The sequence below is a fragment of the Sphingomonas sp. Ell38C01 genome, from assembly GCF_055231975.1.
The window spans coordinates 645001-760343 of the sequence record NZ_JBUYVA010000001.1 but is presented as its reverse complement, the minus strand read 5'-3'; the positions used below and the strand labels follow the sequence as shown (position 1 = coordinate 760343).

Sequence of the window (115343 nt, the reverse complement as noted above, 5' to 3'; positions counted from 1 at the left end):
CGAGAATCCCCAGCGTCAGCGCGCGGATCAGCCCCTCGTCGAAGATCGCGGCCCCCCCCGGAATCGTCCGCAACCCCTCCACCGCCGACAGCACCGACAGCGCCGGCGTGATGATCGCATCGCCATAGAACAGGGCCGCCCCCGTCGCGCCGAGCAACAGCGCGATCCGGCTGCGCACCCCCAGCGCGCGCCGCGCCAGCGCGGTCAGCGCCAGCACGCCGCCCTCGCCGCGATTGTCCGCGCGCATCAGGAACAGCACATATTTGACGGTGACGACCAGCGTCAGCGTCCACAGCGCAAGGCTCAGCACGCCCAGGATCTCGCTCGGGTCGATCCCGTCCCCCGCGGACTGCGCCAAGGCTTCGCGAAACGCGTAGAGCGGGCTGGTGCCGATATCGCCGAAGACGACGCCAATCGCGCCGATCGTCAGCGCCAGCGTCGCCGGGCTGCGGATCGGCGTCCCGGGAACAGTGTCGGGGACAGGCTCGGCGGGCGAGGGGGCGGTCTGCGACATGGGCGTTCGCGCCTCTACGCCGATCGTCGCGCCAGGCAAGCGGATTCGCGCGCCCCGATCCCGCCATTGATCCCGGCCCGCGAACCGGGCAAGGCGGCGTCGTGGTTCCCTTTTCGTTCGGTGGGCACGCCTTGATGGCGATGCCGCAAGGCGCGCTGTTCTGGCCCGCGCGGCGCGCGCTGCTGGTCGCGGACCTGCATCTGGAAAAGGCGAGCTGGTTCGCGCGCCGCGGCCAGATGCTGCCCCCCTATGATTCGCTCGCGACGCTGGCGGACCTGACCGCGCTCGCCACCGCGACCGACGCGCGCGAGATCTGGTGCCTCGGCGACAGCTTCCACGACATCGACGGCTGCGATCGCCTGCCCGCGGAGGCGCAGGCGATGCTCCGCACTCTCACCGCGACGCGCGCCTGGACATGGATCACCGGCAATCACGACCGCGTCGTCGCGGATCATTGCGGCGGCGCGATCGCGGACGAGGCAGTGGTCGACGGCCTCGTCCTGCGCCACGAGGCCGATGCGCGCGAGACCCGCCCGGAGCTGTCGGGGCATTTCCACCCCAAGCTGCGCGTCCGCGTCCGCGGCAAGCTCGTCTCGCGACGCTGTTTCGTCGCGACCGGCACGAAGCTCGTCCTCCCCGCGTTCGGCGTACTCACCGGCGGGCTCGACGTCGGCCATCCGGAGATCGTCCGCGCGGTCGGCCCGCACGCCGAGGCGCTCGTTCCCGTCGCCGACCGGATGCTCCGCTTCGCGGTCGCCGCCTGAGCCGTTAACCATGCGGTGACTCCGGTCGCGCTAGGCTGTCCTTCGACACACGGCACGAAAGGACCCCGATGCCTGCGACGATCCTGGTGGTGGACGACAGCCGCACCAACCGCGAGGTGCTGGCGCGCGCATTCGCCGATGCGGGCCACCGCGTGATCGTCGCGGAGGACGGGCGCGCCGCGCTCGACCGGATTGCGACCGCAACGTTCGACTGCGTCGTGCTCGATCACGAGATGCCCGGCCTGTCCGGGGTCGAGGTCCTCACCGCAATCCGCGCGCGCGCGGAGACGAGCGACCTGCCCGTCGTGATGGTCACCGCGCGTAGCGATCCCGCCGCCGCGGTCCAGGCGCTCGCCGCGGGGGCGGACGACCATGTCGCCAAGCCGTTCGCGATGGAGGAACTACGCGCGCGCATCGATCGCGTGATCTTGCGTCACCGCCGGATGACCGAGTGGAAGCGCGCCAACATCGCGCTCGACGCGCGCATCGCCACCCGCGCGATCGAGCTGGGCGAAGCCCGCGTCGCGCTCGCCGCCGCGAACGCCGACCGCGAGACGCTCGCCGCCTCGCTCCGCACGCTCGCGGAGGAGCTCGCGCGGCTGCGAGCATAATCCGGCACCCCAGCGAAAGCTGGGGTCTTCCGCCACTGGTGCTTCACCGTCACGAGGAGGCGTTCCAGCCTTCGCAACCCCCGCGCGTTGCGCTAACCGCATCGCGATGTCCGATGCCGTCCCCACCCTCGCCGAGCGCCTCGCCCGCGCGATCCTGCGCGCAGGCCCGATCCCGATCGCGCACTACATGGCCGCCGCCAACGCGCACTATTACGCCACCCGCGATCCGCTCGGCGCGCAGGGGGACTTCACCACCGCACCCGAGATCAGCCAGATGTTCGGCGAGCTGATCGGCCTGTGGTGCGCGGACCTGTGGGACCGCGCCGGGCGCCCCGACGTCGCGTGGGTCGAGCTCGGCCCCGGGCGTGGCACCCTCGCCGCCGATGCGACGCGCGCGATGGCGAAGGCGGGGTTCGCCCCCCCGGTCCACCTCGTCGAGACGAGCCCCGCGCTCCGCGCCGCGCAGGCGACGCGCGTCCCGGACGCGACATGGCATGATTCGATCGACACCCTCCCCGACGACGTGCCGCTGATCGTCGTCGCCAACGAGTTCTTCGATGCGCTGCCGATCCACCAGATGGTCCGTCGCGGCGAGACGTGGCACGAGCGCATGGTGGCGGCGCAGGACGCCGGGGCGCAGACGCTGTTCCTGCCGATCGCGGGCAAGACGATCCCCGACGGCGTCATCCCCGAGCATCTGCGCGACGCCCCCAACGGCGCGATCATCGAAACCTCGCCCGCCTCGGTCGCGATCGTCCGCAACCTGACGCAGCGCATCGTGGCGCAGGGCGGCGCGCTGCTCGCGATCGACTATGGCTATGAAGGCCCCGCCACCGGCGACACCTTTCAGGCCGTCCGCGCGCACGCCTACGCCAACCCGTTCGAGGCGCCCGGCGAGCACGACCTGACCGCGCATGTCGACTTCGCGACGCTCGGCATCGCCGCACGCGCGGACGGCGCGCGCGTCGCCGGCCCGGTCCCGCAGCGCGCCTTCCTCACCACGCTCGGCATCGACGCACGGACCGCGGCGCTCGCGACGGCCCGTCCCGAGGTCCGTGCCGATCGCGACCGGCTGGTCGACGCGATGGGCGACCTGTTCAAGGCGCTCGCGGTGGTCGCCCCCGCCTGGCCCGCCCCGGAGGGATTCGCATGATCGCCTATCGCGACGCCCGCCCCGAAGACGCCGCCGCGATCTGCGCGGTCGCGCGCACGTCATACGTCGAGACCTTCGGCACGCTCTATTCCGACGCAGACCTCAACGCCTTCCTCGACACCGCGTTCGGCCCCACCGGCCTCGCCGCGCACGTCACCGACCCGGCCTATCGCCTCCACGTCGCGACCGAGGGCGACGCGATCGTCGGCTACGTCAAGCTCGGCCCCGTCGCCTTCCCCGGCGACTGGAGCGACGCCACGATCGAGCTGCACCAGCTTTATGTCCTGAAGGCGCATCACGGCGCGGGCGTCGGCCCCGCGCTCACCGACTGGGCGCTCGCCACCGCACGCGCGATGGGCAGGCGCGACGTCGTCCTCAGCGTCTATGTCGGCAACGAACGCGCCAAGGCCTTCTATCGCCGGCTGGGCTTCGTCGATATCGGCCGCTACGACTTCGTGGTGGGCGAGACGGTGGACGAGGACCGGTTGATGCGATTGACCCTGTGACCATTGATCCCATGACCATCGAAGTGAACCGCGCGCGCGCGCTGGCGGGCGTCCCCCACGGCTTCCTCGGCCGCCGCGGCGGCGTATCGAACGGCATCCACCACGGCCTCAACGTCGGCCTCGGGTCGGACGACGATGCTGCCGCGATCGCACGCAACCGTACGCTGGCGATCGAGGCGGTGCGCCCCGGCGCGCGTCTCGTCACGCTCTACCAGGTCCATTCCGCCGACTGCGTCACCGTCCTCGCACCGTTCGACGAGGGCGTCCGTCCATCGGGCGACGCGCTCGTCACCGACCGTCCGGGCCTCGCGCTCGGAATCCTCACCGCGGACTGCGCGCCCGTCCTGTTCGCGGACCGCGATGCGGGCGTCGTCGGCGCGGCGCATGCAGGGTGGAAGGGCGCGCTCGGCGGCGTCACCGATTCGACGCTCGCCGCGATGGAATCGCTCGGCGCCCGGCGCGACCGCATCGTCGCTGCGGTCGGCCCCTGCATCGCGCGCGCCAGCTACGAGGTCGACGCCGCCTTTGCGCGCCGCTTCGAGGAGGCCGATCCCGAGAACGAGCGCTTCTTCGCCCCCGGCCGCGACGCGCACCACCAGTTCGATCTGGAGGCCTATGTCGCGCACCGCCTCGCTGCCGCGGGGGTGCGCACCGTCGAGACGCTGGGGCTCGACACCTATGGCGATGCCGGTCGCTTCTTCAGCTATCGCCGCGCGACCCATCGCGGCGAACCCTCCTATGGTCGCCAGATCGCGCTGATCGCGCGCGAATAGTCTCGATAGATACCAGTTTCGTGTCTAGGCTCGCGCGCAAAAGCAGGAGAGTCCCGATGCCCGACGACACCAGCCCGACCGAAGCCGACCTGACCGGCGTCGCCCCCCGCGTCGCCCCCAAACCGCAGGTCGAGGAGATCGGCGGCCGCAAGCTGAAGCCCGCGACGCTGATGATGGGGCACGGCTACGATCCCGCGCTGTCCGAAGGCTCGCTCAAGCCGCCGATCTTCCTCACCTCCACCTTCGTCTTCCCCAACGCGGCGGCGGGCAAGCGCCATTTCGAGGGCGTGACGGGCAAGCGCCCCGGCGGCGCGGAGGGCCTCGTCTATTCGCGCTTCAACGGCCCCAACCAGGAGATCCTCGAGGATCGCCTCGGCGTCTGGGAGGAGGCCGAGGACGCGCTGGCCTTCTCCAGCGGCATGTCCGCGATCGCCACGCTCTTCCTCGCGATGGTGAAGCCCGGCGACACGATCGTCCATTCCGGCCCGCTCTATGCCGCGACCGAGACGCTGATCGCGCGCGTGCTCGGCAAGTTCGGCGTCGAGTGGCTCGATTTCGCCGCGGGCGCGACGCGCGAGGAAATCGATGCGGTGATGGCGAAGGCGGCGAAGGGCCGCGTCGCGCTGATCTATCTCGAAAGCCCCGCCAACCCCACCAACGCACTGGTCGACGTCCAGGCGGTCGCCGCATCGCGCGACGCGATCTTCGGCGACAGTGCGGACAAGCCCCCGATCGCGATCGACAACACCTTCCTCGGGCCGCTCTGGCACCAGCCACTCAAGCACGGCGCGGACATCGTCGTCTATTCGCTCACCAAATATGCCGGCGGGCACAGCGATCTCGTCGCGGGCGGGGTCTTGGGGACGAAGGCGCACATCGACACGATCCGGTCGATGCGCAACACGATCGGCACGATCTGCGACCCCAACACCGCGTGGATGCTGCTGCGGTCGCTGGAAACGCTCGAGCTGCGCATGAGCCGCGCGGGGGAGAATGCGGTGAAGGTCTGCGCCTTCCTCAACGGCCACCCCAAGGTCGAGCGCGTAGGCTATCTCGGCTTCCTCGAAGAGCAGGGCGACGCGCGGCAGGCCGACATCTATCGCCGCCACTGCACCGGCGCGGGCTCGACCTTCTCGCTGTACCTGAAGGGCGGCGAGCGCGAGGCGTTCGCGTTCCTCGATACGCTGAAGATCGCCAAGCTCGCGGTGAGCCTGGGCGGCACCGAGACGCTCGCCTCGCACCCCGCGGGGATGACGCACCTGTCGGTCGCCGAACCCCGCAAGTCCGCGCTCGGCATCACCGACAACCTTGTCCGCATCTCGATCGGCGTCGAGGACGCCGACGACCTGATCGCCGACTTCGCGCAGGCGCTGGACGCGATCTGACGGTCAAGATTCTCCCCGGCGCGGGGAGGATGACGAACCCCCTTGCATCCCGCTCCCGCTCCGCCATCCTCCCCCGCGCGGCGCCAGACCGCGACGGACAGGAGAGCAAGATGACGAAGCGCGTGGCGGTGATCGGCGCCGGGATGGGCGGGCTGTGCGCCGCGATCAAGCTGCGCGAGGCGGGCCACGACGTGGTCGTCTACGAACATGCCGACGCGGTCGGGGGGACCTGGCGCGCGAACCGTTATCCCGGCGTCGCCTGCGACGTGCCCGCGATCCTCTACCAGTTCTCGTTCGCGCCCAACCCGCACTGGAGCCACCATTATGCGCGCGGCCCCGAGATCCACGCCTATACCGAGGCGCTGGTCGACCAGTTCGGCCTCGCGGACATCCTCCACCTGAACGAAGGCGTCACCCGCGCGACCTGGGACGACACCGCCGCGCTATGGCACGTCGAGACCGAACGCGGCGCACGCGAGGCATTCGACGCGATCGTCCCCGCGCTCGGCCAGCTCAGCCGCCCGATGCTGCCCGCGATCCCAGGCCGCGACACGTTCGCGGGCACGATGCTCCACGCCGCCGCGTGGCCCGACGATCTCGACCTGACGGGCAAGCGCGTCGGCGTCGTCGGCTCGGCCGCCAGCGCGGTCCAGCTGATCCCCGAGGTCGCGAAGGTCGCCACGCACCTGACCGTGTTCCAGCGCACACCCAACTGGGTCGTCCCGCGCAACGACCAGCCCGTCACCGACGAGGCCAAGGCGCTGATGGCGACCCGGCTCGACGTCGCGATCCGCCTCGGCGCGCAGCAACGTGCGATGATCTTCGACCAGTCCGACGCGTTCTTCTGGCAGGCGTTCGCGTGGACGCCCGAGGGCCGCGCCGCCTTCACCCGCACCGCGCTCGATCATCTCGAAGCGCAGGTCGCGGACCCCGCGCTGCGCGCGAAGCTCACCCCCGATTATCCGATCGGCTGCAAGCGCATCCTGTTCGCGGACGATTTCTATCCCGCCTTGTGCCGCCCCAACGTCACGCTCGAAGCCGCCCCGATCGAACGCATCGACGCGAGCGGCATCGCCACCGCGGACGCACATCACGACCTCGATGTCCTGATCTTCGCCACCGGGTTCGAGACGACCGAGTGGAACTGGTCGATGGAGGTGACCGGCGCGGGCGGCCTCACGCTACGCGACGCGTGGGCGGAGGGCCCGGAAGCGTATCTGGGGATCCTCGTCCACGGCTTCCCCAACATGTTCGTGCTGTACGGCCCCAACACCAATCTGGGGCACAATTCGATCAGCTTCATGCTCGAGGCGCAGGTGGGCTACGCGCTCCAGGCGCTCGCCGCGCTCGACTCGACGGATGCCCGCCGCGCCGAGGTGACTGCCGCCGCGCAGGCGACCTTCAACACCGATATGGCGCGCACGCTCGAGGCGACCGTCTGGGCCGATCCGCACTGCCACAGCTGGTACAAGGCCGCGAACGGCCGCATCCACCAGAACTGGTCGGGCAACTGCACCGACTATGCCGCAGCGACCGCGACGCTGGATCGCGAGGCGGTCGCGCTGACATAAGGCGCAATCGTACCCCGGCGCAGGCCGGGGCCCAGCCGATCCAAAAAACTCGCGCGGCAGCGCGATCGGCGCTCCGCGCCGAGACTGGACCCCGGCCTGCGCCGGGGTACGGCATCGCCACGGCACAGCGACTGGACCCACGCCCCCCACCTGTGCAACGGCACCCGCACCATGCCCACCCCGCAATCCTATGACGCGATCGTCCTCGGCGCCGGCGGCGCGGGGCTGATGTGCGCCGCGGTCGCCGGCCAGCGCGGACGCAAGGTCGCGGTGGTCGATCACGCCCCCGAACCCGGCCGCAAGATCCTCATCTCCGGCGGCGGCCGCTGCAACTTCACCAATCTCGGCACGACGCCCGCCAACTATCTCTCCGCCAACCCGCATTTCGCCAAGTCCGCGCTCGGCCGCTACACCGCCGCCGACTTCCTCGCGCTGGTCGAGCGCCACCGCATCGCATGGCACGAGAAGACGCTCGGCCAGCTCTTCTGCGACGGCTCCGCGCGCCAGATCGTCGCGATGCTGCTCGACGAATGCGACGCGGGGGACGTCGCGCTCCGTCTCGCGCACCCGATCCGCGACGTCTCGCACGCCGACGGCCGCTTCATCGTCGTCCATGGCGATCGCACGCTCACCGCCCCCGCGCTGGTGATCGCGACCGGCGGCCCCTCGATCCCGAAACTCGGTGCGACCGGCTTCGCCTACGACCTCGCGCGCAAGTTCGGGATGAAGGTGGTCGAGCCGCGCCCCGCACTCGTCCCCTTGACGCTGCCCGGCGACGAAGCGCTGTTCCGCACGCTCGCGGGCGTCGCCGCGCCCGTGGTCGCGCGCGCGGGCAAGGCGGCGTTCGCGGAGGCCGCGCTGTTCACGCATCGCGGGCTCTCCGGTCCCGCGATCCTCCAGGCCTCGTCCTACTGGCGCCACGGCGAGTCGATCGCGATCGACTTCCTGCCCGGCCGCCCGCGCGGCTGGCTGACCGACGCCAAGCGCGCGCGCGCTCGCGCGACCCTCGCCGCCACGCTCGCGCAGGCGCTGCCCACCCGCCTCGCCGACGCGCTCGCGGCGCAATTGCCCAGCGGCGAACTCGGCGCCGCCACCGACGCACGCCTCGCAGAGGCCGAACGCCGCCTGGCGGACTGGCGCTTCGCCCCCAACGGCACCGAAGGCTTCGCCAAGGCCGAAGTCACCGTCGGCGGCATCGCCACCGCCGCGCTGTCGTCAAAGACGCTGGGCGCGACGCATCTCCCCGGCCTGTACGCGATCGGCGAGGCGGTCGACGTCACCGGCTGGCTCGGCGGCTATAATTTCCAATGGGCCTGGGCCAGCGGCTGGGCCGCAGCGCAGGACCTGTAAGGCGTCCGCTGGCCGATACCGCTATTCCGCCGCCGCCATCTCGCCGTCATGTTCGACGCTGCGTGCAGCCTCGCCCGACAGCGCCCAGTGCAGGTCGCCCTTGCCCAGCACGCGCCCGTCGTGGCTCAGCACCGCGACCGGCTGCACCGGCCGTCCGTCGCGCGCATCGACCAGCTCGACCGACGACACGCACATCTCCCACTTTTCGCCCCATTGCCGCAGCGCGACCATCGTCGGCAGCAGCGCATGGCCCTTGTCGGTCAGCCCATAGACGATCTTGCGGCGATCCTCGGGCAGCGCGTCGCGCTTGAGGATGCCATGCTCGACCAGCCGCGTGAGCCGGTTGGCCAGGATATTGCGCGCGATCCCCAGCTCGGACTGGAACTCCTCGAAATGGTGTAGCCCGTTGAACGACGCGCGCAGGATCATGAACGACCAGCGCTCCCCCATCGCCTCCAGCGCCGCCGGCAGGCCGCAATCATACAGGGTTTCGCGCACTCCGCCCATCGCCGCATCCTCTCGCAATCCCCGATCCTATCGCAGAAACGGCATGAAGGGAACGGGTTCTAAGTTTTAAGTTGCAACCTGAAATTCATCAATTTAGGTATTGAATCGCAACTTGAACAGGATGCTTCCCATGATCCGCCTCCCCCTGATCGCCGCCCTCTCCACCACCGTGCTGCTCGCGCTCGCGACGCCCGCCACCGCGCAGGCCCCCGCCGGCTATTATGTCGCCACCCCCGTCGCGGCCCCCGCCAAGCCGCGGCTGATGACGCGGATGACGCCGTGGACGCTGCGCGGCCCCGCCTATGTCGCCGCCAAGTCGCCCGAGCGCCCCGGCATCCTTTGCGAGCTCGTCGCGCGCGAGGCGGGCACGCTCTCCAGCTTCGTCGCGAACGGCGCGCCGCTCGCCGAGGACGCGCTGGCCAAGTGCAACGCGCACGCGAAACCCGGCGATGCGCAGACCGCCGCACGCTGAGAGTCCGTCTGGAAATGCGCTGAAGGCGCATTTCGGCGGTGCCGGCCCGCTCCCCCACCCGGCCTCCCAAACGGTATCCTGATGGGTGGCCGGGTGGGGGAGCGGGCCGGCACCGCCTTGAAACCCGCTCTTCCGCGAATTTTCAAACAAGCCCCGACGTGACGATTCCGCAACTCCCCTGTTGCAAAGGTGCGGCACGCGCCCCCACAAAGGTCGCGTGCTGCGCCAATATGAACTGATCGATCGCGTCCTCGACTACGATCCCGACGCCGACGAGGCGATGCTCAACCGCGCCTATGTCTTCTCGGTCAACGCGCACGGCACGCAGAAGCGCGCGAGCGGCGATCCCTATTTCAGCCACCCGATCGAGGTGGCCGGCATCCTGACCGACCTGAGGCTCGACGACGAGACGATCGCGACCGCCATCCTCCACGACACCGTCGAGGATACGGTGGCGACCAGCGAGGAGATCGAGCGGCTGTTCGGCGCCAACGTTGCGCGCCTCGTCGACGGCGTGACCAAGCTCAGCAAGATCGAGGCGCAGACCGATACCGAGCGCGCGGCGGAGAACCTGCGCAAGTTCCTGATGGCGATGTCCGACGACATCCGCGTGCTGCTCGTGAAGCTGGCCGACCGGCTCCACAACATGCGCACACTCCACCACATCGCGAAGCCCGAGAAGCGCCGCCGGATCGCGAAGGAGACGATGGACATCTACGCCCCGCTCGCGGAGCGGATCGGGATGTACGAGTTCATGAAGGAGATGCAGACGCTCGCCTTCGCCCAGCTCGAGCCCGAGGCGTACGAATCGATCACGAAGCGCCTCGACCAGCTCAAGGCCGGCGGCGGGGACCGGATCGCCAAGATCGGCTCGGGGCTGAAGCTCCTGCTGTCGCGCCACGGCGTCGAGGCGGACATCTCGGGGCGCGAGAAGCATCCCTTCAGCATCTGGCGCAAGATGCAGGAGCGCCACATCAGCTTCGAGCAGCTCAGCGACATCATGGCGTTCCGCGCGATCGTCCCGACCGAGGAGGATTGCTACGCCGCGCTCGGCCAGATCCACCGCCGCTGGCCGATGGTGCCGGGACGGTTCAAGGATTACATCTCGACGCCCAAGCGCAACGGCTATCGCTCGCTCCACACCAGCGTGATCCATTCGGACAACACCCGCGTCGAGATCCAGATCCGCACCGCGGACATGCACGCGGAGGCCGAGTTCGGCCTCGCCGCGCACTGGGCCTACAAGCAGGACAGCAAGGTCCGCCCCGAGACGCAGCACAGCTGGATCGCCGATCTCGTCGAGATCCTCGACACCGCCGCCACGCCCGAGGAGCTGCTCGAGCATACCCGCATGGCGATGTACCAGGACCGGATCTTCGCGTTCACCCCCAAGGGCGAGCTGATCCAGCTGCCCAAGGGCGCGACCCCGATCGACTTCGCCTATGCGGTCCACACCGATCTGGGCGACCAGTCCGTGGGCGCGAAGATCAACGGACGCGTCGTGCCGCTGCGCACCGTCATCGAGAATGGCGACCAGGTCCAGATCCTGCGCTCCAAGGCGCAGGTGCCGCAGCCCAACTGGCTCAACTTCGCGATCACCGGCAAGGCGCTCGCCGCGATCCGCCGCCACCTGCGCCATGTCGAGCGCGACCAGACGCTGGCGCTGGGCCGCAACATCTATGACGAGATCGTCGGCCGCCTGCCCGCGCAGATCGCGACGGACGCGCTCGCCAACGCGCTCAAGCGGCTGAAGATGCCCGACGACGCCACGCTGATGCAGGCGATCGCCCGGCGGACGATCACCGATGCACAGGTGATGGAGGCGCTGATGCCCGGCTCCGCGGGCGCCGACGTCGCCGATGCGCCGCCGCAGTCGAGCGCGATCTCGATCAAGGGGCTGACGCCGGGCGTCGCCTACCAGCTCGGCGACTGCTGCCACCCCGTCCCCGGCGACCGCATCGTCGGCCTGCGCCGCCCCGACGCCTCGATCGAGGTCCATGCGATCGACTGCCGCGCGCTCGCCGATCTCGCCGAGCGTTCGGCGGACGAGACCGACTGGCTCGACGTCCAGTGGGGCGACGAGACCGAGGGCGCGACCGCGCGCATCTCGGTCGAGGTGAAGAACGAACCCGGCGCGCTCGGCATCCTCGCCACGATCATCGGCGCGCACAAGGCGAACATCATCAACCTGCGCCTCGACACCCGCGACACCGGCTTCCACACCAACATGATCGACGTCGAGGTCCACGACGCGCACCAGCTGATGCGCCTCCTCTCCGCCCTGCGCGCGACAGACGTGGTCAACACCGCCGAGCGGGTGTGATGGCCACCCACACCCCCAAACCCGTTCGCACTGAACGGGTGTGAGGTGTGGAACCAGATTTTCTCCGGCGACTTTAGCCCGACACCAGGGAGCCCAGCCATGATCCGCGCCATCCTCGCCGCTACCGCGCTCGTTGCCGCCACCCCTGCCGCCACCCCCGCCGTCGCGCAGCAGGTTCGCAGCATCTCCGCGACCGAAAAGGCACAAGGCGCGCAGGCCCACCCCCAACTCGTCGCCGAGTTCGGCGGTGCGTATCGCGGGCCGCAGGCGGCGTTCGTCGAGCGCGTCGGCAAGCGCGTCGCGGTCGAATCCGGGCTGTCGAACGCGGGCGGCGACTTCACCGTCACGCTGCTCGATTCGGCGGTCGAGAACGCGTTCGCGATCCCCGGCGGCTATGTCTACGTCACCCGCCAGCTGCTCGCGCTGATGAATTCGGAGGCCGAGCTCGCCTCGGTCCTCGGGCACGAGGTCGGCCATGTCGCCGCGCGCCACGCCGCCTCGCGCAACACCCGCTCGACGATCGGCGCGCTCGCCGCGGCAGGCGCCGGGCTGCTGACCGGCAGCGATCTCGCGCGCCGCGCGGTCGGCACCGTCGGCCAGCTCTACACGCTCAAATACGGCCGCGATCAGGAATATCAGGCCGACGCGCTCGGCGTTCGCTACATCACCGCGGCGGGGTACGATCCCTACGCCGCCGCAGACATGCTCGCCGCGCTCGACGCCTCCTCGTCGCTGGCGGCGCAGGCGACCGGCAGCAACGGCCGCGCGCTCCCCAGCTGGGCGTCGACCCACCCCAATGGCGAGGACCGCGTCCGCCGTGCCGCCGCGCTCGCGCAGGCGACCGGCAAGCCCGAAACCAGCCCCGCGCAGGACACGCGCTTCCTGCGCATGGTCGACGGCCTACCCTACGGCGACGGCAAGGCCGGCCGGCAGGTGATCCGCGTCGTCACCGTCGGCCCGCGCGACACGATCGACACGCTCGCGCAGCGGATGGCGGTGCCGACGCTCAAGCGAGAGCGCTTCGTCGCGCTCAACGGCCTGCCTGGCGACGAACCGCTCAAGGCCGGCACCCTCGTCAAGCTCGTCGTCGCCGGCTGACCCGCACCGTTCGCGCGTCAGGTCGTGACGGCGGCGCGGCGCTGCGCTAGAGCCGGCGCATGGTCGCGCTCTCCGTCGTCATCCCCTGCTACAACGAGGCGGCGTGCCTCGACACGCTCCACGCCCGCGTCGCCGCCGCCGCGCGCGGATGCGTCGGCGACGATCACGAGATCGTCCTCGTCAACGACGGCTCGCGCGACGACAGCTGGGCGGTGATGCAGCGGCTGTCCGCCGCGGACCGCCACGTCGTCGCGATCAACCTGTCGCGCAACCACGGCCACCAGCTCGCGCTCACCGCGGGGCTGGACCTGTGCGCGGGTGACCGGATCCTCATCATCGACGCCGACCTTCAGGACCCGCCCGAACTCCTCGCCGACATGCTCGGCGTGATGGCGCGCGACGCCGCCGACGTCGTCTATGCGGTCCGCCGCCGCCGCGAGGGCGAGACGCTGTTCAAGAAGGCGAGCGCGGCCGGCTTCTACCGCCTGCTCGACCGCGTCACCGACACCCCGATCCCGCTCGACACCGGCGACTTCCGCCTGATGAGCCGGCGCGCGCTCGACGCGTTCCTGTCGCTCCCCGAACAGGCGCGCTTCATCCGCGGGATGGTCGCGTGGATCGGCTTCCGCCAGGTCCCCTTCCCCTACGATCGTGCCGAGCGCCATGCGGGCGAGACGAACTACCCGCTCGGCAAGATGATCCGCCTCGCCTTCGACGCGGTCACCGGCTTCTCGACCGCGCCCCTGCGCTGGGCCAGCCATTTCGGCCTCGCGCTCACCTTCGCGTCGCTGCTCCTGCTCGTCTACATCGCGATCGGCTTCTTCACCGGCTCCGCGGTGCAGGGCTGGACCTCGACGATGCTCGTCGTCGTGCTGCTAAGCGCTGCGCAGATGTTCGTGCTCGGCATGATCGGCGAGTATCTCGGGCGGCTCTACGTCGAATCGAAGCGCCGCCCGCTGTATCTGGTCGCCGACGTCGCGGGGCCGGTGCAGGGAAGGGCGACCTTGGGGTACAAGGCGGAGGCTCCAGGCAACCCTACCGCCTCGATCCCACTCCCCGTTCGCCCTGATTAGCGGCTGAGCGAAGTCGAAGACGCGTATCGAAGGGCCAGCGCGCTACGCCAGCATCCTTCGATACGCCCCTTCGACAAGCTCAGCGGCTACTCAGGACGAACGGTCAGGGGGTGGCCCCTCACCCCCGCTCCGCCAGCGTCACGATCGACACCCCGGGCGTCATCGGCACCCGCCCGACCAGATGCCGCTCCACCCGGAACACCGCCTCGAAAATCGTGTTGAGCAGCTTGGGCGGCGGCGAATCGTCGCTGTCGTCGCGTCCGCTCATGCGTCCCGCCACCCGCGCCGCCGCCGCCAGCGGGAACAGCAGCGAGTTGAAATAGGTCAGCTTGCGGGTCTTCAGGCCCGCCGCCGCGATCGCCTTCGCCAGCGTCGCCTTCGAATAGCGCCGGTGGTGGTGGTTCACCACGTCGTGCGCACTCCACATCCACTGGTGCGCGGGCACCGCGATCAGGATCTTGCCGCCGGGCGCCAGGCAGTCGCGCATCGCCGTCAGCGCGGCGACGTCGTCCTGGATATGCTCGACCACGTCGAGCACCGCGATCAGGTCGTAATAGCCCCGCTCGATGCCCGGCAGCGCGGGCAGCGGCTGGTCGCCGACCGGGCGCCCCAGCCGCTGGCTCGCGATATGCCGCGCGTCCGCATCGATCTCGATCGCGTCGACCCGCCCGAACGCGCCGAGCATCGGCAGATTGTGCCCCGTCCCGCACCCGATCTCGAGGATCTTCGCCTTTTCCGGCAGCCCGCCATAGCGCGCCAGATAGTCCGCCAGGATGTCGCGCCGCGCGCGATACCACCAGTGCGTCGAATCATGCGCCGCCATGCGGTCGTAGACGATACGGTCCATGTTATCCGAACACCCAGATGCGATTGAGCAGGAACGTCACGATCGCCGCGACCAGGATCGCGGGGACCAGCGGAACCCAGGGATGGAGATGGAGCAGCGCGGTGCCGATCCAGGTGATGACCGCGTTGAGCGCCAGCCCCGCGCTCTGGACGATCACGAACTTCACATGCTGCGTGCCCCCCGCCTCGCGCGTGCCGTGGTCGCGAAAGCTCCACCGGCTGTGGAGGAAGAATCCCGCGGTCACCGCCACCGCGAACGCGAACGGCACCGCCGCTACCGCCATCGCCTCCGGGAACACGAAGTGCGTCAGTGGCAGGTAGACCAGCGAATAGATCACGCTCGACAGGCCGCCCGCGATGCCGAAGCGCACGAGTTGCCCCAGCACGCCGCTCGTGCGTAGCGCCTCCACCCGTTCGCCGATCGTCGCCACTGCCACCCTTGCCCTTTGCGTGGCCGCGAGTAAGGGCCGCGTACAGCCTCTAGTCCCGGGGCGGGGTGGGGAAAAGACCCTTGGACACGCGTTTGACGAACCGGCTCGCCGACCAGCTAGACCGCCACTGGATGCGCTGGACGCTCGCGGCCTGGATCGCGATCGCCGCATGGTATGTGTGGCAGCGCTGGCCCGCGATCACCTGGCTCGCGCTCGGCGATACCGACGACAACATGCGGCTGATGCAGGTGCGCGCGTGGATGCACGGGCAAGGTTGGTACGATCTGCGCAACTACCGGCTCAATCCGCCGCAGGGCTTCGACATCCACTGGAGCCGAATCGTCGACCTGCCGATCGCGGCGCTGATCGTGATCCTGCGCCCGTTCGCCGGCCCGGTCTGGGCGGAGAAGCTGGCCTGCGGCATCGCCCCGCTGCTCCCCATGTCGATCGCGCTGCTCGGCGTCGGCGCCACCGTCCGCCGCCTCGTCGCGCCCTTGAGCTGGCCGCTCGCGATCGTCTTCTTCCTCGGCAGCACCGCGACGCTGCTGATGTTCATGCCGGAGCGGATCGACCATCACGGCTGGCAGCTCGCGATGCTCAGCGTCACCGTCGCCGGGCTCAGCGACCCGCGGATGCACCGCGGCGGCGCACTCGTCGGCCTCGCCAGCGCGGTGTCGCTGTCGATCGGTCTCGAGATGCTGCCCTATGCCGCGATGGCCGGCGCGATCATCGCCTTGCGCTGGGTGTGGGACCGCGCCGAAGCACCGCGCCTGATCGTCTACGGCGCCACGATCGGCGGGGGCTGCGCGATCGGGTATGTCGCCTTCGCGAGCTACGCCAACTCCGTCCTGCGCTGCGATGCGCTGACGCCGGTGTGGCTCAGCGTGATGGTCGCCGCCGGCGCGTTCGTCGTGATGCTGGGCGTCGCGAACCCCGCCAACCGGCCCGTCCGCCTCGCGCTCGCCGCGGTCGCGGGGGGCGTCGTCGTCGCCGGGTTCGCGCTGCTCTTCCCGCAATGCCTCGGCCGCCCCGAACAGGTCTCCCCCGAACTCGCACGCGAATGGCTGAACAACGTGCGCGAGGCCAAGCCGATCTACCGCCACCCCTTCCGCTCCGCCTTCCCGATCGTCGCGCTGCCCGCGATGGGGATGATCGGCGCGATCCTTGCGACGTGGCAGGCCCGGCGCGACGCGCGCATCGTCGGATGGGTGCCCGTCCTCCTGTTCAGCGCGTTCGCCGCGCTGATGCTGCTGTGGCAGGCGCGCGCCGGCCCCGCCGCACAGCTCCTCGCGATCCCCGGCGCGGTCGCGCTGGCGTGGATCGTCTTCCCGTGGGTCCAGCGCAGCCCGATCATGCTGGTGCGCGTGTTCGGCTCGGTCGCCGCCTTCCTCGCGGTGTCGGGGCTGTTCGCCTATTACATGATCCAGTGGCTGCCGATCGACCGCCCCAATGCCTATGTCCAGCGCGTCAACAAGGCGAGCGGACGGTGCATGACGCTCCCGGCGCTGCGTGCGCTGGACCGCTATCCCGCGCAGACGATCTTCACCTTCGTCGACATCGGCCCGCGCCTGATCGTCGCCTCGCACCACGACGCGATCGCCGGCCCCTATCACCGCAACGGGCAGGCGATCCTCGACGTCCAGCACGCGTTCAAGGGCTCGCCAGAACAGGCGCGCGCGATCATGAAGGCGCACGGGGCGACATTGCTGCTGCTGTGCCCGGACATGGCCGAATCGACGATCTACCGCTCGAAGGCGTTCCACGGCTTCTACGGCCGCATGGCGCTCGGCGAGCGCTTCGACTGGCTCGTCCAGCAGCCGCTGCCCAAGGGTTCGCCCTTGCGGCTCTACCGGATCGAGTGATCGTCTAGCGCAGTTGCTCGACCACCCCGTCGATCACGAACTGCACTGCCAGCGCCGCCAGCAGCACGCCGAGCAGCCGGGTGATGACCGCCTCGATCTTGTGCCCCAGCACGCGCATGATCGGCCCCGCCGCCAGAAGCGCCGCCAGCATCAGCACCAGGTTCGCGCCCAGCGCCGCCAGCACCACCGCGGAGCGCTCCAGCCCGTCGTTGCGCGCCATCAGCAGCATCACCGACGCGATCGATCCCGGCCCCGCGATCATCGGCATCGCCATCGGGAAGATCGAGACGTCCTCCGCCTCCTCCTCGGTGATGTTCGCGGCGCGATCCTCGCGGCGCTGGGTGCGCTTCTCGAACACCATCTCCAGCGCGATCAGGAACAGCATCACCCCGCCCGCGATGCGGAAGCTCGCCAGTTCGATCCCCAGCGCCCGGAGCAGCGGCTCGCCGAACAGCGCGAACACCAGCAGGATTCCCGCCGCGACGATCACCGCGCGGATCGCCATCGCACGCCGGTGCGCGGCGTCCGCCCCCGCGGTCAGGCCTGCGAAGATCGGCGCGCAGCCCGGCGGATCGATGATGACGAAGAAGGTGATGAACGACGAAACGAACAGTTCGATCACAACCCCGCCTCCGCCGCGAGGCCGCCACGCATCCGCGCCGCGACGACGGTATTGCGCAACAGGCACGCGATCGTCATCGGCCCGACCCCGCCCGGCACCGGCGTCAGCGCGCCCGCGACGTCGGCGACCGCGGGATCGACATCGCCGACCAGCCCCGCGTCGGTCCGGTTGATCCCTACGTCGATCACGACCGCGCGGGGCTTGATCCAGTCCGCCTGCACCATGTTCGCGCGGCCCACCGCCGCGACGACGATGTCCGCGCGCCGCACCACGTCCGGCAGGTCCCGAGTCCGCGAATGCGCGATCGTCACCGTCGCGCTCTTCGACAGCAGCAGTTGCGCCATAGGCTTGCCGACCAGGATCGAGCGCCCGATCACCACCGCGTCCTTACCCGAAATATCGCCCAGCACGTCCTCGATCAGCATCAGCGAGCCCAGCGGCGTGCACGGCACGAGCCCCGGCAGCCCCAGCGCCAGCCGCCCGGTGCTGACCGGCGTCAACCCGTCGACATCCTTCGCCGGATCGATCGCGGCGACCACCGCCTGTTCGTCGAGATGCGTGGGCAACGGCAGCTGGACGAGGATCCCGTCGACCGCATCGTCCGCGTTCAATTTCGCGACCAGCGCGAGCAGCGCGTCCTGCGTCGCATCGGCGGGCAGGCGGTGCTCGAAGCTCTCCATTCCCGCCGCGACCGTCGCCTTGCCCTTCGAGCGCACATAGACCGCCGACGCCGCATCGTCGCCGACCAGCACCACCGCAAGGCCCGGCCTGCGCCCCGCCTCGTCCGCGAACCGTGCCGCAGCCTCGGCCACGCGTGCGCGCAGCCCGGCCGCAAAGGCCTTCCCATCGATGATCGTCGCGCTCATGGCGCCGCCCCATAGAGCGCGGCGGCGATTCCCGCCAGCGCCTGCGCATCGCCATCGATATGCAGCCGCTTCAACCGCGCCGTCTCGCCCGAGATCACCCGCACGTCGCGTCTGGGGACCGAGAACGCCTTGGCGACCAACGCCACCAGTGCGGCGTTCGCGGCACCGTCGACCGGGGCCGCCGCGATGCGCGCCGCGAGATGCTCCGCCGTCCCCGCCGCCAGCGCATCGCGCCCGCCGCGCGGCGTCACGCGGACCGCGATCGCCAGCCCGTCAGCGGTGGCGCGCCAAGCGCTCAGACGGCCGCACCGCCATACACCGCCTGCACCGCGGCGGCGTCGAGCACCTTGTCGAGGATGATGATGATGAGCAGCACGACCATCGGCGACAGGTCGAGCGCGCCGAAATCGGGGAGCACGCGCCGGATCGGGCGATAGAGCGGCTCGGTCATCCGCTGGAGCGCGGTCCAGATCGAACGCACCAGGTCGTTCGACGTGTTGATGACGTTGAACGCGATCAGCCACGACAGGATCGCCTGGACGACGATGATCCACCACACGACGTCGAGCAGGATCTGAGCGATCTGGATGATGAGCAGCAAAGGTGTCTCCGTGGTCGGTCGGCGTGCTCTCCCTCTATAGGAACGCCGCGCCCGCGCCGAAAGGCGTCACTTCCGAATCAACGTCCCCGCCCCGCGCTGCGTGAACACCTCGAGCAGCATCGCGTGCGGCACGCGCCCGTCGAGCACCACCGCGGCGTCCACCCCCGCCTCGACCGCGGCGACGCAGGTTTCCAGCTTGGGGATCATCCCGCCCGAGATCGTCCCGTCGGCCCTCAGCGCACGCACCGCGGCGGGATCGAGATCGGTCACCAGCGCCCCCGCCTTGTCGAGCACGCCGGCCACGTCGGTCAGCAGGAAGAAGCGCGACGCCCCCACCGCGGCCGCGATCGCGCCCGCCATCGTGTCCGCATTGATGTTGTAGGTATGCCCGTCCGCGCCCATCGCGATCGGCGCGATGACGGGGATGATCCCCTCGCGCGACAGGCTGTCGAGGATCCGCCGGTCGACCGCGACGGGCTCGCCGACGAACCCCAGGTCGACATGCCGCTCGATCCCCTGCAGCGGATCGGGGTCGCGCACCCCCACTTTCTCCGCCTGCACCAGACCGGCGTCCTTGCCCGAGATGCCGACCGCGCGGCCCCCCGCCTGCCCGATCCAGGCGACGATATCCTTGTTGATCGATCCCGCGAGAACCATCTCCGCGATCCGCGCCGTCTCCGCATCGGTCACCCGCAGGCCGTTGACGAACTGCGATTCGACGCCGAGCCGCTTGAGCATCGCGCCGATCTGCGGCCCGCCGCCATGGACGACGACGGGGTTGATCCCGATCGCCTTCAGCAGCACCACGTCCTCCGCGAAATCGCGCTGGAGATCGGGATTGCCCATCGCGTGCCCGCCATATTTCACGACGAACGTCTTGCCGGCATAGCGCTGGAGATACGGCAGCGCCTCGGTCAGCGTCTCGGCCTTGGCGAGCAGCGCCGCATCGGGGGTGTGGTCGGTCAAAGAAGCATTCCGTTCGTCTCGAGTAGCCATCGAGCCTGTCGAGATGGCGTATCGAGAGACCAGTACCTCGATACGAGCCCTCGACAAGCTCGGTCTCTACCCGGCACGATCGGACAAAATCAACGTCACGCCCGATCCAGCCCCCGGTCCAGCCGCCGCCCCAGCGCCACGAACGCATAGATCAGCGGCGGCACCAGGATCGCGGACAGCAGCACCTTGGCCGCCATCTGCCCGACAAGCAGCTCGCCGATCGGGAACACGCCCAGGAACGCGATCGTCGCGAACAGCAGCGTGTCGACGATCTGGCTCAGCACGCTGGCGATCCCGGCGCGCAGCCACAGCAATGTCGCGCCCTCCCGCCCCTTGAGCCACGAGAAGATCGTGACGTTCAGCGTCTGCGAGATGCCGTACGCGATGATCCCGCCCAGCCAGATCCGCCACGTCGCGCCCAGCACCAGCTGGATCGCGTCGCGGTTCGCCGGGATCATGTCCGCGGCGGCGGGCAGCAAGTGGACGATCCACGACAGCAGGATCGACACCAGCAGCGGGACGAACCCGTACAGCACCAGCCGGTTCGCCACCTGCCGCCCATGCAGCTCCGCGGTGGCGGACGAGACGACGACGAGCAGCAGGAACGCGAAGATCCCCGCCTCCACCGCCAGCGGGCCCAGCCCCAGCAGCGGCCCGATCGCGGACAGCGGCCCCAGCGCCACCTGCTTGTTCCCCAGCACGCCCGCGATGCAGACCATCCCGCCGTAGAAGATCGCGAACGCGAACAGGGATGGCGGGATCGTGCGCGGCGCGGTGGTCGGGGTGTCCATCCGCAGGGACGCTAACGCCAAATCCCGGCGCGTCAAACCGCAGGCTTTCAAACCGCTGGCGACACGTCGGCGCGCGTGTCATGGTAACGGGCTTGAGCGTCGGGGGGATCCGCGTTCGCCAACATCAAGCCGCGGGTGCGCATGAACCGTTTCGCTATCGGCATCGCCGGAATCCTCGTCATCCTGGCCATCGCCTTCGCGCTGTCGACCGATCGCCGTGCGATCCGGCTGCGCGTCGTCGGCGCCGCGTTCGGGCTGCAGGCGCTGATCGCCACGATCGTGCTCTATTGGGGTCCCGGCCGCGCCGCGCTCGCCGGGGCGTCGGGGGGCGTCGCAGCACTGCTCGGCTATTCGCAGAAGGGCACCGAATTCCTGTTCGGCAACCTCGCCAGCCCCGCGGTCGGCGGCACCAGCTTCGCGATCGCGGCGCTGCCCGTCATCATCTTCTTCGCCAGCCTCGTCTCGATCCTCTATTATCTGGGCGTGATGCAGTTCGTCGTCCGCTGGGTCGGCGGCGCGATCGAATGGGTGATCGGGGTGTCGAAGGTCGAATCGCTGTGCGCGGCGGCGAACATCTTCGTCGGACAATCCGAATCGCCGCTCGTCATCCGTCCCTATCTGGCAGGGCTGACGCCGCCGCAGCTGTTCACGGTGATGACCAGCGGGATGGCGGGCGTCGCGGGGACGATCCTCGCCGCCTATGCCTCGATGGGGATCCGCATCGAATATCTGCTCGCCGCCAGCTTCATGGCGGCGCCGGGGGGCATCCTGATGGCCAAGATCATCATGCCCGATCGCAGCGTGCCGCCGGAGGGCGAACTCCCGCTGGGCGACCTGCCCGACGCCGACGTCGAGATCCGCCTGTCCGAGGCGCGGATGAGCGGCGCCGGCCCCGCCGCGCTGCCGAGTGAGTCGATCCCCGGCGAGCCGCTTCCCGAGGCGACGCACGACGAGGAGAAGCCCGCCAACCTCATCATGGCGGCGGCGCAGGGCGCGCAGACCGGCGTCCGCCTCGCGGTCGCGGTCGGCGCGATGGTGCTCGCCTTCGTCGCGCTGGTCGCGCTCGCCAACGGGCTGCTCGGCGGGATCGGCAGCGCGGTCGGCCTGCCCGGCCTCAGCTTTCAGGCGCTGCTCGGCTATGTCTTCCAGCCCGTCATGTTCCTGCTCAACGTGCCGTGGAACGAGGCGGGGATCGCGGGCGGGCTGTTCGGCGAGAAGATCGTCCTCAACGAGTTCGTCGCCTATATCGATCTCGGCAAGCAGGCGGGCGCGCTCTCCCCCCGCACCGTCGCGGTGGTGACGTTCGCGCTGTGCGGCTTCGCCAACTTCTCGTCGATCGCGATCCAGATGGCGGTCACGGGCAGCCTCGCGCCCAACCAGCGCCCGATGATCGCCAAGCTCGGCCTGCGCGCGCTGGCGGCGGGCAGCCTCGCCAACCTGATGTCCGCAGCACTCGCGGGGCTGCTGATCGGCTGACGCATGGACCTCGTCTTCACCAAGGGCGCGGGCAGGAGCGACACGCTCGCGATGCGCCATGCCGATGGCCGCATCGAGACGATCGATGCGCCCAAGCAGCGGATCGTGCCCCACGACATGGTCCATTACGCGGTCGAATCGGTGGTCGCCGCGCGTGGCTTTCTCGGCCGCGTCGCGGACGGCGAGGCAGCCGATTTCACGATGCAGGGCGCCGCCGAGAGCGACGGCGTCGAACGACTGGTGGAGACGATCCAGGGCGACGCCTGGTCCGGCGGCACCACCCCCGCCGCCGACGTCCTCGCGCTCTACGCGGTCACCTGCGCCGCGCGCGTCTGCCCCCCGCTCGCGATCGACCTCGCCACGATCGACGCGATCCGCGCGAAGATGGCGGAGTTGACCGCGAAGTGGGACGCGGTCCCCGTCGGCGGCACGATGGCGCTGACGCTGTAGGGCTCCCGACCAAACAACCGTCACCCCAGCGAAAGCTGGGGTCTCTCTCCGTGGAAGCGCCCGCCCAGCCTCACGAAGATCCCGGCCTTCGCTGGGATGACGGAGTGGGAACGCGGATCATCTCACCCCTTCCACCGCCGCGCGATCCCCGCCAGCACGAAGTCGACGCTCTCCACCGCCGCCGCCACGCGCTGGTTCACCCGCCCCGCCTCGTCGCGAAACCGCCGTGCCAGCGCGTTGTCGGGCACGATCCCCAGTCCCGTCTCGTTCGCCACAAGGATCACCCGCGCACGCGACGCCGCGATCGCCGCCAGCAGCCCATCGGTCGCCGCGCCGATATCGTGATCCCCCAGCAGCAGGTTGGACGTCCACAGCGTCAGGCAGTCGACCAGCACCACCCCCTCCGCCGGGATCGCCGCCGCCAGGTCGAGCGGTGCCTCCACCGTCCGCCACCGCGCGTCGCGATCCGCCCGATGCCGCGCGATCCGCTCGCGCATCTCGTCGTCGAACGCCTGCGCGGTCGCGACGAACACGCGCTCGCCCCCGAGCGTCTCGGCCAGCGCCTGCGCATGCCGGCTCTTGCCCGAACGCGCGCCGCCGAGGACGAAATGGGTACGGCCGAAGGATTGCATGTCGCCCCGCATAGCCGATAGGGCGCATGGCATGAAACCACCCCGCACCGACGCCGATCACAATGCGCGCATGAAGAAGGTGCAGACCGCGCAGGCCAAGAAACTGGCGACCAAGACGATCGAGAAGGGTCTGCTGATCGTCCACACCGGCAACGGCAAGGGCAAGACCAGCGCCGCGCTCGGCATGGTCATCCGCGCGATCGGCCACGGCATGAAGGTGGGCGTGATCCAGTTCATCAAGGGCGCGATGGAAACCGGCGAGAAGGCGGTCTTCGACGCGTTTCCCGAGCAGATCGAGTTCAAGCCGATGGGCGAGGGCTTCACCTGGGACACGCAGGACCGCACCCGCGACATCGCGGTCGCGCGCGCGGCGTGGGACGAGGTGAAGCGGATGATCGCCGATCCGTCCTACGCGATGGTCGTCGCCGACGAACTCAACATCGTCCTGTGCTACGACTATCTCCCGCTCGACGAGGTGCTCGCGGTGCTCGCCGCGAAGCCCCCAATGACCCACGTCATCGTGACGGGTCGCAACGCCCCCGACGCGCTCGTCGAGGTGGCCGACCTCGTCACCGACATGACGATGGTCAAGCATCCGTTCCGCGCCGGCGTGAAGGCGCAGAAGGGGATCGAGTTTTGATCCCCTCTACCGTCATCCCGGACTCGATCCGGGATCCATGGCGCCGCGAAGACGACGGGCCGTCGGTCGCGCGGACGGATGGATCCCGGATCAGGTCCGGGATGACGGACGTGTTGATCTCGGCGCCCTGCCACGATCCTCCCCTGCAAGGGGAGGTGGCGCGAAGCGACGGAGCGGTGTCGACGGCGGCGGCGGCGTGCTCCGGTCCGACCCGGGACACCCCTCCGTCAGTCCTGCGGACTGGCACCTCCCCTTACAGGGGAGGATCGACCGATCTGCCGCGCCAGCGTCCGCGCCGCCAGCACATAGTCCGGGCTCCCGCACACCGTCCACGCCTGCGGGATCCACAGGCGTTTCATCCCGCGCAGCGCCGGGTGATGCAGCATCTCGGTCCCCTGGTCCGCCACCCGTGCGGTGCCGCTTTCCATGATGAGGAAATCGGGCCGGGCCGCCACCATCTCCTCGAGCGACAGCTGCGACAGCGCCGGCTTGCCCAGCTGCGTCGCGAGATTGACCAGCCCCAACCGCCCCATCATCTCGTCGACCAGCGTCCCGCCCCCGGTCATGTACCCGCGCCGCTGGTAATAGGCCGCCACTCGCCGCCGTCCTGCCTCGGGCCCGACCTTCGGGATCGTCGCCAGCCCGCGCCGCATCCGCGCGATCAGCGCCGCGCCGCGCGCGGGATGCCCCACCGCTGCCGCGACCTGCCGCACCTGGTCCTCGATTTCGGCATAGCTGTTGGCGATCCCCAGATCGAGCGTCCGGTATGCCCGCCCGCCCAAGGTCGCCCGCCGGGGCGCGACGATCAGGTCCGGGTTCATCACCAGCAGCTGCTCGGACGAATCGGTGAGAACCGGGATGCCCTGCGCCCGCGCGGCCGCCGCGGAGATCGCCGGATCCGCCGCATTGCGCGTCAGCGCCGCGATCTGCCCCCGGTCGGCGAGCGCGAGCACCAGCTGGTCCGCGCACAGGTTCATCGACACGATCCGCGTTGGCACACCGGGGGGCGGCGCGGGAGCGGCCCCGATCGTCAGCAAGGCAAGACTTGCGCCGACCAGAGTTCGAACGCCGGTCTTCCTCTCCCCCCGGGAGAGGGAAGGGGCCCGCGACCGGAGGTCGTGGGAAGGGTGAGGGTGGCTCCGGGCGCGCCGGCTGCCATAAGATCGCGCAATCACACCCGTCCGCATACCCACCCCGCCCCGGCGCACCAAGCATGATCCCCCGCCCCGTCCTCCTGACCGCGCTCGCCGCGCTTGCCGCCACCGCGGCGATCGCGTCGCTTCTCCTCGGCACCGTCGCGATCGCCCCCGCGCGCCTCCTCACAGTCCTGACCGGGCATGGCGATCCGGTCGCGACGACGATCCTGCTCGACCTGCGCCTCCCGCGGACGATCGTCGGGCTCGCGGTGGGCGCGATGCTCGCGCTCGGTGGCGCGGTGTTGCAGGGCTATCTGCGCAACCCGCTCGCCGATCCCTCGGTGCTCGGCCCGTCCAACGCCGCGTCGCTCGGCGCGGTCATCGCGATCTATTACGGCTTCTCCGAACTCCATCCCGCCTTCCTGCCCGCCATGGCGATCGCGGGCAGCCTCGCCGCGCTCGTCCTGCTGTTCGCGCTCGCGGGCCGGTCTGAGAGCACGCTGACGCTGATTCTCGCCGGGATCGCGGTGTCGACGCTGGCGACCGCCGGCGTCAGCCTCGCGCTCAACCTCGCGCCCAACCCGTTCGCGGTCATGGAGATCATGACATGGCTGATGGGGTCGATCGAGAACCGGTCGTTCGCGCATGTCTGGGTCGCGCTGCCGTGCATCGCGATCGGCGCCGCGCTGCTGCTGGTCGACGCGCGCGCACTCGACGCGCTGACGCTGGGCGAGGACGGCGCGCGCGCGCTGGGGGTCGACCTGTCGCGCACCCGTCTGCGGCTGATGCTCGGTGTCGCCATCGGGGTCGGCGGCGCGGTCGCGGTGTCGGGCGCGATCGGGTTCGTCGGGCTGATCGTCCCGCACCTCGTCCGCCCGCTCACCGATCGCAGCCCGTCATCGGTGCTGGTCCCCTCGATGCTCGGGGGCGCGGCGCTGCTCACCTTCGCGGACATCGGCGTGCGACTGGTCCCGACCGACAACGAACTGAAGCTCGGCGTCGTCACCGCGTTCCTCGGCGTCCCCGTCTTCCTCGCGTTCCTGCTGCGGGAGCGCCGCCTGTGGTGACGATCTCCTGCGACGCCGTCGCCGTCCGCCTGGCCCGCCGCGCCGTCGTCCACGACGCCACGCTGTCGCTGTCGGCGGGCACGATGGTCGGCATCGTCGGCCCCAACGGCGCGGGTAAGTCGACGCTGCTGCGCGCGCTGCTCGGGCTCGTCCCGGTCGCCGGCGGCACCGTCGCGATCGACGGCACGCCTCTCCCGGCATGGAACCGCCGCGACCTCGCCCGCCGCGTCGCGTACCTCCCGCAAGGCCAGACGCTCCACTGGCCGCTCTTGGTCGAGCGCCTCGTCGCGCTCGGCCGGATGCCGCACCTCGCGCCCCTGTCGCGCATGGCGCCTGCCGACACCGCCGCGATCGACCGCGCGATCGATCGCACCGACATCGCGCACCTGCGCCACCGCACCGCCACCGAACTGTCGGGCGGCGAGCGTGCCCGCGTCCTCCTCGCCCGCGCGCTCGCGGTCGAGGCGCCCGCGCTGATCGCCGACGAACCGCTCGCCGCGCTCGATCCCGGCCACCAGATCGACGTCATGGCGATGCTGGCGCGCGAAGCCGCCGCGGGTGCCCTCGTGGTGGTCGTCCTCCATGACCTGACGATGGCCGCGCGCCACTGCGACCGGCTGGTCCTGATGCACGAGGGTCGCATCGTCGCCGACGACACGCCCGCCGCGGTCCTCACGCCCGCACGCCTCGCGCAGGTCTACGGGATCGCAGCGCGCATCGGCGAGGCCGACGGTGCCCCCCTGATCGTCCCGCTCCACCGCATATGAACCCGGCGCCCGGTCCGTTCACGCACGCCCTGTCGAAGCCGCTCGCCCGGGAGGTCAATCGGCCGGCGACAGTCAGGAAGGCCGTCCTCGACAAGTGACTTATTCGGGGTCTGCTGGTGATGTCGATCGGGTCAGCCGGAACGCGCGTTCGATCCTGCGGGACTGAGCCTCGACGCCACAACACGCATGGCACCTTCTGCGCGACACCCGTGCGCTACAGCCAGGACCGGGTTGCGGTCAAACGGTTGCTTTACTGGAAATTTCTGTGGGGTGGTGCCCCACAGAGGACAAAGATGGGCACTCAGATCATTGGAAAATCCGGATCTCGCTGCTCTGATAAATCACAAACTACCCGCCAGCGCGCCTCCACAGAACGCCGGCGGACAAAAGTGCGACGCCTTCAAACGGTACTGATGGTCCCGCCGTCGATAACGAACTCGGCGCCGTGGATCGCGGCGGCGCGGTCGGCGGCAAGGTAGGCGATCAGATCGGCCACCTCTTCCGGTTCGGCACCGCGTCCGATCGAGATTCCGCCTAGGCCGTCGAGCACCGACTGGCGCGCGTCCTCGATCGTTCCGCCATTCGCCGCGCGAAGCATTTCGAGGAAGTCGCCGGTCGCCTCCGTCATGATCCAGCCCGGCGAGACGGCGTTGACCCGCACGCCCTTGGGCCCGACTTCCTTGGAGATCGACTTGCTGTAGGTCCTCAGCGCCGCCTTGGCCGCGGCATAGCCGGTCGTGGAGTCGGGCAGCGGCAGCACCGACTGGATCGAGGTGACGTGCACCACGACGCCCTTGCCCCGCTCGAGCATCTGCGGGATCAGCAGGCGATCGAGCCGGACGGTGGCCAGCAGATTTAGGTTCAGCTCGGCTAGCCAATGCTCGTCGCTCAGCGCAGCAAAGCCACCTGCCGGCGACGCCGAGCCGCCGACGACATGCGCGAGAATGTCGATGCCACCCAGCCGCTCGACCGCCGCCCTGGCCAGCGCTTCGCCGCCCTCTGGCGTGGTCAGGTCCGCCTCGACATAGTATACGCCTTCGATGGTGCCCCTGATTGCCCGCGCGGCGGTGATGACCCGTGCGCCGCCAGCCAGAAAACGCTCGACCGTGGCGCGGCCGAGACCCTTGGTGCCGCCGCTGACAAGCACGCGCTTGCCGGCGAACTCGGTCGGATCCGCCCTGATGCTCATACCGTGACCTCCAGCGACGTGATGGCGCCGTTCGCCAGCGTGAAGCGATAGGTGAAGCGCAGCGGGCTGCCCGGGAAGTCGCCATGCGCCGGTCCTTCGACGACGACGGCGCCGCCCTCTTCACGAACCGTATCGGGCGTGAAGATTGCGTTTACAGGGATCACCTCTTCCTCGAGCAGGTGGCGAATAGCCGCCTGTCCCGCCAAGCGCTTGCCGTTGTCGGTGAAGACGGCGCCGGGCAGGAAAGGCCGCAACATGCCATCAAGGTCGAGCCGGGCATTCGCCTCGACATAGTCAGCGATCGGCTTCGGTAGATCGACTGGCACAAGTCATCTCCTTGATTGGTGATGACCCGTAGTTAGCCATGGACATTCTACCTGATAATCGAGACAAATCGCCACAGCGTGTCATGGAAAGCGGGATAATGAATCGGCATGCGCTGATCGAGCTTGAGGCGGTGCTGGCCATTGTCCGGTGCGGCTCCTTCCGTGCCGCGGCGCTCGATCTCGGTATGTCGACAACCGCCATCAGCAACGCGGTAGGCAAGCTCGAGCGAGAGCTGGCCGTGCGGCTGTTCAATCGCACCACGCGCAGCGTATCGCTGACCCACGCGGGGCGGATCTTTGTCGCGCAGATCAAGCCGGCGCTCGAAGACATCCAGAAGGCGATGAACACAGCGCGCGCGCAGCAGGAGACGCCGTCCGGGACCCTGCGCATCAATGCCTTTGCGACGGCCGCGCGGGAGATCATGGCACCGCTCGTGCTGACCTATCTGCAACGCTATCCGCAGGTTCATATCGACCTCGTCACCGAGGGACGGCTGGTGGACGTCGTGGCGGCAGGCTTCGATTGGGGCGTGCGCAGCGCAGACCTGGTGCCGAGCGACGCCATCGCCATCCCGCTCGGCCAGACGCGACGCATGGCCGTCGCTGCTTCCCCGGCCTTCTTCGAGGAACGGGCGATCCCGCAGATGCCGCAGGATCTTGCAACCTACCCCTGTCTCCGGATCCGGCTTCCGAACGGCGCCCTGTTCCGATGGCGCTTCGAAAGAGCCGGCGAGGAGCTGCACCTCGATGTCGAGGGGCCGATGACGCTCGACGAGGCGTCGCTCACCCGGATCGCAGTCATGAACGGCGTGGGGATCGGCTATTTTATGGAGACCGATGTTCGCGAGGACATCGCGGCTGGGCCGCTCGTTCGCATTCTCGAAGACTGGACGCCGCCCCTTGCGCCGCTGTGCCTCTATTATTCCAACCGGCGGAATTCCTCTGCCGCCTTCCAGGCGTTCATCGCGCTCGCACGTGACTTTGCCGCCGGGCGGCTGGCAAAGCCCTGACGGCGAGTGCGACCACGCCTTTCGTCAAGCCGACTGCGACGCCAGCCATTGAACAGCAACTCCCAGGTTGAGGCCCAAGCCCTCTTCTACGCACCGCTCATTGTCTGAGTGCGGTGACCCCTACCCGCGTACCCGCGAGCGTGAGGAAAGTTCTCGGAAGTCCTCTATGGGGTCGTCAAAAATTGGCAGTTTTCCGACAACTTCTGAAGATGGTGCCCCACAGATGACGAAGATGGGCATTCAAATCTATGGGAAATTGCGATCAGTCGCCGGTGACCTCGCCCTCATCGTCCGGCAAATCCTCTCGGACGTGCCGGTTGCGAACGTCTTTCAGCACGTCCTCCATCTCGAACAGCAACGCACGACCCTTGTCCGTCTTGCCGTTGGTTTCGTCCTGATCCGCCGCGAATAGCGCCTTGGCCCACACGGCCAGGTCCATCAGCGACACATAGCGCTCCTCGCCCAGTTTCTTCCGGACGACCTCGAATCCGCCGGTGTAGGCCGGCGTCGCCAGCATGAGCGTCAACGTCAGCACCACCGTCTCCTATTCTGCCGCCATCGCGTGCAGATATGTCCGAATAGCGAGATGGTGTTCTCGCAAAATCCAATGGTGTGGTTTGAATTACCCCCTTAGGGTCTGGACCCATTGATGTGAGCGTCGCGATCTGATTCAGGCTCCACAAGGAGACCGTTGATGAGCGACCTGTACTGGCTGACGGATGAGCAGATGACGCGTCTGCAGCCGTACTTTCCCAAGAGCCATGGCAAGCCGCGGGTTGATGACCGGCGGGTGCTGAGTGGCATCGTCTTCGTCAATCGCAACGGGCTGCGCTGGTGTGACGCGCCGAAGGATTATGGTCCGCACAAGACGCTGTATAATCGCTGGAAGCGGTGGGGCGAGAGGGGCGTCTTCCTGTGCATGATGGAGGGGCTGGCGTCAGCGGAGGCAGAGCCCGAGACCGTCATGATCGACGCGACCTACCTGAAGGCACACCGCACGGCATCGAGCCTGCGGGTTAAAAAGGGGATCTCGGCCGCCTGATCGGCCGCACCAAAGGCGGCCTGAACACCAAGCTGCACGCCGTCAGCGATGCGAACGGCCGCCCCTTGAGCTTCTTCATGACCGCCGAACAGGTCAGCGACTACACCGGCGCGGCAGCCCTGCTCGACGACCTGCCAAAGGCGCAGTGGCTGCTTGGCGACCGCGGCTATGATGCCGATTGGTTCAGGGATGCTTTGCAAGCCAAGGGCATCCAGCCCTGCATCCCAGGCCGCAGATCGCGCAACGAGCCGGTCAGGTACGACAAGCGCCGGTACAGGCGCCGCAGCCGCATAGAGATCATGTTCGGCCGCCTGAAGGACTGGCGCCGCGTCGCCACACGCTACGACCGATGCCCAACGGTCTTCTTCTCCGCCATCGCCCTCGCTGCCACCGTCATCTTCTGGCTATGACCAATGAGTCCTGACCCTAGGATTGAAGCGTTTCATTTCGGTCGAGGGTGCGCATTGCATGGGGTATTCGAGCGTCCGCCATCTACCGCCCCTCCTCGTCGCGCTTGTAGCGGGTCATTTCGCCGGGGGCGCGAGCATCGCGCAAGCGCAAGGCGCAGCGCTATCCTGTCCGTTGACCGCATCCTACCGGACGGACAATCCCTTCGCGCGGATCATCCGAGGGGAGATTTCGGCCTCCATCTTCGCTCAGGACAAGCGCGTCATGGCGATCATTCCGCTGGAACGGGAGCATCCCGGTCATGTGCTGGTCATTCCGAAATCTGCGGTGCGCAACCTCGGCGATCTGAGCGATCGCGATGCCCTTGCGATCCTGCATATGGTTAAGCGGGTGGCTGCCGCGCAGCAGCGCGCGTTGGGCAGCACCGGCTATTCCTTGCAGCAGAACAACGCCAGTCGGCAGGATGTCTGCCACTTTCACGTCCATGTCATCCCCAACACCCCTCCCGTCCCCAGGACGCGCCTGACACGGGCCGAGATGGACGCGATGGCGGAGCGATTGCGGGCCGCCCTCCCGCCGCGCTGAGCCTCCGTTCAGACGTCCGTATCCCGACAGCCTGCTCGTTCCCGGACACCATCCTTTGCCAAAAGCACCTCGGGCGGTCGGTAACCGTCATGCCAGCGCCTCGGCTTACGGCTTGAGGCGCGTTTCCACGGTGGAAAGGAGTTTCCAGGTCCGGCCTTGTCTGAACCACGTGTCGACGCCAGCCAGTCGGCCGACCTTAACCGTTGCGTCCGGTGCCGTCCATGACTCGCGCCAGGTCACCATCGCGACGTTTGCGAAAAACCGCACCTGAGCATGGTCGAGGCGTGCGGTGGTCCGTCGCGTGTCGCGACGGACCGTGTCGATCAGTTGCGAACCGGATCTCACCTCGCCACTGGACAATATCCAGAGAGCCCGCGGATCAAGATGACGTTGCAAAGGCGCAGGGTCGGCGGTGACGAGCATCTTTGTGAATGCCTCTGTTGCGTCGAGGATATAGCGACAGCTTGAACGGTCGGTGCCATCGCACTCCCCCGATCGACCGTCCCGCGGACCGTCGGGTGCGACCGCGATGACCACGGCGACGACCGTCAATGCCGCGATCAGATTGCTCATCCGTACTATTCCCCCCGCGGTAGATGCACGACACGACCGCGCTCATACTGGCTGACACCGACACCGGTTTCGTGAGAGTGTCAATCGACGTGTGACGCCCCCCCGTCGAGTTGCGCGCTGGCTATAGTTTGCGCGGCGTTCCTGCCTTGTGCGACTTATGTTGGGCGCATCCCGAATGCGGCGTCGTCAAGGGTTGGACGCCCCAACGAAGGCCACCACGATGCGATTGAACTGCTTTGGATTTTGCAGCGGCGCGAAGTGGCTGACGTTTGGAAGAGTTGTCAGCGTGGCGCCCGGGATCGTACGAGCCAGATACCGTGCGTGGCTTTGCCGAATGACTTCATCATGCCTGCCGGCAACAATGGTGGTCGGAACCGTGATGGCGGCGAGATCGCGCGCGGTGTAGTTGGGTTCGCGGTCCCACATGACGTTTACCGCGGCTTCCAGTGCGGAGCGGGCATCTGGTGTCGTGGAGCGCCGGCGATAGCTTTCGGCCGTCAGACGGCCGTACCGCCGGAACGTCGCGCTGCCGTCACCGCGAGGGTCCACGCCGGAAAGGTCCATATTCGCGCCGAACGCAAGCACACGCGAGACGCGGGCCGGGTTCTTCATCGCCAGCACCAAACCGACGATCGCCCCATCACTCCATCCGACGATTGCGCAGCGTCGGCGATGCAGCGAATCCATGACGAGGACGACGTCTTCCGCCATCCGACCGTAACTGAGTGGCTGATCGTCCCTCGTGCTTCGACCGTGACCGCGACTGTCGATCAGAATCACCTCGTGCCCCGCCCGCCGCAGAGCCGTTACCTGATTGCCCCAGAAGCTGCTGTCCGCCAGACCCGGATGCAGGAGAATGACGCACGTCCCCCGACCGGTGCGTTCGTACCAGATCGATGCGCCACCCGCCGGGACGGTCCCTGATCGACCATCGGCAGGAAGGGCCATCGGCAGCGGCACGGTTTGCCAAAGAGGGACGCCCCGTCGACCTGCGATGGCGGTCCCGCTGATGACGATAGTCGCCATCAGGCCGATACATGCCGTCCTCGATCGTCGATCCATACATATCCTCCATTTACTCGCCGTGCTCGCGGCTGAGTGCGGTCGCTCGCCGCGCCGTGAGGCGCGATGACCCTCACCGCGCATGAGCGGCGATCCATCGGTCGAGCTCCGGCAGCATTCGGTCGGCGACGCGAGCATTGACGACGATCGCCGCGATCGCCCCCTCGAACGGGCGCCTCGCATCGGCGGGAACCTCCCGCTCGACATAGGCCCGCACCGCCGGGATCGTCGCCGGATCGTCGAGAAGGCCGACGACCGTCGCCGTCACCAATCGCCGGACGCCGGACGCCATCGCGATCTTCGGATCGGCAAGGTGCGGCACGACCTCGTTCCAGACGAGCAGGGGGTGCGCCTGCGCGAGCGCCACGATCAGCGAGGCATTGGCGCCGGCGGGCACCTCATCGCCGAGCACGATCGGCACCATCCGCCGGGACAGCGCGTCGTCCTGGACGCCCGCCAGCATCGTGTAGAGCTGCAACTTCTGCAGCGGATCTGCGGTCGCGCGCGCCCGGGCGAGCAGCGCATCGAAGGTCGCCGCATCGGCACTGGCGGCGAGGAGGATCTGCGCCGCGCGCCGGTTGCCGGGCGTTGCGTCCTTCGCCATCGTGGCCCGGGCATCGGCGAGGATCGTGTCGTCGCCGAGCGCGCCCAGCACCTCGATCAGCCGCGCGCGAGCGACCGGCACGTCCGCTGCTTCGCCCGCACGCGGCGTCGCGCCCAGCACGGCCAGCGCGGGGCGCAGCAGGCCGACCGCATAGCGCCGGAAGGTCGCGCGCGCGGGCCGATCGCCATAGGCCCGATCGACCGTCGCCAGCATGTCGGCGATGCGCTCCCATACGACCGTCTGCGCGGTCGGCGGAATATGGCTGACGATATCGAGCAGGTTGCCGCCCGGCGCATCGCCGGCCCTGGCGAGCGCAAGTGCATCCTGTGCAAGGCCGATCTGGTCGACGGCCGCCAACGTCGCCACCTGCGGCATAAGGGCCGCGAACGTCATGGGGTCGTAGAGAACGCGCGCATAGGCGGTCTGGCCGGCGTTGACCAAGACCGGCCCGCTGGCGGGCACGCTGTCGCGGCCGTCGAGCAGCAGCGGCATGGCCTTGCCTGCGATCGTGTTCATCAGCGGGATATGCCATCTTCCGGCAATCTGGTTACGTTCAGAGCCCACCAGCGCAAAGCGGCCAGTGGTCAGGTCGATGCCGTTCGCGCTCTTCGTGACGCGGATCAGCGGCAGACCGGGCTGCGTCGTGAAATCACGTTCGATGGTCAGGATCGGCTTGCCCGAGACGCGCTGCATCGTCGTCCAGAAGTCGGCATCTACGGTGGCGGCATAGGCATGGGCGCGCATATAGGCGCGGACACCGTCCCGGAAGGACGCATCGCCGGTCGTGGCGGCGAGCATGGTGATGACCGCCGCCCCCTTGTTATAGGTGATGCCGTCGAACGCGTCTTCGGCCTCTCTGGCGGTGCGCAGCTTCTGGACGACGGGGTGCGTCGATGGCAGGGCGTCCTGCGCCTTCCCCTTCTCGAAGATCGACTGTGCCCGGAGCCCCGTCTGCCAGTCGGGGTGGAGGGCATCGGCGACCCGGACCTGCATCCAGCGGGCGAAACCCTCGTTGAGCCAAAGGTCGTCCCACCAGTTCATCGTCACCAGGTCGCCGAACCACTGGTGCGCCATTTCGTGGGCGACGACGGAGAAGACGCCTTGCCGTTCCGACGCCGTGCCGGTGATCGGGTCGATCAGCAAAGACTGCTGCGAATAGAGGATCGCGCCCCAGTTCTCCATCGCGACCGATGCGATCTGGCCGGGGGCCGCGATCAGGTCGAGCTTGGGAAGCGGATAGCGAACGCCGAAATAGCTGTTGTACCAGCCGAGCAGCGCGGCGGCCTCGTCAAGGGCAAAACGCGCCCGCGGCGTGTCGCCACGCCGGACGACGACGCCGACATCAATGCCATCGACCTTACGCGAAATCCGTTCCCAGTCGCCGATGCCGAGGAAGAACAGGTAACTCGACATCCGCGGACTTCTGGCGAACGTCACGCGGGTCGTCGTCGGGGAGAGCCGCTCGGTCCGGGCGATCGGCATGTTCGATACCGCCATGCGATCGGCCGGCGCGTCCACAGTCACCGTGTAGCTGGCCTTACGGGCGGGCTCGTCCCAGCCGGGAAAGATTTTGCGCGCGAAGGCGGGTTCGAGGTTGGTCGCCAGCGTGCGTCGCGGACCCGCCGGCGTGTCGTAATCCATCGCGAAGACGCCCACCGTCTCCCGCCCGATGGCGCCATGATAGTCGATGGTGAGGCGGTGGCGGCCGGGCCGGATCGGCGCGGCAAAGCGGATGGTCGCCCGCTCCAGTTTGGCGTCGTAGCTGGTCGTGCCAACCGCGCCGTTCTCCAGCGTCACCCGGTCGAAGGTCAGGCCGTCCGCGTTGAGCACGATGTCCCGGGTCGATGCGCGTACGTCGATCGCCGCCGCGTTGATGCCGGTGAAGGTCAGCGCCTTGAGATCGGGCCGGATTGCCAAGTCGTAATGAGTGGGCACGACCGTATCCGGCAGTGTCTCCCGCATCTGGGCAAACAGGGGGCTGGGACAGATGACGAGGATACCGCCGATGAAACCGAACGCGTGCGAAATCAGGTGTCGTTTCATGATGCCTTCCCCCTTGGATTGCCGTCTACGCGCTGATGTCAGACGCGTACAAAGGCGATACGTGGCTTTCTACGATCGAGCAGATCGCAAGCGCGTTCTTGTCGTCAATTGACAGCGATAATCTTGCTGATGACTGGGATTGGTCATACGAAAGTCTTGTAAAGACATCCAAATCGATACTCTCGCGCCTTCAAAGGCCAATCTAGAAGATTGGAACAGTCCCGTTCGCGACCCTACGATTCCCGTGCTCGGATAGGGCGGCAAGCTCTCGCTGTCGGTATGTTAATTGACGATGCTGGACCGACCGCCGAAGTGGATGATCATTGCAGTGTGCGCCGGATGTGGTCTCTCAGGACATCGATCGGAAGCGGACCGTGACCCACCACCTCGTCATGGAACCGGCGAATGTCGAACCGCGACCCCAGGCGTCGTTCCGTTTCCTGCCGTAGTTCGGCGATGGCGAGATATCCCGAAGCATAGGCGAGAGCCTGAGCGGGAATGTCGGACGAGTAGCGCAACACTTCGGAGTCGATCTCCTTGTCGGAATAGAAGGTGTTTGCCCGCATGAAGTCACGCGCCTGATCGTATGTCCAGCCATCATAGTTGAGGCCGACATCGACGACCAACCGCGTGAAGATGGTGTTGTTCAGCATCAGGCGGCCGAGAAGATCATACGGCTCGTCGAGCGCCCCCATCTCACGCGCGAGATTGGAGGCATATTCGGCCCAACCTTCAGAAAAGGCAGTAAAATCCTCGCTGGTACGCCGGAAGTCGGGAAGGCCCGTCTGTTCGGCCTGAAGCTCGCGCTGGAGATGATGCCCCGGCATCAGCTCATGGAAGATCAGCGCACAGGCAGAGGCGAGCGACCGCTTTTGCAGGTTCGATCCGTTGAACCGGTATTCGCCATAAGGCTGGGCGGAACTCGACTGCTTGTAATAGCCGAACGTCATTCCCGCCTCGTCGCCGGGGTCCAGGCGGCGGGTGCGATACGGCGCTTTCGGAAGACGACCGAAATAGGCCGGCAGCCGGGGCGTCAGCCGTGCGAGACAACGATCATACCTCGCCACGACCTCGTCGGCGCTCTTCGCGATGAAACGCGGATCACTGTTGGCATAGTCGCGCAGGCCGGGTCTGCCGCCGGGCACGCCGAGCTTCGTCGCAAGATCTGCCAACGCCTCGTTATTGGCGTCGAGCATGCGCTGACCGAGCGCCTGTAGCGCGGTCGGCTCGATCGTCATGGTGGTCGATCGGCGCGCCAGCATCCGGTAATAGTCACGTCCGCCCGGATATTGGGCGAGACCGACGGTGTCCGGCGCCTTCGCCTCATAGGACGGTCCCAATGCCGCGAGCAGGGCATCGGCTGCGGGCACGATCCGCGCCGAGGCGGCCTGCACCACCTGGGAAAATGGTTTGCGTTCGCTTTCCGGCAAACGGGCAAGGCGATCTTCGGGGATCGCCGACCATGTGGCGGCCTCCGTCCGGAGGTTTTCCAGCACCCCCCGCCCGCGCGGTATCTGGCGCCGGGTCATCCTGATGCCCCGGCCCTCCTGCTCCTCAAGGCGCTGCCGCATCGCGTTCAGCCGATCGGCGACGGATCCGAGCAATGCGACATAGGCCGTGCGGTCGCTCGCGGTCGCGAGCGGGTTGCTCGTCAAGGCCGGCCCGACATCGCCGAGTTCGGACAGCGTGTAGGGTGCAGGGAAGCTGTACCAATAGTCCCGCGGCAAGGTTTCAGCATTGCGCAGCAGCCAGCGCAGCGTTTCGGCGGTCAGCCGGTCCTCCGCGCCGAGCTTCGCGACCGACACGCGATCGAGCTGCGCGAGCAGGCTGCGGGCGAAGGCGACCTCGGCGTCGAGATCGCTGGCACTCAAGGCAGGAAGCGCGCCGGCCGCGCGACCAAGCGCCATTTGGGCCGAGAGACTGCGCGCGACCTGATGGGCACCATAGCGATCCGAGATTGCCCGCAGTGTCGCCGCCGGGTCGTTTGGAGCCGCCTCGATCGGCACGTCGCCGGCCGTTGCGATGGTGCCCGTCGGCAGCACCGAAGCCAGTAACGCTGCTGCGATCCGCACCGCACGTTCCACACCATTCACCCCTGCAACTCCCCTTTGTGCGCCGATGTCCGGTCCGACCGGATCGCACATTCCCCGCGCCATGATCTTCCAAGCCGATCGTTTCGCGGCATGGTTGGTCGAGCCGCATTCGAATGCCGGTACGCGCCTTACCGCGACGCGGGAGCAAATTTCTGCACGCGCTGGCCGGTGATATCGACGACGAACACGTCGTTCCGCGCATCCACGGCGACGGCATGCGCCATGCGGAACTGTCCATCATAATTGCCGTAACGGCCCAGTCTTTGCTGCGCCCGCCCATCGAGCGTGATGAAGGAAATACCCGAGCGGTCCGGGCCGGCGTCAGGCTGCTCACCGCCATCCGCAATGACCATCCGCCCTCCCGGCAACAGGGCGAGCCCATACGGACGTCCGATCTCGCTCGAATGGATTTGCCTTATGAACCGCCCGTCGCCGGAAAACACTTGCACCCGGTCGTTCTCGCGATCGGCGACATAGACCCTGCCCGCCTTGTCGATGGCGATGGCATAGGGGGTGTTGAACTGGCCGGGACCGGAACCGGGGCTGCCCCATTGGAACAGGAACTTTCCGCTGGAGGAGAACTTGGCGATGCGGGTGTTGCGGTAGCCATCGGCGACGTAGAAGGAACCGTCCGGCAGGACGGCGACTTGCGTTGGCCGATTGAAATGACGGTCATCCGCGCCGGCGACACCGCGCTCGCCGAGCGTCATCAGCAGGCGTCCGTCCGGGCTGAACTTGTACACCTGCTGGAGCGCGACGTCGGTCAGCCAAACATTGTCATGGTCGTCCACGGAAATGCCATGCGGCATCGCAAACAGGTTCGCGCCCCATTCCCGGAGAAACCGTCCCGTCCTGCTGTCGAACACGGCGATGGTGGGAAGCGCGAGCGGTGTCAGAGGAAGCGGCTCCGACCAGACCCGATTGGCCCGGTGAAAGACGAGCACTTCCTGTCTGGAGTTGACAGCGACCCCGGCAGCCGGCCCTAGAACGCGTCCATTCGGTAGATCCGGCCAGCCATGCACGACACGATAGCGCGCAGGCCTGGGCGTCGTAGCGCCGAGGCCTGCCGGAAACAGGATCGCCCATAGGAAAAGAGCCGCGACCACCGAACGAACCACTATCTGCCCCCCCTTTGAGTTGGTCTTTCAGGTCTATGGATGCCGGCGTCAGCCCCTCTCTCGCCAAAGCATCTCGGCTCTTCTCACTCCTTGCGTGCGGTCGCAGTGGCAGTGCTGCCCGAGCGCAGGCCGCGTGAAACGATCGTAGCGGTGCGGCCATCCGGACTGACGGTCATGGTGTAGCTGGAGCGATCCTCGCCGCCGTCGCGGATGCGGACCGTGAAGGCGCGCGGGCCATCGCGGGTGGCGGCGACCATCTGTTTCGCGGTGCTGCCCTCGACCGGCACGTAGGGGCCGCCGAAGACCGCCAGATAATGCTCGCCCGACGGCGCGCGCGCGTCCAGGCGCTTTCCGTCGCTCTTGAACGTCATGACATTGGCGTCGCTCGAAACCACCTTGCCCGAATCCCACGTTCCGGACGTCGCATGCGCACCCGCGGGCGCGGACCCCATGCGCCTTTGTGTGCTGACGAAGCGCGTGGTCTTGCCGCTCGTCGCGGAGCTGTCCACATCGACCGCGGTCAGCGTGTTGCCGTCCGCGGAGAGCGTGTCGGTCTCGGTGTCGATGATGCGCCCATTCTTGCGCAACTGCGTGCGCGTGCTGCGCGGACCCAGCACCGTGATCGCGACCGAATCGTAGACGTGGCCGCTGACGGGATGGAAGGCGCCGTCCGCTTTCACCGTGAACGCGGGCACGCAGGTTTCGCAGCTATAGACCCCGTCCTTCAGCAGCACGACGTCCGGCTTGCGCTGTTGCTGCATCGAGTCGATGGCGATGCGCCATGTGCCATCGAACACGCTCTGCGCCGCGGCTGGCAGCGCGGCGCTGCTTAGCAAGGCGGTGGCGACAAAAAGGCTCACGTTCCTCATCTTCTTCCCCGTCGGTTGCACGATGGCGACTGCCGCTCGTGATCCGAGAATGATGCCCGGCAGCACGCGCCTCGGCTACCGAAGCGCGCCGATGATTTGCCGATGTTTCGACGATATCGGCCGATTGGCGCGCCTGCGCCCGCCCTTGATTCGCCTGGACGTAGCGGCGATGACGCGCCGTGATGACGAGTGCCTGGGGGGCGGCTTGATGGGCAACGGGAACCATTGCGATCCGGTCGTACTGGCGCACGCCGTGCCGTTTCGCGTCGGGACGGTCCACGCCGAACCGAGCGCCTGCCTGCTGCGGCACGACGGCGGTGAGGAGAAATCCGTCGAGCCGCGGATCATGCAGGTCCTCGTCGCGCTCGCGCGTGTGCACGGCGCGCCCGTGACCCGCGACGAGCTGATCGCCTCTTGCTGGAGCGGCCGCTTCGTCAGCAACGACGCGGTCAGCCGCGTCATCTCGCTGCTGCGCGGTATCGCGCAGGGACTTGCGGGCGGCAGCTTCCAGGTCGAGACGCTGAACAAGGTCGGCTATCGACTTGTCGAACCGGTGCGAGCGACGCCGATCGCGCCGATGGAGCCGTCCCCGCCGACGCCCGCCCCTGCGACGCGGCGAACCGCGCTGGCGATCGCAGGAACGGCCGGCGCGCTGGTTGCCGGCGGCTGGTGGTTTTCGACACGTCGCAACCACGAAGACTTTTCCCCGCACCCGGTCGGGGATACCTCGCTCGTCGTCATGCCCTTCACAGCCGGCGACGCGGCCCTCGCGGCAAGCGCGCGCATCGCGACCGCGGCGATGCGCGACGACCTCAACCATGTGCCCGGCGTGCGTATCTTGGCTGCCCCCGGGGACACGCTGGCAGCGGCAGCGGCAACCGGGCCGGCCACATTGTCCCTCACCGCTAGTCTGAGCCACGACGGCGACGCACTCGCCGCGGTGCTGATAATGACCGAGGTCGCGAGTGGCCAACAGCTATGGTCCGGCCGCGTCGCGGTGCCGGCCGCACAGGCCGGCGATCTCAGCCGCGATGCGGCGGGTGCGGTGATCGAGGCATTGCTCCTCCGCCTGCCCGTCACCCAGCCCCGCCCCGTGGACGCGAGCCTGCGGGGCGACCCGGAGGCCTATCGTTTGTGCAAGGAAGCGCGCGCGCTCCGCGACGAAGTCCGCGAGCGCTTCGTACAGGGCGACCCGGAACAGGCGCATCAGCTCGCCGACGAGGTCGCCGCACTGACAACGCGCGCCCTCACGCTTCAGCCCGAATATGCGCCCGCGCTTGTCCTTCAGGCCGAGCTGGCGCGGAACGGTTGGTCGCAGGCATTCGCCGCCATGAAGCTCACCTCGCAGCAGCGCGTCGACGCGGCGCTGATGCTGCTCCGCCGCGCCATCCGATCCGATCCCACAAACTCCGCGGCGATGTCGAGCCTTGCCGACATCTATCGCCGGTTCGGCTGGCGGTGGGACGACGCGGAGACGCTGTTCCGCCACGCGCTCGCCAACGACCCTGGCAATGCCGACGCGCACTGGGCCTATTCACACCAGCTCGCGACCCTGGGCCGCGCCCGCGATGGCCTGGCGCAGACCGATGCGTTGCGTGCGCTCGACTGGACGCACCTCTGGCGCCGCATCACGTTGCCCCGCATGCTCTATCTCGTCGGCCGGCGCGACGCGGCGCTGGCCGGCTATTATGCCGAGCTCGACGCGCGCCCGGATAGCCCCTTCCTTCTGTGGGAGATTTACTACCTTCATGCCGCAGAGCGGAGCGGCGAGGGACTGCAACGGCTCGTCGGAACGCTCGCCGCACGCTGGGAGGAACGGGCGATGCCGCCGCCGGTCGCCGCCACGATGGCACGGGCACGCGCCGCAATTGCTGCGCTCTCGGGCAGCCCCGCTGCCCTGCTCGCGATCCTCGACGAGGAGCGGATCGGGCTTGACGCCGGCGCGCTGACCCGCGCGACGCTCGGCGGACGTGCGCGCGACGACCTCGGCTTCATCCTGGCGATCGAATATGCGTGCGCCGGGAGCTATGATCGCGCGATCGCGATGCTCGATCAGGCGCTCGCGGCAAAATCGCTCTATTGGCCCGCCGCGCTGCCCTACGGCAACGCGCCATTCCCCGCAGCGATGCGCGACGATCCCCGCTATGCGGCGCTGTGGCGCCGCGATCCGCGCCTTGCGGATGCAGTTGAACGCCGGCGCCGCGCCGCTTTGAGCGGGCAGATGGCGACGGTAGGGCCGGACGGACGCGGCTCTCGCGAAGGCATCAAGAAGCTAGACTAATCGCGACGCTGTCTCCGTAAGTGGCCTCCGCCTCGGCAGCTCTCAAAATCTGGCTTCGACCGGGACGCCGTCGGCCATATCATTGACCATTTCGCCGACGCTTGATTAAGAACGTCGGGGGCCGATCTGGGGAAACAAGACTATGCGATGCGTCACCTGGTTTGTGGCAATCGTGTGTGCCGGGCTCGCCATCGTGCCAGCGACGGCGCGCGGACCGAGCGATCCTGTCAGTGCGATTGCCAAAGACTATGTGGCGCTGAGCCTCGCCGCTGGCGAGCGGGATCCCGGCTATGTCGATGCTTATTTCGGCCCGAAAGACCTTGCCGCGGCAGCGAAATTGGACAAGCGCACGCCGTCCGAGCTGAGCGCCGATGCGGCGAGGCTGCACGCGCGACTGGCGGCGATCGACCCGAAAACCCTGTCACCGGACGAGCGCAAGCGTCGCGGGGCATTGCTGTTCCAACTCACGGCCGCGCAAACACGCATGGCGATGGCAGCGGGCAAGAAGTTCAGCTTCGATCAGGAAGCCAAGGGGCTGTTCGGCGTGACGTTCGACGCTCCAGCGCTGACAAGTTTCGACCCCGTTCTCGCGGAACTCGACCGGCTGGTGCCCGCCGGGCCGGGAACGCTCGCCGATCGGGTGAAAAGGCTGAACGACCGCGTCACCGTGCCGCCGGAAAAGGTGGAAACGGTGGTCAAGGCGGCCGTCGCCGAATGTCGCCGCCGGACGCTCGCCCATATCGCGATGCCGCCGGGCGAGGCGATCACGCTAGAGATGGTCCGCGACAAGCCGTGGGCCGGCTATAATTACTTCCAGGGCCATGCGCACAGCGTGATGCAGGTCAACCTCGATGCGCCGCTCACGATGGACATGGTCATCAAGCTGGGCTGCCACGAAGCGTATCCCGGACATCACGTGCTCTATTCCCTGTACGAACGAAACTTGGCGGAACGACGGGGCTGGATCGAATACACCGTCTTCCCGCTCTTTTCACCGATGGCGCTGATTGCCGAGGGATCGGCCGACTATGGCCCGGAACTGGCGTTCCCCGGCGATGAACGCATTACCTTCGAACGCGATACGCTGTTCCCTCTCGCCGGGCTTGATCCATCGGACGTTGCGCTATTCGAAAAGGTTCGGGCGGTGCAGGCGAAGCTCGTGCCGGCAGCGGCGGTAATCGCGCGCGACTATATCGACGGGCGGATCGATCGCGACCGTGCGGTTGCACTGCGGGAACATTATGTTCTGTTGACGCCGCAGGAAGCGCAACGGGGCATACGGTTTCTCGACACCTATCGCAGCTATGTGCTCAACTATTATCTGGGGCGCGCCATGGTCGCCAAGACGATGGCGGCGGTCGGCAAGGATCCTGCCCTGCGCTGGGCAGCCTTCGAGAGGCTGATCGGTAGCCCGATAACGCCTGACGACCTCGTCGCCCCGTGACGAGGAGGAGGGCGGGCATGAAGCTGAACCGCCCGTCGCACATTCCATGGTAGTTTTCGGCTTTTGGACCTGATAGCTGCCAATTGGCTAACCGGTAATCAGCGTCGTTCGGATGTAAACGTGCGCGTGACAAGCGTCGGCCTTTCTTTCAATTTTTGAACGAGCGCTGACGAACGCCAGTTGCCGGTCATTTCGCTCCACTGTCTATGACGGCCGAACAAAGCCGGATTTGTCGTAGATTTCGACAAATGTGGAGTGATTTACAAGATCCGATCTGGCGCAAGTTCGAAGGGCGCGAGCTAGCTCGCTAGCGGCCTTCTGCGAATCGCGCGGCGTCTTGCTCCAGCCAGGGGGCCAGCCGCGCAGCGTCATTCGCGGCCTTCTCATATTGGGCAGCGAACCGGGCGGCCCGGCGCACCTCCAGCTCGGCGATGTAGCCGCGTCCCGCACGCAATCCGCACACCCGCCGGAGGATATCCTCGCTCGCGGAATGTACTCGGGGATCTATTACGACCGGACTGCCGATGATGACGGTAACGTCCCCGAAGCCGAGGACTGGATCGCCGTGCCGTGCCCGGTGATCATCGATCGCGATCAGCTGGAGCGGGTCGCAGCTCTTCGGGCAAGCCGCAACCCACGCAAGACCGCGCCGCACATCTCTGCCGGGACGACGATGCTGATGGGTATTGCCAAGTGCGGGATGACCGGCTGCACCTGCGGCATGACCGTGCGATCCGGCAAGGGCGGGCAATATCACTATTACGTCTGCAATGGCCGCGTGAATCAGGGCCGTACCTGCGAGGGACCCAGCATCCGCCGCGAACAGCTTGACCGTATCGTTCTCGACGCCGTCGAACGGCAGTTGCTCGCGCCGCCGCGCTTGCAGGCGTTGCTTGCCGACGTCGTCAACCTCTCGGATCAGAAGCGCAATCAGCATGAACAGGAGCTTGTTCACGCCCGTGCCGAGCAGACCCGTATCCGGACGGCAATCGATCGTCTGCTCGTGCTGGTCGAAACCGGCCAGATGGGGCCACGCGATCCCATCTTTGCCAATCATATGAGCGAAAACCGCGCTGCTCTCGCTGCCGCCTCGGCACGAATAGACACGCTGGAAACCCAGCTCTCCCGCGGATCTCGCAAGATTACGGCCGAGACAGTCGATCGCTTCGGTGCCCTGCTATCGGCCAATCTCCAGGACGATGATCCGACCCTCCGGACGGCTTATCTGCGGATGCTGGTGTCGGACGTCAGAATCTCAACGGACGAAATTCTCATCTACGGCCCGAAGGCTGCGCTGGAGAACGGTGTCGCCAATGGCGTTCGGCGTCTCGAAGGGACGGTGCCCATCTTTGACCGGACGTGGTGCCGCTTACAGGACTCGAACCTGTGACCCCCGCATTACGAATGCGATGCTCTACCAACTGAGCTAAAGCGGCGTCGCCGTGCCGGTGTCGGCGCGTGAGGAGGCGGCGCTTAGCAGGTGGTCCGCGGGCTGACAAGCGCCTCCACGCGCCGCTCTCGCCTTTACGTCTCCTTTACCACGCGCGGGGCACAACGCTGATCGGCCGCCCGCATTTCGTCGGGCGCGCGCAGGATTTGGGAACGACCGGCATGGACACCGCCCGCGGTTTCGACGACGCCAGCATCGACGGCGACAACGACGGCACTGGCCTCGCAGAGGGGGGCACCGCGGAGGGTGGCGTCGGCGAGGCGACGCTGGCGATCGGCACCGACGAGCGGCGGATGCACGTCCGCGCGTACAATCACTGGGTGTCGCTGCTGCACGGTCGCGCCTATCCCTCGATCGAGGATCTCGATCCCGCCAGCATCGCCGATTTCGGGCCGCACAGCGTGCTGCTCGACTTCTCGCGCGGCGTGGAGGATCCGGGCATCGCGTATCTGGGCCGGGCGCTGCGCGACGAATGCGATCTCGACCAGTCGATCACGCGGATCGCGCAGGTCCCCGCGCGCTCGCTGCTGTCGCGGCTGACCGACCATTATCTCCAGATCATCGCCAACCGCGCGCCGATCGGGTTCGAGGCCGAGTTCGTCGGCACCCGAGGGTTCAACACGCTGTATCGCGGAATCCTGATGCCGTTCTCCTCGGATCACGCGGGGATCGATTACATCTACGGCGTCATCAACTGGAAGGAGATGGTGGACGCGCAGACGCAGGCGACGCTCTCCGCCGAGCTGGACGCCGCGATCCGCGCCGCGCCTGCGCCCGCCGCCGACGTCGCGATCTGGGCCGATGGCCCGAGCGCGGGGGTAGACGCGGCCGCGGAGGGCGATGCCGCCGCGCTGCTCGCCGGAGACGGCCTCGCCGACCGGCTGATGATCGCGCGCGAAAGCGCCGCGACCGCACGCGCCGCCGACACGCGCACCCGCGCCGCGCTATACCGTGCGCTGGGCCGCGCGCATGATTTCGCGCTGGCCTCCGCGCGCGACGCGGCGGGCTACGCCGCGCTGCTCGCGGACGCGGGCCTCAAGGCGCAGGCGCGCGCGCCGATGACGCCGGTCGCCAAGCTCGTCTTCGGGGCCGGCTACGACAAGACGCGGCTGACCGAGTTCGCGTGCGTGCTGGCGCATGCGCAGCGCACCGGTATCGGCGAGGGTGCGCTGGCGGACGCGCTCGAGGCGACCGAGGGCGGGATCAAGGCGATCGTCCAGGCCGAGCGCGCCGCGCGCAAGCCCGAGCAGACGCCTGCGCCAACCGCTACGCCGATCGCGGCGCGCGCGACGCTGGCGACGCTGGTGCTCCACACCGGCGGCGCACCCGGCGACGTGATCGTGCTCGTCGGTCGAATCGGCGCGTCGGGCGATATCGAGATCGTCGGCACCGTCGCGGACGATGCGGGGCTCACGAAACGCGCGGTGACCGCGCTGGCCTGAGCGTCTGTTTGGAAATTGGCCGGAAAGCCAATTTCATGCGGTGCCGGCCCACTCCCCCACCCGGCCGCCCATCAGGATATCGTGTGGGCGGCCGGGTGAGGGAGTGGGCCGGCACCGCCGAAATGCGCGTCAGCGCATTTTCAAACGGGTTCTGAGCGCGGATATCGTCGCACCTGCAACAAGTCTTGAGCTTGGCCGCGGGCGGGCGTAGGCCTTGCGGCCATGTCGAAATCTTCACTGAAATCGCTGTCGGACGCGCTTGCGGCCCGGCTGACCAAGGGCGCGTTGCCGGGTGAACTCGCCGGCTTCGGCACCACGGAGCAGGCGGACGCCGCCGCGTTCGTCGTCGCCGCCGCCGCCACCCGCGCGCCCGGCACGCCCGCGATCGCACTCGAGGCGATTCCCGGCGAAGGCACGCGCCGCCGCCTGCGCCTCGCGATCGTCAACGACGACATGCCCTTCCTGGTCGATTCGATCGCGGCGGAGATCGGCGCGCATGATCTGGCGATCGACCGGATCATCCACCCCGTCGTCCCCGTCGCGCGCGACAAGACGGGCAGGCTGACCGCGATCGACGACGCCGCGACCGCGCGCGAATCGATGATCTATATCGAGATGGACCGCGCCGACGCGCGCGACCGTCGCGACCTGGTCGAGGGGCTGGAGGCGAGCCTCGCCGACGTCCGCGCCGCGGTGGCCGACTGGCCCGCGATGAAGGCGGCGATGGCCGAGGATGCCGCCGCGCTGCCCGCCGGGGAGGCGCGCGCGCTGCTCGAATGGTTCGCGGACCGCAACTTCACGCTGCTCGGCCACGGCCTGTGGGACCGCGCGGGCACCGCGACCGAGCTGCTCGGGATCGCGCGTCATCGCCACACCCCGCCGATCCTGGCGGAGGCCTCGCGCAAGCTGGCGTTCGACTGGTTCGACACGCACGGCGAAACCGTCCTGCTGCTCAAGTCGAACCTGATCTCGACCGTCCACCGCCAGGTCCCGCTCGACCTGATCCTCGTCCCCGTCCGCACCGGCGAGCGGACGACCGGACTCGCGATCCACGCCGGCCTGTGGACCAGCGCCGCGCTCAACGCTGCACCGCGATCGGTGCCCGTGCTGCGCGAGCGGCTGAAGGCGCTGGAAACGAAGTTCGGGTTCGATCCCGCGGGCCACACCGGCAAGGCGCTGACGCACGCGCTGGGCGCGCTGCCGCACGATCTGGTCGTCGGCTTCTCGGGCGAGCAGCTCGAGGATCTGGCGCTCACCGCGATGTCGCTGGCGGACCGCCCGCGGCCGCGGCTGGTGCTGGTCCGCTCGACGCTGGGGCGGCACCTGTTCGCATTCGTGTGGCTCCCGCGCGACGACCTGACCACGGCGCGCCGCGTCGCGATCGGCGAGATGCTGTCGGAGGCGGCGAACGCCAGCCTGCTCAACTGGGCGCTGGCGCTGGAGGACGGCAACGTCGCGCTGCTGCGCTATACGCTCGATCTGCGGGGCGAGGGGCGGATGCCCGATGCCGGGGCGCTCGACGCGCGGCTGGCGCGGATGGTCCGCGGCTGGGTGCCCGATGTCGAGGCCGCGCTGGTCGAGCGCGTGCCCGCGCCGCGCGCCGCGCGGCTCGCGCTGCGCTGGGCTGCCGCGTTCCCGAACAACTACCGCACCGTCAGCACCGCGGAGGAAGCCGCCGAGGACATCCTGCGGTTCGGCGCGCTCGACACTCCCGACGACCGGCAGGTCCATCTCTATCCCACCGTCGCCGGGGAGGACCGCCGGCTCAAGGTGTACAAGCTGGGCGGCGCGCTCGCGCTGTCCGATGCGGTGCCGGTGCTCGAGAATTTCGGCTTCCGCGTGATCGGCGAGCTGCCCACCCGGCTGCGCGACGACAGCGCGGCGTTCGTCCATGATTTCGCCGTCGAGGGCGGCAGCGGCGACGTCGACCGCACGGTGCTGGAGGACGCGATCGCCGCAGTGCTGACCGGCGCGGCGGAGAACGACGCGTTCAACCGGCTGATCGTCGATGCGGGGATGACGCCGACCGCGGTCGTCCTGTTCCGCGCGTGGTTCCGCTATCTGCGCCAGGCGGGGCTGCCCTACGGCCTCACCACCGTCGTCGACGCGCTGCGCCGCGCGCCCGATCTCGCCGCTGCGCTGGTCCGTCGCTTCACGCTGGCGCATGATCCCAAGGCGCAGGGCGACACCGCGGAGACCGACGCCGCGATCGCCGCCGGGCTCGACGCGGTCTCCGCGATCGACGACGACCGCATCCTGCGCGCGTACAAGGCGCTGATCGGCGCGACGCTGCGCACCAACGCGTTCATCGAGGCGGGCCGCGCCGAAACCGGGGGGGCGCTCGCGTTCAAGCTCGATTCGGCGAAGATCCCCGGCCTCCCCGCCCCGCTGCCGTGGCGCGAGGTGTGGGTCTATTCCCCCCGCGTCGAGGGCATCCACCTGCGCGCCGGCCCGGTCGCGCGCGGCGGACTGCGCTGGTCGGACCGGCGCGACGATTTCCGCACGGAGATCCTCGGGCTGATGAAGGCGCAGCGCGTGAAGAACGCCGTCATCGTCCCGACCGGCGCGAAGGGCGGCTTCTACCCCAAGCAGCTCCCCTCCCCCGCGCTCGATCGCGACGCCTGGTTCGCGGAAGGGACCGAAAGCTACCGCACCTTCATCCGCGCGCTGCTGTCGATCACTGACAACATCGTCTCCGGCAAGGTTACGCACCCCAAGGGCGTGACGATCCTCGACGGCGACGATCCCTATTTCGTCGTGGCCGCCGACAAGGGCACCGCGACGTTCAGCGACGTCGCCAACGCGCTCGCGATCGAGCGCGACTTCTGGCTGGGCGACGCGTTCGCCAGTGGCGGCAGCGTGGGCTACGACCACAAGGCGATGGGAATCACCGCCAAGGGCGCGTGGATCTCGGTCCAACGCCATTTCGCGGAGCGCGGCGTCGACGTACAGACGCAAGCCATCACGGTGGTCGGCTGCGGCGATATGTCCGGCGACGTGTTCGGCAACGGCATGTTGCTGTCGAAGACGCTGAAGATCGTCGCGGCGTTCGATCATCGCCACATCTTCCTCGATCCCACGCCCGATCCCGCCGCCAGCTGGGCGGAGCGCGCACGCATGTTCGCGCTGCCGCGCTCGAGCTGGGCGGACTATGATACGTCGCTGATTTCCGAGGGCGGCGGCGTCTTCTCCCGGAATGACAAGACCATCGCGCTGTCGCCGCAGGTGCAGGCCGCGCTCGGCCTGGGCGTCGCCACGATCGAGCCCGGCGCGCTGATCTCCGCGATCCTCAAGGCGCCCGTCGACCTGATCTGGTTCGGCGGCATCGGCACCTATGTGAAGGCTGCGAGCGAGAACAACGCGACCGTCGGCGATCCCGCCAACGACCGTCTGCGCGTCGATGCGGAGGAACTGCGCGCGATCGCGATCGGCGAGGGCGCCAACCTGGGCGTGACGCAGGCCGCGCGCATCGCCTTCGCCAAGCTGGGCGGGCGGATCAACACCGACTTCATCGACAATTCGGCGGGCGTCGACTGCTCGGACAACGAGGTCAACATCAAGGTCGCACTCAACGCGGAGGTGACCGCGGGCAAGCTGAAATACGAGGCGCGCAACGTGCTGCTCGGCAGCATGACCGACGACGTCGCGCATCTGGTGCTCGAGGACAACCGGCTCCAGACGCTCGGCCTCTCGATCGCCGAGGCCGCCGGGCCGGAAGCGGTGCCGAGCTATGTCCGCGTGATCGAGATCTTCGAGGGCGCCGGCCGGCTCGACCGCAAGGTGGAAGGGCTCGCGGGCAACGACGACCTGCTGCGCCGCGGCACCGAGGGCCACGGCCTCACCCGCCCCGAACTCGCGGTGCTGCTCGCGACCGCCAAGCTCGCCCTGCAGGACGCGATCGAGCATGCGCCGCTTGGCCTCGACGACGCGATGAAGCCCGATCTGTTCGCAGCCTTCCCGCCCGCGATGCAGGCCAAGCATGCCAAGGCGATCGAGAAGCACCGGCTGCGCGGCGAGATCGTCGCGACCAAGCTCGCGAACCGCATCGTCAACCGGCTCGGCATCCTCCACCCGTTCGAGCTGGCGGAGGAAGAGGGCGCGGCGATGAGCGACATCGCGGCGATGTTCGTCGTCGTCGAGCGGCTGTTCGGCCTGCCCTCGCTATGGCGCGAGATCGAGACCGCGGCGATGCCCGAGGCGGCGCGGATCGCGCTGTTCGACGAGGTCGCGGTCGCCGCGCGGACGCAGATCGCGGACCTGCTCCGCGTCACCCAGCCCGGCGCCGCGCCCGACGACGTCATCAAGCGGCTGGGCAAGGGCATAGCCCGGCTCGACGCGGAAACCGCCGCGCTGCTGCTCGACGAGACGAAGGCGCAGAGCGCGCGGATCGCCGACGCCTTGAAGCTGGCCGGCGCGCCCGCGGAGCTCGCCGCGAAGGTGGTGCGCGTGTTCGAGCTCGACGGTGCGGTCGGGCTCGCCGATCTCGGCCAGCGAATGAAGCTGGACGAGACCGAGGTGACGCGCGCGTTCACCGCGCTGGGCCAGGCGCTCGGGCTCGACTGGGCGCAGGCCAACGCCGCCCGCATCGCGCCGAGTGATCCGTGGGAGCGGCTGCTGATCGCGGGCCTCGCGCGCGATTTCCAGCAGCTCCGGCTCGACTTCCTCGCGCGCGGCAAGGGTGCCCCGCAGGCGCGCGTCGATGCGTGGCTGGCGGCGAACGCGACCCGGATCGCGCAGTTCAAGGCGGTGGTCGACCGCGCCCGCCACGCCGCGCAACCCAACGCTGCGATGCTCGCGCAGATCGCGGGGCAGGCGCGCGTGCTGCTGGGGCGGTAGGCGCTCCCACACCGTACCCGGGCGAAACCGTACCCCGGCGAAGGCCGGGGTCCAGTCCCTCAGAAGGACTCGCGCGGCAGCGCGATCGGCGCTCCGCATCGAGACTGGACCCCAGCCTCCGCCGGGGTACACGGATCAAGGAAACTCCGCCCCCGCGCTCCGCCCATGATCCGTCGCCGCATCCAGCGCCACCGCGCGCGCACCGACCGCCGCCACCGCGCGCCGGCCCGCCGCGGTCGCGCTCCGGCACGTCGCCCCCCGGATCGCGCGCCGCACCTCGGCGACGCCGCGATACGCGTCGCGCACATGCGCGCCCTCATGCGCGCGCGCCGCGGCGAGATATGCGTCCCACCGCGCCCGCAATTCGGGCGCCAGCGCATCCGCCTCCACCAGCCGCGGCAACGTCACCGTCGCGGAAAAGCGCACGCGCACCGCTCTCAGGTCGCACCCCCGCCGCCCCCGCCCGGGCACCACCCAATCGATCCGCCACGCGGTGATCGCATCGACCGGGACGCCGTCATTGGGGTCCGTCGGCCGTGCCGCATCGATCGCCGCGCGGATCACCTCGGGCGTCGTCCCCGCGACCGGATAGGTCCGCACCGTTACGCCGGGGATGTCCGCGATCGGGTCGCCCGCCTGGAGCAGCAGAGCGGCCAGCGCCGCGACCACCTCACGCATCCGCCCAGCGGCGCAGCAGGTTGTGGTACACGCCCGTCAGCCGCACGATCTCCGCATCGCCCTGCCCCCGCTCCGCCGCCAGCGCCTGCACCGACCGGTCGAGATCGAACAGGATCGTCCGCGCCGCATCGTCGCGCACCATCGACTGGATCCAGAAGAACGACGCCACCCGCTCGCCCCGCGTGACCGGCTCGACGCGGTGGAGGCTCGACGCAGGGTACAGCACCATATGCCCCGCGGGCAGCTTCACGCCCTGCGCACCGAAATTGCCCTCGATCACGAGTTCGCCGCCGTCATACGTATCGGGATCGGACAGGAACAGCGTCGCCGACAGGTCGCTGCGGATGCGGAAGTCGGTGCCGCGCTGGATCCGGATCGCATTGTCGACATGCACGCCGAACGCCTCGCCCCCGGCATAGGCGTTGAACAGCGGCGGGAACACCTTCAGCGGCAGCGCGGCGGCGACGAAGGTCGGCGACCGCCCCAGCGCGTCGAGCACCGTCGCCCCCGCCTCGCGCGCTTCGGCCGAGCCCTCGGGCAGCTGCCGGTTGCGCTTGGCGAGCGCGGACTGCGCACCCGAGGTGACGTTGCCGTCGACCCAGTCCGCGCCGTCGATCGTCGCGCGCACGCGCGCCACGCCGGCGGGATCGAGGACGTCGGGGATCGCGATCAGCATCTCGTCCGACGTCCTGCCACGATCAGAAGCTGTAGAACAGGCTGACCGTCGCCTGCCGCGCGTCGCCCGGCGTCGCCCAGCCGCCCGAGATCACACCCGTCGCCGCGATGTTGTTGCGGATACCGGTGAAATACTTCTCGTTCGTGAAGTTCTGGACGTTGGCCTGCAGGGTCAGCCCCTTGCCCACCGTGTAGGCCAGGAACGCCCGGTGGATCAGGTAATCCTCCGATTCGATCGGCACGACGTTGTTCAGCACCACCGCATTGGTCGCGAACTTGCCCTGATAGGTCAGGCCATAGCCGATCTCGAGGCCGAACGGCAGCTTGTAGGTGGTGAACAGGCTGCCCGAATGTTCCGGGGTCTGGAGCAGGCGCGAATCCCGCTGCGGATCGGGGACCGCCGCCGAGTTCCCGCACCCGGCCAGCCCCGGCGTCGCGAGGCAGCGGTTCGACACCGACTGGAGCACCTTGCCGTCGAGATAGGTATAGTTGGCGAAGATCGTCCAGTCGCGCGTCACGTTACCCGAGATGCCCAGCGCGATGCCATCCACCCGGCTGCGCCCGTCGAGCACTTGAAGCGAGGCGGGCAGCGCGGGGTCGTTCGAGGGCACGCGGTAGTTGGTACGCTCGTTGCGGAATACCGCCGCGGTCAGCTCGAGCCTGCGATCGAACAGTCCCGCCTTCGCACCGAACTCGATGTTGCGCGCCCGCTCCGGCGCGACTGCGCACGGATCCGCGACACCGGTCGGCGAGACGGTGACGACGCCGCAGCCCAACCGGACGGTCGCCGACGACGGGGTGCGCGCATTGCCGTACGCGCCATACAGGCTGACGTCGCGCACCGGATGGAACACCGCGCCGACGCGGTACGAGAACAGGTCCTCGCGGCTCGTCTGCGGCACCTGCGCCGCGGCGGTGAGCTGGGTCGAGCCCGGCGGCACGATCGCCAGCGGCAGCGCGCGGAAGGTCGCGGTCTGGTGCTCGAACCGGACGCCGCCGTTGATTTCGAACATCCGACCCAGCTCGAGCGTGTCGAACGCATAGACCGCGATATTGCGCGTCGTCGACTTGGACTGCGCGGTGATGACGCGGTTGATATTGCCCCGATAGACCGTGTCGGGATTGACGATCGACAGCAGCGGCAGCGGCGTGGTCGCCGATCCGTCGGCGTTGCGCAGCAGCGACCCTTGCGTGATCGCATAATCCTCGATCGTCCCCGCCACGCCGATATTGGCGACGTTGCGCAATCCGCCCTTCGCGCCATGTTCCAGCCGCAGGTCGGTCTGGTTGTAGAGCAGCTGGTTCTCCTGGTCGCGCGTCAGCCCGCGCGGGCCGGAGGGCAGCCACTGGCCGCGCGGGATCGTCGTCGGGCACGCGATCCCCACGCTGCTCCCCGCCGACACCGCGACCGGCTGGAGCCCCGTCGACGCGAGGCAGAACGTCCCCTGCGGCGCGCTCGTCACGCTGTTCTGGCCGACGCGCTGCCACCGCGTCAGGTTGCGCACCGACACGTTGCTGGAGAAGGCGTGGCGGAACGTCGCGGTCAGCCGGTCGACCGTCACCTGCTGGTGATCGAGGTTCGAATAGCCGTAATAGTCGCTGCGATCGGTGCCGGACAACTGTCCGTCGGGCACCACCGCGCTCCTGAAATAGGGGATGCCGTAGATCGGCGTGTTGTCGTCGCGCTGGTGGACATAGGCGAGCGTCAGGCTGGTCGGCCCGCCGAAGCCGATCGTCACCGACGGCGCGATGCCCCAGCGCTCGTACGTCTCCACGTCGCGGCCGGGCACGCGGTTGTGATGGTATGCGCCGTTCAGCCGCACCGCGACCAGATCGGACACGCGCACGTTGCTGTCGATCGCCCCGCGATAATAGTCGTCGGTCCCGCCAGAGGCCTGCGCGATCGTCAGCGTCTCCGCGCCGGGCACCTTGCTGACGAGGTTGATCGTCCCGCCGACGCTGCCCGATCCATTGAACACCGAATTGGCGCCGTTATAGACCTCGATCTGCTGGAGGTTGAACGGATCGGTGCGGCTGTACTGCGCGCTGTCGCGCACGCCGTCGATCGTGATGTCGTTGTTCGCCGAATAGCCGCGCAGGTTGATGCTGTCGCCATAGCCGCCGCCGCCCTCGCCCGCGCCGAAAGTGATGCCGGGCACCGTCTGGAGCACGTCGCGCAGCGTCTGCAGGTTCTGCTTGCGGATCGTCTGCTCGCTGACGACCGTCACCGTCTGCGGCGTGTCGATCAGCGCGGATGTCGCCTTGGGGCTTTCGACCTCGGCCTTGGGCAGCGCCTTGCCGTTGACGACGATGTCGTCTCGCGCGCCGGTGCGATCCTGCGGACCTGCGGGCGCGACGATGCCGGCGGCCATGTCGACGGCAGCGGCGGGTGCGCTTGCGATGAAGCCGATGCAGGACAGCGCCAGAAACGGCGTGGACGATGTGGACACGATGAAAACCCCCGATCACTCTTATCGAGGGGCTCGCTATTGAGAGTCGTTCGCACAGTCAAGTCTATTGCGAGTGAATTGCAGGATTGTCGCGGAATGTCGCATATCAGTGGACGCCTACGAACCGCATCGCCACATCGCACCGCGCATAGCGCGCGCCAAAATCGCGCATGATCTGCGCATCATGGACGAATCCGAGCTTCTCGTAGAGGTGGATCGCGGGCGCGCACCCGCTATTGGTCAGCAGGTACAACGTCTCCGCCTCCAGTTCGCGCGCACGCCGCAGGGCGGCACGCAACAGCATCTCGCCCGCCTTGCGGCCCCGTGCCGCCTCGGTCACCCCCATCTTGGTCAGCTCGAACCGGCGGTCCCCGGTCCGCTGGAGCGCGCAGGTGCCGATCACGTCGCCCTCGGCGGTTTCCACGAACAGGATGTCGCCGCCCGGCGCGACGATCCGGTCGTACGGGTTCTCCAGCACCTCGCGGTCGGTCGGCTCCAGCGTGAACATCGCGGCGATCCACGCGGCGTTGATGTCATGGAACGCCCGCGCGAGCGCAGGCTCGAACCGCCGGATCCGCAGGCCCTCGGCCGGGCCTGTCGCCACCCGCCGGTCGAGCGACCGCGCCGCCAGCCTCGCATCGAGCTGCCCCAGTTGCGCGAGCAGTGGGCCCGAAAGCGGCGCGCACAGATCCGCGACCGCCGCCTCCACCTGCGGCCACACGGTCGCCTTCGACTGCGCGAGCAGGTCCGCGCCCGCCGCGGTGAGCGCGACGATCGTCTGCCGCTGGTCCCCGGGCGAACGCCGCGTCTCGACCAGCGCGAGTTCGACCAGCCGCCCGAGCGTCCGCGTCACCGCAGGCTGGCTCGTCCCCGTCGCCGCTGCGAGATCGCCGACGCTGAGCGCCCCCTTGCGGTCGAGCGCGGCGAGGATCGGGTAGTGCGGCGGCTGCACCGCGATCCCTGCATCCGCGAACACCCGCGCGACATCCGCCTGCATCCGCTCGCCCAGCCGCTTTAGGCGACTGCCAAGAAACAGCAGGCCCTCCTGCGCAACGACGTCATCCATTCGATCCTCCATAACGCGCTATATATCACGTTATGGTTGATGGTCGCTATGCTGTCTAGATCTGATCGACACGCTCGTTCGGGCGACGGGATTCGTACAATTCTACCGTCACCCCGGCCTTGATCCGGGGTCCCGCTTCTTGTCCGTCGTTGACGAAGAAGCTGAATCCCGGATCAAGGCCGGGATGACGGGAAGACGAGATACGATCGCAGACGTAATACCGTCCGGCTCCGTCAGTCCCCGCTTACCGACAACAGCCAGCTCCGCAACGCGCTCGCGAGATTGACCGGCTCCGGCGCCACGATCCGCAGCGCATCGACCTGCGCCACCACCGCGCTCACCGGCAGCCCCCGTGCCACTGCCGCCGCCTCCAGTGCCGCCCAGAACACCGGCTCCAGGCTCACCGACGTCTCGTGCCCCGCGATCGTGATCGATCGCTTCACCGGGCCGCGAAACCCGCCCGGCGGCGCCGCGATCACGTCACTGGTCGTCGAACAGCGCGGCCAGCTGTTCGATGATCGTCCCGCCCAGCTGTTCGGCATCCATGATCGTCACCGCGCGGCTGTAATAGCGCGTCACGTCGTGGCCGATCCCGATCGCGACGAGTTGCGCAGGGCTCTTCTTCTCGATCCAGTCGATCACCTGCCGCAGGTGCCGCTCCAGATACGAACCCGAATTCACCGACAGCGTCGAATCGTCGACCGGCGCGCCGTCGGAGATCACCATCAGGATCCGCCGATCCTCGGGTCGCGCCATCAGCCGGGCATGCGCCCACAGCAGCGCCTCGCCGTCGATATTCTCCTTGAGCAGCCCCTCGCGCATCATCAGCCCAAGGTTGGTGCGCGCACGCCGCCACGGCTCGTCGGCCTTCTTGTAGACGATGTGGCGGATGTCGTTGAGCCGCCCGGGCTGCGGTGGCCGCCCCGCCGCCAACCACGTCTCGCGCGCCTGCCCGCCTTTCCAAGCGCGCGTCGTGAAGCCCAGGATCTCGGTCTTGACCCCGCACCGCTCGAGCGTGCGCGCGAGGATGTCGGCCGAGATCGCCGCGATCGAGATCGGGCGCCCGCGCATCGACCCCGAATTGTCGATCAGCAGCGTCACCACCGTGTCGCGGAACTCGGTCTCGCGCTCGATCTTGTAGCTCAGCGAACTGCCCGGCGAGACGACGACGCGCGCCAGCCGCGCGGCGTCGAGCATCCCCTCTTCCTGGTCGAAGTCCCACGACCGGTTCTGCTGCGCCATCAGCCGCCGCTGGAGCCGGTTCGCCAGCTTCGACACCGCCGATTGCAGGTGGACGAGCTGCTGGTCGAGATAGCCGCGCAGCCGAACCAGCTCGTCGGCATCGCACAGGTCGATCGCGGCGACCACCTCGTCGAACTGCGTCGTCCAGGGCTTGTAGTCGAACTGCGGCGACAGGTCCGCGAAGGGGCGGTTCGGACGGACGGGCTGCATCCCCTCCTCGCCCTCGTCGCCGGGCTCGCCATCGCGGTCGTCGTCGAACTGGTCCTCGCCATAGTCCTCGCCGCCCTCGTCGGAGTCCTCGCCATCGCGCTCCTCGCCGCGCGCCTCGGCCTCCGCCTCGCCCTCGCTGCCGTCCTCCTGCTCGTCCTCGCCCTGGTCGTCGGAGGCGCTTTCTTCGCCCTCGTCCTGCCCGCCTTCCTCGTCGGACTCCTCGGGAACCTGGTCGCCCTCGACCAGCTCGAGATCCTCGAGCAGCTTCATCGCCAGCCCCTGGAACGCGCGCTGGTCGTCGAGCGCCAGCGCCAGTGCGGACAGGTCGGTGCGATCCTCGATCCACTCGCGGACCAGCGCGAGGCCGGGCGCGGCGACCGCGGGCGCCTGCTGCCCCGTCACCGCCTCGCGCACCAGCAGCGACAATGCGGTCGACAGCGGCACCTCGTCGCGGTTGCGCGCCCGCGTGATCGGGTCCGCGCGCAGCCGCACGTCGAGCGCGCTCGCCAGGTTCGCGGTCATCCCCGCATAGCCGCGGCTGCCCAGCGCCTCGACCCGCGCGGTCTCCACCGCGTCGAACACCGCGCGCGCCACCGCATCCGCCGGCGCGCCGCGCTGGTGGAGCGTCGCGTCGTGGAGCCTCAGCTTCAGCGCGAACCCGTCGGCGAACCCGCGCGCCTCCGCCACCTGGTCCGCGGGCAGCGCGCGCGCAGGCATCGGCACCTTCACGTGCTTGCCCGACTGCGACGGCGCGTCCGCGGTGAATGCCAGCTCCACCTCCGGCTCCTCCGCGATCGCACGGGTGGCGCCGGAAAGGACGGCCTTAAACCGGTCGAGGGGGGTTTCGTTCGCCATCTTTTTACTGATCTAGATCGCCATTCGCAGAACAACGCCATCCGGAAGGAAAAAGCCATTCATGCGATTGTTCGTGAATGAGGCGGCCCCCAATCCCTCCATCCGCAAGAAACCGCCAACCCCCTTTACCGCGGGATGATCAGCGCTTTTCATTTCGATCAATCCGACGTTCAGTGATGGCATATCACCACTATGAGCAGCAATTACTTCGGCGACAATACGATAAAATTCCTGCTTATTTACCGTTGCTGCGGGAATTATCCACAGCCGCCAACTATCGGTATCCGAACTGAATACCCACATTGCTCCGTTCGGAGCTATTTCGGTTGCATCTAAGAGAGCAACGAGCCGCTGCCCTTCTCTTACCAATACTTCCTTATCCATGACATTACTCCGTGATCCGGGTCCTGTAACGCCGAAATCAAAAAATGAGCGGATGATTTGTCCGTGGCTTCGTATCGAAAATCTGGGTTCCATTCGGAAGCAATCCCCCACCAGGACGCGAACATGCTGTCGCTTCTAAGATTTTCTTGAAGAACAGACCTCAAACCTGCGAGCCCAATCAGATTATCATATCCATGGGTATATAGCGCCGTGATAAACTTCTTATCTGGTATTGCCTCAGCGGAAATCTGCTTGGCGGCACATGCCTTCAAAGCCAACTCGACGGCATATCCTGCAAGGTAGTAGGCATTTCCCCATCGATCGTTATCGAAAAGCAACGTCGCGTCCGCGATCTTTGCTTCACTAAGCTTCTGAAGGTCGCCACGCGAAACGCTTCCTCCCATCTCAAGCCTTCCCCACCACGCTCTCCGGCAGGTCCTTGCCGAACACGCGCTGGTAATATTCCGCGACCAGCGGGCGTTCGTTCTCGTCGCACTTGTTCAGGAACGACAGCCGGAACGCGAAGCCGACATCGCCGAAGATCAGCGCGTTCTGCGCCCAGGTGATGACGGTCCGCGGGCTCATCACCGTCGAGATGTCGCCGTTGACGAAGCCCTTGCGCGTCAGGTCGGCGACGCGGACCATGTTCTCGACGGTCTTCTTGCCCTCGGGCTTGTCGTACTCGCCCGACTTGGCCAGCACGATCTGCGCCTCGGTCGCGGCGGGCAGATAGTTGAGCGTGACGACGATGTTCCAGCGGTCCATCTGGCCCTGGTTGATCTGCTGCGTGCCGTGGTACAGCCCGCTGGTATCGCCCAGCCCCACCGTATTGGCGGTCGCGAACAGCCGGAACCACGGGCTCGGCCGGATCACGCGGTTCTGGTCGAGCAGCGTCAGTTTCCCTTCCGTCTCCAGCACGCGCTGGATCACGAACATCACGTCGGGGCGCCCGGCGTCATATTCGTCGAACACCAAAGCGGTCGGCGTCTGGAGCGCCCAGGGCAGCAGCCCCTCGCGGAACTCGGTCACCTGCTGGCCGTCGCGCAGCACGATCGCATCGCGCCCGACCAGGTCGATGCGGCTGATATGCGCATCGAGGTTGATGCGGATGCACGGCCATTTCAGCCGCGCCGCCACCTGCTCGATATGCGTCGATTTTCCGGTGCCGTGATAGCCCTGCACCATCACGCGCCGGTTGTGCGCGAACCCCGCCAGCACTGCCAGCGTCGTGTCGGGATCGAACACATAGGCAGGGTCCAGATCGGGCACCCGCTCGTCCGCGATGCTGAACGCGGGCACTTCCATGTCGGTGTCGATCCCGAACAGGTCGCGCACCGACTTCATCTGGTCCGGCGCGTCGAGAATCGTCGTCTCACGGCTGTCTGGCTGGGTGTTCGAAATCTCGGTCATGCACTGCCTCGCGTCTGGGCCTCAGGCCTTTGGGGCCTCGCGTCTGGTCCAACGCCTTAGGCCAGGCGTGGCTGCCGACTCAACCGCCCTGCGCCGGTTTCGTTCACGCGATCTTCTCGGGCAGCGCGAACAGTGCCACGAACCGCGCCGCGATCGCCCGGTCTCCCTCGATCCGCAACAGCCCCGCCGCCTCGGCGTCGGCGAACGGCCATTTGACGTAGACGATCCGTGCCAGCGTCGTCGGATCGCAGGCGAAGGTCACGTCGGCCGCGCCGGTTTCGCCGCGCACGATCGCCAGGTCGTCGCGCGTCAGCCGCGCGACGAAGGCGTCATCGGCGAACCGGAACGCGATCGCCGCCCGCCAGTCGTCGCGATCCTTGGCGACCATCGTCTGCAGCGACATCATCGCGGACGCCGGCGAAAAGGGCAGCGTCGGATCGTGCCGCGACGATCGCGTCGCCCAGCGCCCCATCTCCTGGAAGATCGGCACGCTCTCATACCCCCAGCGCGTCAGTTCATACACCTGCACGCTCGCGGGCGGGGGCAGCTTGCGGCGAAGGAGGATGCCGACGCGCTCCAGACCCTCCAGCCTCTGCGTCAGCACGTTCGCGCTGATGCCGGCCAGGTTCGCGCGGATCTCGCCGAACCGCCGCGGGCCGAACATCAGCTCGCGCACCACCAGCAGCGCCCAGCGCTCGCCGACCAGCTCGAGCGCGAGCGCGGTGCCGCACGCGTCGTCATACCAGCGTTTCGTCGCATGCCCGGCGCCACTGGTCACTTTTTCTAACTTCATAGTTGCTTTTGATAACCGAAGCCGTCATCCAACACAAATACCGAGTCGCCAAGGAGATCTTCGCGATGCCCAGGATGATCTTCGTCAACCTGCCCGTCATGGACGTTGCGAGGGCTACCGCCTTCTACGAGGCGGTCGGGTTCGCAAGGAACGACGCCTTCTCCAACGAAAAGGCCAGCGCGATGAACTGGTCCGACTCGATCCACGTCATGCTGCTCGATCACGCCTTCTATGCGACCTTCACCGCAAAGCGCATCATCGATGCCCGCACGCAGAGCGGCGTGCTCCTCGCCCTGTCGTTCGATACGCGTGCGGAGGTCGATGCGATCACGCAGGCCGCGCTCGCCGCGGGCGGGCGCGAGCTTCATGACCCGGAGGATCTGGGCTTCATGTACAGCCGCGCGTTCGAGGATCCCGACGGCCATGGCTGGGGGCCGTTCCACATGGATCCCACCGCCACGTCGGCGGTCGCGTGACATGCGCGCCTGTCGCAGCATCCTGATCGGCGTGATCGCGTTCGTGGTCACCGCTACCGGCCTCGCGCTTCACGCACCGAGCCTGACCTGAAGATCATCGGCCTGAGGAGACGACCCATGCGTCCGATCATCACCGCGTTCGACTGGGTGCCCGATTTCGCGAAGGGGCAGGTGCGCGATTTGCGCGTGCGCTGGGCACTCGAGGAGGTCGGCCAGCCCTATGACGTGCTGTACCTGTCGCAGGGCGAGCAGAAGGCGCACGACCACCGCGCGCGCCAGCCGTTCGGGCAGGTTCCCACCTATGAGGAGGGCGAGCTGATCCTGTTCGAATCGGGTGCGATCGTCCTTCACATAGCGGAAACCCACCCCGGCCTTCTCCCCGCCGATCCCGCCGGGCGGTCGCGGGCGCGCGAATGGATGTTCGCCGCGCTCAACACCGTCGAGCCGCCGATCATGGATCACGCGATCGCCACGCTGTTCGAGGCGGACAAGCCCTGGTCCAGGCCGCGGCTCCCCACGGTGATGGCGCGGATCGACGAGCGGCTGGCGGAGCTGTCGCGCCGGCTGGGCGGGCAGACATGGCTCGACGGCGACGCCTTCACCGCAGGCGACCTGCTGATGGTCTCGGTGCTGCGCATCGTATCGGCGAACGGGATGCTCGACGCGTGGCCCGATCTGGTGTCGTATGTCGCGCGCGGCGAGGCGCGTCCGGCGTTCGCCCGCGCGCTCGACGCGCAGATGGCGGGGTTCACCGGCGCGCCCCCGCCCGGATTCGCCGCCTGGCTGGAAGCGCAAAGACAAGGAGAGACGCGATGACCTATGTCGAAGGCTTCCTCACCGCGGTGCCGACCGCCAACAAACAGGCCTATCTCGCGCATGCCCGGACGGCCGCGGCGCTGGTCCGCGAGTTCGGCGCGACGCGCTTCGTCGAGGCGTGGGGCGACGACGTCCCGCGCGGGACGGTCAACGATCTGTGGGGCGCGGTCCAGGCGACGGAGGACGAGACCGTCCTGTTCAGCTGGTTCGAATATCCCGACAAGGCGACGCGCAATGCCGCCAACCAGCGGATGATGGACGATCCGCGGATGGCCGCGATGGCCGAAGACATGCCGTTCGACGGCGCGCGCATGATCTATGCGGGGTTCGACGTGGTGCACGAAGCGGGCGACGGTCGCGACACCGGTTATATCGACGGCATCGTGCTGCCGGCGCGCGCCGACGACAGGGCGGCCTATCGCGATTTCGCGCGGGCCTGCGCACCGGTGTTCCTCGCGGCAGGCGCGCTGCGCGTCGTCGATGCCTATGGCGACGACGTCCGCGACGGCACGCTCACCGACTTCAACCGCGCGATCCACCGCCAGGACGGCGAAGTGCCCGTCTATGGCTGGGTCGAGTGGCCGTCGAAGGCGGTGCGCGACGCGGGCTGGCCGCGGATCATGGAGGATCCCGCGATGAAGGACGCGGGGCCCCCGCCGTTCGACGGCAAGCGCATGATGTTCGGCGGCTTCCTGCCGCTGCTCGACGCATAGGGGAGACAGGACGATGGCCAATCCCGACGGCACGCCCGTGTGGTTCGAACTGAGCACCCCCGATGCCGACGTCGCACGCGATTTCTACGCCGCGGTCGCGGGCTGGACGATCGCCCCCTCGCCGATGGCGGAGCATGGCGGCTACCTGATCGCCTGCGCGCCCGATGGCGAAGGCGTCGCGGGCATGATGACCCCGCCCCCCGAGGCCCCCGCCTTTCCCGGCTGGGCGGTGTATTTCGGCGTGTCGGACGTCGACGCCGCCGCCGCGAAGGTCACTAGGCTGGGCGGCGCCATCGTCTTCGGCCCGATGGACATTCCCCATGTCGGCCGCTTCGCGATCGCGACCGATCCGCAAGGCGTCACGCTCGTGCTGATGACCGGATCGAGCCCCGAGGATTCCGCCGCGTTCCGGCAGGTGCCGGGCACCGACAGCCTCGGCCACGGCGTCTGGATCGAGCTCGCCACCCCCGATCCCGATGGCGCGCTCGCCTTCTACGGCGCGCTGTTCGGCTGGGAGAAGCAAGGCGCGATGCCGATGGGGGACATGGGCGACTATACCTTCCTCGGCGCGGGCGAGGCGCGTCCGGGTGCGGTCATGTCGAGCGCGACCACCGGCGCGCCCGCACGCTGGACCTGGTACGTCCATGTCGCCGACATCGATGCCGCGATCGCGACTGCGCAGGCGAAGCGCGGCACGCTGCTCCAGGGGCCGGACCAGATCCCCGGCGGAGACTATTCCGCCAACGTCGCCGATCCGTCGGGCGCGCAGATCGGCCTGGTCGGGCCGCGAACGGCCGCATGACGATGGCCCGGATCACTCCCTGCCTCTGGTTCGACGGCAACGCCGAGGAGGCCGCGCGCTTCTACGCCGCCACCTTTCCCGACAGCCGCGTCGACGCGGTCCACCGCGCGCCCGCCGACTATCCCGCGGGCAAGGCGGGCGACGCGCTGACGGTCGAGTTCACCATATTGGGCCTCTCGTTCCTCGGGCTCAACGGCGGCGCGGGCGTGCCCTTCACCGACGCGGTGTCGTTCCAGGTCCATACCGATACGCAGGAGGAAACCGACCGCTACTGGTCCGCGATCGTCGACCGCGGCGGCAGCGAGAGCGCGTGCAGTTGGTGCAGGGACCGCTTCGGGCTGTCGTGGCAGATCGTGCCGCGCGCGCTCACCCAAGCGCTCGCCGACCCCGATCGCGCCGCCGCCGGGCGCGCGATGCAGGCGATGATGACGATGACCAGGATCGACATCGCCGCGATCGAGCGCGCGCGCGCCGGAGACCCCGCATGACCGAACCGTACGAGCTCAGCGTCACCCGCGATATCGACGTCCCCGTCGCCGCGGTCTGGCGCGCCTGGACGCGGCATCTGGCGGAATGGTTCACCCCGCCGCCCTGGACGACCGAGCTGATCGCGCAGGACCTGCGCGCGGGCGGTCGCTCCGCGATGGTGATGCGCGGGCCGAACGGCGAGGAGAATGCGCTGGAGGGCGTGTTCCTCGAGGTGGTCCCCGAACGCCTGATCGTCTCGACCGACGCGGTCCGTTCGGACTGGACCCCGCAGGGCCCGTTCATGGTCCGCCTCGATGCCTTCGAGCCCGATGGCTCGGACGGAAAGGCGACGCGCTATACCGCGACCGCCCGGCACTGGACCGCGGAGGCGATGGAGCAACACCGCGCGATGGGGTTCGAGCAAGGCTGGGGCATCGTCGCGGACCAGCTTGCCGCGGTCGCGATCCGGGTGGCGGCGGAGGGGTAACACCACCATCCGTCACCCCAGCGACAGCCGGGGTGAGGCAGGGTCCCGCTACCCCATCCGCGCCAGCGGCAGCACCAGCCCCGGCACGTCGGTGTGGAACGCGAACACGTCCCCCGCCTGCGGTTGCGCGGCACGCTCCTCCGCGCCCAGCCCGATCAACGCGCTGGTCGCATAGCCGGTGCACAGGTCCGCCCCGCCGAACGCCACCTTCGTGATCTGCGTCGCGGGAAACCGCACACGGCGCACCAGCGCGCCATCGGGCGCATAGCAGCGCGCCTCGCTCCCACCCCAGATCGCGACCCAGACGCGCCCCGCCGAATCGACGGTCGCACCGTCGGGGCTCCCGTCCGCCGCGTCGATCGTCGCGAACACGCGCGGTTCGCCGAGCACGCCCACGGTGTCCAGCGGCACGGCGAGCACCACTCCGCCCACCGTATCGACCGCGTACAACGTCGCGCCGTCCGGCGCGATCGCGGGGCCGTTGGTGATCGGCACCGGTGCCAGCGTGCTCGCCTTGACCTTGCCGCGATGGAACCGGTGCACCTGTCCGGTCGCGGCGACATGCGCGTCGTCCATCGTCCCCAGCCACACCGCACCGTCGGGCGCGACGGTCGCGTCGTTCAGCCGGTTGCCCGGCCGCTCGGGCTCGGGATCGGCGACCAGCGTGAAACGCCCGTCCGCGGGATCGAACCGGTGGACCCCCGTCTGCAACCCCGCGAGGAACGCGCCGTCGTCCGCGGGCAGTACCCAGCCGACCTGCCCGGGGGCGTCCCACCGCGTCGTCGTCGCGTCGCCCGGGCGCCAGCGATGGACATGGCGCTGCTTGATGTCGACGAACCACAGGCACGCGTCGCGCGCGTCCCACACCGGCCCCTCGCCCAGCGTCGCCCCGATCCGACATACGCTCCGGCCCGCGATCCGCCCGTCCATCGATCTCTCCCATCGCAGCTTGCGAGCGCGACTATATTGTCTTACAAATCATTCGCAAGAGGAGAGGTCATGCCCGAACGGAACCTGCGACCGTGAACGACGCCTATATCGCGATCGACTGGGGCACCACCAACCGCCGCGCCTGGCTGGTCGCTGCGGACGGCACGGTGAGCGACAGCGTGCGCGACGACCGCGGCGTGCTGTCGATCGCGTCCGGTGCGTATCCCGGCGAGCTCGCCGCTTTGCGCGCACGCTACGGCGCGCTCCCCGCGATCGCGGCCGGCATGGTCGGCTCGACCCGCGGCTGGCGCGAGGCGCCGTACGTGTCCGCCCCCGCCGACGCCGCCGCGCTCGCCGCCGCGGTGCTGCGGATCGAGGATGAGAACCTCGCGATCGTCCCCGGCGTGTCGCTCCTGACCGACACCCGCGCCGACGTGATGCGCGGCGAGGAGGTGCAGGTGCTCGGCGCGATCGCCGCGGGGCTCGCCCCCGATACCGCGCTGTTCTGCCAGCCCGGCACCCACAACAAATGGGTGCGCACCGATGCCGCACGGATCGTCGACGTCGCCACCGCGATGACGGGCGAGCTGTTCGCGCTTCTCCGCGACCATGGCATCCTCGCCGGCATGCTCGGCGGCACGGTCGCCGATGGCCCCGCCTTCCGCGACGGCCTCGCGCGCGGCGCGGGCGCGATCGACCTGACGGGCGCGCTGTTCGAGGTGCGTGCGCGCGTCCTGCTCGGCCGCCTGCGAGCCGAGGACGCCGCCGCCTTCGCCAGCGGCATCCTGATCGGTGCCGATGTCGGCGCGCGGAGCGTGGCGCACGAAGCCGTCCATCTCCTCGCCGACGGCACGCTCGCCGATCTCTACGCCACCGCCATCGCGGCGCTGGGCGGCACCGCCGTCCGCGTCGACAGCCACGCCGCCTTCCTGGCGGGCATCCACCAGATCCGGGAGTTGATCCGTTGACCGATCCTGTCGCGCGGTTCCACGCCGCCTTCGCCGCCTGTCCGCTCGTCGCGATCCTGCGCGGCATCACCCCGGCGGAGGCGGAGGACGTCGCCGACGCGCTGGTCGACGCGGGCTTCACGCTGATCGAGGTCCCGCTCAACTCGCCCGACCCGCATGCCAGCATCGCCGCGATGGCGCGCCGCGTCGGCCCGCGCGCGATGATCGGCGCGGGCACCGTGCTGACGGCCGCGCAGGTGAACGAGGTGAAGGCCGCGGGCGGCACGCTCATCGTCTCGCCCAACACCGACCCCTCCGTGATCGCGGCGACCGTCGCCGCCGGTCTCGTCTCGCTGCCCGGCTATTTCACGCCCAGCGAGGCGTTCGCCGCGCTCGCCGCGGGCGCGCACGGGCTCAAGCTGTTTCCCGCCGACGGCACCACCCCCGCCTTCCTCAAGGCGCAGCGCGCGGTGTTGCCGAAGGACGTGCGCGTCCTCGCGGTCGGCGGCGTCACACCCGAAACGCTCGCCACCTGGCGCGCCGCCGGGGCGGACGGCTACGGCCTCGGCTCCAACCTCTACAGGCCCGGCAAGCCCGCCGCCGACGTCGCGCGCGACGCCGCCGCCTATGTGAAGGCCCTCCGCGCATGACCGCGCCGATCCGCCTCGCCGTCATCGGCATGGGCAAGATCGCGCACGACCAGCATCTGCCCGCGATCGCCGCCAACCCCGATTTCGATCTCGTCGCCACCGTCAGCCGCCACGGCGGCCCGGTCGGCGAGCTGCCCTTCTTCCCGACGGTCGAGGCGTTGATCGAGCGCGGCCCGATGCTCGACGCGGTCGCGCTGTGCACCCCGCCGCAGGTCCGCCGCGCGATCGCCGCGACCGCGCTGGCGCAGGGCTGGCACGTCTTCCTCGAAAAGCCCCCCGGCGCGACGCTCGCCGAGGTCGCCACGCTCGAGGCCGCCGCCGCGGACAGCGGCGCATCGCTCTTCGCCAGCTGGCATTCGCGCTACGCCGCCGGGGTCGCGCCCGCGCGCGCATGGCTCGCCGATCGTCACATCCACCGCGTGACGGTGACGTGGCGCGAGGACGTCCGCGTCTGGCATCCGGGGCAGGCCTGGATCTGGGAAGCGGGCGGGTTCGGCGTGTTCGATCCCGGCATCAACGCGCTCTCGATCGTCACCCACATCCTGCCGCGCCCGTTCTTCATCGAGGATGCGGTGCTGGACGTGCCCGCCAACCGCCAGGCGCCGATCGCCGCGCGCCTCGCCTTTCGCGATACCGCGGGCACGCCGATCGCCGCCGATTTCGACTGGCGGCAGGAAGGTCCGCAGCACTGGGACATCGTCGTCGAGACCGACGCAGGCACGCTTCGCCTCGCCGACGGCGGCGCGACGCTGACGCTTCCCGACGGCTCGACCCCGACGCGCCACGACGGGCTGCACGGCGAATATCCCGGGCTCTACGCGCGTTTCGCCGACGTCATCCACGCCGGCACCAGCGACGTCGACATCGCCCCCCTGCGCCACGTCGCCGACGCGTTCCTGCGCGGCCGGCGCGAGACGGTGGCGACGTTCGACGAATAGGCGCAAGGACATCGCGAACGGGAGGCGCGCGACATTGGCGGACGAGACAGAAGCCCGGCGCGGCCCCGGCCACACGATCCTGGCACGCGAGCTGGGCATCGCGATCGCGACCGGCCGCCACGCGCCCGGATCGATCCTGCCCGGCGAGCACGAACTGGCGGACCAGCGCGGCATCTCGCGCAGCGTGGTGCGCGAGGCGCTGCGGATGCTCGCCGCCAAGGGCCTGCTCGAAAGCAAGCCGCGCGCCGGCACCCGCATCCGCGACCGCGCCGAATGGAACCTGCTCGATCCCGACCTGCTGGCGTGGATGTTCGAGGGCGAGCCGCCTGCGGGCTTCGTCCACAGCCTGTTCCAGCTCCGCCTGATCGTCGAGCCCGCCGCCGCCGAGCTCGCCGCGCTCTCGCGCACCCCGCGCCAGCTCTCGCGGATGGGCCATGCGCTCGAACAGATGGGCGAGCACGGCCTCGCCGACCCGGTCGGGCAGGCCGCGGACCAGGCGTTCCACAGCATCATCCTCGAGGCGACGGGCAACGAACTGCTCGTCAGCCTCGCGGGCAGCATCGGCGCGGCGGTCCGCTGGACCACGATCTTCAAGTACCGCAAGGCGCGCCGCCCGCGCGATTCGATGCCGCAGCACCGCGCGCTGTTCGAGGCGATCGCCGATTCCGACGCCGACGCCGCGCGCGACGCCACGATCGCGCTCGTCCGCCACGCGCAGGAGGATACCGAATTGTCGCTGGGGGTGTAGCGGCGGATCGCGTGCGCCGCGACACAGCTCGATCATAGCCCGAGCTTGCATCCGCGCGCCCGCGCCCGTAAATATGTCCGAGTTATTCCCCGAAAGGCTTCCCATGATCGACGGTGCCATCCTCATCGGCGCGGACACGCGCCAGGCCGATACGCGGTTCGCCGCGATCGATCCCGCGACCGGCGACACGCTGCCCGGCGACTTCTCGTCCGCAAGCGCCGACGCGGTCGCCGACGCCTGTGCGCTCGCCGACGCCGCCTTCCGCGCCTACGCTGCGACCGATCTCGAGACGCGCGCCGCGTTCCTCGAGGGGATCGCCGACGCGATCGTCGCGATCGGCGACGACCTGATCGTCCGCGCGATGGCCGAAAGCGGCCTCCCCCGCGCCCGGCTGGAGGGCGAGCGCGGCCGCACCGTCGGCCAGCTCAAGCTGTTCGCCTCGGTCGTCCGCCAGGGCGACTTTCTCGACGCGACGATCGATCCCGCGATGCCCGATCGCGCGCCGCTGCCGCGTCCCGACCTGCGCCGCGTGAACCTCGCGATCGGACCGGTCGCGGTGTTCGGCGCGTCGAACTTCCCGCTCGCCTTCTCGGTCGCGGGCGGCGACACCGCCTCCGCGCTGGCGGCGGGCTGCCCCGTCATCGTCAAGGGCCACCCCGCGCATCCGGGCACCGGCGAGATGGTCGCGCGCGCGATCCGGTCCGCGGTCGACAAGGCCGGGCTGCCCGCAGGCGTCTTCTCGTACCTGCCCGGCGAGACGAACGCGCTGGGCGAGGCGCTGGTCGCCGACAGCCGCGTCAAGGCGGTCGGCTTCACCGGCTCGCGCGGCGGCGGCCTCGCGCTCGTCGCGATCGCGGCGAAGCGCGCCGAGCCGATCCCGGTCTATGCCGAGATGTCGAGCATCAACCCCGTCATCCTCTTCCCCGCCGCGCTCGAAGCGCGCGGGACCGCGATGGCGGACGCCTATGTCCAGTCGCTGACGATGGGCGCGGGGCAGTTCTGCACCAATCCGGGCCTCGTCCTCGCGGTCGCCTCCCCCGCGCTCGACGCGTTCGTCGCCGCCGCGGGTGACGCGCTGGCGAAGACGCAGCCGCTCACGATGCTGTCGCCGGGCATCCACGCCAGCTACGAGAAGGGCGTCGACGCGCTCGCCACGCACGAGGCGGTCAAGACCGTCGCGCGCGGCACCGTCGGCGAGGGCGTCAACCAGGCGGTCGGCGCGCTGTTCGAGACGGATGCGCAGCGCTTCCTCGCGGACAAGATGCTCGGCCACGAGGTGTTCGGCTCGTCGTCGATCGTCGTTCGCTGCGCCGACATGGCGGAGCTGACGCGGGTCGTCGCGCAGCTCGAGGGCCAGCTCACCGCGACGCTCCAGCTCGATCCGGCCGACGAGGCAGACGCCGCCGCGCTCGTCCCCGTCCTCGCACAGCGCGTCGGGCGGATCCTCGCCAATGGGTGGCCGACCGGCGTCGAGGTCGCGCACGCGATGGTGCATGGCGGGCCGTTCCCGTCGACGAGCGACGGGCGCACCACCTCGGTCGGCACCGCCGCGATCGAGCGCTTCCTGCGCCCGGTCTGCTTCCAGAACCTGAGCACCGCGCTGCTGCCGCCCGCGATCCGCGACGACAACGCGTGGGGCATCGCCCGCCGCATCGACGGCAAGCGCGAAGGCTCGCCCCGGTGAGCGCGGTCCTCAGCCTCGTCCAGTTCGACGACGGCGCGCGCGGCGTCGCCGCGATCGCCGCGGACGGCAGCGCGCGCCGCGTGACCGGCGCCGTCACCACGCTGGCGCTCGCGCACGCCGCGCTCGCGGCGGGCGAGACGCTCGCCGCGCATGCCGCGGCGCGGCTGGGCGACGCGATCGATCTCGATGCGGTCCGCCTGCTTGCGCCGATCGACCATGCCGATTCGGCGCATCTCGTCGTCAGCGGCACCGGCCTCACGCATCTCGGCTCGGCCGAGGGGCGCGACAAGATGCACCGCGCCGCGACCGAAAACCCCGCGCCGACCGATTCGATGAAGATGTTCCTGATGGGCGTCGAGGGCGGCAAGCCCGAAGGCGACGCGGTCGGCGCACAGCCCGAATGGTTCTACAAGGGCGACGGCAGCATCCTCGTCGCCCCCGGCGAGGCGCTGGCCAGCCCCGCCTTCGCGCTCGACGGCGGCGAGGAGCCCGAGATCGCGGGCATCTACCTGATCGCCGAAGACGGCACCCCGGTGCGGATCGGCCATGCGCTCGGCAACGAATTCTCCGATCACGTCACGGAGCGCGGCAATTACCTGTGGCTCGCGCATTCGAAGCTGCGCCAGGCCGCGCTCGGCCCCGAACTCCTGCTCGGCGCGCTGCCGCAGGACATTCGCGGCACCAGCCGGATCCTGCGCGACGGCCAGCTGCTGTGGGAAAAGCCGTTCGTCTCGGGTGAGGCGAACATGTCGCACAGCCTCGCCAATCTCGAGCATCACCACTTCAAGAACGCGGTCTTCCGTCGCCCGGGCGACGTCCATGTCCACTTCTTCGGCACCGCGACGCTGTCGTTCGCGGATGGCGTGACGACGCAGCCGGGCGACGTGTTCGAGGTTTCGGCCGCGCCCTTCACCCGCCCGGTACGCAACCCGCTGGCGATCGCCCCGGCCGCGCCGGTTACCGTCAGGGCGCTGTGATCCGCGCGGCCGGGCTTCCCCCTGTGCGGCGCGTGCGATAGCCTCGCCGCACAGGGAGACGGATTTGGCCGACGAGCGTAGCGTATCTCCCCGGATCCACGGCACGATCGCGCGCGCGATCGGCATCGAGATCGTCGGCGGCACGCATCCCCCCGGCCATGTGCTGGGCGGCGAGATCGAGGCGAGCGAGGCGCTCGGCATCTCGCGCTCCGCCTATCGCGAAGCGATCCGCATCCTGTCCGCCAAGGGGCTGGTCGAGAGCCGGCCCAAGGCGGGCACCCGCGTCAACCCGCGCCATCGCTGGAACCTCCTCGATCCCGACGTCCTTGCCTGGACGTTCGAGGGCGAGCCCGATCCCGCCTTCATCCTCGACCTGTTCGAACTGCGCGGCGTGATCGAGCCCGCGGCCTGCGCCTTCGCCGCGCGCCGCCGCGATCGCCGCGACCTGGCGGAAATGCGCGCCGCGCTCGACGTGATGGAACGCCACGGGCTCGCGCATGCCGAGGGGCAGGCCGCGGACCAGCGCTTCCACCGCGCGCTCCTCGCCGCCTCGCGCAACGAGCCGCTCGCCGCGCTGGCGAGCACCGTCGGCGCCGCGGTCCAGTGGACGACGCGCTTCAAGCAGCGCCGACGCGCCCTCCCCCGCGATCCGCTTCCCGATCACGAGCGCGTCTACACCGCCATCGCGGCCGCCGATGCGGACGCAGCCCGCACCGCGATGGCGGAACTGCTCCGGCTGGCGCTCGCGGATATGGAGCTGCCGGAACGAGGGTAGGAGCCACCTGCCTCAGACCGCGCCGACATCGTCATCCCAGCGAAAGCTGGGATCGCTACGACGCAAGCCCCCTGCGCCCACACCACCACACCCCCGGCCTTCGCTGGTGTGACGACCATAACATACGGCGCGCGCCTCAGTGGTTGTCCCGCGGCAACCCCATCGTCTGCGCGATCCGCTGGTACTTCTCCGCGCCTTCCAGGATCGCGCCGGTGTTCATCTGCCCGACCACCGAGCGCTGCATCTCCTGCCACGGCGTCTGCGAGGCCGGGTATTTGAACCCGCCCGCCGCGACGAGGTCCGCGCGCCGCTGCTCCAGTTCCGCGTCCGGGATCAGCACGTTGGCGGTCGCGGTGTTGAGGTCGATCCGCACCCGGTCGCCCGTCCTGAGCAGCGCGAGCCCGCCCATCGCCGCCGCCTCGGGCGAGGCGTTGAGGATCGAGGGGCTGCCCGACGTGCCCGATTGCCGCCCGTCGCCGATGCACGGCAGCGCGTGGACGCCTTCGGTGATGAGATACGCCGGCGGCCGCATGTTGACGACTTCCGCCGCGCCCGGATAGCCGATCGGCCCCGCGCCGCGCATGAACAGCAGCGTCTCGGTCGTGATCCCCGTCGCCGGATCGTCGATCCGCGCGTGATAATCCTCCGGCCCGTCGAACACCACCGCCGGCCCCTCGAACGCGTCGAGGTCGCCCGGTGTCGACAGATACCGCTCGCGAAACTCCGGCGAGATCACGCTGGTCTTCATCACCGCCGCGTCGAACAGATTGCCCGACAGCACGATGAAGCCCGCATCCTCGACCAGCGGCGTCGCGAACGGCCGGATCACCTTCTCGTCCTCGATGGCCCAGCCGCGGCAATTGTCGCCCATCGTCCGCCCGTTGACGGTGCCCGCGCCTTCCGCGATCAATCCCTGTTCCATCAGCTGGTTGACCACCGCCGGCACGCCGCCCGCACGATAGAAGTCCTCACCCAGATACTCGCCCGCGGGCTGGAGATTGACGAGCAGCGGCACCTTGTGCCCCTCGGTCTCCCAGTCCTTGATCGGCAGGTCGACGCCGATGTGGCGCGCGATCGCGGCAAGGTGGATCGGCGCGTTGGTCGATCCGCCGATCGCGGAATTGACCTTGATCGCGTTGTGAAACGCGTCCTTCGTCAGAATGTCGGAGGGTTTCAGGTCCTCCGCCACCATCTCGGCGATCCGGCGACCGGTGCGATACGCCACCTCCTGCCGGTCGCGATACGGCGCGGGGATCGCGGCGGAGCCCGGCAGCGACATGCCCAGCGCCTCGCACAGCGAGTTCATGGTCGAGGCGGTGCCCATCGTGTTGCAATAGCCCGTCGACGGCGCCGACGACGCGACGAGGCGGATGAACTCCGCATCGTCGATCTCGCCCGCCGCCAGCATCTGGCGCGCCTTCCACACGATCGTGCCCGATCCGGTGCGCTCGCCCTTGTGCCAGCCGTTGAGCATCGGCCCGACCGACAGCGCGATCGCGGGGATGTTGACGGTCGCCGCGGCCATCAGGCACGCCGGCGTCGTCTTGTCGCATCCGATCGTCAGCACAACGCCGTCGAGCGGATAGCCGTACAGCACCTCGACGAGGCCCATATAGGCCAGGTTGCGATCGAGCCCCGCGGTCGGCCGCTTGCCCGTCTCCTGGATCGGATGCACCGGGAACTCCAGCGCGATCCCGCCCATCTCGCGGATGCCTTCGCGCAGCCGTTCGGCGAGCACCAGGTGGTGGCGGTTGCATGGGGACAGGTCGCTGCCGGTCTGTGCGATCCCGATGATCGGCCTGCCCGACTGGAGCTCCTCTAGGCTCAGCCCGAAGTTCAGGTAGCGCTCCAGATAGAGCGCGGTCATGTCGATATTGTCGGGATTGTCGAACCACGCACGGCTGCGCAGCTTGGGGGCGTTGGTCGTCGTCGTCATGGTCAGCGGCTCACCGAAAGCGTGTAGATCATCGTGTGGACATAGGGCTTGCCCGGATCGACCCGGGCGGAAACGAAGGCGGGCTTGTTGGGGGAATCCGGGAATTTCTGCGGTTCCAGCGCGATGCCGTCGCCCATCCGGTACAGATGCCCCTGCTTGCCCGTCACCGTGCCGTCGAGGAAGTTGCCGGTATACACCTGCACCCCCGGCTCGGTCGTCGCGACGTCCAGCACCCGGCCCGAGGCGGGATCCTCCAGCCGCGCCGCCAGCTGCGGCGTCGCGGTCAACCCCTTGTCGAGCGCAAAATTATGGTCGTAGCCGCGACCGAACACGATCTGCGGATCGCGCCCGTCGCGCACGCCCTCGCCGATCGTGCGGGCCTTGCGGAAGTCGAACACCGTCCCCGCGACCGGGCGCAACGCGCCGGTCGGGATCAGCGTCGCGTCGACCGGGGTGATCGCCTTCGCCGGGATCGTCAGCCGGTGCGCCAGCACGCCGGGCGCCGCGCCCTCGCCAGCCAGGTTGAAGATCGCGTGGTTCGTCATGTTGACGATCGTCGGCTTGTCGGTCGTCCCCTCGAACCGGATCGTCAGCGCGCCCTTGTCGTCGAGCATATAGGTCACGCGCGTCTCGAACGTGCCGGGATAGCCCTGGTCCCCGTCCGCACTGGTCAGCGCCAGCACGACGCCCGCCGCACGCCCTGCGCCACCGGGATCCACCGATACCACGCGCCAGTTGCGCTTGTCGAACCCGACCGTCCCGCCGTGCAGCGAATTGCCCTTGTCGTTGAGCGCCAGCGTGTAGCGCGTGCCGTCGAGCGCGAACGTCCCCTTGCCGATGCGGTTGGCATAGCGCCCCACCGTCACCCCGAGATAATTGGGCTTCTCGACATAGTCCTTCGCGGTGTCGAAACCGAGCAGTACGTCCGCCACCTTGCCCGCACGATCGGGCCCGGACAGCGACTGGAGCGTCGCGCCATAGCTCAGGATCGTCGCGTTCACCCGGTTCGCGCCCGTCAGCGTGATCGCCTCGATCGCGGTGCCGTCGGGCGACGTGCCCGCGGGTGCGCGCTGCGCGGTCGCCGCCATCGCAGGATCGGCAAGCGCGAACCCCGCCAGTCCAAGCGCCAGCGCCAGCGTCGTTCGACCGGTCATCACACCCTCTCTCCCGAACACCACGCCCCGCATCGGAACGTCCGCCGCGGCCATCCGGCATTGACCGGATCCTCTTTCTCCATATAGTCAGACAAATACAGTTGGCGCAAGACGGGTCCTGCGATACCGGTGGCGCCAGCAGACTAACAGGTCAGGGGACGAGGGTGATGGCAGGACCGATGGGAACGCAACCGGTGGCGGGATCGCCGACGGCGCCGCAGGGCAGGCGCGCGGGCGTGATCCTCGCGCTGGTCTATGTGACTGCGCTGTTCTTCATCTGGGCGTTCGTCACCAACCTGATCGATCCGCTCGTGAAGAGCATGAAGGTGATCTACACGCTCACCGATTTCGAGGCGCAGCTGAACCAGTTCGCCTTCTTCATCGCGTACGGCGTGATGTCGATCCCCTCGGCCTGGTATCTGTCGCGCCGCGGCTATGCCAATTCGATCGTGCTCGGGCTGATGGGCGTCGTCGCGGGTTGTCTCGTTGCCTGGTCGACGACCTACACCAACAGCTTCGTCACCGTGCTGCTGGGGCTGTTCGTCGCGGCGTCGGGAATCACGCTGCTCCAGGTCGCGGCCAACCCGCTGATCGCGTCGATGGGCAGTCCCAGCGGATCGCATTTCCGGCTCAACCTCAGCCAGGCGTTCAATTCGCTCGGCGCCTATGTCGGCGGCACGTTCGGCGCGGCCTATCTGCTGCGCGGCGACCTGTTCACGCCGAACGCGGTGCTGACGCCGGCGCTCAAGGCCGACAGCCTCGGCTTCGTCACCCATGTCTATCTGATGATCGCGGTGGTGCTCGCGATCTTCACGCTCGCGGTAGTGTTCGCGCGGCGGACGATCGCCGCGCATGCGCCCGCGCTCGCCACGCATGTCGAATCGCCGCTGTCGGCGCTGCGGTCGCGCTGGGCCAATCTCGGCGCGCTCGCGATTTTCCTCTATGTGGGCGCGGAGGTCTGCGTGATCTCGGGGATGATCTTCTTCCTCGAACAGCGCCAGATCCTCGACGTCCCCGCGCAGGTCGCGGGCTATGTCGCGCCGCTGTTCATGCTGTTGGCGATGATCGGGCGGTTCGGCGGCAGCGTGCTGCTCCGCTACGTGAAGGCGACGACGCTGCTGACGCTGGTCGCCGCAGGTGCGACGCTGCTGTGCCTCGTCATCGTCGGCACCTTCGACATGGCGGCGACCCCGCTGGGCGGCACGGTCACGCTGCCCGGCGGCCATGTCGCACCGCTGACGACGGGGTTCCTTCCCGCCGTCGCCGCGTTGCTGCTGGGGCTGTGCAACTCGATCATGTTCCCGACGATCTTCACGCTGACGCTGGAGCGCTCGACCGCGCCGGCCTCCGCGACGTCGGGGCTGATGTGCATGGCGATCTGCGGCGGCGGGTTCGTCTCGGTGCTCTACGGCGCGGTGATCGATCAGTTCGCCTATCTGACGACCGACGGTGCGCGCTCGCTTGCTTTCATCGTCCCGCTCGGCTGCTACCTCTACGTTCTGTGGTACGCCCGCGCCGCCCGCAACGCCCCGACGCACGCGATCGAGGAGACGGTCGAACCTACCGCATGAGGATCGCGCGGCGTATGCGCGCGGGACCTAGCCTGCGCGCGCGTACGCCGCCGCGTCCGCCACCTGTGCCGCGTCCGGGGTCACCCCGGTATACAGCACGAACTGCTCGAGCGACTGGAGCAGCGCGATCGCATCCCCCGCCACGCACCGCTTCCCCGCCGCCCGCGCCGCCTTCAGGAACGGCGTCTCCGCCGGGATCGCGACCACGTCGACCGCCACCGCGCATGCCGCGATCGCCGCCTCCGGGAACGCCAGCGTCTCCGCCTGGTCGCCGCGCATCCCCAGCGGCGTCACGTTGACCAGCACCGGCGCGACCAGATCGCCGACCTCCGCCGCCCACGCGAATCCACAGGCGTCCGCCAGCGCGCGCCCGGCCTCCGCATTGCGCGCGACGATCGTGCCCGCGCGGTGCCCCCGGTCGCGCAGCGCCGCCGCCACCGCCTTCGCCATCCCGCCCGATCCGCGCAGCACGAACGCGAGTGCCGGGTCGACCGCCGCCTCGTCGAGCAACGTCCGCACCGCGCTGTAGTCGGTGTTGTGCCCGGTCAGCACGCCCCCATGTTCGTTGGCGTCGTTGACGATCGTGTTGACGCTGTCGATCGCCGCCGCCGATCCCGCGAGCCCGTCGAGCATCGGGATCACCGCTTCCTTGAACGGCATCGACACCGCACACCCGCGCACGCCCAGCGCGCGGATGCCGCCGATCGCGCCCGCCAGGTTGGTCGTCGTGAACGCCTTGTAGACATAGTCGAGCCCGAGCAGGTCGTAGAGCCGGTTGTGGAAGCGCGATCCGAACGTTCCCGGCCGTGCCGCCAGCGACATGCACAGCCGCGTCGCCGGGCCGATCGGGGGTCTGGTGGTCATGCCACCCTGCCTATCCCACCATTGTCTTCAACGGAACCGTCGCGTCGGCGAGCACCGCCGGATCCGCGACCAGCCCCGCCTCGACCAGCTTGCGCCCCTGGACGTAATCCTTGACCGCGTTGACGCAGTCGAGCGCGATCACCCGCCCGCCCTTCAGATACACCACCGAGAAGCTGCGCGTCGCCGGATCGCCCCGCACCAGCGCTGCGTCGTGCCCGGTCGACAATCCTACCGTCTGGAGCTTCAGGTCATACTGGTTCGACCAGAACCACGGCACCGCGTCGTACGCCGTCTCGACGCCGCAGATCGCGCGCGCCGCGACGCCCGCCTGGTCGTTCGCGTTCTGCACTGATTCCAGCCGTACCCATGCCCCGTCCGCGAAACGGTTCGCATGCCGCGCGCAGTCGCCGATCGCGAATATGCCCGCCAGCGAGGTGCGGCACTGCGCATCGACGTCGACCCCGTTGCCCCCCGCAGCCCCCGCGGCGATCAGCGGCTCGACCGCGGGCACGATCCCGACGCCGACCACGACCATGTCCGCCGCCAGCACCGTGCCATCCGCCAGCCGCACCCCCGTCACGCGGTCCTCGCCCTCGAGACAGGCCACCGCGGCTCCGAACCGCACCGCGACCCCGTGCGCGCGGTGCTCGTCCGCGAAGAACGCCGACAGCGCCGGCCCCGCGACGCGCGCGAGCACGCGGTCGAGCGCCTCGAGCAGCACCACCTGCCTGCCGGACTTGGCGAGCACCGCCGCCGCTTCCAGCCCGATATAGCCGCCCCCGATCACGACGATGCGCGTCGCGGTTTCCAGCTCCGCGCGCATCCGGTCCGCATCCGCGCGCGTGCGAACGGTATGGACGCCCGCCAGATCGTGCCCGTCGCACGCCAGCCGCCGCGGCTCGCCCCCCGTCGCCCAGACGAGATGCGCATAGGCGAACGTCCGCCCGTCCGCCGCGGTCACCCGGTGCGCGACCGGGTCGACCGCGACGACGCGGGTATCGCGTTCGATCGCCACGTCGCGTTGCGCCCAGAAATCGGCGGGCCGGATCAGCAGCCGCTCGAACGGCTTGTACCCCGCCAGATACTCCTTCGACAGCGGCGGGCGTTCGTACGGCAGCTCGGGCTCCGCCCCCAGCATCGTGATCGGGCCCGCATGGCCCTGTTGCCGGAGCGCGATCGCGCACGCCGCGCCCGCATGCCCCGCGCCGACGATGACGACGCCGCTCACAAGGTCTGCCCGTCGTCGATCGTGAAGACGGAGCCCGTCACCTCCGCGCTCGCGTCCGAACACAGATACGCCAGCATCGGATCGAGCGCGCCGGCGCCCATCACTCGGCCGCGCGGGAACTGCGCCAGCAGCTTCCGGCCCATCGGCAGGTCCCACATATCGTCGGTCATGTCGGTCATCATGTAGCCCGGCGCCAGGATGTTGACGTTGATCCCCTTGCCCGCCCAGTCCTTGGCCATCGCACGGCCCATCTGGTTCACCGCGGCCTTGCTCGCGGCATAGGCGGCGGTTCCGGCGGGAACCCACGCGCCGGTGATCGACGAGATCAGGACGATGCGCCCCCGCCCGGTATCCGCGCTCCCCGCCGCGACCATCCGCCGCGCGCCCTCGCGCGCGGTCAGGAACACGCCACGCACGTTCACCGCCAACACCCGGTCGAGGGCATCGGCGTCGAGCCCCAGCGCGCTGCCCGGCGCGCTCATCCCCGCATTCGCCACGACGGTATCGACCACGCCGAACGCGTCCGCGGCGGCATCGAAGGCCGCGATCGTCGACGCTTCGTCGGCGACGTCCATCGCCACCGCGAGCGCGCGGCCGCCACCGGCCGCGATCTCGGCGACCAGCGTGTCGAGCATCGCGGTCCGCCGCGCACCGGCCACCACCGCCGCGCCCGCCGCCGCCAGCATCCGCGCGAACCCGCGCCCGATGCCGGACGACGCGCCGGTCACCAGCGCCACGCGCCCCGAAAGATCGAATCCCCCCGTCATGCCCGTCTCCGCCGCGTCCGGATCGACGCCCGGCTTCGCGACCGCCGTACGCGGATTGACGAGACCGATGCAAGACGGCCCTCCCGCCCTGCCTGAGACGGGATCGCCCCGACAACGCCGTCACCGCCGACCTGCTCCGGGGTGACGTGCAGGACGATCCCTCGATCCGGTCTAGAACCCCACGACCACGCTCACCGTATCGGTATAGCTCCCCGCCGGTGGCGTCGCCTGGTCGGGATCGACGCGCGCGACATAGGTGTGGAACAGCATCGGCGTGGTCGCGCCCGTTCCCGCCGCGGCGGAGGCCAGCGGGTTGTTCTCGTCCCAGATCGTCACCCCGTCGGCGCGATACAGATTGTAGCGCAGAACATGTCCCGCGCCGTCCGCCATCCGCCGCCACGGCCGCGCGTTTCCCGCCGATCCCCCGGTGAACGCGACGGTGAACGCCGTGCCCTCGGTACAGTCGACCGCTACCGCCTGCGTCACGCTTGCGAACTGCCGCGCGAGCGGCGCGGCGCCGAACGCCACCGCGGGGGCCGCGATCCGGCAATCCTTCGCCACGGTCAGCGACACCGTCAGCGTCGTCGTCCCGCTGTTGCGCTCCGACAGCACGCACAGCCCGCCCAGCCCGATGCCGCGGCAGATCTGCCAGGACCACTGGATCGTCACCACGTCGGTATAAGTTCCCGCGGGTACGTTCGGCGCGCCCGTCACCGCCGCGTACATCGTCGGCACGAACGCGTTGCCGTTCAGGATCCCGAGCAGCCCCAGCAGGGTGGAATCGAGATAGTTGATGCTGCCCCCCTGCGTGAACGCATAGGCGCCCGCCGCATCCGCCGACAGCCGGTACGCGATCGTCCGTCCCGCCGGCGATCGCAGCTGGAAAGCGTTCGTGCTGGTCGTCGTCGCGATCGCATAGTCGGTGGAGACGAGGCTGAGGATCGATCCGCTGCATGCGAGCGTCTGGGGCGCGGACACCGTCGGCACCATCCCGCCGCGTAGCTCGTACGAGGTACGCGTACCCAGATCCGCGCTTACCGCGGTCGCAAGCGTACACGCCGCCTGCGCAGGCACCGCGACCGTCGCGAGCGCCAGCAGCGCGATCACGCGCAGGATCAGCGACATACGACATCTCCGACATCCACCATCGCGCCCACCGCCGCTTGCGGGAGCGTCGCGCGACATGCGCCCGCCACGGTGCGCACCGTCAGGTCGACCGGCCCCGCGGCATCCTCGACCAGCACCACCCCGTCCCACCCGATCGGCACGCCCAGCCCGCCCCCGAGCATCGCGATCGATCCCGCCGCGATCGGCACGCCGGCCGCATCGACGAGGCGCGCGGTCACGCTGTGCCGGACGCGTACCGGCAGCCGCACCACCGCGCCGGTGCCCGCGCGCAACGCGGTGCGCGCCTCGGTCGCCGCCGCCTCGGCGCCGATCGGCAGCCCCAGGGGATCGATCGCGAACCGGCTGGCATGCCGCGCCGCGACGTTGGCGACGAACAACCGTCCGCCCGCCCCCGTCTCGCCGATCCGCTGGTTCTCGTAATAGACCGGCACCCCCGGCATCCCGGTCGCCACCAGCGCGAACGCGCCCGGCAGCGCGTTCGCCGCGAACACGCGCCCGTCGAGCAGCGCGACCGATCCCGATGCGCCGCCCCACAGCGTCTGCGCGCGCCCCGCGCTCGCCGCGCCCGCGTCGATCTGGACGGACGCGCCGCGCCACGTTCCGCTCGCCTGGCCGATCGCCTGCCCCCGCGTGGTATAGGCGATGTCGCCGGCATAGCCGAGCCCTCCCGATGTCGGCACCGCGCGCGCGACGCTCGCCTGGAACCGCACCGCGCCGTCCGCCTCGCGCGCCACGCCCGCGCTCGCCACCGCGGTCCGCCCGAACGGCAGCACCACGCGCAGCTGCGCGCTCAGCGTGCCGCGCTCGAAATCATAATCCGCCGCGCCGAACGCGGAGGCGCGCCGCCCCAGCGGCCGGCTGAACGAGGCGGAGGCGAGCTGGACGCTGTCGCCGCTGCGCAGTCGCGACGCGATATAGCCCGCGCCGAACGCGCCCACGCCCTCGATCGGGACGCTCACGCTCACCCGGTCGCTGCGCACGCTGCCGGTAAACCGCCCGACATCATAGCCGCCCAGGTCGGTGAAGCCGTCGCTGCGCTCGACATGCTCCGCGCCGATCGAGAAGCGCCGTCCGGCATAGCTGTATCCCGCGGTCACCTGCGTGCCGCTCGCGCCCGGCGCGCTGCTCATTACCACCGCACCGCTCAGCGCGCCCCACAGTCCCGGCGCCCACGCCGCACCGACGCCGATACCGGCCATCCCGTCGGTCGCCTCGGCATGCCCCGACAGCGTCAGCGTCTGCGCGATGCCGTGCCGGACCGACGCCGACGCCACCGCGCGACCATAGTCGAAGCTCGCCAGCCCGTAGTTTCGCCGCAACGCCCCGGCTTCGACCGAGAAGTCGGTCAGCCCCGGCCGCAACAGGTCGGGCGCGACATAGAAGGGGATGACGGTCGCGATCTGGCGCCCCACCGCGTCGGTCGTCACGATCCGCGCCTCGCCCGCGCCGTTCACCACCGGCACCGAATCGAGCACGAACCGCCCCGACGCGACGTCGGCGCGCGTCTGGCGATAGCCGTTGATGAACAGGTCCACCCCGGTCGGCACCGCCGCCTCGCCCGCGAAGCTCGGCAGCGGCACGGTGACGAGATCGGGGCGCAGCGCGAAGCTGCGCGACAGCTGCACCCCGCCGATCCGCACCGCGGTGCTCCACGGCAGCGCGCGCGTGATGAGGTCGCCCGCATTCAGCTCCAGCGCGCGCCGCTCGTCGGTCCATTGATAGCGCGTGTCGAGCCGGACATAGCCGTCGCGCCCCGTGCTTCCGGCGGTGACGATCCCGGTGTTGGCGATCGTCCCGAACGCGCCGAATGCACGCTGCTCGGTCCATAGCGACGCGCTCGTCTCGCCTCCCGACGACTGGACGTACACGTCGTAGTTCAGCAGCGCGCCGACATCGACGCTCGGCAGCAGCGGCGCCTCCGCGGGCGCGCTGATCCGCCGCAGCGGCAGCAGCGCCGCGGGCACGTCGATCAGCAGCCGCTGGCCCGCCGCGTCATAGGTCGTATGCATCGCGGCGAAGTGCGCGACGTCGATCGCGCCTTCGCCCGGCACCGCGATCCCCGCCGCGCGCAGGTCCGCCGCGGCGACCAGCAGCCGCTCGCCCTCCTGTGTCACGCTGGCGATCGCGCCGCCCGCCTGCCCGTTGACTACCAGCTCGACGAACAGCGCGGCAGGCCCTGCGGGGAGTCCCGTCACCGGCGCCTCCGCATGCGCGGCCGACGCCAGCAGCACCGCGACGAGGGGGAACGCGCGCATCGGGTCGCACGCGATCAGACGACCGGGCCCAGGATCTGGTCGATCCCGTTCACCCCGGCCTTCACCGTCCCCGTCCCCTCGCCCGGCAGCGCGATCGTCACCGTCGCCCCCGCCAGCACATAACCCGCCAGCCCCGCCTTCACGACCGTCTCGTGCCCGTTCGTCACCAGCCGCAGGTCGGTCAGCCGCGCGTGGAGCGCCCCGGTGTTGCGGATCGTCAGCACGCGCCCCTGCGCGCCGTTCGCGATCTGCGCGTCGAGCTGCGCCACGCCCGGCACCCCCGCATAGGCGAACAGCGGCACCGAATAGCGCATCTGCACCGCCAGCCGCGCCTGCGGCGTCGCATCGGGCGTCGTCGGCGGCGGCGCGGGAAGTTCGTCGATCAGCAGCCGGTACGCGCTCTCGGGCTCCGCGCCCGGCGCGCGGCGGATGATCCGCACCAGCTGGCGCGCGCCCGGCGCCACGGTCGCGATCGGCGGGCTCGCGATCACCGCCGCCTGCGTGTCGAGCCGGTCCTCGCCCTGCGGCTGCGACCAGGCGAAGGTGCGCACCTGCAGCGTCACCGGCGCATCGCCCTTGTTCTCCAGCCACAAGGCGGTCGCCTGCTCGCCCGCGCGAAGTATCGGATCGACCGGCCAGAGGACGACCGCGGAGGCGTCCGCCGCAGAGGGCAGGCACGCCAGCAGCGCGAGGGAAGCGAGATGTCGCATGATCGTGGATCCGCTTGCGCGCGTCATCACCAGCTCAGCGTGACGCGGACGGTGTCGGTATAGGTGCCGGCCGCCGGCCCCGCGAGCGTCGCGACCGCGCGGATCGGGACGAGCGTCCGCCCGGTGCCGAACACCAGCGGCACGCCGCTCGCGATCGCCCAGGGCGTCGTCGCGCCGTTCGCGTACAGGCGATACCGGATCGTCGCCGCGCCGCCGCCGCGCATCAGGAAGCGCTCCTCGCCCTCCGCATGATCCCCCCCGTCCGCCGACAGCGACGCCGCCAGCCCCGGCGTGCATTCGATCGCAACGCCCGCGCCTGCGGTGGAAACCAGCGTCGCCTCCGCGCTGGTGCCCGATACGCCGGGCACGCTGCCCAGGTTGATCGTGCCCCAGTGCCCGCCGGCGTCGGTCGCGACGAGGCACCCCGCGACCACGCGCGCGCTCACCTCGAAGGACCGCGTCGTCTCCGCGCCCACGGGCGTCGCGGCGGACACCGCGCAGGCGATCAGGACAGGGAGGACCCGCATCGCAGCCTCACCAGGTCAGCGTGACCTGGACGGTATCGGTATACCGCCCCGCCGCGATCACCGATCCCGCGGTCGTCACGCGCGCGTAGATCGGCACGGTGAACGGCGTGGTGGTCGCGGTGCCAAGCGCGATGTTGCTCCCGATCGTCAACTCGCTGGTACGCTGCGCATCGCGGAACAGCCGATAGTCGAGCAGGTTGCCGCTCGAGATCATGTGCCGCTTGCCCGCCGCGTCGTTCGCGCCCGCGCCGATCGTCAGCTGCGGCGAGACGCCGGGCGAGCAGAGCACCGACAACGCGCCGAGCGAGCCGACGAGCTGCCCGTCGACATTGCCGAAGATGCCAGGCTGGTCGGGAAAATTGATGTCGCCGATCGATCCCAGGTTCGACTGGAGCTGTTGCGCGCCATTGACGACACACGCGCTGGTGACGACGAGCGAAACGCCGATCGTGCCCACCGCATTGTCGGCGGTCGCGGGCGTCGCGGCGAAGGCGGTGGCGGCCGTCGCGATGGCGACGGCATGCTGGAAGGCGGCGGATCTGACCATGTGTTCGGCTCCTCGTTCGGATTGACGAGGATGGCTTCGGCGGGTGCCGGTAAAAGGAATCTTACCGTTTTTTCAGGAGCTTCTCGAATTAGACCGAAGTCGTAGGATCGCCTGACATGGATTGCCGATCGATCGCGGCGATCGCCCGGCGCGCCTCGCGCCGCGCATCGGGCATCGCCGATTCGACCCCCTCCGATACCGCCAGCCATGCCTGCCCCGCCGCCGCGAACCCCAGCGTCCCCGCCAGCCCAGCAACCCGGTGCGCGACCGACGTCACGTCTTGGCTCGCAGGGGTCGCGAGCGCCTCGACCAGCAGGTCGCGAAACCCTGCGGTGACGCGACGGATAGCCGTCTCGCCCAGATTGCTTTCCAGCCGTGCCAGGATCGTTGCCCCCGCCGGCTTCCAGCGCGCCGCCGCCGCGACCAGTTCGGACGGGGTGCACGGCTTGGCGACGAAACCGTCGAACCCGCGCGCGATCAGGATATCGGGACTCGTCAGGCGCGTGGTGGTATAGGCCAGAATGGTCACCGCCGCCGCGGCGGCGTCGCGCTGGCGGATCGCGGCTGCGATCTCGACCCCGCTCATCCCCTCGATGTGCAGGTCCATCAGCACCAGCGACGGCCCGCGCGCGAGTGCCGCCAGCGCCGCCGCTCCGTCCGCCGCGGTCGATACCTGCCACCCTGCGGCCTCCAGTACGGTCGTGGCGAACTGACGGTGGAGCGCGGTGTCGTCGACCACCAGGACATGGGGCCGCTCGCTCACATTATCTGGAGAAATATCCATAACCGAGGCGAACACCCTCGACATAGGAACGTTGCAAGGAAAGATAGATTGTGGACGATACATCCCGAGAGGCGGGGAAACACAGGGACCTATCAGTGAAAGCGGGCGGTCGCGTCATGGTCGCAGACGATCATCCCCTCGCGCGTGAGGGGTTGTCGCTCGCCGCTCGTGCCGCGCTTCAGGGCAGCACCACGATCGGCGTCGGTTCCATCGGCGAGGCTATCTCGCAGGTTCGGGCGTCGCCGGTTCGGACGCGCGAGGGTTTCCGCATGATCCTGCTCGATTTCCAGCTGCCTGACGCGCACGGCTATTCGGGCCTGCTCGCGCTTCAGGCGCTCGATCCGGCGGCGCCGATCGTCATCGTTTCCGCGCGCGAGGATCCTTCGCTGATCGATGCGGCCAAGGCGCTCGGCGCTGCGGGATATCTGTTCAAGAGCCTGCCGCTCGACATGATCGCCACCCGCCTGCGTACGATCGACCAGGGCGGAACCTGCTTTCCCGACAGCGCGGTCGCCTCGCCCTCGGTGGAAGCCGCGCGCGCGCGGATCGGCACCTTGTCGGCGGCGCAGCGCGGAGTCCTTCTCGCGCTGGCGGACGGCCGCTCGAACAAGGAGATCGCGCGCGCGCTCGACGTGACCGAAGCGACGATCAAGGCGCACCTCACCGCGATCTATCGCAAGATGGGGGTGAGGAACCGCGCCCGGGCACTGCTCGCCGTCCAGCCGCTGATGGGACAGTCGTCAAACCAGCCCCTGACGAGTCCGACGTCGCCGTGACCCCGCCCTACGGAGGCGCGGCGCTGATGTTGCGGCCTCCGTCGGTCGTCCGGTTCGTGATCGCCGCACTGTGCGTTCCGGCGCTGCTGGCGGGGCTGGGCCTGTGGGTGAACCGCGAGTACCGGCAGTCCGAGGCGCTGCGCGAACAGGCGGCCCGATCCTATGTCCGCCGGATCGATCAGATCATGCTGCTGTCACGCCTGGAGGATGCGGAAGCCGCCGTCCGCAACCTCGCGCTGACCGCGGACCCCGCCGCGCTCGAACCATACCGGCCCGCTCGCGAGGCGATCCGTCGCCAGCTCGCTGCCACGGGCGCGGCAAACGACCCGGACGTACCGCGCGGCTACCTGCCCGCGATCCGTCGCCTCACCGCGCGCCGGTTCGCCGATCTCGACCGCACGATCGCGCTGCATGCCAGCGATCCCGCCGCCGCGCGCCACCGTACGCTGGCCGGTGTCGCGAACCCGGTGATGGACCGCTTGCGCGCCACGATCGGCGCGATGATCGACGCCGAGGAACGCCAGTCGCAGGACCGGACCGCAGCCTTCCTTGCCGATCGCGCGTGGCTGAACCGCCTCGTCGTCGCCGTCGCCGCGGTTTTCGTCGGCGCCCTGTTCGTGACCCTCCTGCTCGTCTGGCACCTGCGACGGTCGCGGCATGCCGCGCTGGTCGAGGCATTCGAGGCCGCCGGGCGACATGCGAAGATCCTGGACACCACGGTCGATGCGGTCCTGATCCTCGACACCGACGGGATCGTCGAGACGGCCAATGCTGCGGCGACGCGGGTCCTGGGCTATCAGCCGGAAGAGCTTCGGGGTCGCAACCTCGCGACGCTCGTCGATCGGCCGGCGGGTGCCGTCGCCGCGTGGATCGATCGCATCCGGGTGCTCCGCGAGGCATCGTTTCCGGACCAGACGATCCGGCTCCGCGATGGCCACGCGATCGCGGCCGACGTCGCGGTCGGGGCGATGCAGGCGGGAGGCCGCGACCTGTTCGTCGTCTCGATCCACGACATCTCCGAGCGCAAGCGGATCGAACGCGCGAAGGACGAGCTGGTGGCGACGGTCAGCCACGAACTGCGGGCACCGTTGACATCGATCGTCGGTTCGCTCGGATTGCTGAGCGCAGGCGCCACCGGGCCGATCCCGCCGGTCGCCGCACGCCTGGTGGCGATCGCGGAGGCGAGCAGCCGCCGCCTCGTCCGGCTGGTGAGCGACGTGCTCGACCTCGACCAGATCGAATCGGGGAGCTTCGCGATCGCACTTCTGCCGATCGACCTGCGCATGGTCCTCGATCAGGGATGCCTCGACGACGAGGGACTGGCGCGCCTGCACGGCGTGACGCTGGCCTGTTCGTGCGCTGGCGATCCGGTGATCGTCTCGGGCGACGCCGATCGTCTGGTCCAGGTCGTCGTCAATCTGGCTGCCAACGCCATCCACGCCGCACCGTCTGGCACCACGGTAGAGGTCGGGATATCGATCGCCGGATCGCGGGCCACGCTGTACGTCGACGATCGTGGACCGGGCGTTCCGGCCGCCTTTCGTGACCGCGTCTTCACCCGGTTCGCACGCGCTGCGCGAGATAGCGGCGGCACCGGGTTGGGCCTGGCGATCTCGCGGGAGATCGTGGAGCGCCATGGCGGCACGATCTGGTTCGAGGATCGTCCGGGCGGCGGCACGCGCTTCGCGTTCGCGCTCCCGATCCTCCGCGATGCGCGCGTCGGTGACGGCGCGGACGCCCCGCCCCCGAAGCGCGATCCGGCATGACGCAGCTTCGGATCCTGTATGTCGACGACGATCCCGACATCCGGACGATCGTGTCGATCGCGCTGTCGATCGATCCGACGATCGCGCTGACGGTGGCGGATGGCGGGACGGATGCGCTGGAGCGTCTGGCGGGTGGGCCGTCGCCGGACGTCGCGGTACTCGACGTCATGATGCCGGGGATGGACGGCCCGACCCTGCTGGCCGCGCTGCGCGCCGATGCCGCGACCGCGGGCCTGCCGGTAATCTTCCTGACCGCACGCGGCCGGCTGGCCGATCGCGCGCGCTTCGCCGCCTCGGACGCGATCGGGGTGATCGTGAAGCCCTTCGACCCGATGGCGCTGGGCGACGAGATCCGGGCGCTGCTGGCCCGCCATCGGGCGTCGCGCTGACCGCGTCGGATCGGATCGGACCGACCGGGCGGGCGCAACGGCGCGACGCCATCGAGGGGAAAGGCCGACGCGGGACTGCAACACTGTGCGCCTAACCGCGTCGCCGATGACGGAAACCGCGCCCACCTTCACGCCCACCTCCACGTTGGGCCGCCTTGCGCTGACCGAAGCGTGGGAGCGATTCTCGCTCCACGGCGTCAAGGCGCTGCTCACGCTCTACCTGCTCACCGTCGTCCTGCCGGGCGGCATCGATCATGTCGCAGGGCTGGTGACGCTGCGCCGCGCGATCGAGGCGGCGACCGGCACGCGCGGCGATCTCGCCTTCGCCTCGCAGCTCTACGGCCTGTACGGCGCGCTGACCTATTTCGTCCTGCCGTTCGGCGGGCTGCTCGCGGACCGGCTGCGGTCCCGGCGCGCGGTCATCGTCGCGGGCGGCGTTCTGATGGCGGCGGGGCATGTCTGCCTGACCCGGCCCGCCGCGCTGCTCGCGGGCCTCGCGCTGCTCGTCGTCGGCACCGGTTGCCTGAAGGGCAACCTCGCGGCGGAGGTCGGCGCGGCGCACCCGCGCGGCGACCCGCGCCGCGACCGCGCCTTCCTGATCTATCTCGGCTTCCTCAACATCGGCGCGATGCTCGGCCCGTTCGTCTGCGGGCTGCTCGCCGCGCGCGCCGGCTTTCCCTATGCGTTCGGCGCGGCGGCGGCGGGGATGGTAGTCGCGCTCGCGATCTTCCGCACCGTGCCCGCCACGCGCACCGCGACCCCCATGGCGATCGAAGGGCTACCGGCAAACTCGAGCATCGTCCGCGCAGCGCTCGCCGTCGTCTCGGTCACGCTGTGCTTCAGCGCCTACGAACAGCTGACCAATGTCTTCCTCGTCTGGGCGGTCGCGCAGGTCGACCTGCGCGTCGCCGGCTTCGCGGTGCCGCCCGCGTGGTTCGCCACGGCGGACGGGCTGTTCACGATCCTGCTGGTCGTCGCGGGGACGTGGAGCTGGCCGCGGCTGGCGCGGCGCGGGTGGGAGCCGCCCGCCGCAGCGAAGCTCGCGCTCGGCTGCGCCGCGGTCGCCACCGGCTATGCGCTCACCGCGATGCTGGCGCTGTCGGGCGAGCGGCTCGGGCTCGTCGGGCCGGTCGCGGCGGTGCTGCTGCTCGACATCGGCATCGTGCTGGCGTGGCCTGCCGCGCTAGCGCTCATCACCGCCGCCGCGCCGCCCGGACGCGGGGGGCTGATGGCGGGCGTTTTCTACCTCCACGGCTTCGTCGCGCATCTCGTCGTCGGGCGGCTCGGCGCCACCTATGCCACGATGCCCGCGCCGCGTTTCTGGCTGCTCCACGTCGGGCTCGCGGGGGCGGGGGCGCTCGTCGCGCTGCCGCTGCTGCGGCGTCAGGCGACGACCAGCTCGATCCCCGCCAGCGCGGTGCGATAATCGTCGTCGGGCGTCGCGTCGGTCACCAGGATATCGACCGCGTCGAACCCGGCGACCCGGATCGTGCCGTAGCGCCCGAACTTGGTCGCATCGGCGGCAACCAGCACCCGCGCCGATTGCGCGATCATCCGTCGGCACACCGCCGCCTCGCCGACATGATAGTCGGTGAAGCCATGATCGGGATGCACCGACTCGACCGACAGGATCGCCAGCGCCGGCGTGAACAGCGCCAGATAGTCGAGCGCGGTCGGGTCGAAGCAGGCGCGATAGTCGTAATCCAGCTCGCCGCCCGCCAGCAGCACGCGGTTGCCCGCCCGCCCCCCCAGCTCGGTCGCGATCCCCACCGCGTTGGTGACGACGGTCAGCTCGCGGTGATCGCGGAGCGCCCGTGCGACGTAATGCCCGGTCGTGCTGGCGTCGAGGAACAGCGTCTGCCCGTCCGCCACGAATCGCACGGCCGCGGCGGCGATCCGCTGCTTGGCCTCGGCATTGCGTTGCAGACGGGTCGCGAACGATCCCTCCACCTCGACGCGCGCCAGCCGCACCGCACCGTGGCTGCGCACCACCGTACCGTCCGCCTCCAGCACGCGCAGCTCGCGCCGCACCGTCTCGTCGGACACGCCCAGCGCCGCCGCCAGTTCGGTGATGCCGTGCGCCTCGCCCGCGCCCAGGCGTTCGACGATCGCATCCTGCCGGCGTTGGCGCTTCATCATTCGCGGCCTCTCCCTTTCGCGGTGATCTCGTAGCAGTCGCCGCAATCCGGTCAACAATCCCGCATTTTACACATGGATGTCATCAATCGTCCGCAAGCGGGCAGGATGACCGGTCCCACGCTCCACCGCCGCGCCTTCGTCGCCGGCACCGCCTTGTCCGCCGCCGCGGGGGCGACCGCGCGCGCGTCGCGCACGCCGCGCGGCTCGCTCGCCGATGTCCAGCATGTCGTGATCCTGATGCAGGAGAACCGCGCCTTCGATCATTATTTCGGCACGTTGCGCGGCGTCCGCGGGTTCGGCGATCCGCGCCCCGCGATGCTGCCCTCGGGCCGCACGGTGTGGGAGCAGGCGCAGGACGCGAAGGACGGCGGCGCGATCGTCCGCCCCTTCCGGCTCGACACCCGCGCGACCGGCGCGGGCTGCATGCAGGGGCTCGACCACAGCTGGAAGGGCAGCCACGCGCGCTGGCGAAACTGGGACGTGTGGATGCCCGAGAAAGGCCCGTTCGCGATGGGCTACATGACCCGCGACGATCTCGCTTACTATTACGCGCTGGCGGACCAGTTCACGATCGGCGACGCCTATCACGCCTCGGTCCACGGCCCTACGGGGCCGAACCGCCTCTATCACTGGACCGGGACGAGCGGGCTGACCGTCGGGCGTGAGGGCGCGTTCAACGTCACCAACGACGGCGTCGATCCCAACCCTGGCGCGGACATGGCGAAGGACGATGCCGGCGCGGGGCTCGGCTGGACGCCTTATGCCGCGCGGCTCGACGCCGCCGGGGTGACGTGGCGCGTCTATCAGGAATACGACAATTATTCGGACAACCCGCTCGGCTATTTCGCCGAGTACCGCAAGCTCGATCCCGCCTCGCCCGCCTATGCCCGCGCCCGCGCCTGGGTGCCCGGCTCTACCGCGGCGAATGCCGATGCGTCGCGCGGCGAGCACCTCGTCCGCGCCTTCGCTGCCGACGTCGCGGCGGACCGGCTGCCGCAGGTGTCGTGGATCGTCGCGCCGTTCCACATGTCCGAACATCCCGACGCGCCGCCCGCCTATGGCCAGGCGCTCACCGCCGCGCTGGTCGCGGCGCTCGGGGCGAACCCGGCGGTGTGGGCGAAGACCGCGTTCATCCTGAACTATGACGAGAATGACGGCTTCTTCGATCACATGCCACCACCGCTGCCCGCGACGCTGCCCGGCATGGGCGCGAGCACCGTCGCGCTGCGCGGCGAGGTGCATGCGGGCGAGCCGGTCGGGCTCGGCGTGCGCGTGCCGCTGATCGTCGTGTCGCCGTGGACGCGCGGCGGCTGGGTGAACTCGCAACTGTTCGACCACACCTCGGTGCTGCGCTTCCTCGAAAGGCGCTTCGGCGTGATGGAACCCAATATCAGCCCGTGGCGGCGCACCGTCTGCGGCGACCTGACCTCGCTGTTCGACTTCGCGGTGTCGCCCGAGGCGCGCCGCGACACCGCGTGGCTCGCGGCACTCCCCGCCGCCACCGGCTATGTCGCCGCCAGCGACGTCGCGTGCCGGCAGGCCAGGCCCGTCGTCGCGACCACCCCGCCCCCCGCACGGCAGGAACCCGGCACCCGCCCCGCCCGCGCGCTGCCCTACGACCTCGACGTGGTGCAGGCGTGGGAAGGCGACGCGCGCACGCTCACCTTCCACAATCGCGGTGCCCAAGGCGCGGTGTTCGTCGTCACGGGCGCGTCCGATGACGGCAGCCCGCGCCACTACACCGTCGGCGCCGGACGCACCCTCGCGGACCGCTGGCCAGCCCCGCGCCCGCTCGTCGTCACCGGCCCCAACGGCTTCCACCGCAGCGTCGCCGGCCCCGCGCGGATCGAGACGCACGCCGCGTCCGAGCGCGGACGCACCATCCTGCGCCTGCGCAACCGCGGCACCGCGCCCGTGACGCTCGCGCTGCGCTCCGCCTATGCCGCCCCCGAGGTCGACCGCGTCACGCTCGCCGCGGACGCCCGCGCGACGATCGCGCTCGCGCCCCAGCCCGCGCATCGCTGGTACGACATCACCGTCACCACCGGCGACACCACCCACTGGCTCGCGGGCCATTGGGAAACCGGCGCGCCAGGCATCAGCGACCCCGCGCTGGGCGGTGCGGCATGAGGCGCACGATCGCACTCCTCGCGCTGCTCGCCACCTCGGCGACGGTGCCGCCGACCCTGCGGCTCGACCAGGTCCAGCTGCTCGGCTCGCACAACAGCTACCGGCCCTATCCCTCGCCCGCCGCGCGCGCACGGATCGCCGCCGCGGTGCCCGCCGAATGGCCCACGCTCGCCTATGGCCATCCCCCGCTCGAAACCCAGCTCGCGCTCGGTCTGCGCCAGATCGAGCTCGACGTCGCGCCCGACCCCCGCGGCGGCGCCTATGCCGCGCCCTATGCCCCCCCCGCCGATCGCGACACCCGCGCCGCGATGGCGGCGCCCGGCGCGAAGGTCGTCCACATCCCCGGCCTCGACACCGAGACGCACTGCCCGACGTTCCGCGCCTGCCTCGCCGTCCTGCGCCGCTGGTCGGACGCGCACGCGGCGCACACCCCGGTGATCGTCCTCGTCAACTCGGGGGACGCGGGCGGCGCGCGGTTCGACGCCGCCGCGCTCGACGCGCTCGATAGCGACATCCGCAGCGTAATCGGCCGCGACCGCCTGATCGAACCCGACGCGGTCCGCGGAGCCGCCTCCACCCTGCGCGCCGCCGTCCGCGCCCATCGCTGGCCGTCGCTCGCGCACGCCGCAGGCCGCTTCCTGTTTGTCCTCGACGGCTCGGCCGCGCACGAGGAGGCGTATCGCGCGGACCACCCCTCGCTGGCGGGCCGCGCGATGTTCGGCTTCTACGACGAGAGCGCGCCGGAGGCCGCGGTCTTCAACATCCAGGATCCCGTCGCCGAGGGCGCGCGCATCCGCCGCCTCGTCGGCGCCGGGTTCCTCGTGCGCACCCGCGCCGATGCCGGGATGGCGGAGGTCCGCGCGGGCGACCGCCGCCGGCTCGACGCCGCGATCGCGTCGGGTGCGCAGTGGATCAGCACCGACGCCTATGACGGCATCCCCGATCCGGTCGGCTACCGCTATCGCGCCGCGCTGCCCGGCGGCGCCTTCGCACGCTGCGACCCCGTCACCGCGCGCTGCTGAAGACAGGCGCGCGCGTCCCGGCCGGGACGCGCGCGCCTGCGCTGCATCAGAACTTGTACGCGACGTTCAGCATGTACACGCGTCCGGTCTCGACATAGCCGCCCTTGCGATCGTTCGACAGATACGCCTGCCGCTCGCTCGTCGTCGCCCAGTAGTTGTGCGCGTCGAGCACGTTCTCGACCGAGACGCCCAGCGCCAGCCCGTTGGCGAAGGCATAGGACAGCACCGCATTCATCTTCGCTACCGGCTGGATATAGGTGTCCGGCCGGCTCGAGCGCAGGTCGTACAACCGGTCGCCAGTGTAGTTGTAGTTCACCGCTGCCGAGACGCCGCCGCGCGTGTAGAACAGCTCGGCATTGTACATCAGCCGCGGCGCCTGCGTCAGCCGCTGGTCGCGCATCTGGCCGTTGACCAGCACCCGCGCCGTCGCGCGCTGGACGGTGACGTTGCCGCCCAGCCCCAGCCCGTCGAACACCCCCGGCAACCCCTTGATGCTGTACCGCGCCGCCGCCTCGACGCCGTAAACCTTGCCCTTGGCGCTGGTGTCGAGCGTCGACACCTCGACCCCGTCGACCGACGTCGGCGTCGCGGGCGACCACACGTTCAGGTCGCCGCCGGCATTGGTCGTCCCCGTCGCGAACAGCACGTGGTTCAGCCGCTTGTAGTAGAGGCCCAGCGAGAAGAAGTCGGTGCCCTCGCCCTTATGCTCGACCGAGGCGTCGAAATTCCACGATTCCACCGCGTCGAGATCGGGGTTCGGGATGAACACGGAGTCGATCTGCCCCGAATCGTTGCGCCCGATCTCGGTCGGCCCCAGCAGCAGGTCGAACGCCGGCCGCGAATAGCTCTTGCGGACCGAGGCGCGATACACCGTCCGGTCGTCGGGGCGAAGCGACGCGATCACGCTGGGCAGCCACTGGTCGTAATCGCGCGCGCTGGTGACGAACGCGCGCGCCGTCCCCTGGTCCTGGAAATACGTCCCCTCGAACCGGTTATACTCGTAGCGCACGCCGGGGATCACCGAGAGGTCGCCGAACTTCAGGTTGGCGAGCACATAGGCGCCGATGCGCTGTTCCCTGCCGTCCAGCCGGTTCTCGTTGAACAGATCGGGGTTCACCCCCGGCAGCTTCGACAGCGACAGCCGGCGCACCTGCTCCTCGATATAGGCGGTGTCGAGCAGCTTGATCGGCACCTGCGCGCCGTTGTGCATGAACCCGTTCAGCACCGTCCCCGGCGTGTCCGCAACGCTGGGGCCCGTCGCGGCATAGCGCGGCGAGTTGGCGCCGTTCGCCAGCGGGAAGAAATACTGCAGCGCGCCGTCGTCCCCCAGGCTGTTCGAATAGCGCTTCGACGCCTCGACCTTGGCACCGCCCGATATCGACACCAGCCCTTCGTCCGCCAGCTTCCAGTTACCGTCGAACTGGCCCTCGACGCGGCTTTCCCACGCATTCTCGAACTGCGCGGTGACATACCACTGCTTCATCTTCGTCAGGTCGATCAGCGCCGCACGGGCGCCGTCGCTCAGCACAACCTGCGGCGTGATGCGGTCGCCGATGCTGGTCACCAGCCGCTCGGTCGCGATGCCGGCGCCCGCCGCGTTGACATAGGGCGGCGTCGCGAAGCCCGACTGGATGCGAAGCGGATAATCCTGTTCGCCGCGCGAATAGGCGACATGATAGTCGAACGTCAGCGCCCCCGCGCGCGACTGGCCGCCCAGCTTCGTCGAGAACAGGTCCTGGTTCGAATGCTCGGTGCGGTGATAGGCGGTCGCGGTCACGCCGTAATCGGCGCGGAAACCCGCGGCGTCATAGCTGCCGCGGTTGCCCGGATTGGGGTTGATCTGGCCCGGCGCGAGATCGGTCTGGCGCAGCGCGGTCTGGTCCATGTAGCTCTTGAGCTTGTAGCGGCCATAGGTCGTGCGCGCATAGAGATCGAGATCCTCGCCCTTCCAGTCGAGGTTGAGCGTGCCGCCCAGCCGTTCGATCCTGTTGCGGAACACGTTCCACTGCACGCCGCGTGGCGCGATATTGTCCAGATTGTCGCGGATCATGCCCGGAATGGCGGTGTTATATTTCTCCCAGTCGTGCTGCATCGCGGTCGATTCGCCCAGGATGCTCTTCTGTCCATAATAGGCCGAGGCATAGACGCCGAGATCGCCGAAGCGCTGCGCGGTCTCGACCTGCACTGTCCCGCCCCACGGATCCCGATCGCGCGCCGCGGCGCGGCCCGCCACCTGCCCCTGCGCGCGGATCTGGACATGATGCGCGGGCAGCGTGAATGCGGAGGCGGTCCGCAGATCGATCACGCCCGCGATCGCATCGCCGTCGAGCGCGGCGGTCGGGGCCTTGTCGACGCGCACTTCGGCCAGCGCGAACGGCGAGAGCAGGTTCATCGAGATCGCGCGCGTCCGCGCATCGGTCTGCGCCAGCCGGACGCCGTCGAACATGTACGCGTTGTAGGCGTTGTCGAGCCCGCGGATCGACAGATACTGCGCCTCGCCCGTCCCCGCCGCGTTGCGCGACTGGTCGACCGCGGACGACAGCCCGGGCAGCCGGGTCAGCAGGTCCGCGAGATTCTGCTGCGGCTGCGCGCGCAGTTCCTCGCCCGACACGATCGTCGCGAACGATTCGCTCTTCAACTGCTGGTCCTGCGCGTTCGCGATCGCCTGGCGACGGCCGCTGACGACGATGTCGGTCTGCCGCGACTCCTCGTCCGCGGTAACGGGGTCCGCGGTAACGGGGTCGGCAGCTGCGGTCGCCGGAACGGGATCGGCGGGTGCGGCCCAGGCCGGGGCGCACGCCAGCACGCCGATCGCAGACGTGCACAGCAGATGGAGCGCGCGGATGCGCACGGTCGAAACGGTCATAAGTCCCCCTGGATCTGGAAATGCGAGCCTTTCCGGCTCCGCTGCGACGGGCCGCTAGAGACGCCGCATGACAGGCTGATGACTATTTGACGGAGTTTTGATGGATTCAGGTTTAGACGGACGGTTTCTAGCGATCGGCGGGGTTTTCCTGCGAAACTGTCATCAACCCGTCCGATTTCGCGTCCACCGCACGGCGATGCCTCACGTTTCGATCCTCGCGCGCCTCGTCGGCGGCGCCGCGTTCCTCGCAGCCGTCCTCCCCCAGCCTGCACAGGCGCGCGCGTCGCTGGCGCTCGACAAGGTCGTGGTGCTGATGCGCCACGGCGTGCGCGCGCCGCTCGGCGGCGAAGTGCCCGACGCCACGCGCACCGCCAGCCCCTGGCCGCGCTGGCCCGTCGCCGAAAGCCGACTGACCGTTCGCGGCGCACGCGCGATGGCGCTGCTCGGTGCGTTCGACCGGCACCGCTGGACGACGCTCGGCCTGGTCGCGCACACCGGTTGCCCCCGGGCCCGGCTGCGCGCCAACACCGCATCGCGCACGATCGAGAGCGCGGAAGCCTTTGCGCGCGGTTTCGCGCCGGGATGCGCGATCACGGTCGCGCACCGCGACGAATCCGACATCGATCCGATCTTCGAACCGCTCCGCGCCGGCGCGACCGACTTCGACGCCCCCACAGCCGTCGCCGCGATCAAGCGCTACACGGGCGGCGTCGACACGCTGGCCCGCCGCCACGCTGGCGCGATCCGCGAACTCGACCGGGTGCTCGGCTGTCGCCCGCCGATGGCCTGCGCCGACTGGGGGCCGTCGCGGGTCACGCCGTCGCGAGACGGGCGTGGCGTCGACCTCACCGGTCCGATCCGCGCGACCTCGGGCATCGCGCAGGTCCTGCTGCTGCAGGAGGCGGAGGGGTTCCCCCGCGCGCGGGTCGGCTGGGGCCGTGCCGACGCCGCCACGCTGCGCCGCGTCGGCGCGCTCCACGCCGCGCTGTTCGATGTGTTCACCCGCGCGCCCTACATGGCCGCGCACCAGTCCGCCGTCCTCGGCCGCCACATGCTCGCCGCGCTCGCGGAGCGCGACGGGCCCGCGCTCGATATGCTCGTCGGCCACGATACCAACGTCACCGCGCTCGCCGCGACGCTCGGTATCGACCTGATCGCACCCGGATATGCGCGGAACGACGTTGCCCCCGGCGGCGCGATCGTGGTCGAGCGCCTCCGCGACCGCACCTCGGGCGCCCGCTACGTCAGGCTGTTCTACCAGGCGCAGCCGCTCGCGGCGCTGCGCACGCTCTCCCCGCTCGTCACGCTTTCCCCGCTTTCGATTCGGGGCTGTCGACGCATTTGCCCGTTGGCGACGTTCGATCACCTGCTGCGGTCCCGCCTGGCGGCAACCCGATATCGGCGGGAGGGCGGCCGCTCTCGATCCTGATCGACCGATGCCGCTATCCGGGGCACCGGGACTGGCGGGCTCCGAAGACCCGACGACCGAAAATCTCCGCCTGTCGGAGGGCGAATGCGGACTCCCGGACATCCTCGACCGCAAATACGATGCGGGCGACCCCGCGCCGTGCCAGATAGCTGGCGGGTCAAAAAGGATCGACGATGGCAGGATTGTACTTCGAGGAATTCGTGGTGGGACAGCGTTTCGCGCACGAGGTCCGCCGGACACTCACCGACATGGACAACATGCTGTTCTCGTCGCTCACCTACAACCCCGCGGCGCTCCACATCGACCATGCCTATGCGGCGACCACCGAGTTCGGGCGGCCGCTGATGAACTCGATCTTCACACTGGGGCTGGTGATCGGCCTCAGCGTGCAGGACACGACGTTCGGGACGACGGTCGCCAATCTCGGCATGACCGACACGGCGTTCCCGAAGCCCGTGTTCGCTGGCGACACCATCCGCTCGGAAACCACGGTGAAGGAACTGCGCCCGTCGAAGTCGCGGCCCGGCCAAGGGATCGTGACATTCGAACATATCGGGTTGAATCAGCATGACGAGATCGTTTGCCAGACCACGCGCGCCGCGCTGATGCTCGCGAAACCCGCATAACGCCGCGCTCGCTCCGGTTCGTGCCGGGGCATGGCGAGCACAAGGCCGTCAACATTGGGGATCACGGATTCGACGACCGCAGGCGCGCGACCGAACGCTCTTGGCCCGCCGCGGTCGGCTCGCCACACGCCTGACGCACGACATCGCGAGGATCCAGATTTCCGCGGTCGCCAGTCATGCACCCGCCCCGATTCGAGATACCGTTTGCGACGGAAGCCTTTCGTCCGACTCGGGAATTGCCAAGTCTACCGCAGACTTGAGTCCGACCGGCTCACCGCCGAGCCCGAAATGCCCGACCAGGTTCGGCGTTCAGCGCGACGCCGAGGCTTTCACGCCCTGCCGCCTGCCGGGCGTGGCCGCCGATCCGATCAAGGCGTGCCGGGCGGAACAGCCCCTGCCACCAGCGTCCCTGCGTGAAACACGGCGCGCCGCGGCGATTGCCGGGCGACCGCCTCGGCCGAGCAGCTTGCCGGCACCAGCACCATGTCCGCGGCATCGCCCGGCCTGGGCCACGCCTGCTCGCCTGCGGCGTCCAGCGGTGTCGGACCACCGGTAGCGATGCGCAGCGACTGGGAAATCGCATACTCGTCGCTCCAGCCGTAGAGCTGGCAGGCCAGCTTCGCCTTCTCCAGCACGTCGCCACTGCCGAACACCGACCAGTGATCCATGACGCTGTCGGTGCCGGTGTAGACGCGCACGCCGTTGGCCAGCAGCACCGGAATCGGCATCACCCGCCCGCCGAACGGCAGCGTCGAGGCGACCGACACGCCGCTCGCCGCCATCCGCGCCGCGAGCGCCGCGACCTCGGGCTCGGGCAGCGACATCAGCGAGAAGCCGTGGCTGATCGTCACCTTGCCCTTCAGCGCCGGCTCGCGCTCGACGGTGTCGACGATCCGGCGGATCGCGGCGATGCCGCTGGCGCCCGGTTCGTGGAGGTGGATATCCACGCCCTTGTTCGTCTCGACCGCGACCTGCATCATCGCATCGACCGAGCGTTCCATGCCGCCATCGACCGCTGTCGGATCGATCCCCCCCACATGGGTCGCCCCCGCCGCCATCGCCGCGCGCATCGTCGGGATAAGGTCCGCGGCGACGAAGCCGTGTTGCGGAAAGGCGACGATCTCGTAGCCGAAGCCTGCGCGGCGCTGGTCGAGCGCGTGCTTGAGCATCTCGACATGCTTCGTGCCGATCACCGGATCGACGTTGCACTGGCTGCGCGCGAACGTGGTGCCGTTGGTCTGGAGCAGCGTGACGAGCTTGCCCGCGCGCTCCTCCAGCGTCGGCAGCATCTGCGGCAGCAATGTCTGCTCGAGCCTAATCTGCCCGGCGATGCCCCCCTTGCGCTTGCGCGGCGGCACCCAGGGCCCGCCGTAGAATGTCTTGTCGAGATGGATGTGCATGTCGCGAAACGACGGCAGCAGCAACATGCCGCCACCATCGCGCACCGCGACCCCGGCGGGCGGTACGGCATCGGGGGAGAGGATGCGTGCGATCCTGCCATTCTGGACGAGGATCGCGGCCTTGCGTGTCAGCGTGCCGACCACCTCGCCGCCCTCGCGGGCATAGCCCGTCTCCAACACGACATTGCGGAGCAGGAAGGTCGTGCTCGTCGCCGTCGCCGTCGCCATGCCGGGAAGCCCTGCGGCGACCCCGACCGCCAGCCCGGTCGTCAGGAGCCCGCGGCGTGACACCGCGCTGGAAGAGTCGTCGTGCATGTTGCCCTCCATCAGAACTTGAACCTTGCGCCGGCCTTCATCTGCCACACAGACTGGCCATCGAAGCTGGTCGCTGCCCGTGCGGTGAACGTATCGTACTGGTAGTAATTGCCGACCGTCGAACACACCCCCACGAACTGGCAATTGCGTGCCGCGACGTTCGCCGAGACGTAGGGCGACGGGATCTGCTGGACCACGCCCCATTTGCTGCTCAGCAGATTGCCGAGATTCTCGATGTCGAGATACACTTCGAACTTGGCGCTCTCGGGAAACAGGCCGGGCAGTTCCTGGCTGATGCGCAGGTCGATCGTCGTCACCGTCGGCGACTTGAACGCGTTGCGCGGCGCGATCTTGCCCGCATAGTCGCGCAGGCCGGTGCGATCGAGGAAGGCGTTGAACGCGGCGAGATCGAAGCCCGCGCCATAGCGAACGATCGGGTCGCTCGTCGCGGTCGAGCCCGTGGGCACATAGAGCAGCTGGCGGTTGCGCACGGCCAGCGCGCCGTTCTCGCCGACCAGCATGTCCGCCGCCTGGTTGGCGTTGGCGCCGACGTCGAACGTATAGCTGAACGGCAGGCCCGAGCGCCGCTGCCCGAACGCCATCAGCCGGGTGCGGTACTTGCCGAAGAACGCGTGTTCGTAGCTGAGCGACAGCTTGCTGAGATTGCGGAACTCGTAATTCGACGTCGCCAGCCCCGGATCGTTCGGGTTCGACGTCGCGACCCCGCTATAGTTGGATGCCGCGACCGTCGTGATGCCGGGGTTGATGTCCTTCGAATTGATGTACGTTTGCGACACCTGGATATCGAGGCCGTCGAGCGGCCCCTCGGTCCAGCGCTTGGCGAGCGACAGGCCCACTTGGTTGGCATAGCCGCTGTGCGTATTGGTGACGAAGATGTCGTTGCGATTCTCGCGGGTGCGGAGGAAGGTCGGTCGACCGTCGGGTGCGGGTGCGCCCGGGTTGGCGCCTGCATAGAGTTCGAACCACGCCACCGCATCCTTGACCTCGGTGTGGATATACTCCGCGCCCGCGCTCCAGCCATTGCCGAAGCGGCCGAGGTCGAAACTCTTCTGCGCGCCGATCGACGCCTTCCAGGACGACTGCGGCTTGAAGTCTTTGTCGAGCGCGTTGATGAGCCCCTGCCCGCGCGCCGCGCTCTGCGTGTTGAGATCCTTGATCGCCTGGTTGACGTTCAGTCCGTCGACGTTCGACAGCCCGGCGAGGCACGCCGCGCTCGCGGCGGCGTTGCGCGTACACGCGACGTTCCCGAGCAGCTGGCCGGTGTTGTAATAGGTGTTCGCGGTCCACACCGTCGGCGATCCGCCGCCGAACAGGCCGACACCGCCGTAGATCGTGGTGGTGCGGTCGGGTTTCCAGTTGAAGCCGACGCGTGGTTGCAGGATGTGCTTGCCGTCGAGATTCTCGGTGTTCGAGATGCCGTAGCGCGCGAGCACCACCGGATTCTCCGCCGGCCGGTCCGACTGCTGGAAGAAATCGTATCGCAGCCCGGCCTTGAGCGTCAGCTCGGGAAGCAACGACCATTCGTCCTGCAGGTAGAGCGTGTTGGTGGTGGTGTGGAAGGTGAAGCTGGCGTCGTCCTTGGCGTTCGATCCCGCATTGGCATAGCTCAGCGACGAGGCATTGCGCGCGCGCAGGTCCGCGATCGAATTGAAGACGTAGGATCCGTTCGCGTTCTGGACGAACAGGTCGTAGATCTTGAGCGCCTCGCGCTCGTAGCCGCCGGTGATCCGGTGGGCGCCCGCGGTGTACGTCGCCTTGGCGCGATATTGCTGGAGGTAGGTGGTCAGCGCATTCGCCTGGTACGAGGCGTCGGTGCCGCCATAGACGCTGGGCCCGGTGGTCGTACCGTTGAGGAACACGCGGAACTGCGCGAAGTCGTTGCCCGCCAGCGGGCGCCCGGGATTGTCCATCTTCTTGTACGACGCAGCGAGTTCGGTGCTGAAATTGTCGGTCCAGTCGGAAAAGACCTGCGCCTTGTACACCGCCAGGTTGTTCTCGCGCTCGATCCACTTCGACAGCAGGCCGAGCGAGGTCGAGGTGCCGGTCAACACGTTGCCGCTCGACTGGATCGTCGATCCCTTGGTCTGCTGGTACGAGACGGTCGCGCGATGGCCGCTGGCGATGTTCCAGTCGAGCTTGCCGAAGAACTTCTCGTCGCGGCTCGGCAGGCTCGTCGCCTCGTAGCCGAGCGGATCGAAGCCGTAGACCTGCTGGATCGCCTGCCGCACCTCGTTGGCCTGCGCGACCGAGACACCCGCGACCTGGTTGGCGAAATTGGATCCGGTCGGTCCGACGAGCGAGGGTTCGGAGCGTTCGAACTTCTCGTAGTTGAAGGTGAAGAACAGCGTATCCTTGATGATCGGCCCGCTGAGCGTGCCGCCGTAGGTGCGCTCGTAGAACTTGCCCGTCAGTCGCCGCTGCTGGTCGGTGCCGCTCTGGAAGTCGGTATAGCGGAAATCGTCGCCCCGCAGCCGGTCGCCGGTATATTCGAAGAAGGCGATGCCATGGAACCGGTTGCCGCCCGACTTCGTGGTCGCATTCAGCGTGCAGCCGCCGAACTGGCCGTAATTGACGTCGTAGGGCGCCAGCTCGACGCCCAGCGTTTCGACGACGTCGATCGAGATCGGCGAGCGCTGCGTGGGGTAGCCGTTCGCCTGCAAGCCGAAATCGTCGTTCTGGCGGACGCCGTCGATCGTCAGCGAGTTGGTGCGGTTGTTCGCGCCGCCGCACACCAGCGCATCCGAATTGGTCGAATCGATCGCGACGAACGGGTTCATCCGCGCGAGATCCTTGAGGTCGCGGCTGATCGAGGGCGCGGTCTGGATCTGGGCGGCGGTGAAGTTCGACGATGGCCCGGTCTTGAGGTCGCCGCCGCCGACCGATGCCGCGGTCACGACGATGTCGGCGCGTTCCTCGCCGAGCGAGAAGTTCACCTGGTACGGGTCGCCGGTGTTGATCGCAGGCACCTCGACGGTCTTGTTGCCGCCATCGGACGCCGTCGCGGTGACGGTATAGGGCCCGCCGGGGCGCAAGTTGCGCGCGGCGAACACGCCGTCGGCGCTGGTGGTCGCGGTGGTGGTGGTGCCCGACGGCACGTGGAGGATCACGATCGCCACCCCGCCGGCAGGCGAACCCGCCTCGTCGGTCAGCCGCCCGTTGATCGCGCCGGTGATGACCTGCGCCTGCGCCGTGGATGGAACCGCGAGCGCCACCGCCACGCCAAGCGCCCCCAACGAAATACCTGCCGCGAGTCTGGCCATCCGCATGATCGTGTTTCCCCGTTTCGTGTGTCCCGAACGGGCGACCGGCCGGGGTCTGACGCCCCAGGCCTTGCCACCATGGGGATCGTCGCTTGCGATCCCGCCCCTCTCGCGAATCGCAGCATACGCGAGTCTTCGTCGATCATTCAACATCAAATCGTCAACGATATGACTTTATCGTGATGACGATAGAAATGCGCACGGACGGCGTTCCGCGCCGACGATCCGGCGAGGAGGAACGGTGCTGTGGAGGGAGATCGTCGCGCGCAGGGCGCGGCCGGCTATATCCGGTCGATCGGCGTTTCGCGCGCCTCGCCGTCAAGCGCGAACCGGTCGCGGGTGGTGGTGTAGAAACTTGCGCCGAAGCGACCGACCGGGAAATAGTCCTGGAGGTTCACCCGCCATGCCGCCGTATCGACCAGCCCGGCTCGCGCGTGCAGGTGAAGGATGCGACCGAAGAAGATGTAGCGGCTGTCGGTTTCGATCGTCTGCCACGACACGCATTCGAACGCGACCGGCGCGTCGGCGATCCGCGGCGGCGCGACCCCGGTAGACGGCGCCGTGCCGAAACCGGCATGATCGATCTCGCTCTCGTGCGGGGGCAGGTGCGCGCCGCATGCGTGCATCTGTTCGGCGATGGCCTCGTCCGCCATGTGGACGACGAACTCGCCCGATCGCAGAATGTTGGCGGCGGTATCCTTGAGTGTGCCGTCGGTGAGGCGGTTGACGCTTATCATCACCAGCGGCGGGTCCTCGCCGAGCATCGCGAACATGCTGAACGGGGCGGCGTTGACCACGCCGTCCGCGCCAAGCGTGGTGACGAGCGCGATCGGCCGCGGCACGATCAGGCTCGCCATCAGCTTGTAACGCTCGTACGCGCCCAGCGCCGCGAAATCGACGTGGGTCTGTTCGGGGGCCTGGTCGGAGGCGGAGGCATGGAGCACGGGCGGCGGCGCGAGCGTCATCCCAGGTTGAGCATTTGCGCGAGCGTCTTGGCCGATGGCTGCTGGATCATGCAGATATTGTCCTCCAGCCGCCGCAGGTGCGCGCCCATCTCGCCGCGAGCGGACGCGACGTCCCCCTTGGCGATGTAATCGACGATGCGGCGATGCTCGGCATGCTCGCACGCGGCGTTGCCTGCCGGCTGGTACATCGCGACGATCATCGAGCAGCGGGTCATCAACTCCGTCAGATAGGCGATCAGGATCGGATTGCCTGCGATCGCAGCGATCTTCAGGTGCAGGTCGCGCGCGCAGGTCGCCCAGCCGTGCGGATTCGCGGCGTGGCTGACGTCGTGTTCGTGATCGAGCAACCTGGTCAGCGCGGCGATGTCGCGCGCGTCGCGGCGCTTGGCGGCGATCTCGACGATCGACACCTCCAGCGCGCGCCGCGCCTCGAAGATCTGGCGCGTTTCCTCAGGGCTCGGCGCGGCGACGACCGCACCCTTGTTGGGCCGAAGCTCGACGATGCGTTCGTGATCGAGGCGCTGGAGCACCTTGCGGATCACCGCACGGTTCACCTTGAACAGGTCGCACAGCGCGGGTTCGGGCAGCTTGGTGCCCGGCGTCAGCCGCTGGTTCAGGACGCTGTCGAACACCGTCTGATAGATGTGCTGCTCGATATCGACGCCGGTGGGGGGATCGCCTCGGGTGAGGTCGGGCGTCGGCGCGGCGGCGCGCGGCCGACGCTTGGCGCCGGCTTGGACGGGCGACCGTGTCTTTACTGCCGTTTCGTGTCGCATCGATTCCACCGTTGCCGTGGCGGTATGCCGGACCGCTCCGGGATGACCGCGATTCTCCTGCGGACCGATCATGGTTTCCGATCGCGCCATACCCATCCCTGCAACGATCCTGCGCCACTTTGCAAGAGCAATGATCGACAAAGCCGGATAATATCGTCAACGATTTATGCTTGAATTGTGACGTCCGCTCGATATGAATCGACGGACCAAGGCGCAAAGGGGGATTCGCCATGCCGCACCCGACCAGACGATCGTTGCTGACCGGCATGGCGGCGGTGCTGACCGCGGCGACATTGCAGGGTTGCGGCGGCGGCGGAGACACGATCCGCATCGGACTGGTCACCGCCCTGTCGGCGCAATCGGCGCGGTCGGGCGAAGCGATCACCCGCGGCCTGACGATCGCGATCGATGAGATCAACGCACGCGGCGGCATCCTCGGCAAGAAGCTGGAACTGGTCCGCCGCGACGACGAGAGCAGCCCGGCCAAGGGCGCGACCGCAGCGCGCGAACTGATCCACAAGGAAGGCGTCGTCCTGCTGTTCGGCGGACTCGACACGCCGGTCGCGCGCGCGATCGTGCCGATCGCCACCGCAGCCAAGGTGCCGTTCGTCGTTCCCTGGGCTGCGGGCACCGCGATCACCGCGAACGGCACCGATCCCAACTTCGTCTTCCGCGTCTCCGCGGTCGACGAGCAGGTCGACAAGGCGATGGTCGCCTTCGCGCGCGACACCTATGCCACAAGGAAGCCGGGGCTGATCCTGCTCGACAACCCCTGGGGCCAGTCGAACCAGAAGGGGCTCGTCGCCGCGCTCGCCGCAGCAGGCGTGCCGGTGGCGGGATCCGAGACGTTCGAGCCGTCCGATATCGATCTCTCGCCACAGCTCGGGCGGCTGCGCGCCGCGGGGGCGGACACGCTGATGATGGTCGCGACGGTGGGCCCGTCGGCGCAGGTCGTGAAGTCGCTCGACCGGATGGACTGGCAGGTGCCGGTCGTCTCGCACTGGGGTCCGGCAGGCGGGCGCTTCGGCGAACTGGCAGGGCGAGGCGCGAGCCGGGTCAAGTTCGTCCAGACCTACAGCTTCTTCGGGCCCGATACGCCCGTGAAGGCGCGCGTGCTTGCCGCGTTGAAGGCCAGATATCCCGACATCAAGGGACCGCAGGATATCACGCCCGCCGTCGGCGTCGCCAACGCCTATGACGCGATGCACCTCGCCGCACTGGCGATCGCGGCAGCGGGGTCGCTCGACGGCGACGCGATCCGGCAGGGTTTCGCGAAGATCGGCCGCTACGAAGGCCTCATCAAGACGTACGACGCACCCTTCGCCGGCGATCGTCACGATGCGCTCGGCGACACCGACTATATCTGGGCGGAATTCCAGGACGACCGCATCGTCCCGCTCGCCGCCCGCAAGGCGGCGTGAGGCGGTGAGCCTGGTATCGGCGCTGCTCGGCGGCATCGCGCTCGGCAGCATCTATGCGCTGATCGCGCTCGGCTTCCACATCACGTCGTCGGTGTCGGGCGCAGTGAATTTCGCCCAAGGATCGAGCGCCATGCTCGGCGCGGTGGCGACGTTGATGCTGGTGCGGATGGGGGTGCCGATGCCGGCTGCGATCGTCGTCGCGATCGCCGCCTGCGCGCTCTACGGCGTCATCGTCGAACAGGTTGCGGTGCGGCCATTCCTCGCGCGCCGGTCGGACGGCTGGCTGATGGCGACGGTCGCGCTCGGGCTCGTGTGCGACAATGTCGTCATGCTCGCGTTCGGTGCCGAGCCCCGATCGATGACGTCCGCACTCGCGCAGGGGCCCGTGTGCGTCGGAGACCTCAGCCTGGGCATCTATCCGCTCCACCTGCTGATCCCGGTCGTGATGCTGGCACTCGCCGCGGGGATCGACATCGTCAGGCGGCACACGCTCGGCGGCATCGCGATGCTCGCGGTCGCACAGAATCGCGATGCTGCCAGCCTTGTCGGCATCCCGGTCCCGCTGGTGATCGCGACATCCTTCGCGCTGTCGTCGGCGCTGGCCGGGATCGGCGGAATCATGGTCGCGCCGCTGTTCAATGTCCAGGCGGGCATGGGCGTGATCCTGGGGCTGAAGGCGTTCGCGGTCGCGATCCTCGGCGGGCTGGGCAGCGCCTGGGGGATCGTCGCCGCAGGGCTGCTGTTCGGCGTGGTCGAGGCGCTGGTCACCCGCAGCCTCGGCTCGGGCTATACCCAGATCGTGACGCTGACGCTCGTCGTCGTCCTGCTCGCGCTTCGCCCGGACGGGTTGCTCGGCCGCGCCACGGTGCGCAAGGCATGACGGAGCGTCGTACGTGGAGCGCCATCGGCGTGCTGCTGCTGTTGGCAGCGATGGCGGGGGCGCAGTCGCTCAACGAATATTACGTGTTCGTGATCGGGCAGGTCGCCTTGCTTGCGATCGTCGGCATCGGGCTCAACATCCTGATCGGGCTCGGCGGACAGATCAGCTTTGGTCATGCCGGCTTCTATGCGCTGGGCGCCTATGCGGTCGCGATCTGCACGTCGCGCGGGTGGCTCCCCTTCTGGATCGCATGGCCGCTTGCCGCGCTCGCGGCGACGTTGCTCGGTGCGCTGCTCGCCCTGCCCGCGCTGCGGGTAAAGGGGCCGTATCTGGCGATGGTCACGATCGCGTTCGGGCTGGTCGCCGAACAGGCACTGGTCGAAACCGACTGGCTGACCGGTGGGCAGAACGGCATCCTCGACATTCCCGCCGTCGCGATGTTCGGTACGAACCTCGGCGCACGCGGCACCGTGATTCTGGCGCTGGTCGTGGCCGGGGCCGCACTCGCAGCGTTCGACCGCGTGTCGCGCGGACCATGGGGTGCCGGATTGCGTGCCGTGCGCGATTCGGAGGCCGCGGCGGCGTCGATCGGCATCGATGCGGTACGGGTACGGATCGTCGCGTTCATGGCCTCGGCCTGTTTCGCCGCGTTGGCGGGCGGGCTGTTCGCGCCGATGAACGGCTTCGTCACGCCGCAGTCCTTCGACCTGTCGCTGTCGATCATGTTCGTGCTGGTCGTCGTGATCGGCGGCACCGGCAAGGCGCCCGGGCCGGTGATCGGGGCGATCGTCATCGCGCTGCTGCCCGAGATTCTCGCCTCGTTCGAGGCCTATCGGGTGCTGGCCTATGGTGTGCTTGTGCTGGTCGTCCTCTGGCTCGCGCCGAACGGCATCGCCGGGTTGCTGCCGACGTGGCGCGTCGCCGCGCCTCCGACGCCGGACGCCCGCAGCCTTGCCGATCTCTTGCCGGCGCGCGCGCGATCGGCGCTTGCCGCGCGAGGCCTCGCGATCGGCTTCGGTGGAGTGCGCGCGGTCGACGCGCTCGACCTGACGATCGTACCGGGGCGGGTGACCGCGCTGATCGGTCCCAATGGCGCGGGCAAGTCGACCGCGATCAACATGCTCGGCGGCTTCTATCGGCCCGATGTAGGGCACCGTCTCCTCGGGGACCGCCCGCTTCCCAATGGCCGCGCCTTCGAGGCCGCACGGCGCGGCGTCGCGCGGACCTACCAGACGTCGGCGCTGTTCGACAGCCTGTCGGTCGAGGACAACGTCCTGCTCGCCACGTATCGCGGCAAGCTGGGCGCGCTCCTCGGCGGCCATGCCGCCCGGCGGGACGCGGTGCGCGGGCTGCTGCGCGCGTGCGGCTATGCGGGCGATCCGGGCACCCTCGCCGCGCGCCTGGCCCATGTCGACCGGCGGCTCGTCGAGATCGCCCGCGCGCTTGCGCTCGATCCCGACGTCATCCTGCTCGACGAACCCGCCGCCGGGCTGTCGCAAGCGGAAAAGCAGGCGCTCAGCATGCTGCTGCGCGCGATCGCGGCAGCGGGCGTCGGCCTTTGCCTGGTCGAGCACGATATGACGCTGGTGATGGGAACGTCCGACGACGTCGTCGTACTGCGTGCAGGCACCCGGATCGCCTATGGCACCCCGGGCGAGATCCAGCGCGATCCGCAGGTCCGCGACGCCTATCTGGGTGCGCGCCGGTTCACAGCGCGCCGTCGCGCGATACCCGCCACGGCGCCGATCGCGATCGCGGCCTATGCGCTCCACGCCGGATACGGCGCGGTGTCGGCGCTCCACGCCATCGATGTCGAGATACGCGCGGGCGAGACCGTGGCGCTGCTCGGTGCGAACGGCGCCGGCAAATCGACGCTGATGCGCGTCCTCGCCGGGCTGCTGAGCCCGTCACGCGGCCAGGTGATGACCGGCGACGCGCGGATCGAATCATGGCCTGCGTCGGCGCGGGTCCGCCACGGCCTCGCACTGGTGCCCGAGGGGCGGCAGGTGTTTCCGGAACTTTCGGTCCGCGACAATATCCGCCTCGGCGGCCTCACTCGCCGCGCGGGATCCGGAGCGAGGCTTGAGGCGATGCTGGTCCGCTTCCCAGGGCTGCGGGACCGGATCGATCACCGCGCCGGCTTGTTGTCCGGCGGTGAACAACAGATGCTGGCGATCGCGCGCGCGCTGATGGCCGAACCACGCACCCTGCTTCTCGACGAACCCTCGCTGGGCCTCGCGCCGCTGGCGACGATGGAATTGTTCGAACAACTCGCGGCGCTATCCGACGAAGGCGTCGCGTTGCTGATCGTCGACCAGATGGCCGATCTGGCTCTCGCGCTGGCGAGCCGGGCCTATGTTCTGGCGGAAGGGCGAATCGTCTCCCACCGAGACGCCGCGGGCATCGCCGACGACCCCGCGCTGGTCGCCGCCTATCTGGGCACGGGCGATACGGCCGCATCCTGACCGGACACCTCCGATCCACGATGGAACGAACCGGTTTCTACGCGGCGATACCCAAAGCGACGTTCGACGACGTCGTTCCGGTGGTTAAGCCCCGCGACGTGTTGGGGAAGCATGGCGAGTCGTCGAGTTGGAACGGGGCCAATGTCGCCAAGCGCATGGAGATGGAATGCGAGAAGCGGGACATGGTGCCCCACTGGTCACTCTGTCGTTCGAGCGTGACGTCGGCTATCCTCGATTCGCATGGCGAGGCACGGCTTCGCGACGATCTCGCCGCGGCGGGTTCGATCTCGGCCATGGCGGGTGGATCCGCACTTCGCTCGACGCAGCAGCGATACCACATTCGTCTGCCCGGCGGGGCCCGGGCGAACTACGCCAGCGTGGACGGTGTGGCGCTTCCACGGAGAACATAGGCCGGTTGCGTGAGACGCTGGACGACGAGGCGGTGCGCGGCGAGGCCGCGGAGTTTCTGTGAGGTTCATTGAGAAGATCGTGATCCGGGCGGGGAGTGGCGTGGTGGCAAGCGCCGGCGATGCAGCTGTACGGCGACCTGTTCCGGATGCGCGAGGTGGCAAGTCCGGGGAGCCCGGACGCAACAAAGCCCCGTCCGGTTAGGGACGGGGCTGTTGTGACATCGTTGGTTGCGGGGACAGGATTTGAACCTGTGACCTTCAGGTTATGAGCCTGACGAGCTACCGGGCTGCTCCACCCCGCGACACTGGATGTTGGCGTGTATCGTGGAACGCGAACGCCTCCGCTTGGGGCGGAGGCGTGAGCGGCCACGAGGGCCATGACATGGTAGATGGGTTCTTGATGTGACTGTGTGGATCCTTGGGCGCACACCGGCTGCAATGCCTGGCGACGACCTACTCTTCCATCGCTTGAGCGATAGTACCATTGGCGCGGTCGGGTTTCACGGCCGAGTTCGGGATGGGATCGGGTGGGACACCGACGCTATGGTCACCAGGCAATGAAGCCGGTGGACGCCTGAGGATCTGGGTCACGGACGCCGGAACCTTGCGGTCTTGACGGCGTCCTTAAAATCGATGCGTGCACTTTTGTGATTTGTGGTGTCGACACCCCAGACGGTGGGGATGTCGTCATATCTGGCGTCGAGCTTATCATCCGACACATGCATGACGTACGCTGGTTTGATCCAGGGTTGTCATTGATGGTGGGACTCTCAAGCGCGAATAGGACGATTAGTATCGGTTAGCTCCATGGATTACTCCACTTCCACATCCGATCTATCAAGGTCGTGGTCTCCGACCGTCCTAAGAAATCTTATCTCGAGGGAGGCTTCCCGCTTAGATGCTTTCAGCGGTTATCCCGTCCGTACATAGCTACCCTGCTGCGCTCTTGGCAGAACGACAGGTACACCAGAGGTACGTTCAACCCGGTCCTCTCGTACTAGGGTCAACTCCTCTCAAATTTCGACGCCCACGGCAGATAGGGACCAAACTGTCTCGCGACGTTCTGAACCCAGCTCACGTACCACTTTAATTGGCGAACAGCCAAACCCTTGGGACCTGCTCCAGCCCCAGGATGTGATGAGCCGACATCGAGGTGCCAAACAACCCCGTCGATATGAGCTCTTGGGGGTTATCAGCCTGTTATCCCCGGCGTACCTTTTATCCGTTGAGCGATGGCCCTTCCACGAGGGACCACCGGATCACTATGACCGACTTTCGTCTCTGCTCGACTTGTCAGTCTCGCAGTCAGGCTGGCTTATGCCATTGCACTCTAACAGTCGGTTTCCAACCGACCTGAGCCAACCATCGCGCGCCTCCGTTACTCTTTAGGAGGCGACCGCCCCAGTCAAACTACCCGCCACAGAGGGTCCTTGATCCAGTTTCATGGATCGAAGTTAGACATCAGAAAACAACAGGGTGGTATTTCACCTATGGCTCCACATCAGCTGGCGCCGATGCTTCAAAGCCTCCCACCTATGCTACACAGTTCCTTCCTAATGCCACTCTGAAGCTGCAGTAAAGGTGCACGGGGTCTTTCCGTCTAACCGCGGGTACTCCGCATCTTCACGGAGAATTCAATTTCGCTGAGCATGTCCTGGAGACAGTGGGGAAGTCGTTACGCCATTCGTGCAGGTCGGAACTTACCCGACAAGGAATTTCGCTACCTTAGGACCGTTATAGTTACGGCCGCCGTTTACCTGGGCTTCATTTCAGAGCTTGCACCCCTCCACTTAACCTTCAGGCACCGGGCAGGCGTCAGGCCCTATACGTCGTCTTGAAGCCGACTTAGCAGAGCCCTGTGTTTTTGCTAAACAGTCGCTACCCCCTGGCCTGTGCCCCCCATGAGAGCTTGCGCTTACATGGGGCCTCCTTCTTCCGAAGGTACGGAGGCAATTTGCCGAGTTCCTTCAGGACACTTCTCTCAAGCGCCTTGGTATACTCTACCTGACCACCTGTGTCGGTTTCGGGTACGGTCTATACGGTGGGGCTATTTCCTGGAACCGTTTCGAAGCCAGCTCAATCCGATAAGAGCTGACAACACACACGATCCGTCACACACCACCAGGCCCACGAATATTAACGTGGTTCCCATCGACTACCCCCTTCGGGCTCGTCTTAGGGGCCGGCTCACCCTGCGCGGATTAGCCTTGCGCAGGAACCCTTGGTCTTTCGGCGAGAGGGCATCTCACCCTCTTTATCGCTACTCATGTCTGCATTCGCACTTCCGATACCTCCACGACCCATTACCAGATCGCTTCAACGGCTTACGGAACGCTCCGCTACCGCGTGTCTTGCGACACACCCTAAGCTTCGGTGCACGTCTTGAGCCCCGTTACATCTTCGCCGCAGAAACCCTTGTTTAGACCAGTGAGCTGTTACGCTTTCTTTAAAGGATGGCTGCTTCTAAGCCAACCTCCTGGTTGTTTTGGGATTTCCACATGCTTTCCCACTTAGACGTGACTTGGGGACCTTAGCTGTAGGTCAGGGCTGTTTCCCTTTTGACGACGGACCTTAGCACCCGCCGTCTGTCTCCCGGATATCACTCTCAGGTATTCGGAGTTTGGTTAGTGTTGGTAGATCTCGCGACCCCCGCAACCATCCAGTGCTCTACCCCCTGAGGTGTCCATCCGAGGCACTACCTCAATAGTTTTCGCGGAGAACCAGCTATTTCCCGGCTTGATTGGCCTTTCACCCCTAAACACAACTCATCCGGTAACTTTTCAACGTTAATCGGTTCGGACCTCCAGTGCGTGTTACCGCACCTTCATCCTGGTCATGCCTAGATCGCCGGGTTTCGGGTCTAATACTTCAAACTCAGTCGCCCTATTCAGACTCGCTTTCGCTGCGCCTACACCTAACGGCTTAAGCTCGCTTGAAACATTAAGTCACAGACCCATTATGCAAGAGGTACGCAGTCAGGGCACAAGACCCCTCCTACTGCTTGTAGGCAATCCGTTTCAGGTACTGTTTCACTCCCCTCATCGGGGTGCTTTTCACCTTTCCCTCACGGTACTAGTTCGCTATCGGTCGCATACGAGTATTTAGGCTTAGAGGGTGGTCCCCCTATGTTCAGACAGGATTACACGTGTCCCGCCCTACTCAAGTCCTGAATTCTCACTTTCGCATACGGGACTGTCACCCGCTATGGTGCTACTTTCCAGAAGCTTCTGCTAGTTGAAATTCAGGCACTGGCCTGGTCCGCGTTCGCTCGCCACTACTAACGGAATCTCGGTTGATGTCTTTTCCTCCGGCTACTGAGATGTTTCAGTTCACCGGGTTCGCCTCACGAAACCTATGTATTCAGTTAAGTGATACCTCACACCAATTACCCGCCCTGCGGATCACTCCACAGAAAGGATAATCGGGATGGGTGGGTTTCCCCATTCGGAAATCGTCGGGTCAAAGCTTGCTCACAGCTCACCGACGCTTATCGCAGCGTGCCACGTCCTTCATCGCCTGTATGCGCCAAGGCATCCACGAATTGCCCTTACCTCACGCTTGAGAGTCCACACCACCAACGACAACGCTGGATCATCCCGAAGGATGACACGAAACTCGGCAGAGCAGCGTCATGTGGTTTTACCGGGTGCCGGCAAAGGCTTGCGCCCGTGCGACACCGTCCTGGTGCGGATGATTATAATCTCAGCCAGATTGTCGGAACCGCATATCCGCCAACGAGCAAGCTCGCCGCGGCTTTTGCGATCCCTGTTGTGAATTACCGACCTCTTCGCATCACCCACCGGCCTTTCAGCCGTTGCGCGCCACTCAAAGCCGATACCTTCACGGCATCGATTTTAAGAACCCATTTACAATGTCAAAGAGGAACGCCTGAGCGCTCCAAAACCGCCGTATCGCTACGACGGAACTGATGTCTTCATCTCTGGAAAAATCTCGGGGAGTGGTGGAGCTTATCGGGATCGAACC

General features: G+C 68.6%; 101 protein-coding genes, 3 tRNA genes and 2 rRNA genes (2 of these 106 only partly in view). 52 read left to right on the top strand and 54 right to left on the bottom strand.

Annotation, left to right across the window (positions count from 1 at the left end; genetic code table 11):
- Positions 1–514, bottom strand: partial view of a potassium transporter Kup gene (locus tag ACV7NO_RS03690; RefSeq protein ID WP_463404671.1) — the beginning only. Its footprint begins 1445 nt before the window's first position; only the first 514 of its 1959 coding nucleotides appear in the window; its start codon is at positions 512–514; its stop codon lies off the left edge, out of view.
- Between the two features lie 101 nt (positions 515–615).
- On the opposite strand from ACV7NO_RS03690, the gene pdeM reads away from it, so the two are divergent.
- The 8 genes from pdeM (at position 616) to ACV7NO_RS03650 (ending at position 8627) form a co-directional block, all read left to right on the top strand.
- Entirely contained in the window at positions 616–1278 is a 663-nt protein-coding gene (pdeM, locus tag ACV7NO_RS03685; protein WP_463404670.1) for a ligase-associated DNA damage response endonuclease PdeM, read from the top strand.
- Between the two features lie 68 nt (positions 1279–1346).
- Positions 1347–1889 carry a response regulator gene (locus tag ACV7NO_RS03680; RefSeq protein WP_463404669.1) on the top strand — a complete coding sequence of 181 codons (543 nt, stop codon included), beginning with the start codon at positions 1347–1349 and terminating at the stop codon, positions 1887–1889.
- Positions 1890–1995: 106 nt separating this feature from the next.
- A complete protein-coding gene (locus tag ACV7NO_RS03675; RefSeq protein WP_463404668.1) occupies positions 1996–3042 on the top strand; it encodes a class I SAM-dependent methyltransferase in 1047 nt (348 codons plus the stop codon).
- Entirely contained in the window at positions 3039–3548 is a 510-nt protein-coding gene (locus ACV7NO_RS03670; RefSeq protein ID WP_463404667.1) for an N-acetyltransferase family protein, read from the top strand. The genes ACV7NO_RS03675 and ACV7NO_RS03670 overlap by 4 nt, the downstream gene beginning before the upstream one ends.
- An 11-nt stretch (positions 3549–3559) precedes the next feature.
- Positions 3560–4321 carry a peptidoglycan editing factor PgeF gene (pgeF, locus tag ACV7NO_RS03665; protein ID WP_463404666.1) on the top strand — a complete coding sequence of 254 codons (762 nt, stop codon included), beginning with the start codon at positions 3560–3562 and terminating at the stop codon, positions 4319–4321.
- Positions 4322–4377: 56 nt separating this feature from the next.
- Complete coding sequence (locus tag ACV7NO_RS03660) at positions 4378–5706, top strand: cystathionine gamma-synthase family protein (protein ID WP_463404665.1); 1329 nt, start codon at positions 4378–4380, stop codon at positions 5704–5706.
- Between the two features lie 110 nt (positions 5707–5816).
- A complete protein-coding gene (locus tag ACV7NO_RS03655) occupies positions 5817–7277 on the top strand; it encodes a flavin-containing monooxygenase (protein ID WP_463404664.1) in 1461 nt (486 codons plus the stop codon).
- A gap of 171 nt (positions 7278–7448) precedes the next feature.
- Positions 7449–8627, top strand: coding sequence for a BaiN/RdsA family NAD(P)/FAD-dependent oxidoreductase (locus ACV7NO_RS03650; RefSeq protein ID WP_463404663.1), 1179 nt, complete (start codon positions 7449–7451; stop codon positions 8625–8627).
- Positions 8628–8648: 21 nt separating this feature from the next.
- On the opposite strand, the gene ACV7NO_RS03645 is transcribed toward ACV7NO_RS03650, so the two are convergent.
- Positions 8649–9134 (bottom strand): winged helix-turn-helix transcriptional regulator, encoded by a 486-nt coding sequence (locus ACV7NO_RS03645; protein ID WP_463404662.1) that lies wholly within the window; start codon positions 9132–9134, stop codon positions 8649–8651.
- Between the two features lie 130 nt (positions 9135–9264).
- Between ACV7NO_RS03645 and ACV7NO_RS03640 the strand changes: the two genes are divergently transcribed.
- From ACV7NO_RS03640 to ACV7NO_RS03625, 4 genes are all read left to right on the top strand, one after another.
- A complete protein-coding gene (locus ACV7NO_RS03640; RefSeq protein WP_463404661.1) occupies positions 9265–9606 on the top strand; it encodes a CC_3452 family protein in 342 nt (113 codons plus the stop codon).
- Positions 9607–9823: 217 nt separating this feature from the next.
- Entirely contained in the window at positions 9824–11929 is a 2106-nt protein-coding gene (locus ACV7NO_RS03635; RefSeq protein ID WP_463404660.1) for a RelA/SpoT family protein, read from the top strand.
- Between the two features lie 99 nt (positions 11930–12028).
- On the top strand, positions 12029–13027 hold the full coding sequence (locus tag ACV7NO_RS03630) for a M48 family metalloprotease (RefSeq protein WP_463404659.1): 999 nt from the start codon (positions 12029–12031) through the stop codon (positions 13025–13027).
- A gap of 59 nt (positions 13028–13086) precedes the next feature.
- Positions 13087–14100, top strand: a complete 1014-nt coding sequence (locus ACV7NO_RS03625) for a glycosyltransferase family 2 protein (protein ID WP_463404658.1) — start codon at positions 13087–13089, stop codon at positions 14098–14100.
- A gap of 118 nt (positions 14101–14218) precedes the next feature.
- Here the strand turns inward: ACV7NO_RS03625 and ACV7NO_RS03620 are convergent, their stop codons facing one another.
- Together ACV7NO_RS03620 and ACV7NO_RS03615 are read right to left on the bottom strand one after the other, a co-directional pair.
- Positions 14219–14947, bottom strand: coding sequence for a class I SAM-dependent methyltransferase (locus tag ACV7NO_RS03620; RefSeq protein WP_463404657.1), 729 nt, complete (start codon positions 14945–14947; stop codon positions 14219–14221).
- A 1-nt stretch (position 14948) separates the two neighbouring features.
- Entirely contained in the window at positions 14949–15377 is a 429-nt protein-coding gene (locus ACV7NO_RS03615) for a GtrA family protein (protein ID WP_463404656.1), read from the bottom strand.
- Positions 15378–15508: 131 nt separating this feature from the next.
- Here ACV7NO_RS03615 and ACV7NO_RS03610 point away from each other — a divergent pair, with 131 nt between their 5' ends.
- A complete protein-coding gene (locus ACV7NO_RS03610; RefSeq protein WP_463407271.1) occupies positions 15509–17239 on the top strand; it encodes an AcrB/AcrD/AcrF family protein in 1731 nt (576 codons plus the stop codon).
- Positions 17240–17243: 4 nt separating this feature from the next.
- Here the strand turns inward: ACV7NO_RS03610 and ACV7NO_RS03605 are convergent, their stop codons facing one another.
- From ACV7NO_RS03605 to ACV7NO_RS03580, 6 genes are all read right to left on the bottom strand, one after another.
- A complete protein-coding gene (locus ACV7NO_RS03605) occupies positions 17244–17861 on the bottom strand; it encodes a MarC family protein (RefSeq protein WP_463404655.1) in 618 nt (205 codons plus the stop codon).
- Positions 17858–18727 carry a bifunctional methylenetetrahydrofolate dehydrogenase/methenyltetrahydrofolate cyclohydrolase FolD gene (gene folD, locus ACV7NO_RS03600; RefSeq protein ID WP_463404654.1) on the bottom strand — a complete coding sequence of 290 codons (870 nt, stop codon included), beginning with the start codon at positions 18725–18727 and terminating at the stop codon, positions 17858–17860. Before folD ends, ACV7NO_RS03605 begins: the two co-directional genes overlap by 4 nt.
- Positions 18724–18990 (bottom strand): DUF167 family protein, encoded by a 267-nt coding sequence (locus ACV7NO_RS03595; protein WP_463407270.1) that lies wholly within the window; start codon positions 18988–18990, stop codon positions 18724–18726. Before ACV7NO_RS03595 ends, folD begins: the two co-directional genes overlap by 4 nt.
- A gap of 32 nt (positions 18991–19022) precedes the next feature.
- Complete coding sequence (locus ACV7NO_RS03590; RefSeq protein WP_463404653.1) at positions 19023–19328, bottom strand: YggT family protein; 306 nt, start codon at positions 19326–19328, stop codon at positions 19023–19025.
- A 66-nt stretch (positions 19329–19394) separates the two neighbouring features.
- Positions 19395–20324, bottom strand: coding sequence for an acetylglutamate kinase (gene argB / locus ACV7NO_RS03585; protein ID WP_463404652.1), 930 nt, complete (start codon positions 20322–20324; stop codon positions 19395–19397).
- Between the two features lie 95 nt (positions 20325–20419).
- Positions 20420–21115, bottom strand: a complete 696-nt coding sequence (locus tag ACV7NO_RS03580) for a queuosine precursor transporter (protein ID WP_463404651.1) — start codon at positions 21113–21115, stop codon at positions 20420–20422.
- 141 nt (positions 21116–21256) lie between these two features.
- Between ACV7NO_RS03580 and ACV7NO_RS03575 the strand changes: the two genes are divergently transcribed.
- The gene (locus tag ACV7NO_RS03575; protein ID WP_463404650.1) at positions 21257–22591 is read left to right on the top strand and encodes a NupC/NupG family nucleoside CNT transporter; all 1335 of its coding nucleotides are present in this window, start codon (positions 21257–21259) and stop codon (positions 22589–22591) included.
- A gap of 3 nt (positions 22592–22594) precedes the next feature.
- A complete protein-coding gene (locus ACV7NO_RS03570; RefSeq protein WP_463404649.1) occupies positions 22595–23041 on the top strand; it encodes a hypothetical protein in 447 nt (148 codons plus the stop codon).
- A gap of 122 nt (positions 23042–23163) precedes the next feature.
- Here ACV7NO_RS03570 and cobU read toward each other — a convergent pair whose 3' ends face one another.
- On the bottom strand, positions 23164–23673 hold the full coding sequence (cobU, locus tag ACV7NO_RS03565; protein ID WP_463404648.1) for a bifunctional adenosylcobinamide kinase/adenosylcobinamide-phosphate guanylyltransferase: 510 nt from the start codon (positions 23671–23673) through the stop codon (positions 23164–23166).
- Positions 23674–23704: 31 nt separating this feature from the next.
- On the opposite strand from cobU, the gene cobO reads away from it, so the two are divergent.
- On the top strand, positions 23705–24313 hold the full coding sequence (cobO, locus tag ACV7NO_RS03560) for a cob(I)yrinic acid a,c-diamide adenosyltransferase (protein WP_463404647.1): 609 nt from the start codon (positions 23705–23707) through the stop codon (positions 24311–24313).
- A gap of 227 nt (positions 24314–24540) precedes the next feature.
- Here cobO and ACV7NO_RS03555 read toward each other — a convergent pair whose 3' ends face one another.
- Entirely contained in the window at positions 24541–25311 is a 771-nt protein-coding gene (locus tag ACV7NO_RS03555) for an ABC transporter substrate-binding protein (RefSeq protein WP_463404646.1), read from the bottom strand.
- Positions 25312–25526: 215 nt separating this feature from the next.
- Between ACV7NO_RS03555 and ACV7NO_RS03550 the strand changes: the two genes are divergently transcribed.
- Together ACV7NO_RS03550 and ACV7NO_RS03545 are read left to right on the top strand one after the other, a co-directional pair.
- Positions 25527–26516 (top strand): FecCD family ABC transporter permease, encoded by a 990-nt coding sequence (locus ACV7NO_RS03550; RefSeq protein WP_463404645.1) that lies wholly within the window; start codon positions 25527–25529, stop codon positions 26514–26516.
- On the top strand, positions 26510–27283 hold the full coding sequence (locus ACV7NO_RS03545; RefSeq protein WP_463404644.1) for an ABC transporter ATP-binding protein: 774 nt from the start codon (positions 26510–26512) through the stop codon (positions 27281–27283). The genes ACV7NO_RS03550 and ACV7NO_RS03545 overlap by 7 nt, the downstream gene beginning before the upstream one ends.
- Before the next feature lie 400 nt (positions 27284–27683).
- On the opposite strand, the gene ACV7NO_RS03540 is transcribed toward ACV7NO_RS03545, so the two are convergent.
- Together ACV7NO_RS03540 and ACV7NO_RS03535 are read right to left on the bottom strand one after the other, a co-directional pair.
- Positions 27684–28472 (bottom strand): SDR family oxidoreductase, encoded by a 789-nt coding sequence (locus ACV7NO_RS03540; RefSeq protein ID WP_463404643.1) that lies wholly within the window; start codon positions 28470–28472, stop codon positions 27684–27686.
- Complete coding sequence (locus ACV7NO_RS03535) at positions 28469–28798, bottom strand: nuclear transport factor 2 family protein (protein WP_463404642.1); 330 nt, start codon at positions 28796–28798, stop codon at positions 28469–28471. The genes ACV7NO_RS03540 and ACV7NO_RS03535 overlap by 4 nt, the downstream gene beginning before the upstream one ends.
- A 98-nt stretch (positions 28799–28896) precedes the next feature.
- Here ACV7NO_RS03535 and ACV7NO_RS03530 point away from each other — a divergent pair, with 98 nt between their 5' ends.
- The gene (locus tag ACV7NO_RS03530; protein WP_463407269.1) at positions 28897–29808 is read left to right on the top strand and encodes a LysR family transcriptional regulator; all 912 of its coding nucleotides are present in this window, start codon (positions 28897–28899) and stop codon (positions 29806–29808) included.
- Positions 29809–30070: 262 nt separating this feature from the next.
- Here the strand turns inward: ACV7NO_RS03530 and ACV7NO_RS03525 are convergent, their stop codons facing one another.
- Positions 30071–30343 (bottom strand): hypothetical protein, encoded by a 273-nt coding sequence (locus tag ACV7NO_RS03525; RefSeq protein ID WP_463404641.1) that lies wholly within the window; start codon positions 30341–30343, stop codon positions 30071–30073.
- A 159-nt stretch (positions 30344–30502) separates the two neighbouring features.
- On the opposite strand from ACV7NO_RS03525, the gene ACV7NO_RS03520 reads away from it, so the two are divergent.
- Positions 30503–31260, top strand: a protein-coding gene (locus tag ACV7NO_RS03520; RefSeq protein WP_463404640.1) for an IS5 family transposase whose coding sequence is annotated in 2 segments (ribosomal slippage) — positions 30503–30836 and positions 30836–31260 — 759 coding nt in all. Because the reading frame shifts where the segments join, the coding sequence is not laid out codon by codon here.
- A 172-nt stretch (positions 31261–31432) separates the two neighbouring features.
- Positions 31433–31843 (top strand): HIT family protein, encoded by a 411-nt coding sequence (locus ACV7NO_RS03515; protein WP_463404639.1) that lies wholly within the window; start codon positions 31433–31435, stop codon positions 31841–31843.
- A gap of 105 nt (positions 31844–31948) precedes the next feature.
- Here ACV7NO_RS03515 and ACV7NO_RS03510 read toward each other — a convergent pair whose 3' ends face one another.
- The 6 genes from ACV7NO_RS03510 to ACV7NO_RS03485 form a co-directional block, all read right to left on the bottom strand.
- Entirely contained in the window at positions 31949–32416 is a 468-nt protein-coding gene (locus tag ACV7NO_RS03510) for a nuclear transport factor 2 family protein (protein ID WP_463404638.1), read from the bottom strand.
- 186 nt (positions 32417–32602) lie between these two features.
- Entirely contained in the window at positions 32603–33442 is an 840-nt protein-coding gene (locus ACV7NO_RS03505) for an alpha/beta fold hydrolase (protein WP_463404637.1), read from the bottom strand.
- A 109-nt stretch (positions 33443–33551) separates the two neighbouring features.
- Positions 33552–36017: a M1 family metallopeptidase gene (locus ACV7NO_RS03500; protein WP_463404636.1), complete on the bottom strand. Its 2466-nt coding sequence runs from the start codon at positions 36015–36017 to the stop codon at positions 33552–33554.
- Between the two features lie 428 nt (positions 36018–36445).
- Complete coding sequence (locus ACV7NO_RS03495) at positions 36446–38281, bottom strand: DUF885 domain-containing protein (protein ID WP_463404635.1); 1836 nt, start codon at positions 38279–38281, stop codon at positions 36446–36448.
- 65 nt (positions 38282–38346) lie between these two features.
- Entirely contained in the window at positions 38347–39336 is a 990-nt protein-coding gene (locus ACV7NO_RS03490) for a peptidyl-alpha-hydroxyglycine alpha-amidating lyase family protein (protein ID WP_463404634.1), read from the bottom strand.
- Positions 39337–39419: 83 nt separating this feature from the next.
- Positions 39420–40271 (bottom strand): hypothetical protein, encoded by an 852-nt coding sequence (locus ACV7NO_RS03485; RefSeq protein WP_463404633.1) that lies wholly within the window; start codon positions 40269–40271, stop codon positions 39420–39422.
- Positions 40272–40374: 103 nt separating this feature from the next.
- Here ACV7NO_RS03485 and ACV7NO_RS03480 point away from each other — a divergent pair, with 103 nt between their 5' ends.
- The 3 genes from ACV7NO_RS03480 (at position 40375) to ACV7NO_RS03470 (ending at position 45320) form a co-directional block, all read left to right on the top strand.
- Positions 40375–42486, top strand: coding sequence for a winged helix-turn-helix domain-containing protein (locus tag ACV7NO_RS03480; protein WP_463404632.1), 2112 nt, complete (start codon positions 40375–40377; stop codon positions 42484–42486).
- Positions 42487–42628: 142 nt separating this feature from the next.
- Entirely contained in the window at positions 42629–43930 is a 1302-nt protein-coding gene (locus tag ACV7NO_RS03475) for a hypothetical protein (RefSeq protein WP_463404631.1), read from the top strand.
- A gap of 388 nt (positions 43931–44318) precedes the next feature.
- Positions 44319–45320, top strand: coding sequence for a recombinase zinc ribbon domain-containing protein (locus ACV7NO_RS03470; protein ID WP_463404630.1), 1002 nt, complete (start codon positions 44319–44321; stop codon positions 45318–45320).
- Here ACV7NO_RS03470 and ACV7NO_RS03465 read toward each other — a convergent pair.
- Positions 45291–45366, bottom strand: a tRNA-Thr gene (locus ACV7NO_RS03465). The two genes, ACV7NO_RS03470 and ACV7NO_RS03465, sit on opposite strands and share 30 nt — an antisense overlap.
- A 175-nt stretch (positions 45367–45541) precedes the next feature.
- Between ACV7NO_RS03465 and ACV7NO_RS03460 the strand changes: the two genes are divergently transcribed.
- Positions 45542–46822, top strand: coding sequence for a PAS domain-containing protein (locus tag ACV7NO_RS03460; RefSeq protein ID WP_463404629.1), 1281 nt, complete (start codon positions 45542–45544; stop codon positions 46820–46822).
- A gap of 222 nt (positions 46823–47044) precedes the next feature.
- Complete coding sequence (locus tag ACV7NO_RS03455; RefSeq protein ID WP_463404628.1) at positions 47045–51658, top strand: NAD-glutamate dehydrogenase; 4614 nt, start codon at positions 47045–47047, stop codon at positions 51656–51658.
- A 135-nt stretch (positions 51659–51793) separates the two neighbouring features.
- Here ACV7NO_RS03455 and ACV7NO_RS03450 read toward each other — a convergent pair whose 3' ends face one another.
- The 10 genes from ACV7NO_RS03450 to ACV7NO_RS03405 all read right to left on the bottom strand — a co-directional run bounded on the left by ACV7NO_RS03450 (position 51794) and on the right by ACV7NO_RS03405 (position 61406).
- Positions 51794–52336 (bottom strand): DUF922 domain-containing protein, encoded by a 543-nt coding sequence (locus tag ACV7NO_RS03450; protein ID WP_463404627.1) that lies wholly within the window; start codon positions 52334–52336, stop codon positions 51794–51796.
- Complete coding sequence (locus ACV7NO_RS03445) at positions 52329–53012, bottom strand: Fe2+-dependent dioxygenase (RefSeq protein WP_463404626.1); 684 nt, start codon at positions 53010–53012, stop codon at positions 52329–52331. Before ACV7NO_RS03445 ends, ACV7NO_RS03450 begins: the two co-directional genes overlap by 8 nt.
- A 22-nt stretch (positions 53013–53034) precedes the next feature.
- A complete protein-coding gene (locus tag ACV7NO_RS03440; RefSeq protein ID WP_463407268.1) occupies positions 53035–55464 on the bottom strand; it encodes a TonB-dependent receptor in 2430 nt (809 codons plus the stop codon).
- A 103-nt stretch (positions 55465–55567) separates the two neighbouring features.
- On the bottom strand, positions 55568–56527 hold the full coding sequence (locus tag ACV7NO_RS03435; RefSeq protein ID WP_463404625.1) for a bifunctional helix-turn-helix transcriptional regulator/GNAT family N-acetyltransferase: 960 nt from the start codon (positions 56525–56527) through the stop codon (positions 55568–55570).
- 233 nt (positions 56528–56760) lie between these two features.
- Positions 56761–57006 carry a ribbon-helix-helix domain-containing protein gene (locus ACV7NO_RS03430; RefSeq protein ID WP_463404624.1) on the bottom strand — a complete coding sequence of 82 codons (246 nt, stop codon included), beginning with the start codon at positions 57004–57006 and terminating at the stop codon, positions 56761–56763.
- Position 57007: 1 nt separating this feature from the next.
- Positions 57008–58834, bottom strand: a complete 1827-nt coding sequence (gene cobT / locus ACV7NO_RS03425) for a cobaltochelatase subunit CobT (RefSeq protein ID WP_463404623.1) — start codon at positions 58832–58834, stop codon at positions 57008–57010.
- A 12-nt stretch (positions 58835–58846) separates the two neighbouring features.
- The gene (locus ACV7NO_RS03420) at positions 58847–59218 is read right to left on the bottom strand and encodes a hypothetical protein (protein WP_463404622.1); all 372 of its coding nucleotides are present in this window, start codon (positions 59216–59218) and stop codon (positions 58847–58849) included.
- A complete protein-coding gene (locus ACV7NO_RS03415) occupies positions 59197–59622 on the bottom strand; it encodes a hypothetical protein (protein WP_463404621.1) in 426 nt (141 codons plus the stop codon). The genes ACV7NO_RS03420 and ACV7NO_RS03415 overlap by 22 nt, the downstream gene beginning before the upstream one ends.
- A gap of 1 nt (position 59623) precedes the next feature.
- A complete protein-coding gene (gene cobS, locus ACV7NO_RS03410) occupies positions 59624–60628 on the bottom strand; it encodes a cobaltochelatase subunit CobS (protein ID WP_463404620.1) in 1005 nt (334 codons plus the stop codon).
- A 103-nt stretch (positions 60629–60731) separates the two neighbouring features.
- The gene (locus ACV7NO_RS03405; RefSeq protein ID WP_463404619.1) at positions 60732–61406 is read right to left on the bottom strand and encodes a winged helix-turn-helix transcriptional regulator; all 675 of its coding nucleotides are present in this window, start codon (positions 61404–61406) and stop codon (positions 60732–60734) included.
- 80 nt (positions 61407–61486) lie between these two features.
- On the opposite strand from ACV7NO_RS03405, the gene ACV7NO_RS03400 reads away from it, so the two are divergent.
- From ACV7NO_RS03400 to ACV7NO_RS03375, 6 genes are all read left to right on the top strand, one after another.
- Positions 61487–61897 (top strand): VOC family protein, encoded by a 411-nt coding sequence (locus ACV7NO_RS03400; protein WP_463404618.1) that lies wholly within the window; start codon positions 61487–61489, stop codon positions 61895–61897.
- Between the two features lie 117 nt (positions 61898–62014).
- Entirely contained in the window at positions 62015–62713 is a 699-nt protein-coding gene (locus ACV7NO_RS03395) for a glutathione S-transferase family protein (protein ID WP_463404617.1), read from the top strand.
- Complete coding sequence (locus tag ACV7NO_RS03390) at positions 62710–63426, top strand: DUF1428 domain-containing protein (protein ID WP_463404616.1); 717 nt, start codon at positions 62710–62712, stop codon at positions 63424–63426. The genes ACV7NO_RS03395 and ACV7NO_RS03390 overlap by 4 nt, the downstream gene beginning before the upstream one ends.
- Positions 63427–63439: 13 nt before the next feature.
- The gene (locus ACV7NO_RS03385) at positions 63440–64228 is read left to right on the top strand and encodes a VOC family protein (RefSeq protein ID WP_463404615.1); all 789 of its coding nucleotides are present in this window, start codon (positions 63440–63442) and stop codon (positions 64226–64228) included.
- 2 nt (positions 64229–64230) lie between these two features.
- A complete protein-coding gene (locus ACV7NO_RS03380) occupies positions 64231–64716 on the top strand; it encodes a VOC family protein (protein WP_463404614.1) in 486 nt (161 codons plus the stop codon).
- Positions 64713–65183, top strand: a complete 471-nt coding sequence (locus tag ACV7NO_RS03375) for an SRPBCC domain-containing protein (RefSeq protein WP_463404613.1) — start codon at positions 64713–64715, stop codon at positions 65181–65183. Before ACV7NO_RS03380 ends, ACV7NO_RS03375 begins: the two co-directional genes overlap by 4 nt.
- A 48-nt stretch (positions 65184–65231) precedes the next feature.
- Here ACV7NO_RS03375 and ACV7NO_RS03370 read toward each other — a convergent pair whose 3' ends face one another.
- Positions 65232–66113 carry an SMP-30/gluconolactonase/LRE family protein gene (locus ACV7NO_RS03370; RefSeq protein WP_463404612.1) on the bottom strand — a complete coding sequence of 294 codons (882 nt, stop codon included), beginning with the start codon at positions 66111–66113 and terminating at the stop codon, positions 65232–65234.
- A gap of 92 nt (positions 66114–66205) precedes the next feature.
- Here ACV7NO_RS03370 and ACV7NO_RS03365 point away from each other — a divergent pair, with 92 nt between their 5' ends.
- The 7 genes from ACV7NO_RS03365 to ACV7NO_RS03335 all read left to right on the top strand — a co-directional run bounded on the left by ACV7NO_RS03365 (position 66206) and on the right by ACV7NO_RS03335 (position 72832).
- Positions 66206–67081 (top strand): 2-dehydro-3-deoxygalactonokinase, encoded by an 876-nt coding sequence (locus ACV7NO_RS03365; protein WP_463404611.1) that lies wholly within the window; start codon positions 66206–66208, stop codon positions 67079–67081.
- Positions 67078–67710, top strand: coding sequence for a 2-dehydro-3-deoxy-6-phosphogalactonate aldolase (locus tag ACV7NO_RS03360; RefSeq protein ID WP_463404610.1), 633 nt, complete (start codon positions 67078–67080; stop codon positions 67708–67710). Before ACV7NO_RS03365 ends, ACV7NO_RS03360 begins: the two co-directional genes overlap by 4 nt.
- On the top strand, positions 67707–68648 hold the full coding sequence (locus ACV7NO_RS03355) for a Gfo/Idh/MocA family protein (protein WP_463404609.1): 942 nt from the start codon (positions 67707–67709) through the stop codon (positions 68646–68648). The genes ACV7NO_RS03360 and ACV7NO_RS03355 overlap by 4 nt, the downstream gene beginning before the upstream one ends.
- A 34-nt stretch (positions 68649–68682) precedes the next feature.
- Entirely contained in the window at positions 68683–69396 is a 714-nt protein-coding gene (locus ACV7NO_RS03350) for a FadR/GntR family transcriptional regulator (protein WP_463404608.1), read from the top strand.
- A gap of 103 nt (positions 69397–69499) precedes the next feature.
- Entirely contained in the window at positions 69500–71080 is a 1581-nt protein-coding gene (locus ACV7NO_RS03345; protein WP_463404607.1) for an aldehyde dehydrogenase (NADP(+)), read from the top strand.
- Positions 71077–72057, top strand: coding sequence for an AraD1 family protein (gene araD1 / locus ACV7NO_RS03340; RefSeq protein ID WP_463404606.1), 981 nt, complete (start codon positions 71077–71079; stop codon positions 72055–72057). The genes ACV7NO_RS03345 and araD1 overlap by 4 nt, the downstream gene beginning before the upstream one ends.
- A gap of 64 nt (positions 72058–72121) precedes the next feature.
- On the top strand, positions 72122–72832 hold the full coding sequence (locus tag ACV7NO_RS03335; protein ID WP_463404605.1) for a FadR/GntR family transcriptional regulator: 711 nt from the start codon (positions 72122–72124) through the stop codon (positions 72830–72832).
- Between the two features lie 136 nt (positions 72833–72968).
- Here ACV7NO_RS03335 and ACV7NO_RS03330 read toward each other — a convergent pair whose 3' ends face one another.
- The gene (locus ACV7NO_RS03330) at positions 72969–74768 is read right to left on the bottom strand and encodes an IlvD/Edd family dehydratase (RefSeq protein WP_463404604.1); all 1800 of its coding nucleotides are present in this window, start codon (positions 74766–74768) and stop codon (positions 72969–72971) included.
- Between the two features lie 2 nt (positions 74769–74770).
- A complete protein-coding gene (locus ACV7NO_RS03325; protein WP_463404603.1) occupies positions 74771–75922 on the bottom strand; it encodes an aldose epimerase family protein in 1152 nt (383 codons plus the stop codon).
- 167 nt (positions 75923–76089) lie between these two features.
- Between ACV7NO_RS03325 and ACV7NO_RS03320 the strand changes: the two genes are divergently transcribed.
- Positions 76090–77493 carry a sugar MFS transporter gene (locus ACV7NO_RS03320; RefSeq protein WP_463404602.1) on the top strand — a complete coding sequence of 468 codons (1404 nt, stop codon included), beginning with the start codon at positions 76090–76092 and terminating at the stop codon, positions 77491–77493.
- 27 nt (positions 77494–77520) lie between these two features.
- On the opposite strand, the gene ACV7NO_RS03315 is transcribed toward ACV7NO_RS03320, so the two are convergent.
- From ACV7NO_RS03315 to ACV7NO_RS03275, 9 genes are all read right to left on the bottom strand, one after another.
- Positions 77521–78357, bottom strand: a complete 837-nt coding sequence (locus ACV7NO_RS03315; RefSeq protein ID WP_463404601.1) for a shikimate 5-dehydrogenase — start codon at positions 78355–78357, stop codon at positions 77521–77523.
- A 10-nt stretch (positions 78358–78367) separates the two neighbouring features.
- Complete coding sequence (locus tag ACV7NO_RS03310) at positions 78368–79585, bottom strand: NAD(P)/FAD-dependent oxidoreductase (RefSeq protein ID WP_463404600.1); 1218 nt, start codon at positions 79583–79585, stop codon at positions 78368–78370.
- Complete coding sequence (locus ACV7NO_RS03305) at positions 79582–80352, bottom strand: SDR family NAD(P)-dependent oxidoreductase (RefSeq protein ID WP_463404599.1); 771 nt, start codon at positions 80350–80352, stop codon at positions 79582–79584. The genes ACV7NO_RS03310 and ACV7NO_RS03305 overlap by 4 nt, the downstream gene beginning before the upstream one ends.
- 171 nt (positions 80353–80523) lie before the next feature.
- Positions 80524–81477: a spore coat protein U domain-containing protein gene (locus ACV7NO_RS03300; protein WP_463404598.1), complete on the bottom strand. Its 954-nt coding sequence runs from the start codon at positions 81475–81477 to the stop codon at positions 80524–80526.
- Positions 81468–83735 (bottom strand): fimbria/pilus outer membrane usher protein, encoded by a 2268-nt coding sequence (locus tag ACV7NO_RS03295; RefSeq protein WP_463404597.1) that lies wholly within the window; start codon positions 83733–83735, stop codon positions 81468–81470. Before ACV7NO_RS03295 ends, ACV7NO_RS03300 begins: the two co-directional genes overlap by 10 nt.
- 14 nt (positions 83736–83749) lie before the next feature.
- Positions 83750–84445: a fimbrial biogenesis chaperone gene (locus tag ACV7NO_RS03290; RefSeq protein ID WP_463404596.1), complete on the bottom strand. Its 696-nt coding sequence runs from the start codon at positions 84443–84445 to the stop codon at positions 83750–83752.
- Between the two features lie 26 nt (positions 84446–84471).
- Positions 84472–84972, bottom strand: coding sequence for a Csu type fimbrial protein (locus tag ACV7NO_RS03285; RefSeq protein WP_463404595.1), 501 nt, complete (start codon positions 84970–84972; stop codon positions 84472–84474).
- Between the two features lie 7 nt (positions 84973–84979).
- Complete coding sequence (locus tag ACV7NO_RS03280; RefSeq protein ID WP_463404594.1) at positions 84980–85519, bottom strand: Csu type fimbrial protein; 540 nt, start codon at positions 85517–85519, stop codon at positions 84980–84982.
- Between the two features lie 88 nt (positions 85520–85607).
- Positions 85608–86282 (bottom strand): response regulator, encoded by a 675-nt coding sequence (locus ACV7NO_RS03275; RefSeq protein WP_463404593.1) that lies wholly within the window; start codon positions 86280–86282, stop codon positions 85608–85610.
- Positions 86283–86419: 137 nt separating this feature from the next.
- Between ACV7NO_RS03275 and ACV7NO_RS03270 the strand changes: the two genes are divergently transcribed.
- The 4 genes from ACV7NO_RS03270 (at position 86420) to ACV7NO_RS03255 (ending at position 90660) form a co-directional block, all read left to right on the top strand.
- Positions 86420–87079, top strand: a complete 660-nt coding sequence (locus tag ACV7NO_RS03270; protein WP_463404592.1) for a LuxR C-terminal-related transcriptional regulator — start codon at positions 86420–86422, stop codon at positions 87077–87079.
- Positions 87080–87105: 26 nt separating this feature from the next.
- A complete protein-coding gene (locus ACV7NO_RS03265) occupies positions 87106–88845 on the top strand; it encodes a sensor histidine kinase (RefSeq protein ID WP_463404591.1) in 1740 nt (579 codons plus the stop codon).
- Positions 88842–89234 (top strand): response regulator, encoded by a 393-nt coding sequence (locus ACV7NO_RS03260; protein WP_463404590.1) that lies wholly within the window; start codon positions 88842–88844, stop codon positions 89232–89234. Before ACV7NO_RS03265 ends, ACV7NO_RS03260 begins: the two co-directional genes overlap by 4 nt.
- Positions 89235–89340: 106 nt before the next feature.
- On the top strand, positions 89341–90660 hold the full coding sequence (locus ACV7NO_RS03255; RefSeq protein WP_463404589.1) for a POT-type proton-dependent oligopeptide transporter: 1320 nt from the start codon (positions 89341–89343) through the stop codon (positions 90658–90660).
- On the opposite strand, the gene ACV7NO_RS03250 is transcribed toward ACV7NO_RS03255, so the two are convergent.
- A complete protein-coding gene (locus ACV7NO_RS03250) occupies positions 90618–91370 on the bottom strand; it encodes a DeoR/GlpR family DNA-binding transcription regulator (RefSeq protein WP_463404588.1) in 753 nt (250 codons plus the stop codon). The two genes, ACV7NO_RS03255 and ACV7NO_RS03250, sit on opposite strands and share 43 nt — an antisense overlap.
- A gap of 108 nt (positions 91371–91478) precedes the next feature.
- Here ACV7NO_RS03250 and ACV7NO_RS03245 point away from each other — a divergent pair, with 108 nt between their 5' ends.
- Both ACV7NO_RS03245 and ACV7NO_RS03240 read left to right on the top strand, forming a co-directional pair.
- Entirely contained in the window at positions 91479–93503 is a 2025-nt protein-coding gene (locus ACV7NO_RS03245) for a phosphocholine-specific phospholipase C (RefSeq protein ID WP_463404587.1), read from the top strand.
- On the top strand, positions 93500–94525 hold the full coding sequence (locus ACV7NO_RS03240; protein WP_463404586.1) for a Ca2+-dependent phosphoinositide-specific phospholipase C: 1026 nt from the start codon (positions 93500–93502) through the stop codon (positions 94523–94525). Before ACV7NO_RS03245 ends, ACV7NO_RS03240 begins: the two co-directional genes overlap by 4 nt.
- Positions 94526–94571: 46 nt before the next feature.
- Here ACV7NO_RS03240 and ACV7NO_RS03235 read toward each other — a convergent pair whose 3' ends face one another.
- Positions 94572–97391, bottom strand: coding sequence for a TonB-dependent receptor (locus tag ACV7NO_RS03235; RefSeq protein ID WP_463404585.1), 2820 nt, complete (start codon positions 97389–97391; stop codon positions 94572–94574).
- A gap of 196 nt (positions 97392–97587) precedes the next feature.
- Between ACV7NO_RS03235 and ACV7NO_RS03230 the strand changes: the two genes are divergently transcribed.
- On the top strand, positions 97588–98820 hold the full coding sequence (locus ACV7NO_RS03230) for a histidine-type phosphatase (RefSeq protein ID WP_463404584.1): 1233 nt from the start codon (positions 97588–97590) through the stop codon (positions 98818–98820).
- Positions 98821–98993: 173 nt separating this feature from the next.
- Positions 98994–99446 (top strand): MaoC family dehydratase, encoded by a 453-nt coding sequence (locus ACV7NO_RS03225; RefSeq protein ID WP_463404583.1) that lies wholly within the window; start codon positions 98994–98996, stop codon positions 99444–99446.
- A 368-nt stretch (positions 99447–99814) separates the two neighbouring features.
- Here ACV7NO_RS03225 and ACV7NO_RS03220 read toward each other — a convergent pair whose 3' ends face one another.
- From ACV7NO_RS03220 to ACV7NO_RS03205, 4 genes are all read right to left on the bottom strand, one after another.
- On the bottom strand, positions 99815–101161 hold the full coding sequence (locus ACV7NO_RS03220) for an amidohydrolase (protein ID WP_463404582.1): 1347 nt from the start codon (positions 101159–101161) through the stop codon (positions 99815–99817).
- A gap of 11 nt (positions 101162–101172) precedes the next feature.
- A complete protein-coding gene (locus ACV7NO_RS03215; RefSeq protein ID WP_463404581.1) occupies positions 101173–104442 on the bottom strand; it encodes a TonB-dependent receptor in 3270 nt (1089 codons plus the stop codon).
- A 281-nt stretch (positions 104443–104723) separates the two neighbouring features.
- On the bottom strand, positions 104724–105407 hold the full coding sequence (locus tag ACV7NO_RS03210) for a flavin reductase family protein (RefSeq protein WP_463404580.1): 684 nt from the start codon (positions 105405–105407) through the stop codon (positions 104724–104726).
- Positions 105404–106183 carry a GntR family transcriptional regulator gene (locus ACV7NO_RS03205; RefSeq protein ID WP_463404579.1) on the bottom strand — a complete coding sequence of 260 codons (780 nt, stop codon included), beginning with the start codon at positions 106181–106183 and terminating at the stop codon, positions 105404–105406. Before ACV7NO_RS03205 ends, ACV7NO_RS03210 begins: the two co-directional genes overlap by 4 nt.
- Before the next feature lie 230 nt (positions 106184–106413).
- Between ACV7NO_RS03205 and ACV7NO_RS03200 the strand changes: the two genes are divergently transcribed.
- The 4 genes from ACV7NO_RS03200 to ACV7NO_RS03185 are packed head-to-tail and all read left to right on the top strand — an operon-like array spanning position 106414 to position 111359.
- Entirely contained in the window at positions 106414–107604 is a 1191-nt protein-coding gene (locus ACV7NO_RS03200) for an ABC transporter substrate-binding protein (RefSeq protein WP_463404578.1), read from the top strand.
- Positions 107605–107608: 4 nt separating this feature from the next.
- Complete coding sequence (locus ACV7NO_RS03195; RefSeq protein ID WP_463404577.1) at positions 107609–108484, top strand: branched-chain amino acid ABC transporter permease; 876 nt, start codon at positions 107609–107611, stop codon at positions 108482–108484.
- The gene (locus ACV7NO_RS03190) at positions 108481–110949 is read left to right on the top strand and encodes a branched-chain amino acid ABC transporter ATP-binding protein/permease (RefSeq protein WP_463404576.1); all 2469 of its coding nucleotides are present in this window, start codon (positions 108481–108483) and stop codon (positions 110947–110949) included. The genes ACV7NO_RS03195 and ACV7NO_RS03190 overlap by 4 nt, the downstream gene beginning before the upstream one ends.
- A gap of 20 nt (positions 110950–110969) precedes the next feature.
- Positions 110970–111359 (top strand): hypothetical protein, encoded by a 390-nt coding sequence (locus tag ACV7NO_RS03185; RefSeq protein WP_463404575.1) that lies wholly within the window; start codon positions 110970–110972, stop codon positions 111357–111359.
- A 225-nt stretch (positions 111360–111584) separates the two neighbouring features.
- Here the strand turns inward: ACV7NO_RS03185 and ACV7NO_RS03180 are convergent.
- The 4 genes from ACV7NO_RS03180 to ACV7NO_RS03165 all read right to left on the bottom strand — a co-directional run.
- Positions 111585–111661: transfer RNA gene (locus ACV7NO_RS03180), tRNA-Met, on the bottom strand.
- Positions 111662–111799: 138 nt separating this feature from the next.
- Positions 111800–111914, bottom strand: a 5S ribosomal RNA gene (gene rrf, locus ACV7NO_RS03175).
- Between the two features lie 214 nt (positions 111915–112128).
- Positions 112129–114920, bottom strand: a 23S ribosomal RNA gene (locus tag ACV7NO_RS03170).
- 398 nt (positions 114921–115318) lie between these two features.
- Positions 115319–115343: transfer RNA gene (locus ACV7NO_RS03165), tRNA-Ala, on the bottom strand; it runs 51 nt beyond the window's last position.

Coding starts and splice junctions, on each gene's coding strand:
- ACV7NO_RS03190 (WP_463404576.1), top strand. CDS start 108,481: ATGACGGAGCGTCGTACGTGGAGCGCCATCGGCGTGCTGCTGCTGTTG.
- ACV7NO_RS03320 (WP_463404602.1), top strand. CDS start 76,090: ATGGCAGGACCGATGGGAACGCAACCGGTGGCGGGATCGCCGACGGCG.
- ACV7NO_RS03620 (WP_463404657.1), bottom strand. CDS start 14,947: ATGGACCGTATCGTCTACGACCGCATGGCGGCGCATGATTCGACGCAC.
- ACV7NO_RS03400 (WP_463404618.1), top strand. CDS start 61,487: ATGCCCAGGATGATCTTCGTCAACCTGCCCGTCATGGACGTTGCGAGG.
- ACV7NO_RS03220 (WP_463404582.1), bottom strand. CDS start 101,161: ATGCACGACGACTCTTCCAGCGCGGTGTCACGCCGCGGGCTCCTGACG.
- argB (WP_463404652.1), bottom strand. CDS start 20,324: ATGGCTACTCGAGACGAACGGAATGCTTCTTTGACCGACCACACCCCC.
- cobO (WP_463404647.1), top strand. CDS start 23,705: ATGAAACCACCCCGCACCGACGCCGATCACAATGCGCGCATGAAGAAG.
- ACV7NO_RS03640 (WP_463404661.1), top strand. CDS start 9,265: ATGATCCGCCTCCCCCTGATCGCCGCCCTCTCCACCACCGTGCTGCTC.
- pgeF (WP_463404666.1), top strand. CDS start 3,560: ATGACCATCGAAGTGAACCGCGCGCGCGCGCTGGCGGGCGTCCCCCAC.
- cobU (WP_463404648.1), bottom strand. CDS start 23,673: ATGCAATCCTTCGGCCGTACCCATTTCGTCCTCGGCGGCGCGCGTTCG.
- cobS (WP_463404620.1), bottom strand. CDS start 60,628: ATGACCGAGATTTCGAACACCCAGCCAGACAGCCGTGAGACGACGATT.
- ACV7NO_RS03660 (WP_463404665.1), top strand. CDS start 4,378: ATGCCCGACGACACCAGCCCGACCGAAGCCGACCTGACCGGCGTCGCC.
- folD (WP_463404654.1), bottom strand. CDS start 18,727: ATGAGCGCGACGATCATCGATGGGAAGGCCTTTGCGGCCGGGCTGCGC.
- ACV7NO_RS03625 (WP_463404658.1), top strand. CDS start 13,087: ATGGTCGCGCTCTCCGTCGTCATCCCCTGCTACAACGAGGCGGCGTGC.
- ACV7NO_RS03215 (WP_463404581.1), bottom strand. CDS start 104,442: ATGGCCAGACTCGCGGCAGGTATTTCGTTGGGGGCGCTTGGCGTGGCG.
- ACV7NO_RS03210 (WP_463404580.1), bottom strand. CDS start 105,407: ATGACGCTCGCGCCGCCGCCCGTGCTCCATGCCTCCGCCTCCGACCAG.
- ACV7NO_RS03185 (WP_463404575.1), top strand. CDS start 110,970: ATGGAACGAACCGGTTTCTACGCGGCGATACCCAAAGCGACGTTCGAC.
- ACV7NO_RS03225 (WP_463404583.1), top strand. CDS start 98,994: ATGGCAGGATTGTACTTCGAGGAATTCGTGGTGGGACAGCGTTTCGCG.
- ACV7NO_RS03325 (WP_463404603.1), bottom strand. CDS start 75,922: ATGACCGGTCGAACGACGCTGGCGCTGGCGCTTGGACTGGCGGGGTTC.
- ACV7NO_RS03570 (WP_463404649.1), top strand. CDS start 22,595: ATGGACCTCGTCTTCACCAAGGGCGCGGGCAGGAGCGACACGCTCGCG.
- ACV7NO_RS03460 (WP_463404629.1), top strand. CDS start 45,542: ATGGACACCGCCCGCGGTTTCGACGACGCCAGCATCGACGGCGACAAC.
- ACV7NO_RS03380 (WP_463404614.1), top strand. CDS start 64,231: ATGGCCCGGATCACTCCCTGCCTCTGGTTCGACGGCAACGCCGAGGAG.
- ACV7NO_RS03250 (WP_463404588.1), bottom strand. CDS start 91,370: ATGAAGCGCCAACGCCGGCAGGATGCGATCGTCGAACGCCTGGGCGCG.
- ACV7NO_RS03205 (WP_463404579.1), bottom strand. CDS start 106,183: ATGCGACACGAAACGGCAGTAAAGACACGGTCGCCCGTCCAAGCCGGC.
- ACV7NO_RS03315 (WP_463404601.1), bottom strand. CDS start 78,357: ATGACCACCAGACCCCCGATCGGCCCGGCGACGCGGCTGTGCATGTCG.
- ACV7NO_RS03540 (WP_463404643.1), bottom strand. CDS start 28,472: ATGAGCATCAGGGCGGATCCGACCGAGTTCGCCGGCAAGCGCGTGCTT.
- ACV7NO_RS03680 (WP_463404669.1), top strand. CDS start 1,347: ATGCCTGCGACGATCCTGGTGGTGGACGACAGCCGCACCAACCGCGAG.
- ACV7NO_RS03230 (WP_463404584.1), top strand. CDS start 97,588: ATGCCTCACGTTTCGATCCTCGCGCGCCTCGTCGGCGGCGCCGCGTTC.
- ACV7NO_RS03420 (WP_463404622.1), bottom strand. CDS start 59,218: ATGGATAAGGAAGTATTGGTAAGAGAAGGGCAGCGGCTCGTTGCTCTC.
- ACV7NO_RS03505 (WP_463404637.1), bottom strand. CDS start 33,442: ATGGCGACTATCGTCATCAGCGGGACCGCCATCGCAGGTCGACGGGGC.
- ACV7NO_RS03395 (WP_463404617.1), top strand. CDS start 62,015: ATGCGTCCGATCATCACCGCGTTCGACTGGGTGCCCGATTTCGCGAAG.
- ACV7NO_RS03495 (WP_463404635.1), bottom strand. CDS start 38,281: ATGGCGCGGGGAATGTGCGATCCGGTCGGACCGGACATCGGCGCACAA.
- ACV7NO_RS03415 (WP_463404621.1), bottom strand. CDS start 59,622: ATGGGAGGAAGCGTTTCGCGTGGCGACCTTCAGAAGCTTAGTGAAGCA.
- ACV7NO_RS03550 (WP_463404645.1), top strand. CDS start 25,527: ATGATCCCCCGCCCCGTCCTCCTGACCGCGCTCGCCGCGCTTGCCGCC.
- cobT (WP_463404623.1), bottom strand. CDS start 58,834: ATGGCGAACGAAACCCCCCTCGACCGGTTTAAGGCCGTCCTTTCCGGC.
- ACV7NO_RS03300 (WP_463404598.1), bottom strand. CDS start 81,477: ATGTCGCTGATCCTGCGCGTGATCGCGCTGCTGGCGCTCGCGACGGTC.
- ACV7NO_RS03630 (WP_463404659.1), top strand. CDS start 12,029: ATGATCCGCGCCATCCTCGCCGCTACCGCGCTCGTTGCCGCCACCCCT.
- ACV7NO_RS03265 (WP_463404591.1), top strand. CDS start 87,106: ATGTTGCGGCCTCCGTCGGTCGTCCGGTTCGTGATCGCCGCACTGTGC.
- ACV7NO_RS03200 (WP_463404578.1), top strand. CDS start 106,414: ATGCCGCACCCGACCAGACGATCGTTGCTGACCGGCATGGCGGCGGTG.
- ACV7NO_RS03445 (WP_463404626.1), bottom strand. CDS start 53,012: ATGCTGATCGCGATCCCCGACGTCCTCGATCCCGCCGGCGTGGCGCGC.
- ACV7NO_RS03480 (WP_463404632.1), top strand. CDS start 40,375: ATGACGCGCCGTGATGACGAGTGCCTGGGGGGCGGCTTGATGGGCAAC.
- ACV7NO_RS03455 (WP_463404628.1), top strand. CDS start 47,045: ATGTCGAAATCTTCACTGAAATCGCTGTCGGACGCGCTTGCGGCCCGG.
- ACV7NO_RS03290 (WP_463404596.1), bottom strand. CDS start 84,445: ATGCGACATCTCGCTTCCCTCGCGCTGCTGGCGTGCCTGCCCTCTGCG.
- ACV7NO_RS03510 (WP_463404638.1), bottom strand. CDS start 32,416: ATGAGCAATCTGATCGCGGCATTGACGGTCGTCGCCGTGGTCATCGCG.
- ACV7NO_RS03645 (WP_463404662.1), bottom strand. CDS start 9,134: ATGGGCGGAGTGCGCGAAACCCTGTATGATTGCGGCCTGCCGGCGGCG.
- ACV7NO_RS03270 (WP_463404592.1), top strand. CDS start 86,420: ATGGTCGCAGACGATCATCCCCTCGCGCGTGAGGGGTTGTCGCTCGCC.
- ACV7NO_RS03235 (WP_463404585.1), bottom strand. CDS start 97,391: ATGACCGTTTCGACCGTGCGCATCCGCGCGCTCCATCTGCTGTGCACG.
- ACV7NO_RS03575 (WP_463404650.1), top strand. CDS start 21,257: ATGAACCGTTTCGCTATCGGCATCGCCGGAATCCTCGTCATCCTGGCC.
- ACV7NO_RS03435 (WP_463404625.1), bottom strand. CDS start 56,527: ATGGATGACGTCGTTGCGCAGGAGGGCCTGCTGTTTCTTGGCAGTCGC.
- ACV7NO_RS03285 (WP_463404595.1), bottom strand. CDS start 84,972: ATGCGGGTCCTCCCTGTCCTGATCGCCTGCGCGGTGTCCGCCGCGACG.
- ACV7NO_RS03355 (WP_463404609.1), top strand. CDS start 67,707: ATGACCGCGCCGATCCGCCTCGCCGTCATCGGCATGGGCAAGATCGCG.
- ACV7NO_RS03385 (WP_463404615.1), top strand. CDS start 63,440: ATGGCCAATCCCGACGGCACGCCCGTGTGGTTCGAACTGAGCACCCCC.
- ACV7NO_RS03610 (WP_463407271.1), top strand. CDS start 15,509: ATGCGCTGGACGCTCGCGGCCTGGATCGCGATCGCCGCATGGTATGTG.
- ACV7NO_RS03255 (WP_463404589.1), top strand. CDS start 89,341: ATGACGGAAACCGCGCCCACCTTCACGCCCACCTCCACGTTGGGCCGC.
- ACV7NO_RS03260 (WP_463404590.1), top strand. CDS start 88,842: ATGACGCAGCTTCGGATCCTGTATGTCGACGACGATCCCGACATCCGG.
- ACV7NO_RS03675 (WP_463404668.1), top strand. CDS start 1,996: ATGTCCGATGCCGTCCCCACCCTCGCCGAGCGCCTCGCCCGCGCGATC.
- ACV7NO_RS03330 (WP_463404604.1), bottom strand. CDS start 74,768: ATGACGACGACGACCAACGCCCCCAAGCTGCGCAGCCGTGCGTGGTTC.
- ACV7NO_RS03580 (WP_463404651.1), bottom strand. CDS start 21,115: ATGGACACCCCGACCACCGCGCCGCGCACGATCCCGCCATCCCTGTTC.
- ACV7NO_RS03530 (WP_463407269.1), top strand. CDS start 28,897: ATGAATCGGCATGCGCTGATCGAGCTTGAGGCGGTGCTGGCCATTGTC.
- ACV7NO_RS03390 (WP_463404616.1), top strand. CDS start 62,710: ATGACCTATGTCGAAGGCTTCCTCACCGCGGTGCCGACCGCCAACAAA.
- ACV7NO_RS03305 (WP_463404599.1), bottom strand. CDS start 80,352: ATGACGGGGGGATTCGATCTTTCGGGGCGCGTGGCGCTGGTGACCGGC.
- ACV7NO_RS03370 (WP_463404612.1), bottom strand. CDS start 66,113: ATGGACGGGCGGATCGCGGGCCGGAGCGTATGTCGGATCGGGGCGACG.
- ACV7NO_RS03245 (WP_463404587.1), top strand. CDS start 91,479: ATGACCGGTCCCACGCTCCACCGCCGCGCCTTCGTCGCCGGCACCGCC.
- ACV7NO_RS03670 (WP_463404667.1), top strand. CDS start 3,039: ATGATCGCCTATCGCGACGCCCGCCCCGAAGACGCCGCCGCGATCTGC.
- ACV7NO_RS03280 (WP_463404594.1), bottom strand. CDS start 85,519: ATGGTCAGATCCGCCGCCTTCCAGCATGCCGTCGCCATCGCGACGGCC.
- ACV7NO_RS03450 (WP_463404627.1), bottom strand. CDS start 52,336: ATGCGTGAGGTGGTCGCGGCGCTGGCCGCTCTGCTGCTCCAGGCGGGC.
- ACV7NO_RS03655 (WP_463404664.1), top strand. CDS start 5,817: ATGACGAAGCGCGTGGCGGTGATCGGCGCCGGGATGGGCGGGCTGTGC.
- ACV7NO_RS03650 (WP_463404663.1), top strand. CDS start 7,449: ATGCCCACCCCGCAATCCTATGACGCGATCGTCCTCGGCGCCGGCGGC.
- ACV7NO_RS03475 (WP_463404631.1), top strand. CDS start 42,629: ATGCGATGCGTCACCTGGTTTGTGGCAATCGTGTGTGCCGGGCTCGCC.
- ACV7NO_RS03240 (WP_463404586.1), top strand. CDS start 93,500: ATGAGGCGCACGATCGCACTCCTCGCGCTGCTCGCCACCTCGGCGACG.
- ACV7NO_RS03375 (WP_463404613.1), top strand. CDS start 64,713: ATGACCGAACCGTACGAGCTCAGCGTCACCCGCGATATCGACGTCCCC.
- ACV7NO_RS03345 (WP_463404607.1), top strand. CDS start 69,500: ATGATCGACGGTGCCATCCTCATCGGCGCGGACACGCGCCAGGCCGAT.
- ACV7NO_RS03295 (WP_463404597.1), bottom strand. CDS start 83,735: ATGCGCGCGTTCCCCCTCGTCGCGGTGCTGCTGGCGTCGGCCGCGCAT.